Source organism: Paenibacillus anseongensis (assembly GCF_009757995.1).
GTDB lineage: Bacteria > Bacillota > Bacilli > Paenibacillales > NBRC-103111 > Paenibacillus_E > Paenibacillus_E chondroitinus.
The window spans coordinates 173,014-288,356 of sequence record NZ_WSEM01000012.1; the positions used below are offsets into that span (position 1 = coordinate 173,014).

A 115,343-nucleotide genomic window follows, 5' to 3' on the forward strand; every position below is an offset into this window, starting at 1 on the left:
AGTATTCATAATCGGGCTAGTCTTTGTATTGCTAGGGGCGGTTCTTACCCTGTTTATCGGCAACATTAAAGTTGGCCCTAAAGCGAAAAAGACAAGTCCAAAGGCTGAAAAAGACCTTTCCGCCGAACTTGCTTAATGTATCAATCAGCCTCCCTCCTTCTTCGGAAGGTCGGAGGCTTTTTATCTTTTGACAACCTTCCAGCAATAGCGTTTAATGAGGTTGGATACTATAAAAGGAGAGTGATTACCATGAAATATCGCAGACTTGGGAAAACAGATTTAAAAGTTTCTATCGTTGGTGTGGGAACCTGGCAATTCGGAGGAGAATGGGGACTTACGTACACACAAGCGGAAGCAGATGCTATCTTGGATCAAGCCGCTGATCTTGGCATTAACCTAATCGATACCGCGGAATGCTATGGGGATCATCTTTCCGAATCGTTTATCGGCAATTATTTATCCAGACGCAATCGTGAGAATTGGGTTGTAGCCACGAAATTCGGTCACCATTTCCATGATCTATTTACACGAACTGACGAATTCAACTCGGAAAGTGTTATCAAACAATTGGATGCTTCGCTCAAAGCTTTGCAAACGGATTACATAGATTTATACCAATTTCACTCAGGACCAGACAGTTTATTCGACAACGATGACTTATGGACAACCTTAGATAAACAAGTGCAAGCAGGGAAGATCAGACATTTGGGAACTTCCATCGGCAGTAATGCCAACATCCATCAGACAGAAGCCTCTACGAAGGTAAATTCCAAAGCGATTCAAGTGGTCTATAATCGTTTGGATCGAGCGCCGGAAGAGCTGGTTTTCCCTTCCTGTGTGAATCAGGATCTTGGCGTACTGGCACGCGTGCCTTTGGCAAGCGGTTATCTAAGCGGCAAGTACAAGCCTGGTGCGGTATTTGGCAACAACGATGTCCGTCATCGCCATGATGCGGAGAACGTCAGACAAAAGCTGGAGGAAGTGCAGCGCATTCAAAAAGAAGAAGTGCCAGAAGGCATGGATATGGCCAAATGGGCGCTCGCATGGTGCTTAAAGCACGATGCCGTCACAAGCGTTATTCCGGGCTGCAAGAACCCAGAGCAAGTCATTGCTAACGCAAGCGCAACAGATCTTATCAGCGACAACCACCCACAAGCATGGAAAGCATAAGCAATAGGAAGGACTAACTTCTAGATGAACTTGGACGAGCATACAACAACTTGGAAGCAGCTTAATGACCATTTGGCGTCATGGGTAACAGCTAGCAAAGTCCATACCGAAGATGGCCATGTTGCTTCCTACATTCCTGAACTAGCGAATGCTCCAGCTGATATCTTGGGGATCTGCATCATGGATGCAGAAGGGAATACCGTTGTAGCCGGTGATACCGACTATCATTTTACGCTGCAAAGCATCTCCAAAGTATTCACCCTTATTCTGGCTCTCATGGATAACGGCGAAGAGTACGTGTTCTCCAAGGTCGGCATGGAGCCGACGGGAGACGATTTCAACTCGATGCTGAAGCTCGAGCTGGTAGAGCCCGGTATACCTTTTAACCCGCTTATCAATGCCGGAGCTATCGCTATCTCGTCCTTAATTGCAGGGGACACGCCACCTGAACAAACACAGCGAATTCTGCAGTTTTTCCGGGAACTTGCGGACAATCCGGCGCTGGACATTAATCAGGATGTGTTCAAATCGGAATCAGACACGGCCCACCGAAATCGCTCGCTTGCTTACTTCTTGAAAGATAACGGCGTTCTGGACCGCGAGGTTGACGATGTCCTGCGGGTCTATTTCAACCACTGTTCCATCCAAGTGAACTGCACGGATTTAGCGAGAATGGCATTAGTTCTCGCCCATAACGGCGTCGATCCGATTCGCAAGCAGCGCCTGATTCCGCGGCGGTTCGTACAAATCGCCAAGACGTTCATGTTTACCTGCGGGATGTATAATGCCTCAGGCGAGTTCGCCATGAACGTAGGGCTTCCCGCTAAAAGCGGCGTGTCCGGCAGTATTCTAACGATGGTGCCCGGACGCTACGGCATCGGTCTTGTCAGCCCTGCTCTCAACCGCAAAGGCAACAGCACCGCTGGCGTTCACCTCCTGGGGAAGCTTTCGCAGGAGTTTGACTGGAGCTTGTTTTAACAACAAACAGCGGTATTCGTCATCACACGAATACCGCTGTTTCGTATATCAAGCAAGCTATTGAATGGCTCGTTTTATTCGCTGCAGCACTTCAATCAGTTCATCAATCTCGGTTTCGCTTAGGCGAACCGTCACATAGTTAGGTGATATACCCCCGTCGTTGATCTCCAGCAAGGCCACCTCATCCTTGTCATCCAATTTAACAGACAATTGTTCTCTTTCGAGCATGTTAATCCAAGCCATGACGGCACCTACTTTCGGCCAATGTGTTAGTAGACGATGAATTCTTTTTTGTAAACCGTTTCATTATCCTCTGTATCCATCACACGCATTTCCAATTCCCAGTTCCCTCTGAATGGCAGATAGGCTCCCTCCGTACGATAACTGAACTTGGCAAAGCCGTATGACTCCTCTTGTTCCTTATCCTCATAGGCCGCTATCGGCACCGCTATCGGAGCGATCTCTTTGTCGTCCAAATAATGAAGAATCATCAGCACCTGTTTCGGTTTCCCTGAATTTTCAGGAAGGAATACTTTGGCTGTAAATGAGTTGGTCCCTTGGATTTTGGGTGTGATATCCGCAGATACGTGGACCTTATCTCCCATCTGATGCCACTGCAGCGGCTCATTGGCCGGAATTGGCGCCACATAGGTGATAATTCCCACCAACAGCACAATGAGTACCATTAGGGTCAAATCCACTCTTACCCATAGGAAGGACTGAGCAGCCTTCTTCTTGCGCATCATGAGACGAATCACAAATGCCGTAAGCACGACTAGAATAACTGCGCCAACTTTCACTAGCAGCAAGATCCCCCATCCGGCGTATAACAGATAATGCAAATTCGGCAGGAATAAGAATACGGATAAAATACCGGATATCGTCAGCACGATGATGGAAATCAGCGCCATATTTGAAAATTGTCGCATGTACGTGGCAATGTCACTGCTCTTCTGACGCCACTTCGCGTAGAGAAGTACCAATCCTCCCACCCACATGGCTGCGCCCACCAAATGAATCCAATCGAGCCCGATCGTTGCCCATACAGGTGAAAAAGAAGCCGCATGGCCGCTAAAGCTTTTAGCCGCAAGCAAGCCTAATGGCCATATCCAGTCTAACCACGCCCACCTGCCGATAAGGACGAACCCGATGAAAGATAAGACTAGTAGAATCAGCCAGGATATTCCGATATTGGTCGCACTAAAAAGCTTCGCGACTTCTTCCACACCGCCGCCGCCTAGTAAATCCTCGATATGAGTAAAAATGAGCAGCAGGAGGGCGACAAGTTGAGCACGCTGCAAATTCAGCGTCCATGAAGATAATGTTTTTCTTGTTTCATTTCCGCCATTCGTACCTAGCATCCTTAACCAGATGACCCATCCTGTCAAAGCGAGCACCATGAGATACCACAGCCCGCGAGACGCATACTGCAAGAGTACCTTCGTCGTAAGCGGACCTGAACCGTGCTCGTGATTGGCATGGGAGGAAGGAAGATCTAGCGTATCTTCTTGCGGCGGATTGCCGATTGTCAGAGGATAGCTTCCGCCAACAGGGTGGCCGTCAGCCGAAATAACATGATAGCTAATTAAATAAACGCCCTCGGTCAGCTTAGGCAGATCAAGGAGCACACCTGTTTGCTCTTTGTTCAAATAAGCTTTATTACTGGTCATTTCGTCGCCGTCATGATTAAAAACCTTGATATAAAAGAGCCCTGCATCTAAAGGTTCATTGAAGGTAATTGCGATTTGGGGCGGAGAGCTTTCCAGCTTAGCGCCCGATTCCGGAATTGCCTGTACCAGCGATGCATGAGCAGAAGCAGTTTGGGGGGCGACGAAAGAACTTAAGAGCATCATTGATAATATACACAATAATACAGCGGGCAAGAACCAAAACCGACGAACATGTTGTTTCTGTTTATACATAGATAAATTCCTCTAATCCATTATTGGTCTACGTCCGGCAAAACCATCTTCTTTGCCGTGGTAATAACGGATCTTGTCCTCTCCTTGCTTCCAACAAAGCAAAACTTCCTGGCCCCCGATCGTAGAGGGAAAATCCACAAGACCCGTCTCTATATCCTTAAGTTCGATACCCGTTTGCTGAAAATGTTGGATCAGCCCGCGCGCTTCAATTTGCATAAATTCAAGCTCCGCTTCCTGCATAAAAAAGGGATCCTTTTCCGTGCCGGGTTTCTCAGCCAACTCATTTTTCTTCCTGCGAAGCTCTGTGTATTTCTCCTCAAAAGCCCGCTTCAGCAGTTGCATTTTCTTTAACTCCTGATCAACAAACGGAAGCATTTCATTCGCTTCTTCCAAGCTAAAATATTTTTTATCAGACATCTTGCACCTCCATGCCTAATTTTAACAAAAAAAGAGCGCAACTTCGAATTCTACCCATGCGTATGCGGGTGCTCGTGTGAGGATCCATGCTCATCCACATGAGTCACAGATAACTCGGCATATCCGACACCTTTAAGCACTTGAATTCGCTGCTGCAATTCTCTAAGCTTCTCCACCTTGCCCCTAACAACTAATATTTCCAAGCATTGCTGATGATTTAAATGAATATGCATCGTGGAAATAATGGCATGGTGATACTCATGCTGCAGTTCCATCAACGTAATGGGCAGATCGCTAATATGATGGTCATAGACCATCACAATGGTTCCGGCTACCGTTTCGTCCAACTGCATGCTGCTGGAGGTCAACAACGCTTTGCGTGTGAGATCTCGGATCGCTTCAGAGCGGTTGCTATAGCCCTGGATGGCAATGAGCCGATCATATTGCTCAATTAATGATTGCGGCATCGAGATGCCAAAACGTACAAGCGTTTCTTTCTCCGACATGGGATCACGCTCCTTTCTAACTAACCTCGTCCTCTACCTTCACTCTACCAGAAAGTGGTGTTGTCGCAAAATGGTCAGCCCCTATTTGAGGTGAAAATAATAAAAGAGAGCGGACATACGCCCTGCTCCCTTGCTTGTTAGATAAAGTTCATCAGTTTTTTGACACGAACTTCCAGCTCCACGAGTGAGAAAGGTTTCGTCATATAGTCATCAGCGCCCATCTGATAGCCTTTGAGCATATCGTCTTCCTTTTTCTTGCCGGAAAGCATAAGCACCTTCATGTTCGCATTCGCGGAGCGCTCATCCTTCTTAATTTGATCTAACAAGGAAAAACCGTCCAGCCTAGGCATCATGCCATCCAGAATACACGCATGATAAGTCTTTTCCTGCATCAAGCCGAGCGCCTCTTCACCATCGGAAGCATGTGTGATGGCAATCGGCAGATGCTCCAAATGAGAAGTCAGAATTGCTCTTAAGATTGGATCATCGTCAACGATTAGCAAACTTTTCTTCTCAGGAAGAGGCGGCGACGCCGATTTGTTCGAATCGCTCTCTTTCTCTGCTGAAGCGCATATTACGCGGTTCCGGCCCTGCTGTTTGGCTTGATACATTGCTTCATCTGCCTTAGCCACCCAATCCGCCACGGACAATCCTTCCCGCCACTGGGCAACTCCTGCAGAGAACGTGATGGAGAAAGGTTTCCCCTCATAATGGGCAACCGGATTCGAGCTAATGATGTGCAGAATGTTCTGAATCGTGGAATACGCCTGTTCCAAAGAGGTGTTCGGCAGGGCAATTACGAACTCTTCACCGCCAAAACGCGCCAGTAAATCCGTTGAGCGTAAATTAGTTTGCAAGAGATGAGCCAAGCCTTGCAATACCAAATCTCCTACGTGATGTCCATACGTATCATTGATTCTTTTGAAAAAATCAATATCGATGAAAACAAGCGAAATCGGAGCTGGATACCGCTCAATCCGCTGCAGCTCCATGCCAATCTGAAGGTCAAAATATCGCCGGTTGAACACGCCGGTAAGCGGATCACGGAAGGCCAACTGCTCGAAATTTTTCGTCCTTTTGAGCAAACCATAGATCCTGGCGGCTAATTCTTCATACTGAAAGGGCTTGGTCACATAATCGTCAGCCCCTAGATGGAAGCAGCGAACTTTATCATTCAAATCATTGCGCCCTGATAGAACAATGAGGGGCAGCCATTTCAATGTCGGATCTTCTTTGAGAAACTCAAACAGCTCATAGCCTGATTGCGGATGCATCATAAGATCAAGTGTCACGAGATCATAGGTGTGTGTACGCAATAATTTCATAGCTGATTCCACATCAGCAGCCTCATCGACCACACAATCATCAAGCTGAAGACGCCGGGTCAAATACGAACGCAGCACTTCGTCATCATCGACAAGCAGCAAACGGCTTTTCAAGGTTCGAAGCATAGAGCCTCCTGTGGGATCCTTTTGCTCGTCCATTTGGATCTCCGTCAGGCAGATATCGTATTCCATATTCATATCGCGAAGGAGCACGAGACTGCGCTCTGCGTTTTCTTGAACCGGGTTCGTCGATGTCAACGACAACGCCTGATCCGTGTCAATAGTTTGCGTCCATTCCCATAGGCGCACCAATTCCTCCGCCAGCCGGCCAATCCTGTCATAGCCAAAAATCGGCGCACTGCCCTTCAACGTATGGATAATGCGATAGAACCGATTCAAGTCCTCGATTTCCGGCTTAACACGAACGGCATCCAGCAGGGTCTCAAGCTCTTTCAACTGCTTTTCAAACTCGCGAATGAACAGTTTTCTGCCTTGTCTTAGAATTCTTGCATCTTTATCCGATTCTGACCTGGAGCCCTTTGACTCTAGATTCGTATGATTCATGACGGACAATCACCCTTTTTACAAATAAAATTAATACTCTATAGGTTTCGAATCAACTCTCCAATAAGTGTCCGACCGTATCTAGAAGTTGAAGCGGGCTGAACGGTTTCACAATATAAGTGGTGACGCCTGCCGCTTTGGCCTTCTCTTTATCTTTGTCCAAGGCTTTCGCTGTTAAAAGAATAACAGGCAGGTCCCGGTTCGCGTTATCGCTCTGACGAAGCCACTCGCATACTTCAACACCCGTGCGCTCCGGCATCATATAATCAAGGATAACCAGATCGAACGATGCCTTCTGAAGCTGCTCAATGGCTTGCTGACCGTCCTCTACCTCCGTGATTTCATATCCTTCATCGGATAACGTTTCTGTAAGCAGGAAGCGGAGTGCAAGCTCGTCGTCAGCCAGCAATATTTTATATACAGACATAAAGGTCACCTCTATTAAAATATGACTTTAATTATAGCATCATGCTCAAAGGCAAGATAGGAATTTGTCGAATAAAGTCAAAAAATATTATTTCATTCGCGAAGCATCATATTCTTTCCATGATGAGCCGTTAATTTCTTTAAGTCCTTCCACGGAGGGATAGATATAAACCCAACCTTCACGCTCCCCGTTCACATCTTGGATCCAGACGCGGTCATATTCATTATTGGAGGCTCCAGGACCATAATAACCTTCCAGGACATCCATCGCTTGCAGGCCTTCTTCCGTCACTTCCAACCATTCCCCAACAACATGCTGCTCCCCATTGCCTTCCGTTAGCAAGAGCGCAGGATAAGGCCCAACATCAAATAAACGGCCAAAAATCGTACCCGATTGCACGGACTGCACAAAAGGAGCTGCTACGAAGTGATTACTCTCTCCAACAAGCAGTGTGCCGTAGACAAATACAGATATCATGAAAACTCCTCCTGTCGAATTATGTAATTTATAAGGTTCATTTTAAATTCGCTAGCCATCTCCCCGATCCCTTTTCAAAACATCCAACCTTTTACAATTTCATGTAGAGCCGGGCAAAGAAAAAAAGCAACATCCACAATGGATGCTGCTTCTATGCTTGATTAGCTGTTAACTCGCGCGTTTTCACAATAATTTTGCGGATGCTGTCTTCCGATAGATGAAAGACCTTGATTAACTCCATCACCGTGGAGCCAGTTTGGTACAACCGGAAAATTTCTTGATTTCTACGCTCGATAATAATGCGTGTTCCGTTATTTTCTCCCCATCCAGCGCGTTTCTGCTCTTTCTTAGGGATATATACGATTTCACCTTGGATATATTCTTGTAATTGTTTTAATAGGTTAGGGGGAAGAACGTCCTTCCCGTTCTTGTAACTCATGGATGAAAACCTCCTCAAATTGTCGCAAAGATTAAACTTTGTTCGGATTTGCAGAGAGTAATCTCATCGCCCCTAAACCTCATACCATTCTTATCAAAATGGAATAAAAAAAACACGACCATAATCGTGCCTGTCGGTTGTATATGCAATTATACAAATTCAGGTGAACGGTTATTCCACGAATGATATTCAGTTAGGAGACGATTACCTCTGCGGCGGCCGCAACACTCATCGCTACTGTCATTGTCATTGTGTTCATTAAAAAACACTCCTTTCACCTAATATTGGGATTGTATTACATGGGTTGGAGAGCAAAGTCTCTCCTGTATTGCCTGTGTGTTCACTTCGTGTTCACAATTCTCATTATATGTAAAAAGCTTCTCGCTGTCTACTCGTAAGTTAAGAATATGCGGGAGCCCAGAGGGCCCCCGGTTGTAACGATGACCTCTGCTTACGCAGAGATCACCTCCGCTTTTGTTGTAATCACCTTGATCACTCCTTTCCGAAGTTATTAGCTGGCCGGCTACTTCTCTATTTACTCATAATCCTACCCCATTCTCAAGTGAAAGAATCGTTATAAGGATTCTTTCCTAGGCTGGTGTGTGCTTCCCTAGAGGCTAACGGACCTGGTTGCCGCTATTATAGTGTTTTTGCTGGTTGAGCAAGGGGTAACGGACTGTACAGCCGCTATCTGCTGATTTTAGGGTGGATATCGGTAACTTTCAGGTAAATAACGGCACCTGAGTCCGTTAGATCCAATTTTCATCCTAAAAGTGGCAGATAGCGGCATCTCAGTCCGTTAGAGTCACAGATCAGTGCCCCAGCGCCGTCACCGCGATGCCGCTGCTGTTCAGCAGCGCGCGGATATCGCGCGCAAACTCCACGGCGTGAGCACCGTCGCCGTGGATACAGATCGTGTCCGCGCGCATGCTCAGATCCTCTCCCTCCTGGGAGAGGACCTTCCCCTCGCGGACGAGGCGTACCACTTGCGCCGCTGCATCCGCGGCGCTCTCCAGGAGCGCCCCGGGCTGATCCCGGGGCGTCAGCGTGCCGTCCCGCCGGTAGGTGCGGTCCGCGAAAGCTTCGCTCGCGGTTCGCAGCCCCGCGGCGGCACCCGCCCGCAGCAGCTCGCTGCCGGGCGGTCCAAGCAGCGTCAGCTCCGCGCTGACGCTGAGCGTCGCTGCCGCAATGGCCGCGGCGAGATCATGGCGCTTCGCCGCCATGTGATAGAGCGCGCCATGCGGCTTGACGTGCTGCAGGCGCCCGCCTTCGGCGTGGACGAACGCCTGCAGCGCCCCGAGCTGATACAACGTCAGCTCGTAAGCCTCGGCCGGCGTGATGGCGATCTCCCGCCGGCCAAAGCCCTGCAGATCGGGGAGGCCCGGATGGGCCCCGATCGCCACGCCTTTACGCATGCACAGCTGCACGGTGCTGCGCATGGTGGCAGGATCGCCTGCGTGGAATCCGCAGGCGATGTTGGCGGAGCTGACGAAGTCCAGCAGCTCCTCGTCGCGCCCGAGGCGATAAGCGCCGAAGGCTTCGCCCATATCACAATTTAAATCTATACTCAGCACACTCACTTTTCCATCACCTTTCATAACTCCAATGCTTCACTTTGTTTTTATCAAATATCATTTGAACTTCTCATCTCATCCGACCATCAATCTTCATCCACGATCCCTAAACCCAGCACGCACGCCAGCTTCCAGCAACCGCATATCCATAGCCTGCAGCAAAAGCTGCTCCTGGGCTTCCCTCAAGCTAACCTCGCGGAAACGCAGTTTGCCCCCTGGCTTCACTTGAGCGATTAGCGGCAGATGGGCCGTAATGACATGGGCAATGCGCGGATAGCCGCCTGTTGTCTGGCAGTCAGAAAGCAAAAGAATGGGCTGACCGCTCGGTGGCACCTGAATCGTGCCTGGAACAACGGCTTCCGAAATCATTTCATGGGAGATACCGCGTTTCAACGAAAGAGGTTTTCCTTCCAGCCGATATCCCATCCGGTCCGATTGCGGGGTAACCGTGAAGCTTCGAGCCAGAAACTTCGCTTTGACCGATTTCGCAAAATGGTCCGCTTCCTTGCCCCATACAATGCCCACAACCGGGTTGTCTTCGTAATTCGGCCGAATAAAAGGAGTGACCTCACCAGACACAGAACAATTGTTGATGTTCAGGGCTGCTTTCTTCGCACTGCCCAGCTTCAGTTCATCTCCCGCTAGAAGCGCTCTGCCTTCATGCCCGCCAATCCCTGCCCGCAGATAAGTGCTTGTGCTGCCCATGCTGACATTCGCTGCAAAGCCCCCATGCACAGCTAAATAAGCTCTACACCCCTTCACCGCATAGCGGAAGCTCAGTTGTTTCCCTTTTTGGATGAAAAAAGATCGCCATAACGGCACTCTGCTGCCCTCCACATCCGCCTCGAGATCTGCTCCACACAAGGCTATCAGCATATCCGATTGCGCGACCATGCTCGGTCCGTTCAGGGTAATTTCCAATACGGCGGCATCGGCGGTATTCCCTACAAGAATGTTAGCTGCTTGGTGGGCAAAAAAGTCCATAGGACCCGATGCAATGACACCAAATTTGCGGTATCCGTAACGCCCTTGATCCTGCAGGATCGATAACATCCCCGGCTTGATGATTTTAAAGCCCATGTTCCAGGTTCCTTTCAGCGGTAAAATGGAACTGCTCCGGCGTGATGGCGACGAATTTCACCCGATCTCCTACCTGCAATAAGGAAGGAGGCGCGGATTGCGGCTGAAATAAAGCAAGCGGCGTCCGACCGATCAGGTTCCACCCGCCTGGCGTTTCAAATGGATAAATGCCGGTTTGCGCGCCGCCAATTCCTACCGATCCGGTTGGAATACGAGGTCTGGGCACTGATTTTCTAGGTGTAACCAACCGCTCATCCATGCCGCCCAAATACGGGAAACCCGGGGCAAAACCAATCATATAGACCGGATAGATTTGTGCAGTATGCAAGGCGACGATTTCTTCCTCTGTCAGACTGTGATAAGCCGCTACTTCCGCAAGATCAGGACCATACTCCCCACCATAACAAACGGGAATTTCGATAAGTTTCTCTGTCTGAGATGACTGCTGCTCGTTTGTGAACTCAAAGCCGCCCAAGCACCGCACAATATGTTGGAGAACCTTGTCGCAAGGAAGCATATAGTTTTCTCCAGCAGGGTGTACATGTTTGCGGTGAACCTCCGCTTCAGAAAAATGCTGATATACCACGACCGGATCATAATAAATCGTAATTGTCGTATAAGCGGGCACCATTTCTATAAAACCTGCGAAAGGGTGCTTCTCCAGATAGGCTGTCACTTGCCGCACCAGATCTAGTGTTGACAACTCAATGCTTGTGCCAAGCGTAAGTACGATGGCCGAATCCCCAAGGTGATGCCATTCGTAATGGAGCTTCGTCATGCAAATTTCTGCTTTTTCAACCAGTTTGCGCAAAGTTCTGGCCATATATAGGCTTCATCGTGATCAGTCGCCATGCCAATACCATGCCGTCCGCTCTCAAAAACATGCAGATCGTACGGCACTTTATGACGGCTAAGCGCCATGGCAAAAAGTAAGCTGTTCTCGACAGGAACGGCGGCATCGTCGGCAGTGTGCCAGAGGAAAGTCGGCGGTGTATCCGACGATACTTGTTTCTCTGTGGATAACAGAGTAACCAGCTTCTCATCCGGTGCCTCGCCTAACAGGTTCTTTCTGGAGCCCACATGTCCAAACTCATAGAAGGAAATGACAGGATAACAAAGAATTAAAGCGTCCGGACGGCTGCTTTGTCTCTCGATAGGATCTTCTGCTTCTTGGTTCCCGGCATCAAATAGCGTACCTGCGGAGGAAGCCAGGTGACCACCTGCGGAGAATCCAAGGATCCCTAGCCGATTCGGATCAATCCCCCATTGCTCTGCATGGTGTCTTACCGTTCGAATCGCTCTTTGGGCATCTTGGAGCGGAATTGGATGTTCATATGGAGCTACCCGGTAGTTTAAAACAAAGGCCGAAATCCCAAGTCCATTGAGCCACTTTGCAACAGGTTCGCCTTCATGGGGCGCACGCCTACCGTAGCCGCCTCCGGGACATACTATAACGGCAGAGCTCAAGCCTTCGCTTGCTACAGGATACAAAGTCAAGCTCGGGCATCCTTGGTTTTCCTCACCGATGCTAATCTCGGATGCTCCGGGCCATAATTCGATTGTGGTTGCGCTGTTCACTCAAGAAACCTCCTTTATTTATGTGCTATGCTAATCATATCGAATCCCCCCAAGTTCGCATAGGTAGGATTTTACAAAAAATTAGGGCATTGCCTTGATTCTTGTGTGGAAAGAAAAAATAAGACGGCGCAGGATTAACCCTGCACCGCCTTTTTCATTTCTACTCTGTATCCCAAATGACTTCCCAATTCCCATTCACACTGGCTTCAATTGTACCTCGCTCCATAATATACCCGGCAAGAAGCTCCGCAACATCCGTCGGAATATCCTTAATGACCGGCTTATCCTGGAACATGGCATAGTTGCCTCCGCCTGCCGCTCTGTAATTGTTCATCACAACATCGTAGGATGCGTTAAGGTCCAGCGGCTGCCCGTCATAATCGAGCTGTACGACACGCTCTCCAATCGGACGGGAGATGTTCAATTTATACGTAATGCCTTCCCACATATCATAATTGTAATGCTGTGGCTTCGGCTCTCTAAACTTGCTGCTGACCTGAACTTCGCCGCCAGGTGTCAGTTCGAAATATTCCGCGGACTGTTCCAAGGCGTCCTTGATGTCTTGTCCGGAAATACGAATCACTTTCAATGTATTCGGGTAAATGTAATTGGATACGATGTCCCTCATCGTAATATCGGAAGGAAAACCCGGTGATACGTTATCAAACAACGCCGTATTGGAAATGGGCGCTCCGGACAGCTCCATCTGTACCCGATTGATGAATTCGATCAGTGCGCTGTCTTTCAAGCGGGTCTGCATGGGATCTTTCACGAGCATATCGCCCGTGAGCTTGCCGATCGGTTGATCCAGCCACTCTTGCGTTTTCGCTTCATGGGTATCTACAAGCTCCATGAGCTTCTTGTCTGCTTCAACACCCGTTACGGAGAGCAGCTCGGATGTCTTGGTGTCGATCCGCCATTTGCCTTCTACCAACGAAAGCTCCAGCTTCACTTTCCCTAGCGTAACGCCAGCCGTTCCCGGTTGCACAACAAGGACACCGTTTATGCTTTGCCCTGCAATGCTCCGGTGCTGGTGCCCGGTCAGCAGCACATCCACCCCTTCAACTTCCATACAAAGCTGATAGCCCTGATTTTCACCTGTCAAAGGTTCCGTAGGTTCCCCTGTCTCCAGATGTCTTTCAAAGCCGCCATGATAAGAGACGACTACAACATCCGCTTGCTCTTCTTCCTTAAGCACCTTCACCCACTTGTGAGCTGCTTCTACAGCATCCACAAACTGCAAACCGGCGATATGCGCAGGGTTTTCCCAATTTGGAATATACGGTGTTGTCAATCCCAAAATACCGATGCGAACACCTTCAGGAAGTTCCTTGATGATATAAGGTTTACCTAAGAATGGCTCTCCGCTTGCTCCGTCTACAATACTTGCGCACAGCCACGGGAACTCAGATTCCTTGACCGCTTTACCAAGTACATCAAGGCCATAATTAAACTCATGATTCCCGATTACAGCAGCATCATAGCCAATATAATTGAGTCCGATCACCATCGGATCCATCGGCTCGTTATCCAATCTAGCGTGATGGTAGGCCAGCGGAGTGCCTTGAATGAGATCCCCGTTGTCGATGACGATTACATTGGCTTCCTTCTTCCGTTCAGCTTCTACCAATGCCGCTATTTTGGCTAAACCCACATCGTTGGGCAAGTTATTCGCGTAATACAAAGGCAGCATATTGCCATGTAAATCGCTTGTTTCCAGTATGGTTACTGTACTTTTCTGCACCTTACCAGGCTGAGTCAAGTTCCCCACTCCACAACTTTTTATTTTGTAAATACGTACATAACAATTGGCAGTTTAACAAATACTTCACACTATCTTCCATATCCCTTATGTTAATGTTATATTACATCTTAGATAAATAGCAAATAAATTTAAACGGAGGTCAAAAAAGTAATGAAAAAATTAACAGTGATTACCCTTTCCATGATGGTTGTTGCCACAGGTCTACTTGCTGGCTGTGCAAAGAAAGAAACTCCAGCTCCATCAGCTTCAGCAGGTGCAGCAGCGAGTGCTTCTCCGTCAGCAGCAGCTTCCGCTAGCCCAGCAGCAGCAACGGGTTTTGTTCCAAAAGAACTTAAAGTTCAATTCGTCCCTTCCCAAAATGCAGAGACACTTGAAGCGAAAGCAAAACCACTTGAAAAACTTCTCGGGGACAAGCTGGGTATTCCGGTTAAAGTTTCCGTTTCAACTGACTATAACGTTGTAATCGAAGCTATGGCTTCCAAACAAGTTGACGTTGGCTTCCTGCCACCGAGCAACTACGTTGTTGCTCATGATAACCGCAAAGCAGCTGATCTGCTTGCCCAAGCGACACGTTTCGGCGTTGACGATGCAACTGGCCAACCAACGACTGAACTTGTGAATTTCTACAAATCCGAAATCCTTGTGAAAGCAGATTCCCCAATCAAATCGGTTGCTGATTTGAAAGGCAAAAAAATGGGCTGGCAAGGTGTTACTTCCGCAGCTGGTTACGTTTATCCAGGTCTGTTGTTGAAAAAAGCTGGCGTTGATCCAGTGAAAGACGTAACAGGCGTACAATTCCAAGGACATGACAAAGCGGTTATCGCGCTTCTTAACGGTCAAGTTGACGCTGTCGGCGTATTCCAAGACATTCGTACGAACATGATCAAGGATTACCCAGACATTTTCAAACAAACAAAAGTTCTAGCTTTCTCCGATAAAATCCCTAACGATACAATCGCTGTTCGCTCCGATATGGATGCAGCATGGAAAAAGAAAATCCAAGACGCTTTCCTAGCACTTGGTACGGATCCAGAAGGCCAAAAAATCATTTTTGATGTTTATACACATAAAGGTTATGTTGTAGCGAAAGATGAAGATTTCAACATCGTTCGTGATGCGAACAAAGAAATGGGCTTGAAATAAGCCTATCTAAATCAAGAGGCTGTCCCAAAGTCATTCATTGACGGAGGGAGAGCCTCTTTTTTTTCAATTCTACGTATTTCCACGCTTGCATACTATGGATGTGGCACGTCCGGTAAATTTTTTTTTACTTTTGCATGACAAACGTTTACTTGAACTTGTCATATATCATAGTGGGGTGAAAATGGAATGTTCGAAAAGCTTATTAGCAGTAAAAATGAAGTCTCCATCCGGTGCGGCAACGACGAAATTAGAGGAGTTATTACGCATTACTATTCAGCCTTCCAACTGTTGAAAATAAGAAACATCATGATTCCCCTGGAGCTAATCGAACAGATTGAAGTTCTGGAACCGACAAACAGCTCAGCTGGATTATCAAAACTTAGCCGGGGTTCACTTCGTTTAGTTACCCGCGAGAGACTTTCAAGTCAAGTGTAATAGACATACATCATACAACGTGCATAACAAAACAGACGCCGCAGCTAGCGGCGTCTGTTGCTTTATACGATACGTTTACGAAGCGATCCTGAAATGTAGTCAATAATTGAGACGGTAATGATGATCCCGATCAGGATGATCCCTACACGCGGCCACTGCCTCGCATTCAGCGCGAAAATAAGCGGTGTACCGATCCCTCCAGCACCAATGACTCCAAGCAGGGTTGCAGAACGAACGTTGATCTCGAAGCGATATAGCGTATACGAGATGAAATCAGGAATGACTTGAGGAATGACGGCAAAGGCCATCCGCTGCCAAATATTAGCGCCAACGGCGTTCATCGCCTCTGTAGGCCCCATATCCATATTTTCAATGGCTTCGGCATACAGCTTCCCGAGCATCCCTACGGAGTGCAATCCTAAGGCCATTACCCCGGCATATGCATTAGGCCCTACAGCTTTGATAAAGATCAAAGCCATAATAATTTCAGGAATCGTACGAACAATACTCAAGAACAATTTCCCTGTTCCCGAGACGGCGCGGAAACGGCTCATATTCGCTGCAGCCCAGAAGGCAAACGGCAAACAGACAATCGCCGAAACGAAGTTCCCCAAGTAGGAAATGGACAACGTTTCAAGCAAAGAACGAAGTAAATCTTCGCCTTCCGGAATATAGACATACGCCCAATCCGGATGAAACAAGCCGGTAATCATGGCTTTCGTCAAAATCCAAGTCGTTGGTTGAAAGCCTGTTAACTCCAGACCTGTCAACGACCAGATGAACAAAGCGATAACCGCGACCCATCCTACAATTTTGTAAGTGCGCGCACGAGATTCTGACATTGGCTTTGCGCTGCCCTTCAGCAGGTAGGAACGGAACCGGGTACTTACCAAATCGATAATGACAACAACAATCAACGTGTAAATGACAATCGCACAGGACTGATCGTAACGAAACAGATCCAACGTGTTTTTGAGCAGCAAACCGATACCACCGGCTCCAACCAAACCTAGGATCGCGGAGGCGCGGATACTGACTTCAAATGTATACAAGAAATGAGCAAGATACGTAGGTGCAACCTGTGGAAGAACACCGAAACGAATCAGCTTCAGTTTATTGGCACCAACGGCTGTCATCGCTTCCAGTGGGCCTGGATCGATCGCTTCCGTCGATTCATATGCAAGCTTGGACAAAATACCGAACGTGAAGAAAATCAGCGCGAGCGTACCTGCTGTGGGCCCAAACCCCACTAGCACCGCAAACAGTGCAGCGTACAGCAAATCCGGAATCGTGCGAAGCAGGTTCATGATCAGCCTGGCCGGATAAAAAAGCCACGGCGATGTGGTTACGTTACGTGCTGCAAGAAGCGCCATGGGATAAGCGAAAAGAGCTCCTATGGTTGTACCGATAATGGACATTTGGATGGTTTGTGCCATCGGCTTCCAAATATCAGCGAAAAACGCCCAATCCGGCGGAAACATTTCCCCAATGAATTTGAGGATTTCCGGTGTTCCGGTAACCAGCTTCGAGAGTGTCGCGTCCGTCTGATAGATGCTTCCGATCAGGAACAAGATCATGATGATGGCTGTGAGATAAATCTTCGTTCGAGGAGGTCTTTTGACAGACGTCACACTCATCCCTCCTGCACCCCCAACAGCTCATCTTTCTTAATGGCACGGCCATAAATTTCGGAGAATACCTCGTCTGTCGCTTCAGCAACGGGTCCGTCATATACGACTTTACCTGCACGAAGCCCGATAATCCGCGTTGCGTATTCACGTGCAAGATCAATAAAGTGCAGGTTAACAACCGTTGTGATACCCAGTTCCGTGTTAATGCGTTTCAGGTCATCCATAACCTGTCTTGTCGTTAAAGGATCCAAGGAGGCAACAGGCTCATCCGCCAAAATGATTTTGGCTTCTTGGGCAAGCGCCCTCGCGATGGAAACACGCTGTTGCTGACCACCGGACAATTCATCAGCGCGTGAATAGGCCTTCTCCCGAATATTCACTCTTTCCAGTGCTTTCAGGGAAAGCTCGATATCATGTTTAGGGAACAAACCAAGGATGGTACGTAATGTGGAGTGGTAGCCTACGCGACCAGATAATACGTTGCGAAGAACCGTGGAACGCTTAACGAGATTGAAGGTTTGGAAGATCATCCCGATATCTCTGCGCATCCGGCGTAATTCCGAACCATTTGCTTTTGTGATCGATTTGCCATCTATCAGAATTTCTCCGTCTGTCGTCTCATGCAAGCGATTGATTGAACGCAATAAAGTAGATTTCCCTGCGCCTGAGAGACCGACGATCACAATAAACTCTCCCGGGTTAATCGTCAAATTAATGTCGTTCAGACCCACAGTTCCGTTAGGATACACCTTGGAAATATGTTTAAACTCAATCATATAAGTCCTACTTTCTTTAAATGGTATCAAAGATCAGACCAAACTAATTCAACGAATTTCGTCAAAATCCTTCTTTCTATGATAACCTTTAGAAAATATTCATATTCCATTGTTCACCATGACAACAAAAGAGCCCCGGAATTTGATCCGAGGCTAGTCATAATTACTTATTTATCAAACTTTCGAACTATACTTTAGCACGCCAGCGCTCCTCGATTTTCATCCCTTTCCACACTGCAATGGAGACGATCCACGCAATGATGAACAGGGCGACGAGGATGAAGCCCAAGGTGCCGAAATCAATATCCTGCAGCCAAGTCCAGAAGGTGCCTTCCATGCCGAATTCTTCCGAGAGCACCTGCCCCAACTCAATGACACCGATAATTAAAGCGGCAATGACGGCCAGAGCGGTTACAGTCAAATTGTAATAAAGCTTGCGCACGGGCGTATGGAAAGCCCACTTGTACGCCTTAGTCATGAACATCCCGTCAGCTGTGTCAAATAGACTCATGCCTGCTGCAAATAATAGCGGAAGCGAGATGACGCCGATGAATGGAATGGCATCTTTGGCCGCATGGGCGGAAATGGCTAACAGCGCAATTTCACTAGCCGTATCGAAGCCTAGACCAAAGAGAAACCCTAGCGGATACACATGCCAGCTTTTGCTGATGAAAGAGAACAACGGCTTGATCATACGGGCGATGAAGCCGCGGGACTCCAACAGCTCTTCAAACTCATTGTCATCCTGCTTACCGCCGCGAAATTTGACGAACAGTTTATATAAGCTTATTAGAATAATCAAGTTAATGACTCCAATGATAACTAGAAAGAGCCCGGATACCGAAGCGCCGATAACGCCTCCGAAACGCTGCATCCATGGAAGCTCACGCTCCGCCCATGTCACCGAAAAAGCGGTCACAATGGACATAAGGAAAACGACCGAAGAATGACCTAGCGAGAAATAAAAACCGACGCCTAACGGGTTGCGTTTCTGTTGAACAAGCTTACGCACGGTATTGTCAATGGCCGCGATATGATCGACGTCAAAGGCATGCCGCATGCCCAGCGTATAGGCAAGCAGTCCGATCCCCCAAAAAGCAGGAGACGTTTTGGCCACCGAATAAAGTCCAATAAGGCCTAATATATGGAGAAGCAAGATAAAGCCTATGTATCCGCCCCAGCTTTTCCGCTGCTCCAGCAATGATTTCCACATGTGGTATACACACAACCTTTCCATTCGTGCCACGATTTATTTACAATGTAGCACACGTGTGCGTGACTTGAGAAGCATTTTACCTAATTTATTGTGAAGAAATCTAACATTTATTTGATATAATAGTATCCGTTCCAAAATAATGAGCTATGTAAGGAGTGTAAACGATCTGATGTCTCTTCGTCTTTTTAAACTTTTTACCATTTTCGTACCTGTAGTCATCATCGGCGGCTTTGAATATATACGCCATGAGTTCCTATTAAATTACTTAACAATGGAAGCCGGCAACTTCTCCATTACCGTTATTACGCTGCTGCTCTCGTACCTCTTTGCTTCATGGATGTTTCAAAGCATTGAACGCAGCAATGAGCAGCTTACCATGGGCGAAGCACGCAGAGCCGTCTACGAAGAGCGGGAACGTCTCGCCCGAGAGCTGCATGACGACTTGGCTCAGACGCTTTTTTTCCTTAACGTCAAGTTAAAGCAAGGTGATTTGGAGGAAGCCAAAGCCGCCGTATCGGAAATCGACAACTCGCTCCGTCAGGCGATTTTCAATCTTCGCACGCCGCCTGAAGAAGGGACCGGCCTTGAGCAGCGTATCCATAAATTTCTGCACGACTGGCGGATGGTGACGGGTATTGAGCTGCAGGAGGAGCTGGAAATTGAGGAGAACAGCTTCACTCCCGCAGAGGAGGTACAGCTTTTCGGCATCATCCAGGAGGCCTTTACGAACATTCGCAAACACTCCATGGCAACAGAAGCGGCAATCTTGTTGGAAGCTCAGCCGGATGCCTGGAAACTGCAGATTACGGATAATGGCCGTGGACTTCAGCATGCTGAAGCAGCAGGCAAGAAGTATGGCATTGAGCTGATGCAGAAACGGGCGTCTGATTTAGGAGCCTCCTTCGAATTTAAGGCAAGAGGTACAGGCGAAGCACAAGCAGGAACAGGAAGCGGAGACATAACCGGAACCGATCTCACAGTGCAAGCCGCAGATAGGAGGAACTGATTTTGACATCCACACAACCCTTCCGTGTACTTATAGTAGATGATCATCCCTTGGCCCGAAAAGCGATCCGCAGCATGCTGGATCCTGTGGCCGACTTTGAAATTGTGGGGGAAGCCAGCAGCGGTGAAGCTGCGATTGTGCAGTGTGGTGAAGTCGCGCCCGATGTGGTATTGATGGATATTCATATGTCTCCTATGGATGGACTTGAAGCGACACGGCGCATCAAACAAGCCTATGGGACGATCCGAATCGTCATGCTGACGGTTTCCGACGATGTGGCCGACCTCTTCACGGCCCTGCAGTTCGGAGCCCAGGGCTATTTGCTCAAAAATATGGACCCTGATGAATGGCTTACCTATCTTCGCGCCCTGCTCGACGATAATTCCGATGCCGCCCGGGGGATGGCGGACAAGCTTTTCCAACGGTTTCGCGCACCGGTTGGGAATTTGGCGGAAGGTCCAACACCGAGCATGCTAACCTCTCGGGAGCAGGAAATCACCGCCTATGTCGCCCAGGGAGACAATAATCGGCAGATTGCTGAGAAACTGCTTATTTCAGAGCATACCGTCAAAAATCATATGAAAAATATATTGGTTAAGCTCGGGCTTGAGAACCGCGTTCAGCTAACCGGATTCGCCATTAAGCACGGCTTGACACGAAAAGGACAAAACTAGTCGAAAAAATAGCCCACTAGAGTCATACTCAGATGCTTACCAAACAGGTAACATGGACAACATGAGAAGAGTTGATTCGAAAGGGGAAAATGTTCCATGTTTAAAAAATTGATGTTAAACGCAAGTATCCTGCTGGTCGGTTCCATGCTGCTAATCGTTGGCGTCGCCAGCGCTCATGTAACGGTATATCCCAAAGAAGCCACACAAGGCAGCTACGAGATGTTTACGGTTCGTGTGCCATCCGAGAAAGATATTCCTACGGTAAAAGTGGAAGTGAAGTTCCCGATGGACTCCGTTGCCGTTTCCCGTTTTGAGCCAAAAGCCGGCTGGACATATGAAGTCGCCAAAGATTCCGCTGGTAAAATTACCGGCGTTACCTGGAAAGCAAGCGGAGACGGACTCGCGAGCACGGAGTTCGGTGATTTTAATATGCAGGGTAAAGTAGCGGACGCTGCTACCCAAATCGTTTGGAAAGCTTACCAAACCTACAAAGACGGCAGCGTCGTGGAATGGGTCGGCGCAGACGGTTCAGACAAGCCTGCTTCCGTTACGACGGTGAAAGCCAAAGCCGGCGCTATCACAGACAGCCATGGGAACGTCGTTGCTGGCCAAGCTGCTGCTGAAAGCGGCAGTTCCAGCTCCAAAACACCGCTGTACCTTTCCATTGTAGCTGTTGTGCTTGGGGCATTATCCTTGATCGTTTCGTTCACAAGAAAACGCCGCTAATCCGGCTATAAGAAAAGGCCTTGAGTTCTCCGTCAGGATTGACGCTGAACTCAAGGCCTTTCTTATGCTCTTTGATAAATCCGGAAGTAATACTCGTACGGGTTTTTCTCGTTCCGTTCTCCCTGTTCGCTTGAGACCAAGGTCCACTCGGACAAGTCCAGCTCCGACATGTACGTGTCCGCTTCAAACTCGTGCTCGATGAATGTTATGTACATCCGATCAACCTTCTCTGCGAACAGGCGAAATATTTCCGCGCCGCCAATGACGAAAAGCTCTTGATCTTTGAACTCTTGAACGGCTTCATCGACGGAGTGAATGACCTCGCAGCCCTCCGCCCGAAACTCCGTATTCTGCGTAAGGATCACATTGCGTCTGCCTGGCAGCGGCCTTCCGATGGATTCATACGTCTTGCGCCCCATCAGAATCGGGTGCCCCATCGTCACGGCTTTAAAAAATTTCAGATCACCTGGCAAGTGCCAAGGCAATGTATTGTTTACACCAATGGCACGGTTGCGATCCATGGCGAAAATAAATGAAATACTCATAGCCGGTGCAAACCTCCTTTCGTAACACGTCTATACCGCTACTGGCGCTTTAATCGTTGGATGCGGATTGTATCCGATCAACTCGATGTCGATGACATCGAAATCGAACAGCGATGCCACATTTTGATTCAGCTTCAGCGTTGGCAATTCCTTCGGCTCACGGCTCAGAAGCGTATGAATTTGATCAATATGGTTCGTGTAAATATGCGCATCGCCAATGGTATGGACAAACTCCCCTACGCCTAGTCCGCACTCCTGTGCGATTAGGTGCGTAAGCAGCGCGTAGCCAGCAATGTTAAAAGGAACGCCCAGGAACGTGTCGGCACTGCGCTGATATAACTGGCAGCTCAGCTTGCCGCCCGCCACATAGAACTGAAACATCGTGTGACACGGCGGCAGCGCCATGCTCGGAACATCCTCTGGATTCCATGCGGAGACGATGAGCCTGCGCGAATCCGGGTTCGTTTTGATCATATGGATGACCTCTTTGAGCTGATCAATCGTTCCGCCCTGCGTTGTCGTCCAATCTCTCCACTGCTTGCCGTACACATCTCCGAGCTCGCCGTATTGCTTCGCAAATGCCTCGTCATTCAGCACCTTGTCTACGAAACTCGCCATTTGCTCGTCATACTGAACCTTGAAAGCTTCATCCTGCTGAGAGCGCAGCCCAAAATTCGTCATATCGGGTCCTGTATAATCTGCGCTTTCAATCCACTTTTTAAAAGCCCATTCATTCCAAATATGGTTGTTATGCTGCAGCAGATATCGAATATTCGTATCTCCTTTAATAAACCAGAGCATTTCACTGGCAATTAACCGAAAAGGCACTCTTTTCGTCGTCACAAGCGGGAATCCCTCCGAAAGGTCAAAACGCATCTGCCTCCCAAATACGGACAATGTCCCCGTCCCTGTTCGGTCTTCCTTTTTAGTCCCGTTTGCCAATATATCTTGTAGCAATTCCTGATAGGCTTTCAAAGCTAACGAACCTCCATCCCATAATAAAAGGCATATCCATCTATTTTACCATTCCTGTCCCCTCAGTGGTATCTGTAAGTGCGGACAATTTCTCCACGAAATCCCAATCTCTCAGAGATGCATTTTTGCGGCAGTTATGGTACTATTTGCTCCTAGAAGAGGTTCGCAAACTCCCTCTATGATAAAAATTTCCATCGAAGCCATTCGAAGCTGAGCGGCCGCGTTCAGAGGTTATTTTTATCGCCAATAAGAATTTGTTCTATCTGAGATCACCGGAACTTTTTTAAATTCTTATGTGGTAAAAAAACTATGAAAAGAGGATTCATCATGTCTGCAGGTAGAAGCAATGAAGATTTAAAAGAAATCACCCTACTCGGAAATCAAGGAACGAAGTATGTCTTCAACTATGATCCGACGGTGCTGGAAGCATTCGATAACAAACATCCGAACCGGGATTATTTCGTCAAATTTAATTTTCCTGAGTTCACGAGCCTGTGTCCCGTCACTGGACAGCCGGATTTCGCCACCCTCTACATCTCCTATATTCCGAATATCAAAATGGTAGAGAGCAAGTCCCTTAAGCTGTACCTGTTCAGCTTCCGCAACCACGGCGATTTCCACGAGGACTGCGTCAACATTATCATGGATGATTTGATCAAGCTCATGGAGCCTCGTTATATTGAGGTTTGGGGGAAATTCACTCCGCGCGGCGGCATTTCAATCGATCCGTATTGCAACTGGGGTCAGCCCGGCACGAAGTTTGAAGCGATGGCTGAGCACCGGTTAATGAACCACGATATGTATCCGGAAAAAATCGATAATCGTTAATTTTGCTGCAGGGGTAAGGTAATTGTTACTGTCGTACCTACGCCTTCTTCACTCTCATAAACAATTTTGCCGTTCATCGTCTCGATGATTCGGATAGTAACAGCTGTCCCAAGTCCCGTCCCGACATCCTTCGTGGAATAAAACAGATGGCCGATGCGGGACAGCTGATCTTTGCTCATTCCTCTGCCGTTATCGCAAATGCTGATCTGTACTTCACCAACCATCCCCGTCAAACGTACCTTCACTTCACCATTCGCCTGTGTAGCTTCAATCGCGTTTTTAATTACATTCACCAGCGCTTGCTGCAGTTGCCCTCTATCGGAATGAATATAGATGTGCTCATCGACATGACAAGTAAGCTCTACGCCATTTTTCATTGCCATCGGTGTTAGCAAGATCAGGATATTCGTTAGCACGTCCGAAAAAGAAAAGGATTCCAACTTCGTTAGTTTAGGTTTGGAGAAATTCAAATAATCACTGATAATTGTTTCGGCCCGCTCCAGTTCCTCCATGGCAATGGTCAGGTACTGTTGATTTTTGCCTAGTTCGCTTGGGCGCATGAGCTGGAGAAACCCTTTTACAACCGTTAGTGGATTACGAACCTCATGAGCGATAGAAGCAGCAAGTTCACCTAAGGTTTTCATTTTTTCAGCTTTTTGGATTTCCGCTTTCATTTTGGCATGTTCTTCATTCAGTTCCAGCAGCATCGTGGAGAACCAAGTTCCCAAAATCGTGAGGATTCCGAACGCAGTGATGGCGGGAATCATGCGATAATCCAGGGGTTCGCCGGAAAACAATGAGTACGAAATTAATATCATGAGCATGACAAACAGTGGTCCCAGGGCAACCACAATAGTGGCCTTAATCCGCGAGTTCCCCGTCAAAGCATTAACTTTGAACGAAGCAAGCAAGGGAATCATGAACGCAATCGTCATACTAATATATCCAAACAAAAGCGCATCGCCACCAAGGTAAGTACGCGTCATAATGATCATCACATAGTTGATAAAGCCTGCTTTCCGTCCCATATACACAGTTGCTATGACCATAGGAACGTAGCGCAAATCCCAAAATAAGTTAAGATCTTCATAAGAAAAAAGCAGACAAAGCGAGGATGCCATTCCATACAACAGCCCCATCATAATGGGAGATTTGGCGTAACTCCAACGTTCGCCAAAAACGCTCTGCAATAAAACAGGAGCAAGGACAATCAGGATGTTCAGAAATAATTTCTCTAGTAACATAGCTCCTCCTACACCTACAGCCACTCAAATTCTTACCCCTTGTAACTTCTGCAAAAACCAGGATATTCCCTTTTTTAACCATTGGATTTTTCTGGATAACTGCCATAAAATAAAAAAACTATGACGGAAGACTTCATTCGAAGCCTTCAATCATAGCTTATTTAACTATACGTTAATTTGTAAAAGTCAGTACTTGCAGTAACCGAAGCAGCATGACAGCGCTTTGCGCCCGTGTAGCTTCCATATCCGGGTCAAATGAAGAGGAGCTTGTGCCTTCCATTAGCTTTAACTTCCCAAGGTGATCAATTGCCTCTTGCGACCATGGCTGAATTTGCTTTTGATCCTCATAGGAAGGTGCCTCCCCTTGAACTTTCTGCTCGTTGTACCCCGCTGCCAGTAAAGCGCGATTCATCATAACCGCCATTTCCTGACGGGTAATTGTTTGTTCCGGACGGAACGTCCCATCCTCGTAGCCAGTAATAATGCCAGCTTTCACGGCGGCGTTTACAGCATTGTTGTACCATTCTTTAGCGTTCATGTCTTTAAAAGGGGCGTCATCTCCCGAGGACTTGATGCCCAGTGTCCGTACAATCATTGCTGCTAATTCTGCGCGGGTAACGGGTTGATCCGGACGGAATTCCTCTTTGGAAATGCCTTGGACGAGCCATTTGTTGGCCATTTGTTCAATTTCGTTCTTCGCCCAGTGTGTGGCTGTATCCCCGAAGGAAACCTGATTTTCGATCAGCATAAACGTGCCGTTTGCACGACCGTAAATGGTAACTTCCCCTGCTTGAACGGTAAATGGAACCGGCTCATAGCTGACATTGCCATTGGCATCTTGTACAACCCTGACGGCAGCCAAGTTACGCTCAGTAAGCGTTCCATTCTCTACTTTCAACGTATATGGCACATACTGATTGAAGTCATGGATGTCCACGGATTGACCATCGTTCAGAACTGCCTTCATGGAGAAATCCATCGAAGTCACGACATGAAGTCCGGCAGCTTGGGCTTGTGCCGAAGCGGAATCGTTGGTGGTGATAGCAACCTCAAGCTTCGCGAATTGCTCTGAAACTAGCTGCTTTACAGGAAGCTTGAGGCCTCCTATTGAGGAATCAATCCTCACCGATGGCACTTCAAGCAGCTTATTGAGCGCGGATTGCGTCAAGTTGACCTGCACCTGCTCCGTGCTGCCCGGTGTCTCTACCGCAAGTGTAACTGGTCCGCCCCCTTGTGCTTTGGTGATCGCCTCAAGCGCCTGTGTATCTACCGAAGCAGTAATGATCGTTTTGCCGTTTACTTCCGACACTTTAGTCCCTAACTTAGCGGAAGGTGTTGAAATCGGGCCTCCAGGAGCGGAGCTGTAAGGAGAGGCTCCTTTGTCTTCCCTGTCGTTTGCGTTTCGTGTTACTTTCAGCCGGTACGTTTTCGTTGCGTTGTTTTCTGCGGTAACTACAATCTCAATGACATTTGAACCCACGTTTAGTTGGATCGGTGTTGATGCTGTTCCTCTGTCTACGGAGGCTCCGTTGATTGTTACTTGCGCATTGTTGTCATTTGCATTTGGCGTTAAAGTAATTTGACTTACATCGTAAGAGACACTTAATGTGTACTCGGTTTGCGCCGCATCAAAGGCGGGGCTCAACGCACCAGCATTTGTTGTCAGGCTGCTCAACGTATTATCCGTAGAAGGCCAAACTTCAGTCGCCGTCACGCCGCTAGCTTTCACATAATTAGTACCTGGATTATCTAAAATATTTTTGATAACGGAAATGTTCGTACCCTTCTGAAGCTGAATTCCATTCGTATTTCCAGTGATGGTATTGCCTATGATTTGTACGTCTTGAGGGTCACCAGCGCCGACACCCCCGGCATTTTGATCCCCGTTGTCGTGTTCAAGCAAAATCCCCCAGTAACCGGAAGCCGTGTTATTGCGAATGATGTTATTTTCGATGCGTGTTCCTGGCCCGTTTAAAATGTTGATCCCTACACCATTGTTGACAGTCGTTGTATTTTCAATGATGTTATGTTCGATCCGTGTATCCGGAGTGCCCATGGTGACGACAATTCCTTCACGCGCATTGCGAATCACATTGTCATGGATGTAGTTTTGAGGTCCTGTTTTACTATGATTGCTTGGAGCCGTCCCGCCAGTATTCCCAAGCCCTACGCCGCCGCCGGTAAAAATATTCTCAACGGTATTGCCATAAACTTCGTTCAAATATTCCAACTCACCATGGAGATCAATTGCGTCCAGCTTTGTGTTCTTATAATGATTGTTTCGCAGTACGTTGTTGTGCGCTACGTTTTGAATGAGGGAACCATGGCGTAAATACGGCCCTTCAAAGTTGGAATCTTCCACTACATTCCAATACGTATCATTATCGAAACCGAGCCTATCAACCTTCGGCATCCCTTGAATGGACGTGCCATATCCGGCACCGCCGCCGCCTAAGTCCGTTGCATTGCGGAAAGTCGCATGACGAACAACAACATCGTGACTGTTTTCAATGCGAATGGCCATGCGCCGAAAACGCTCCACAGTGACATGATCAACGGTGACATTATAGGACGGATCTTCTCCGTAATTGGCGATAGCAATCATGCTGTCAGGCCCTCCGGCAGCCGGATTATTGATCACATGATCCAATGAAAAGGCACGATTCCACGTGGAAGTAACGGTCAGATTTGAAATCAAAATATCATGTTGACTCGATGATTTCAGCACAGAACTATTTTTAACATCATCAATGCTTGATTTCAAAATCGTTTGCGACTCGCTCTCCCCCCGCAGGTTGACGCCTGACTTCAGTTTTAGATTGATAAATCCATCCGGGGAAGTGATTAAGTTATAAACGCCATTCGGAATGAACACCTCGTCGCCAGCCGTAGAGGCATCTATTGCATTTTGGATGGCAATGCGGTCATCTTGGGCATTATCCGCTGGGTCAGCGCCGTAATCAAGTACATTACGCGTAACGCCAGTTACCTGATGAGGCGAGTGTATAGCATGTTCAGACCCATCAGGATTCGTTAATCCCGGCTTTGTAAAAGGGACCGTCCCTGACGGCGCCGTTGGCGTAATATTGGGGACGATAGCCACCGGTGTATCACCTGAAGGGAACGGTGGATAGATCATAACTTCCGTTAAACTTGTGAACGTACTGCCATCGGAGTTCCCGTGTCCAATGATGCGAACGAAGCGAGCTTGTATATCCGGGATATCAAAAGCTTGCATATCCACCGTATTCGGACGGCTGTTTCCGGTGAACACATTCGTCCAGGTTTGAGCATCGTTTGATGTTTGAATATCAATGAGCGTAGTCCGCAGATCGCCTTTATAAAAAGCAATGCCCACATACCCAATGTTCTTCGGTTGTCCCAAATCAAACATCACATATTGCCCGTCACCTGAAGCTGACCAGCGGCTGAACAAGTTGTTATCGAGCGTGTTGCTCTCAACGTTTCCATCGCTGCTGCTCGCATTGACTTCTACGACTTGCAGAGGTGTAACTGGAGCAGACAATGTCGTTACGTTGTAGGTAAGAGGTGTCAGCGAGTAATTGCCTACCGCATCTCCTGCGTAAACGCTATATGTAACGCTTGTATTCGGGGTTAACCCTTGAACGGTGTATGTATTCCCTGTCACATTGCTTAGCAGCACATCATTCTGATAAAGCTTATAGTTCGATACCGCACTGTCATCGATGGCTGCCGGCCAGGTTAATTGAACAAAATCCATGCCTAAATTGATTGATTTTAAGGCTGCGTTTTGACCCCATATTGGCGGGGTAGTGTCGCTTTGAACAACACGCCGTACCAGGAGTTGCGGCTCAGGGTTGGAGGCTGAAGTGTTCTCTTTTGAATATACGTTAACGGAGTTGGTTGAGTTTGAAGCAATGATGAAAGAAACTTTCTGGTCGGAGAGATGCTGCCTTACATAATCCGTCACGTCTACGGTGTATAAAATCGGTTTAGCTGAATTAGCCTGATTCACAATAAATTGTCCTAATGGATTCATGGCTGATAAATCCGTTTGAGGAGCATTATTCCAGGTTATCGTTGATTCTTGCCATGAATTATTCAAAAGACCATACACTTGAAGGGCCGTGTCAATGTCACTGCTGCCTTTTTTCGCAGACACTTGCAAATAATATTTGTATGTACTATCGGATACGGTAGACACATCAAACTTGAAATAAACTTCTGTCTTTTTCGAGGAGCTGGTTGAAAGGCTGTATAATCCTAACGTCGAACTCCCCAAATTCGTTCTGTTGTCGTAGTTCGTATCCGCTACCTCAGGCTTAGTGCTGTCTATAACGATAGCAGCATCTGCACTGGTTGGGAGAGCAGCAACATCTACCTCAACGTCCGCTGCTCTGCCTGCCGCAGGAACGAGGAGTAGAGAAAAGACCATGGAGAACAGTACCAACAAAGCTAATCTTTTTTGTAAAAAGCGAATTTTCATGTACCATGCTCCTTATTCAGTTTAGTTTCGCGTCAGTGTAAGCGCATACAATTAGTCGCGATTCCATCATATTACCCCCTTTTTGACAACTTTTATTGTCATTTATTTAGGTGAAGGAGGGATATTATTGGAAAAGATGTAGGAATGCCTGTAGAGGGAACTCTGTTCCTCTATTTTGGTGAAAAACGTGAACAGTTCCCTCCCATATGAGGAATAGCGCGCCCAATCTGGCGATTTACGCGGTACAGGAGCGAAGTGGATGTGCGTGGCATTGGATGAAGTCCAATGACAGCCCCTGATAATGGCCAAAGCCTTCTCTATATTGCACTTTGTGCAGCATAGAGGGCTCAAATCGGCCAATGCCTCCTTCTTCGTTGTACAAAATACAACGTAAAAGGCAGAATTGAGCGGTTTTCACGCTATTTAGATTGAATTCATTGTAATTTGTGCAATGAAGGTTGGGGTGATAGGGTTTAGAGCTGTTCTATGTTGTACAAAATGCAGCATAGATACGGGATCGAGGTGCAGTGGCGCAAAGTGGTGATGCGACGAGGATCGACTACTTGGTGTGAAGCGGTTATGTAGAGCGGAATGGTCACTTGGTGCGAGGCGGGCATTTGATGTGGCTTGGTTAGTTGATGCGAGGCAGACATACAGAGCGGTATGGTTACTTGGTGCGAGGCAATCATACAGAGCGATATGGTTACTTGGTGCGAGGCGGGCATTCGACGTGGCATGGTTACTTGATGCGAGCAGTCATTCAGAGCAATATGGTTACTTAGTGCAAGGCGAGCATTTGATGTGGCTTGGTTACTTGATGCGAGGCGGGCATTCGATGTGGCATGGTTAGTTGATGCGAGGCAGACATACAGAGCGGTATGGTTACTTGGTGCAAGGCGGGCATTCAATGTGGCATGGTTACTTGATACGAGGCAGTCATACAGAGCGATATGGTCACTTCGTGCAAGGCGGGCATTCGATGTGGCTTGGTTACTTGATGCGAGGCAGTCATCTCTTCCACCGTGGCAAAAAACCGACCCCACAGGGTCGGCTTTTACATGCATTAATACATCGGCTTAGCTTGGTACAACAATTGCGGCTGCGGGCATTGCGGGAAAGGGTAGATATCCCGAATTTGACTGAAGGCATAATGCTTCGTGGCAAATTGCGTATGGTATAAGTATTCGATCAGGTAAATCGACCCGCCTTGCACACTGCACAAAATTCCTGAAGTACCGGTACCGTCCATTAGGGATACACCTACTGGACTGCCTATCCAAGCATATGCTTTTTGCTGTAGTGACATAGGCCATCACCTCCTGCATTACTTTATGCGGGGAGGCGCCCATACGTTCAGCTCACTTGCTGAGCTTTTCCACACGCACACGACCGGAGAAAAAGGTTGCCCCTCCGCCCATATCCGCCACGCGATCCGGCGTAAGCGCATTAACCAAGGCTTTGCTGCCATTACCGGAAGCGGACGAATCCGCCCAGAGTCCTTGGCTCACGACGACACCTGGCAGCACATCCGAGCCCGCCGCTACGGTTAGCTCACATTCACCGCGAGCATTCCATACGCGAACCATTTCGCCACTCGCTACCCCCAAAGAGGCGGCATCCGCTTCATTCATATGCAGCTTCGGCGTTTTTTCCATGCGGACATGCTTTTCATTATGAGCAAACGTCGAGTTCAGAAAGTTATGATTCGGCGCAGGAATAAACAGAAACGGCAAATCCCCTTCATCGGGAAGCGGAATGTACGTCGGCAAAGCCGGATAACCCTTCTCCGCCATCTCACGGGAGAAAAGTTCGATTTTACCGCTCGGCGTTCGTAACTGTCCTGGAAACAGCGGCTTCACTTCCGCTTTCATGAACTGGTTCTCCAGCAGGCTCTCATAGGTAATATTCGCTAACGCTGGATTTCCCGGGTGATCCAAAGCTTGGCGTACCAAATCCGCATCGCTATCCTGCAAAGCCTCATCCTCATAGCCCATCTCCGCTGCAAGCAGACGAAACACATCGACATTCGCTTTGCTCTCGCCGTATGGCCGAGCGACAGGGAGTTGAAGATGCACGTAATGATGCCAATAGGAACGATAAAAGTCCGTATTCTCAAAAGACGAAGTTGCCGGGAGCACGATATCGGCGTATTTCGCCGTCTCGGTCAGAAACAGATCATGCACAACCGTAAACAAATCGTCTCGCTGAAGCCCTTCTCTCACTTTATTGGCATGCGGGGCAACTAAAGCCGGATTGGAATTGTAGACATACAACGAGCGAATTGGCGGATCCAACTCCAGCAACGCGCTGCCAAGCAAATTCATATTAATTTGCCGCGCCTCTTTTACCCGCAAATCAGGCCGCTGTAAGGCGGGAATGTTGTGCTCCAAATAGGCGCCGTTTCCTTTTATAGCGCCACCTCCATGCTGCAGCCACTGCCCCGTTAATGCCGGCAAGCAGGCAATGGTCCTCACGCACATACCGCCGTTATCGTGATGCTGAATCCCGTTGCCAATACGAATAAAAGAAGGCGACGTCTGACCGTACAGTCGGGCCAAGCGATTGAGGTCTTCGACGGAGACTCCTGTTATTGCAGATACCACAGAAGGTTCATATTGCCGAACATGTTCCCTCAGCTCCTCATGGCCAACTGTATATTGCCGTAAAAAAGCTTCATCCACGCTATCTTCGGCGAACAATATATGCATGATTCCCAGCGCAAGCGCGGCATCCGTTCCCGGCATAATTGGGATAAACCAATCCGCCCAACGGCCTGTTTGGTTCTTGTGCGCGTCAATGACAACGATTTGTGCACCGTTTTTGCGGGCTTTCTCAGCCAGCATCACCTGATGCATATTCGTGCTGACGGCATTGATTCCCCACATAATGATGAGTTTGGCGTGCACCGTATCCTCCGGATCGGTTCCAAAGCTGCCGCCCATCGTATATTTATAGCCTTCGGTTCCTGCGGCTTCGCAAATCGAGTACAGCAAACGGCTTGCACCCATCCGGTTAAAAAACCGGCGATCCATCCCCTCGGTCCCAATCCGCCCCATATTGCCGTAAAAGCTGTATGGCAGAATGGACTCGGCACCTTCCTCTGCGATCAGCTTTTTCCAGCGGGTCGTGATCTCTGCGATCGCTTCCTCCCAGGATATGCGTTCAAAGCGGCTCCCCTCCCCTTTCGGGCCAACGCGCTTCATCGGGTACTGCAGCCTTTTATCATCATAAAGTCGTGCCGTCATGTTGCGAACTTTATTGCAAATTGCCCCTTGTGTTACCGGGTGGTTGGGGTCTCCTTCTATTTTAACGATCTTGCCGGCTTCCTTATGAAGCAGCAATCCGCATTGATCTGGACAATCCAGTGAGCATACGGAGGGAAAAATGCCATTCTCCTGCTCAATCATCGACGAGTGCATCTGCTATTAGCTCCTTTCCGTCACTTCAACTTCTTTACTATATAACGAATTAATAGGAAGGGAAACAATGGCGCGTGAAAATGCCCCACTACATGGCCTAGTGGGGCACTACGCTTAGTCCAGGACTGAGCCTCCTAGAACAAAACGATATTGCAGATGCTTAAAAAACATATGGTCAATCCGCACGCCGCCTGTCTTTTTGGAAGCGGAATGAATGATTTTCCCATCTCCTAAATAAATGCCCATATGGCTGATCGGCTTCTGTGAAGGGTCCAGATTGGCATAATCGGAAGGACGATTGCCCATGAAATTCGTAAAGAACAGCAAGTCCCCGCGTTTTGCCTGTTTAAGATCGGTGTATTTTCGTTTGGATAGTGCTTCCACATAAGCAGCCTGATTCTTCGCATCCCAGGGCAAATCCATCCCAAGCGCAGTCAAATATACCCAACGCGTGAAATCCGAGCAGTCAAAAGATTGCGGATCCAGCCGGTCCGACCCATACACATAGGGGGTTCCGAGGTAGCTTTTGGCGGTCTCGATTACGTTCTCGACGTAACCTCCTTTTTTCGGGACGATGCCCGGACTGGGAAAAGCCTGGATCAAAGGAAAGCCGTTTGGCAGAAGCGCCTGCTTCTTATTCTCTGCAGCCAGGCTCTTTACTCGATTCGAGGCAGAGGCAGCGGCATAGAGCTGCTCTACGCCCAAATCGCCGATGTACAGCTCCGCATCGCTGCTGGTCAAATTCCAGTCCGACATCCGGTTATCCGTCTCCCGTTCGGACGTCAATTGCACCTGGTCCCCCGTGCCCAGCTGCTTAATCCTTGATGGGTGAGAGCACCCGGTAAGTGTGAGCGCGGAGGCTAACACAATGCTTATTGCAAATATGCGCATATTCAAACTCCTTGGCACGTGATCCTGTTAGGATGCCAAATTTTCGGGAGAATAAACTTGAGGGGGAAGGCTGCCGTACGCTGTATTTTATGCAACATTAAAGACGGTTTGTAGGGAAACCGAGCCACTCCACTGTACAAAATGCAATGAAAATGCTTGGTTTGTGTTGAAACGGCAGCTTTCGCAGCTAAATGGTTGCATAAAGTACAATGGGGCTGACTCCAGGCATGAGATTCGGTACAAATGGTTGTATAAAATACAACCTGAACGGAAGTCGATGTGCTGAAGCAGCGAACCAAGGCCGTACGGAAGAGCCGTGATGAATCGTGGTGAACGTTTGTTAGCGATGTAAAACAGCGCTAGAGCAAGGCGCCGTGGAGCTCAGGCTCTTGCGGGGTTACATACGATGGAGCCTAACACCCCTAATAAAAAAGCCCGCAGGAATCATCCTCCCTGCGGACCTTACTTCTATCGCTTTTTGCCCAAATTAAGCTCTTTCATAATTTGCCGGCCTGTCGGTGTCTGGGCCAGGCCGCCTTTGGCCGTCTCGCGATGCTTTTCGGGCATCGCGGTGCCCACCTCGTACATCACCTGCACGACTTCGTCGGAGGGGATGACGGAACGAACGCCCGCCAGCGCCATATCGGCCGCTGCCATGGCATTCACTGCACCGAAGCCGTTGCGGACGATGCACGGAATTTCGACCAGTCCGCCGACTGGGTCGCAGATAAGCCCTAGCGTGTTCTTCAGCGCTAGTCCCACCGCATGCATCGCCTGCTCAGGCGTACCGCCGCGAAGCTCAACAAGCGCTCCCGCGGCCATGCCGATCGCGGAGCCTACCTCAGCCTGGCAGCCGCCTTCCGCGCCAGACACAAAAGAGTTGTTCGCGATTACATAACCAATCGCGCCTGCACTCAGCAATCCCCGGACCATGTGATCATCATCCCAGCCGAACCGCTGCTGGCTGCTGATGAAAACTCCGGGGATAATGCCGCAAGAGCCAGCCGTAGGCGTAGCAATAATGCGTCCCATGGAAGCATTCACTTCGGACACGGCTAACGCGTACGCCATCGCCTTGCAAGCTTCCTCACCGAGTGAAGCTTCTGTCGTCGTCATATAGCTGGCAACACGCTGAGCGTCCTTGCCTGTCAATCCGCTGCGGGAGGTTGTATCTTCCGTCAGTCCCTTCGCCACGGCTTCTTTCATAATTTGATAGTAAGCCCTCATTTTTTCAAACACATATTCCGGTGTCTTGCCCGATTCTTGGCTTTGATCGGCCAGCATGACTTCCGCAATCGTCATTCCTTCTACAGCACATACTTCAGTAAGTTGTTTTAATGTTCGGAATCTCAAGTTATTCGCCTCTTTCTGCGAGATCCACTCTTTTGATATCAAATATCATGCTTAAGGAGCTGAGCTCCTCAATCAAGGCATCTGGAACGGAAACGTCAGTTTCAATGACGGTCATCGCTTCTCGGTCCCTGCCTTTCCGATCCAAATCCATGAATCCAATATTGATCTGGTTGCGTCCCAGCAAGGTGGTAATGTCTGCGATCATCCCCGGCCGGTCGTGATGAGAAATAATTAACGTAGGGTATACCGCGGTAAATTTCACATCGAATTGATTCACATTTACAATTTCAACGTTCCCGCCACCGATGGACGCCCCTATCATACTCACTTCTTTGCTCCCGGAGGAAATCGTAAATTTGACCGTATTCGGATGATCGGCCTTATCTTTACTTGTGAGGAAGGCAATCTCCACACCCCGAGCTTCCGCCTCTTCGGCCGCCTCCGGTATCCGCGGATCATCCGTTTCAAAATCGAGCAAGCCGCCAATAAGCGCCAAGTCGGTACCATGCCCCCGGTATGTATCCGCAAAAGACCCGTATAAGGTAATTTCAGCTTTCGTTGGCTGCTCACCAAGCAGCTGCCTGACAACACGCCCTAGACGGACGGCTCCCGCTGTATGGGAGCTGGATGGACCTATCATGGAAGGTCCAATGATGGAAAACACATCTTTAAAGCGCATCATGCAGTTCTCCAATCCTAAGAAGTTAAAGCTTTATACTACTATTGTATGAAGTGCTTCTGCGAATGACAAGGTCTAATATCTTGTCCTTATTTTCCCAAAATGCTCCGGTCTCATTCTATGGTGACGGCAATTGTGAGCGCAACAAGAAAAGCCTCTATCCACGCAAAAGCGTTCAATAGAGACTTTGATTACTTATGTAGAGGCTTAAACAACCAATGCAGCTTCTGCCAGGTTGCTGGAGACTTGCTCCTGCTCATTAACTTTCCTGCCCTTGCCGAATGGGATGCAAAGCGGCGTACCAAACAGGGGATCCTCAATAATTTGGCAATCCATGTTAAACACGGTACGAATCGTATCCTCGGTAATAATATCTTCCGGCTTCCCTTGGATGGCGATCTTCTTATTATGAATAGCCACGATGTGATGCGCATAGCGACAAGCCAGATTAATGTCATGCAGAACCATGACGATGCTGCGCTGCTGCTCGACATTCAATTCAAATAACAAGTCAAGCACTTCAACTTGGTGTGACATATCCAGATAAGTGGTCGGCTCGTCGAGTAAAATCGTATCCGTTCCCTGGGCCAACGTCATGGCAATCCAAGCTCGTTGTCGCTGTCCACCTGATAAAGAATCCACCGTACGATCCGCATATTGCTGCATATTCGTAGCTTTCAGCGCTTTCGTCACCATCTCTTCATCTTCTGCGGACCACTGCTGCAACCAGGTCTGGTAGGGATATCTCCCTTGCTTGACGAGTTGGAGCACCGTTAATCCTTCCGGAGCAACCGGCCCTTGCGGCAGAATGGACAAACGCTTCGCAATCTCCTTCGTCGGAAGCTTGGCGATGGCTTGCCCGTCTAACAAAATGCTGCCATTGGTAGGCTTCAGCAACCTGGCCAACGAACGAAGTAACGTTGATTTACCGCAACCATTGCTGCCGATAAACACGGTGATCTTCCCCTTAGGGATCGCAATATCCAAATCTTCATAGATACTGTTATCTCCATAAGTTAACGTTAAATGTTGGGCCTCGATGGCGTGCATCGGTCATCAATCCTTCCTTGGCTATATGTTCAAACGAAATTGTATTTATTCATTTAGGTATGTGAGGTCAGTAGAATCCAAACTTTATTTATTTAGTGTATAGTTGATGAAAACCATTGTCAATGATTTTGAGAATCATTTTCAACAAAATTCAATATGCAAGCGCCAATTTCATCCATTCCGTGAATGGACGTCTCCTTCACTACTCGGTGAATCCCATTTTTCTGCACAAAAAAAGACTTTCCCAGGTCATAATCTGAGAAAGCCCTGCATTTCATCGGCATGAAGCAGAATACGCACCCGCGGCACAAAGGGTTATCCAACTGGCCTGATTGGCGAAGGGGATTAACGTTACACCGCGCCTTTGCGGCTGCTGATCAGCTTCTGTACCGCTTGTGTGCGGTTTCTTACCTCCAGCTTCTGAAAAATCGCCGTAAGGTGTTTCTTGATCGTAATCTCACTTAAAAAAAGCTGCTTGGCAATTTCGGCGTTCGTCATGCCTTGCATTAACAAATCGGAGATTTTGCGCTGTATGTCCGTTAACGGTACGAACGGAGGCTCTGCAACCGGTTCACTCTCCATGAACTCAGTCATCCCGAGTTTCAGCATCATTTTCCGCAGATACGCTTGCAGCTTGTGCCCTCTCGTATCCGTCGTGAAGGTATGCGTTGGCGTCACCTGATCGTAATCGTAATGGACTACGGGCGACATCTCGCAACCCAGCCGGTGATGAATTTCTGTAGAAAACGGAATCGGAGGCGGAGATCCGGCAATAAACCCGCCGGTAAGCAGCAGCGTGATGAAGAAATGTCCCGTGTCCGCCAACAAGCTCATATCATTATAGTTCAATACGTCAATTGTTTGTATGTAGTATCCCACAGGTGTTTCGGATAGCAGTGCAAATTCATCCAACTGTTCCTGAGGCAAGCTGCGAAAATAGGCCGACGAAAGCGGCTTGTTCAATAGATAATCAATGGTTAAGCCATTAATCGGAATGACCGCTGTTAAACCGACAACTTCCCCTTGCGGCTTGCGCAGCAGACGGACGGTGCCTGGTCCTAAACCAGCAAGTTCCCGCAAATGCACGTGTTTGAGATTAAACAGATTTTGCTCGCGCGTGATAACGAACTCTCCCGTTTGATTCGTGGCGCTGTCGACATAAGGAATTCGGTACTCTTGGGCTTCCTCGTAACGGCGTTGGATGTAGCGTTCCGCATCGGCAAAATTGGCTTCGTCCATAACCTCAAAATAGTTGCTAGCAGCATCTTGATTGAAAAACTGCCGTATCAGTTCATCCCCGAAATAGTGGAAGAAGTCACTGGCTTCGAGCGAAATATCGTCGTTCTTCCCAATACTCCGTATCGTTCGATGATAATAATACATCATGCATTTGCGCCTTAGAGTCGCATAGTAGTCCGGTGACCTTGCACTAAGTTCTTGGCTGAAAGCCGTGCGAACCAAATCATGCAGCAGCCATCCCCGCTTCACTCTTCTGACGAACGATAATTCGGTAAGCTGCTGAAATTGTTCCACAGTGATCGGCTCTTCTAACACATGAGCAAGTGTCTCCTGATTAAAATGCTTTAATACGGAAGCCGCTTCCACCATTCTGCGCAAGGCGGGCTGAGAGACCTCTTTTAACCATTGCTTCGTAATTAAGGGCAGCACTTCAATTTCCTGCAGGTGAATGAGTTCTCGTATGGAGGACGTTTGCGCCGTTAGGGAGAGCGTCAGCGGATGCCCTTTCGTCTGGTTCCAAATCCAGTAAATTGTGTTTTCATCCAGGATAGACAGGTTATGTAAATAGGTTTTCACGTCCGAAAACGATAGATCCGAGAGCGGCATCTGCATCGTACAGTGTCTCCATGTAGAGGACAATCTCCATGCGCCCTGCAGGGCATAACGGCCTGAAATCACAATAGAAATAGAGGGATGCAGCTCTTTGATAAAATGCTCCCGAAGCCAGTGATCAAGCTCCCCCATCTCTTCGTACGTATCGATAGTTAAGAGTAACCTATGCTCTATCGCTGCTCGATTCAGAATTCCAATGCATTCCATTGTGGAGATAGGTTGATCCGGTATCGAGACGGAGACGTGCTTGCCGACAAGTCGCTCTAACAGCTGAACCATATGATGGCATAAAGAGGAGGGGTTATGTACGATGTCACGGCTGTCCAGCGAAATCACGTGAACATTGCGTCCAGCTGCAAGCTGCCGAAACTCATCGAGCAGAAAGCTTTTGCCAATTCCGCCTGTGCCGTATAGGTTCAGCAATCTTTTCTCCGGGTAAGTCCTCTGCAAAAATCCGTTAAACATCTGTAATTCCCGCTGTCTGCCCACGACCAATCTGCCGTTTATTTCCGCCATCGTTCCTCACCCATTTAATGTTCGGATTTTTATACGAAGGTATCATACCAAAATATACCATAGGATAGTAGTGCCAATATTCCTATTGAGCTATCGTTAGTACACATGCACCTGAGTGCGGAGTTTAGGAGGAATAAGTGCGATGAAACACATATGGAAAAACGTAATGGTCATGCTATGCGTCAGCCTGCTTACATTTGTAATTGCTTGCGGCAAAGAGGCGCCCGCTTCCACAGAAGCCTCCACCAAGGCATCCAGTGACATCCAGAAAAACATTCAGATCCTCATCCTGGATGGAGCGAGCGGCATTGAAGCTTCCCAGGCTGATGGCCGCGACACCATCGACTATGTGATGAAGCAAGATGTGAAGGAAACCGCCGAGCTGTCGCGCAAAAGGTTCAAAGAGCACGGTTTTACCATGGATGAAGTACCTGCCGAGGGAGCATTTCTTTTTTCAGGGAGCAACGGTACGCTCGGTGTGGAATATACCGTCTCCAGACTAGTGGGAGGTAAGGGCGAAACATCCGTCCATATCTCGTATAAGGTGATTAAATAATTAACCATTGGTGGAGGAGAGTTCATGTTGATGCATCTTCAACGAAAGATGATTCCCTTATTGGCTGTCTTTATCTTCGCGATATGTTTCGTGCTGCCAACTCCGCGCGCTCATGCGCAGGTGCAAATGCAATATTTTTTTATCGGAGGCAGTGATCCTTATTTAATTGCTGGCGCAGACATTCCAGTCATCTATAGTGACGACAGAGCCATCGGGACCAAGATAGAGTCCTTCGAAATGTTATATTCCACCGACAATATTAATTGGCATAACGTTCTCGAGTTGAAAAGCCAGTCGATTAGCGCTCAATTCCGCCTCCCGATCGATCCGTCCATCACCTCGGTGAGCATTCGCGTTATGATTCATTATGTCCCGATTCTGGGATCTGACACGTATTTGGAGCGGACCGAAGGGCCATTCAAAGTCATGCAGCCGGGGGAAACCAGCGATTTCCAAGCTTCCGCCAATGATGACGGTTCGGTAACACTCACCTGGAATGATAACTCCAACATGGAATCTTCCTATATCATTAAACGCGACGGTCCGGATGGCACGAAATATTTTAATGTGCAAAATACAACCGGTGATTTTGGGCCTGTGGCGACCGTCGATAAAGCGACGAATAAAAATAAGAATACGTTATATGCCTATACCGTAACACCGGTCATTGACCAGTACGCGCTGCCCGACAATGTAATCCCAGGCGTGGAGACGGTCTTCATTTGGAATAAAGCCCCTCGTGACGGCCTGGTTATTGTGGATAAAGTTAATCCTGTCGTTCAAATCCCTGTTCTCGTTGGTAAAAATAAAGTGATTACCAAAGTTCCAGTCATCGACCTCAAACCTGCCGTAGACGTGAAGATCCCGGATAAGCTAGGTCCGATCAGCAAAGGGGGCACACAAGGCAGTACGCAAGGCGACGCCGGTCAGCCGAACACTGAGGCGCTGCTCGAAGAGGCCGTCAAGGGCTCCAGCGACTGGGCCAAAGCTGATCTCAAGCTGGCCATCGCAGCATCGCTCACGACACCATCGGTGCTTGGCAACTATCAGCAGCCTATCACTCGGGAGCAGTTCGCCGGCATCGCCGTGAAGCTCTACGAAGCGCTCAGCAGCAAGCCGGCAGCAGCGGCTGCGCCGAATCCGTTCACGGATACGGTGAACGTCGACGTGCTGAAGGCGTTCCAGCTCGGCATTGTCACAGGCGTATCCGCGACCAGCTTCTCGCCGGACGCGAGCATTTCACGGCAAGAGCTGTGCGTCATGCTGATGCGCGCTGTGAAGGCGGCGAAGCCTGCCGCCACGCTGAACATCAGCAGCACTTCCGGCCTTGCCGACAGTGACTTGATCGCGCCGTGGGCGCTGGATGCGGTTCGATTCGCCATCAACCACGCCATCATGAATGGCGTGGGCGGAGGGCGCATTGACCCGCTGGGCAGCACGACGCGCGAGCAGGCGATCCTCCTCGTCAAGCGGACGTTTGACGCGTATAAGTAGACGGGATTGGATTCTTCCTCCCGTTAAAGATGCTGCGGCGCTGTTGCGGAGAGGATGCTCCGTTACGGCGCCTAAATGCGCTCAAGAAAAGGAATCGCCATAGCGGCAATTCGCTTAAAGCCCTCCTGATTCGGATGCAGGCGATCACTGCTCAAAAAGCCCAGCGTGAAGCGATTAAAGCCACTTTCCGCGTACAAATTCAGCACAGGCAGCGCATACTCGACGCCAATCGCTTGAATAACCTCGACATAGTCTGCTAAACGATGGCCCTCCGCATTCACGGAATCAATGTCGAATCCGTCTTTATCTCTTTGCAGCGGTGTCCACAGATTGAGGCGGCACGCCGGATTTTTGCTCAGAATATCCTCCACTAAGGTGACATAGGCGCCATAAAATGTATGGATATCCCGCTCTTCCTTGCGTCCAATCGGCTTATCCAGCCGAAAATCATTCGTGCCCGAAAAGATGGTCACACAATCGTACACAGGCTCCATCTGCCTGCCGACATGCACAGTCGCGCCGTAATCACGGTCTCCTCCCGCTGTGAGCGGGCATCCGCTTTTACCTTCATTCAGGACGGTGGAAAACCCAAGCGCTGTACTGACCAATGGTTGATAACCACCTGCAGCTGAAATGCTGTCTCCTAACGTGCACCAGCTTTTCCCCTGCCATTTGGGCTGATCTTTTAATCTCATTACTTTTCCTCCATGTCTAATAAAAAAGAGAACATGCAGCAAGTAAATGCATGGCACGTTCTCTTCTCATTTAAATTTGTTTTATTTTTTTGCGGTTGCGTACCAATCATTCACTTCTTTGTAGCTGGCATCTCCGCCAGACGATTTGAATTTGGCTTGGAAAGCTTCAATACCACTGATCGGCTCCGCCCCGAAAATCAGCTTCGTCGTATAGTCTCCCACCATCGTGTTCAATTGTTGGAAGTTTTTCGAGAACTCAGGCAAGTACGGAGCAAGGCCTAATGGATCTTTAACTCTTGTGTTCTCTGGTTGAATCGTGTTCATGAAATTCCAAGCATCGAACAAACGCATATCTTTACGTACACGTGCTTGCCAGTAAGTTGGATAGTTTTTATCATCGGTACCCATCAAGAAATTGTTCGCTTGGTTGCGCTCATCCGTAAAAATCGGTTGAATTGGCGTATAAGCGCCGTCTTTGAATGTGTAGTGCTTACCTTCTTGGCCGATCGCCATTTCTTTAAACGTTGCCGGCTCCAGCTTCGCATTCATCCATTTGATCGCATCTTCCGCATGTTTAGACGCTTTAGGAATGAAGGTAATGCGGTCAAAACCTGTCGCAGCGCTCAAACCGATTTTACCGTCTTTGCCTTTCAGCGCAGGGATATAATTCGCTTTCGCGTTCGGATTATTTTTCACAAGAGCATCGTTAACCACAGGAACATCAGCCCAGTGAATCATGATCATCCCCGCTCTACCGCTGGTAAATTTCTCTTTGGCCGTAGCATCTTTGTTAGCAGCAAACTCCTTATCCAGCAGCCCTTGTTTGAAAAGATCGCTCGCAAACGTCACATATTCTTTGAAAGCAGGGTCCATAATGCGTGGCGTCAGCTTGCCGTTCACATCGTTCCAGAAAAGCGGCATACCGAAAGCGCCAACGATGTTATTAATAAACATGGCTTCACTTTTAATCGTTAATGGAATGTTTTTATCGCCGTTTCCTCCGGGATCTTTCTCTTTAAACGCTTTCAAAACAGCTACCAACTCATCCAATGTCGTCGGTGCTTTCATGCCTACTTTGTCGAGCCAATCCTGTCTTACATACAAACTCTCACCGGCGAAGGAAATTGTTTTGGTAGGAATCGCATATAGTTTACCGTCTACTTTAGCTGCTTCCAGCACGGCTGGATCGACGGAGGCTTTAATGTTCGGTCCGAATTTATCAATCAGAGGTCCAAGGTCTGTCAAAGCGCCTTTTTTCGCATAATCGGCAAATAATGCTTTGAAGTCCGTCGTTCCTCCTGTTGTAACAGCATCATACGGTTCGCCGGAAGCGATAAGAATGTTCAGCTTGTCTGCTGCTTTATCCTGAGGGAGCATATCGTATTGCACTTTGTAGCCTGTTTTCTCTTCCAGGAATTTCGCAACCGGGTACGTGTTGTAATCGTCCTTTTGCCAAATTTGAAGCGATTTCAATTCTGGCTTTGGTCCAGAAGTTGTTGCTGCTGGCGCTGCGCTTGCCGGGGCTGCATTATTGCTTGCCGGCGTATTGCTTTTGGACGAACAAGCAACAAGTGAAGTAACCGATAAGCTTGCTGCAAGTGTTAGAAGCATGACTTTATTGTGTCTTTTTAACATGTGCAAACCTCCCTAGTAATTGTATATACTATATCATTAAACCCTTGACGCTAACATCAAGGGCATTAATGCTCATTCACCCTTTGACAGAGCCGATCAGAACGCCTTTGACAAAATGTTTTTGCAGATACGGGTACACTAACAGCATCGGAATAATGGACGCGATAACCGTTGCCGCACGAATGCCTTCCGGTGAAACGTTCATCATGTCGTCTACGCTTTTGTTCATGGCACTGGAGCTGTCCGCATCCATCACAATATCCCGCAAGTACAGCTGCAAGGGCTTCAAACCTGCGTCATTGATGTAGAGCATCGGATGAAAGTAATCATTCCAAAAGTACACCGCATAGAATAGCGCGATTGTCGCAATAACAGGAACGCTTAACGGAATAATGATTCTGAACAGAATCGTAAAGTTGCGGGCGCCGTCCATTTTAGCCGATTCTTCCAAGGCTTCCGGCAAGGATTCGTAATAACTTTTAATCACCAGCATGTTAAAGACACTAATCAGGGCCGGCAGCATGATGGACCACAGGTTATTAATCAAATGAAGCTGCTTCATCAACAAGTAGTTCGGTATGATACCACCATTAAACATCATCGTGAAAATGAACAGCAGCATGATGAAGGAAATGCCGGGCAGATGCCTTTTGGACAAGGGGTAAGCGGTTAATGCGGTGATCAGAATCGCCAGAAATGTACCCACTATCGTAATTAGCAGCGAAATCCCAATTGAATGTAAAAACTGGCTGGAGGAAACGACGTATTTCATGGTATCCAGCTGAAAGCCGATCGGAATGATCCCCACTTTACCGGAAACTACGGCTGATTCATCACTAATGGCTTTGGATAAAATATTCGCTAACGGCAGCAAAGTTGCTAAACCGCAGATGATTAACACGAGATAAATGAAGAAGTCCAGCGATCTATCGCCAATCGTTTTTTTGTGCATGACTGTTTTCGCCTCCTACCAGATGCTGCGCTTGATTAACTTTTTGCTCAGTTCGTTGCCGGCTACGATCAAGATGAAGCCAACAACGGAGTTGAATAACCCGACCGCTGTACTAAAGCTATAGTCCTGCTGGCCAAGACCTTGCCGGTACACGAAGGTGCCGATGACATCGCCGGAGGCATAAACGACGGAATTGTACATCGTCAAAATTTGCTCCGTACCCGCCTCAAGCAAGTACCCCAAGCGCAAAATCAAGATCAAAATGATCGTCGGCAAAATGCCGGGCAGTGTAATGTAAAGCATTTGCCGAATACGTCCCGCACCATCAATGGAAGCTGCTTCATACTGCTCTTGCTCGATTCCTGCGATGGCAGCGATAAAGATGATGGCGTTCCATCCGGATTCCTTCCAGCCTGCTGTAAATACAACGACACTACGGAAAAACTGGTTGTCCAGGAAAAACGAGATTGGTTCGCCCCCGAACCATTGGATGACATTGTTCACCAGACCGCCTGTCGGAGACAGAATGTTAATGAACAAGCCCGAGATGATGACCCACGATAAGAAATGCGGGAGGAAAATGATCGTTTGAATCGTCTTTTTGAAAAAGACTTTGCGCACCTCATTCAAGAAAAGCGCAATGATGATCGGGATTGGAAAAAGCAGCACAATCTTATACAAGCTGATCAACAGCGTGTTGATGAATACCTGATAAAACTCTTCCGAATGAATCAGCTTCTCGAATTGATCCAGCCCTACCCATTTACTCCCGCTAAATCCGTCGAAAATATTGAAGTCCTGAAAAGCAATCACAATGCCGTACATCGGCGCATATTTGAACAGCAGCAAAAATATCAATCCAGGCACAAGCAACAAGTACATATCATAATTGCTCAGCATCAGCTTCAGACGGCCACTACCTTTGGTCATTGGCTTGGCGTGAGCTGTTTGGAGCTCGATTTCCGCTCGTGTTGTACGCATGAATGGCTCACCTCCGTGTTCTTATAGGACAATTATATCGGTGGGCACAAATGAAATGTAGATGGTAATATTTCTGTTTCTGGTGCAATCTTATGGTTTTAACACAAAAAAGCCGCCCCTAAGAGGCGACTTCTTTATAAGCGATACGCGCCGTAACGGTCGTTCCCTCCCCCAGCGTGGAGTGAATGCACAGCCCGTAGTGATCACCGGCGAACAGCTTGATCCTTTCGTTAACGTTATACAGTCCGTATGAGCTCCCGGAACCGTCCGATTTCATCGAAGGACGAGGCTGAGTCAGCAGACTCTGCACGAGCTCCTCATCCATGCCGATGCCATCGTCCGAGACGGTAAGGAGCAGAACCCCGTCCTCTTTCCTAGCGCCAATGAGGATGGTGCCGGTCTTGCCCTTGGATCTGCGAATCCCGTGCAGGAGCGCATTCTCGACAATCGGCTGCAGCGTTAGCTTCGGCATCTCCAAGTCGTCGAGCCCCTCTTCGATGTCGAAGTGTACCTCGAAGCTCTTCGGGAACCGACTCTGCTGGATTTCCAAATACACTTTAGCCAGATTAAGTTCATCGGTCACGCTGACCAAGTCCCTGCCTTTATTGAGGCTAAGCCTGAAATATTTGGCCAAGCCATTAATCATATTTGAAATCTCCGGTGCATTATGACCAATGGCGATCCAATTAATTGTATCCAGCGTGTTGTACAAGAAATGCGGATTAATTTGCGCTTGCAAGGCGCGAAGCTGAGCCTCCCGCTCCTGCACTTTGGATTGATAGGTTTCCTCCATCAAACCATGAACTCGGTGGATGAGATGATCCACACTATTTTCAAGCAGCTTAAAGTCGCCACCCGCATTGAATGTACGGTCATCCAAACTTTCAATGCCGCCTCGTTTAATCGTCCGAATCACCGTTTGAATACGCCGGTTCATGTTGCGAACAATCATCGCCAGAAGGATAAACACGAGCAGAAGAAACAAAATCGTTACGGTCGAAATCGTCGCCACGCCAGAAAATTGGTTCAATGCAACAGCTCGCGAGCTGATCTCCGATTGCGGTACTTCAGCAACGAGCTTCCACCCTGTAGAGGCCACCTTTGTATAAATCGCAAAACGCGGATTTTTATCATCAAGCAGACGAACGACGCCTTCATCATGAAGGGCAATCGTACTCAACGGCTCGCCTTCCATCATTTTTTTACCAAGCAATGACTTATCTTGATTCGAAATCATCTGACCATCGTCCGCAATCAAATAAATATTACCATCTTTGGTTAACTTAATTTTATTCAAAATGTCGGTTATCGTCTTTTCCGCCACATCGATTAGCAGCACACCGGAAATTTGGTCGTACTCATGCAAATCCCGGAGCATACGGGCAGCGGAGAAAATATAGGCCGGCCCTTGATCGATAAAGGATTCCAAATAAGCGCCCGACCACACGATTGCGCCTCCTGAATTCATCACCTTTTCATACCAAGGCCAGTTCTTCAGACTCTCCTGTGTAAAAAAGTTAACCCGCTCGCCCGTAAACATGCGATCCCCATTGACGAACAAACGAACCCGAAACACATTGGTATTCGTCTCTGCACTATCGACCAAAATACGCAGCTCTTTCAAGGATTCCAGTTGCTGATCAATCGTGGCTTTACGATTCAAATATTCCGCCAGCTTCGGATTCATAAACAACGTATTGGACGTATCCCGGACCGAATCGAATTGAAAATCCAAGTTGATGCTTGCTTGTTTAAGCGTTTGCAGCATCGTATTCGTAACTTCCTCTTCTAGGATGTGCGAGGACCGCTGGGTGTGCATGACAAGCAGAACAGCCGCAGGAATGAGGATAAACAGCACATAGCCTAGCAGCCAATACTTTGCCGCCATCACACCATTAGTGAGCAGCAGCACATAATTCCAACCATTAATAAGCAGCCGTTTCATCGAGTGGCACCTTCTTTATATCATCTGGTCACGATATGTGCTCGGGGTGAGTCCGACATATTTTTTGAACAACTTGCTGAAGTAGCTGGGGTCGGAGTAACCTACCATAAAACATACCTCATAAAATTTATTACGGGGATCGCTTAGCAGCTCCTTCGCTTTCTCAATTCTTACCTTGGTCAAAAACTCATTAATCGTCTCGCCCGTCTCCTGCTTAAACAGCAAACACATATACGTGGATGACAAATAGACCTCTTTGGCAATATCCCCAATCTGCAAATTCTCCGCATATCGCTGCTCGATTAAGGCGTGGATGCGTTCAATGACATTTTTCGGCTTCCCTTTGCGCTTCTCCTCAATGCTTTCACATACCTGTAGAAGGTGCTCCTCCACAATTTGACGTAAATCAGCCATGCGCTCCTGTTTAAAAATGCTTTCCCACAAGTCTCTTTCCTTCTTCTCCATGTCGGGTCCGAGCATATTCAGCTCTTGCAAAAGCCGGCTTGTCAGCAAAATTAATTGCAAGCTGACGTTCCGTGCATTTGAGAAGCCTAACCTGCGGTTCTGAGCAAGCGGGATAAATACATCGTCCAATTCGGCATGCAGCGCCGTTTTATCGGATGATTTGACCACCGACATGATACGCTCACCCTGCGCAGCATCAAAACGGTACACGCTTTCATTATCATGTTCCAAATGGTCGATGGAAATAATGCGATTTTTCCCCAAATACCAGCGATGATCCGCAGCCTCCTGCGCCCGATTATACGATTGCGGCAATGCAGCCAACTCGGAAATTCGCTCGCCTACGCCGATTGTCACGCTTATTTTCAGCCACTTCAGCAAGCTATCGCGAATGTCTTCCGCCATACCAAGCAGCATCTCCTCCTGGGTATCCTCCTCGCCCATCCTCAGAATGCCGACATATTCGCCATTGCGATTTTCAAACACATATCCCTGCATATATTTCCCGATAATTTCCTGAATAATATTTAAAATAGAATAAGCCAGCAACTGCTGATCCCTCTCGGAGCGTGTCGCGACAACTTGATCGCTATCATCGATTTTCACAACAATCGTCCAATAAACCGCATCGCTAGGCAGCACGAGCCCAAGAAAATCAAGCCGATCCTTGATCCTGCCCGAGTGCGGAATGCCGTCCCGAATTAAGGACATCAGAAACTTTTCACGAAGCAAAGGCATGCTTTGGGTTAATTTGGCCTGCATATCAACGATATAAGTGCGTTCTTGCTCCGCTTCCTTGAGTTCATTGACGACCCGTTCGACAACAGCGGCCAGTTCCAGCCTATCGACAGGTTTAAAAATATAGTCCACCGCATTGACCTTAAGCGCCGACTTCAAATAATCCGCATCGTCATGCCCGCTTACAAACACAATTTTCATCAGCGGAAAACGCGCTTTAATCGCATGGGAAAGACGAATCCCATCCATCTGCGGCATACGAACATCCGTCAAAACAATATCCGGCTTGAGGCTCTCAATCACTTCCAAACCTACGTCTCCATCATCCGCTTCGCCAACAACTTCAATGCCATATTTCTCCCATTCAAAATAAGACATTAATCCGTGCCTCACCGTAGGTTCATCATCTACAATTACGAGTCGAAACATGTTGTATGCGCCTCCCTTACCCAGTGATTCTAGTATACTTGCTAGCTGCCGTCTTCGAAATAGACTGTGATCAAAAAAAATCGCCCCCGCTGCCAAAGGCAGGTCTGGGACGATCTTCTCCTCGATTTAGTTGCTTTCCTCGTCGTATTCAATGTGACCGGAGGCCACCGTAACAGCTTCTACTTTTCCAGGATTTTCGCCCAGCCAAGCCCCTTGCTCTACCAGCCTGCGCTGAAGCTCCGGAATGTTCACCTCACGGAAACCGGCGCCTGTCACGCTCGCCATGGCCGCAGCCGTTCCAGCCGCTTGCCCCATGGCAAAGCAGTTCGGCATTACGCGCAGCGAGCCTTGTACAGGACGGTCCGACGAAACTGAGCGTCCGGCAACGATAAGGTTGGATTTGCCCTGTGGCAGCATGCAGCGGTACGGAACACCATGTGATTTACCTTTTGGCAAATGCTTGATAACCATAGTGCTGCTGGCATTGGCAAGGTGAATATCGATAAAGTACGCATTACGCGCAATATCATCTTCAAACGTCCGCATGGAGATGAAATCATCCACGACAAGCGTGTAGTCGCCTGCTATGCGGCGTGTTTCCCGAATCCCGATTTGATCGCCGGAGTGCACGAGATGAATATTCTCGAACCCTGGCACATACTTGCGCAGGAATTTAATTTGTACATCGATCAGTTTACGCCCTTCAATAGCCGCATGCGTCAAATCCTCCGCGCTCGTACCGTCGATGCCGAAAATATGCCCAAAATTAAAGCCCGCAATCGAATCGGTAATCCATGCGATACCGGATACGCGCTTGCGGCCTTCTGGGAGATCTCCGTTTTGCTGCGCTTCCACGATGGTTTTGTCGAGCTGCTTGGATTGCCCCGACTCCTGACAGAACTGATCAAAACGCGCTTTATCCGCTCCCGTTACGAGATAACACATCGTTCCCGGCTGCAGCTCGCCATTTTCCCCGCCAGTCTGGAACGGTACACCGGCTAACGCCGCCAAATCCGCGTCCCCGCTCGCATCAATGTACAGCTTAGCTTGAACGACCGAACGTCCCGATTTGTTGCTGATCACGAGTCCGCTGATGCGGTCTCCTTCCAGCAGCACTTGGTCTGCAACGGTGTGGAACAAGATTTTGGCACCACTTTCCAAAACTTGCTGATCATACACACGCTTCAGCGTTTCAACATCGATAGGCACCCAGTCCAACTGTTCCTTGTAACGCTCGTGAAACGCATCCCCTGCTGCCTGCTTCATCTCGTTCAGAAGATCCAGACCAATTCCGCGTATGATCGGCTTTTCGCCATCCGAGTAGGGGCAAAATGCAGGTACTAATGCTGCCGTACCCATGCCGCCCAAATATCCCCGCTGCTCGATCAGCAGTGTGTCTGCGCCATTGCGTGCTGCTGCCATGGCTGCGGCCACACCCGATGCCCCGCCTCCGACAACGACGACGTCCGGTGTATAGGAAATTGGAAGTTCAGATGAAACTGTAATGGTTTGTGCCGTTTGTTTAGCCATTTGTTCTACCTCCATAGGATCTAATACCTTCATTATAGTCCGACCGGAAAGTGAAACTAGTTTAATTTTAGTTTAATCAAAAAAGCGATCATGGTACGATAGAAATCAAGATGCAGCATGCCAACTGTGAGGTGAAATCACATGCCTATACGCAAAGACGTAACACAGAAAACAATCGCCAAAGAGCTCGGAGTCACCGTACAGACCGTCTCCAAAGCATTAAAAGGTAAACCTGGCATGTCCGAGACGACCCGCCAGCTGATCCTCGAAACGATGGGGCAGCGAGGATATTTTACCAAAGATCAAATTCGCAGCCTGCGCGCCGAGCACATCTCACCTTACCCTGTGGAAAAAATGAGATTCCTGCTTGTGCAAACAGAGGCATCTTTGAACTATCATGCTCGTTTGATCGGCGGCTTGCAGGATCGTTTCGCCTCCTTCGGCCACCACATCGAAGTCTGTATGCTGCCGACTTCCATTCGGAGCAGCGAGATGTCCGACTGGTTGGAGGAGCATGGCATTGCCTACACCGACGGCATCTTCATTGCACCCAGTCTGACGCCGAAGTCTTGGGAGGATGAGCTTCTGAAGCTGCCGATCCCCAAAATTCTGCTGAGCTATCCACCGCTCGGCACCAAAGTAGACAGCGTCATCTGGGACATCTATGAAGCGACTTTCCAAGCCGTTGCCTACCTGCGGTCCATCGGGCATGTTCGGATCATGTATGTTGGCGATACGCACCAACAACGTGGGTTTATCCTGCGCTGGCAGGCCTTTCAGCATGCCATGAATGAATTTGAGGCGGCGATCGATCCCCGCCAGCATTCCATCGATGCGCGGAGTACGAATCCGCATTGGCTGGACGACTTGCGCGCCAAGCTGCTTCGCAGCGCGCCTACCGCCTTGATTTGCGGCGTCGACGGCGAGGTCCCGGCTGTGTATCAGCTCTGCACCGAGCTGGGGCTGCGCATCCCCGAGGATATCTCCCTCATCGGCATGCTCAATGAGCAGCCCGCTTCCCTGCCGGAGTTCACCCGGCCGCTGCTGTCCGTGCGCGAAACCGGCTACCGGGCGGCCGATCGCATGCTCTGGCGTATCGCGAATCCCACGCTGCCGTGTGAGCATATTCGCATTCAGGGGGAGCTGTGGATTGGGCGGACGACGGCTGAGAATTTGGGATCTGCTACTGTATAACAAAAAGGCTGTCCCCAAAGTCATCAATGACCAGGGACAGCCTCTTTTAAGTTCATGCTATTTGTTCTTTTTTTCCAAAGCTTTTAACAAAACTACAACAGATTCGGCTCTTGTTGCGTTAGCTTGCGGAACAAACGTATTATTGTCTCGGCCTTGCACAATACCCGCTTGCTTCACGAAAGCAACGCTGCCTTTGGCCCATGCCGGGATCGTCTCGTCATCCGAGAAGCCCGTAGCCGCACCTGCCGTCGTGGATGCTCCCATCGCGTTTGCGATAATGACGGCCATTTCAGCACGTGTGATTGGGGCATCCGGGCGGAAGCTGCCATCTTCGTAGCCGTGAATGATGCCTGCTTTGACTGCTTTTCCGATAGCTTGCTGTGCCCAGGCTCCGATTCTGGCATTGTCTGTGAAGGTTAATTGCGCTCCCTCGCCTTGCAGTTTCAACGCATTCATGAGCATTACCGCGAATTCAGCGCGCGTTACCGTTGAATCCGGTTTAAACGTGCCATCCGGATATCCGCTGACGATGCCTCCGCTAACCGCATTTTGAATGTCAGCCTCTGCCCAATGTCCTGCAATATCACGGAAAGCAAGGTTGCCGGATGGCTCCTTCGTTGGTTCGGTTGATCCGACAGCGAATACCGCATATTTTGTAAAGTGATTCACCGCTACAGTAATTCGATCCCCATTCACAGTGCCCCCAGCGACTTCCACCCATTGCTTCTGCACTTCATCATAATAGAAGACAGATGGTCTTTGATCTTTTTGAACAGCCGATGGGTTAAAAGCGAAGCTCAATGTGACCGGTTTACTGAAGTTCTCCGTGAAGTTCTTCAAAATCTCAAAGATCGGACTCACAAGAATCTCTTTACCCGTAATCAGATTTTGAGTGTTCACTAATTTTTCAATCGATAATTTTAATTCTTTCAATACAGCTCCGGCAGGAATAGAAATGGTAATTGAATCGCCTAAACTAACTACTCCTGATTGACCTACTTGAAGTGTTAATTGACCATTTGTTGCAGTGACAGAATTAGGATCGGAGTTTACGGAACCAGGGTTACCGGCATCTTCATGTTCATTCTCATGTTCATCCGTAATTTCCTGAGCAGCGCGATTCACGGTAACTGTATAAGTCTTCTGTGTCCCGTTCTGCGCTGTCACGACAATAGTAATTGTGTTCGCCCCGACAGTTAATGGAATATTCCCGCTAGTTTGGCTGCTCAGTACCGGTGTTCCATTGACAGTCATCGTCGAATGGCTATCAGCCAAAGTGCCTGTTACCGTAAGACTGGATACTGCATTGGCTACATTGGACGTGTAACTCGTTTGCCCGGCTGTAAATGCCGGCGTCAGCGCTCCGTTCGAAGGCGTCAAGCTGCTCAAGTCTGCGTTCTCGCTTAAAATCGGCGCGCGTTCAACAGTCAGGCTATACGTATTATTTGTCATACCATCCTGAGCAGTTACTACAATGCTAATCGTGTTTGAACCAACGTTCAAATTGCTAGCACTGTAGGTATAAACATCGCCTGTTACTGTTGAATAGGTAGCACCCGTTACAGTAATCGTTTCACTAGGCTCAGCCTTTACTAAAAACATATTGAGACCTGAAACCGTATTTGGTACTTCCACTTGATAATGAAGCTGGGAGTTTGAGAAATCCGGTGTTAACGTCCCTTGATCGACCGACAAATCTGCAAGCAGAGCATTGTTGCTAATTCTCGTTACATCGATCGTGTAAGTTTTCGTCGTGTGATTCACAGCTGTTACAACAATTTCAATGTGATTCACGCCAACATTAAGCGCAATATCCGCACTTGCATGACCGCTTTGTACCGTTTGGCCTTTTACAGTTACACTTGCCCCAGCGTCCGCTGTTGTTGGCGTAACCGTCATGCTCTCAACGTTATTGGCTACGCTTAACGTGTAATTCGTCGTGCCAGCTGCAAAAATCTCATTCAAGCTTCCACGGCTAACACTCAAAGCGCTTAAATCAGCATTTGAGCTTAGCTCACGGGTAATCTTGACCGTTAATGATGCAGATGAATTGCCAATCTCGTCCGTTGCTACGATCTTAATATCATTGTCACCCATTGCCAGCTTCGACAAGTCAATAGGCAGGATCGCTTTGCCGCCAACTGCTGTTACATTCGTTCCAGCCTGTAGGACATTCGTATTTCCGACCATCGCCGTGACACTCGCACCCGCTTCGGTATCAACGATGATGTTGAAGTTATTCGTTTGTGCTGTGTTGTTCTTGTCTGCTGACCCATCTTCGACGGGTACAGCCGGCGGTAACGTGTCTTTCGTTACAGGGACTGTCAATGTACCGGAAGCTGCCCCCATACCATCTGTCACAACAATTTCAATATTGTTTACGCCTTCTGTAAGAAGTGAGAGATTGATTGGCAGTGTTGCTTTGCCGCTTACAGCTGTCACATTCGTTCCAGATTCTAGAACATTAGTGCCGCCTACTTTCGCTGTCACCGCTGCTCCTGTTTCTGCATTTACGATGATGCTGAAGTTAGCGTTCTGGGTCGTACCTGCTTGCGGCGCCGTTCCATCTTCCGTAGGATCAGTTGGCGGAGTCGTGTCTATTGTTACCTCAACGCTCAGTGCATTGGACGCATTGCCTGTGGCATCTGTTGAGACAACTTCAATCACGTTAGATCCTTCCGCAAGCTTCGTAAAATCAATAGGCAGCGTCGCTTTGCCGCCAACAGCCGTTACACTTGTTCCCGACTGCAGGACGTTCGTGGCTCCTACTTTCGCAGTCACGGTTGAACCCGTTTCTGCATTTACGATAATGTTGAAATTCGCGTTCTGAGTCGTTCCCGCTTTGTTGGCCGTTCCGTCTTCCGCCGGAATGTCTGGTGAATTCGTATCCTTATTGACCGTAATCGTTAAGGTAACGGACGGGTTGCCAACGGCATCTTTTGCTTCAATTGTAATGCTGTTCGGTCCTTCCGCCAGCTTCGTTACATCAATCGGCAGATCGGCTTTATTATTCGCCGCCGTTACTTCCGAACCAGACAGCAGCACATTCGTGCTTCCCACTTTCGCCGTCACCGTTGTTCCATTTTCAGCGGTTACGATGATGTCAAAATTGGCATTCTGCGTCGTATTATCTTTGTTAGCCGATCCATCTTCGACAGGTGCAACCGGTGGTGTTATATCTTTGGTTACTGGTACTGTCAATGTGCCGGAGGCATTCCCCATACCATCTGTTGCAACAATGTCAATACTGTTTACGCCTTCTGTGAGGAGTGAAAGATCAATAGGCAGTGTTGCTTTGCCATTTGCAGCTGTCACACTCGATTGCAGAACGCTGGTGCCGCCTACTTTCGCTGTCACCGCTGCCCCTGATTCTGCATTTACGATGATGCTGAAGTTTGCGTTCTGGGTCGTACCTGCTTTCGGCGCTGTTCCATCTTCCGTTGGAGTACTTGGCGCAGTCGTATCTATCGCTACCGCAACCGTCAAAGCATTAGAAGGATTGCCTATCGCATCTGTTGCGACAACTTCAATCAAGTTTGATCCTTCAGCGAGCTTCGTAAAATCAATAGGCAGCGTCGCTTTACCGCCAACAGCCGTTACATTTGTTCCCGACTGGAGGACGTTCGCGCCTCCTACTTTCGCTGTCACTGCTGAACCCGCTTCCGCATTTACGAAAATGCTGAAATTCGCATTCTGCGTCGTTCCCGCTTTGTTGGCCGTTCCGTCTTCCGTTGGAACATTGGGTGGACTTGTATCCTTATTGACAGTAATCGTCAAGGCTGTGGAGGTATTACCAACAGCATCTTTCGCTTCAATTGTGATGCTGTTCGGTCCTTCCGCCAACTTCGTTACATCAATCGGCAGTACGGCTTTATTAGTCGCCACCGTTACTTCCGAACCAGACTGCAGCACATTCGTGCCTCCCACTTTCGCTGTCACCTTGGCCCCATTCTCTGCGGTTACGATGATATCGAAATTGGTATTCTGCGTCGTGTTTGCTTTATCTGCTGATCCGTCTTCAAGCGGTTTGTTCGGCGCAATCGTATCTTTCGTGACAGGTACCGTCAGTGTACCTGATGCGTTTCCTGCTGCGTCCGTCACAACAACAGCGATCTGATTAGCGTTTTCAGCAAGCTTCGCCAGATCAATCTGCAGCGTTGCTTTCCCGTTAGCCGCTTTGACATCAGTGCCAGCTTGAAGCACATTCGCAGCGCCAACTAGCGCTGTCACCTTGGCATCGGTTTCCGCATTAACGACAATAGTGAAATTCGTATTCTGCGTCGTTCCTGCTTTATCCGCTGTTCCGTCTTCCGTTGGTGTAAGAGGTGCAATCGTGTCTTTCGTAAGTGTAACCGTTAATTCTTCGGAAAAATTGTCCGTTCCAACGGTAAAAGCAATCACAATATCGTTGCTGCCTTCTGCTAGCTTCGTGATGTCAATAGGCAGTGTTGCTTTGCCGCTTGCATCCGCAGTAACATTTGTTACTGTCTTTAAAACATTTACGCCTGCCACTTGAGCTGTGACAACCGCTCCATTGACAGCATTATTTACTTTGATGCTAAAGTCCGCATTTTGTGCGGTTCCCGCTTTATTCGCCGATCCATCCTCTGTTGGCGCTTTATAAATCTCTACAATATTCGAAACGGCCGATTGCTGCCCGTCTTTGTAGTTAACCGTATTTCCTTTTGCCTTAACTTTAAATGTATACTTGCCTGGGCCTGCTGAACGCATAGCACTCAGGAAATCTGCACTTAGCGTACTGGCACTCGTCAAAACTACGCTGCCCCACACCGAATCATTGCGGTATAGCTGTACCTCGTAGCCTGCTGCGCCTGCCACTGGATTCCAAGTGGCGATTCCGTCTTTTGACAGTTTCACGGTTGTCGCCGTTGGACTCAACTCAGGAGATGAATTACTTACATTCACGGCATAGGTTTGCGTTGCTCCATCGGATAGATGGAAAGTAAACGTATACCACCCGACAGCGAATTGAGCCAATAGCTCTCTTTTGAGCGTAATTTTATTCACACCCGTGGTATAATCTGTTCCTTGAACTAACAGATTCCCCCTATTACTGACACTGACACTTTTCAGCAAGCTAGTGTTCACATCCACAGCGATGTCCGCCTGTTGGGAGATATTAATGTTAAATGTACCAGCAGTAGGTACCGAAGGGGTTGCCGTATTTTGCCACGTTATGCCATCAGCGGATTCAAGAAAAGTTCCATTATCACCTGCCGCATAAAATTCCCCATTATTAAACGCAACAGACTGCAAAGCATAAAAATTGGTTGAGTCCGATCGAACCAAGGTCCAAGTGCCTGCTGGATCTGTCGCTCTATAAATGGACCCAATTTTGCTAACACCAATATATGCACCGTTCGCATAGGCGATTGAAGTGAGCCCCTGCTTTTTCACTGCCGTAGCATTAATTGACCAATGGACTCCATCATCTGACGTCAAAACGGCTCCTGAGGAATTGCTCACGGCAACATACTTGCCACCGTCATGCACCACAGACTGCAAGCCAGGTATCAGTGGTGTATTAACCTTCGACCAATTAATAGCGTCAGAAGATACTTTAATGAAGCCATCATTACCATTTTTCCCGACAGCCATATACTTGCTTCCGTCATAAATCATGCTCGTAAATGATCCGCCATACGGATATTGCCAATTCACGCCATCGGTGGAAACAACAATGCCGTCATTCCCAAGCTGCATAAATACGCCCTTTGCATAGAAGGCATTTTGAGCTGTCATCGTGGAGCCTTTAGGTTGTTGTTGAAAATCCTCACCATTCTCGGACGTAAAAATACCGCCATAAGACGTGCCGTCCCAACCAAACAAGTAATATTTGGAATGGTCTGTATCATACAAGCCTCCAAATATTTGATTCGGCGTTGTGTCGGATGTCTTGAATGGTGCACCTAACTTTTTCCAGCTAGTTCCATCCGTCCATGTATAACTCCATCCCAAAGCATCGTTGGCATAGAAGCGATCATTTAGACTTAGCACAGAATTGATGAAAAAAGCGTCCGGAAGCTTTGTGTGCTCAGTCCAAGTCTTTCCATCTGTTGACGTATGTACATAACCGCCAGAATCACCGATGACGATCGCTGTGTTGCTGACCGCTATGGAAGTCAAATTATTGCTCGTCCCAATCGTCATCGACGACCAAGTTTTGCCGTCAGATGAGATGATCACCTTGCCACCCGTCGTAACCGCGAAAAACTTGTTGATCCCGTTTTGCACATAAGCAACTCTATCAATTCTGCTCGATATCGTAGAATCGCGCTGCGTCCATACGGTTCCGTCCGGAGACGTCATGACCGTCCCTTGATCTCCGACAGCAACGAATTGATTGCCACCGAATGCAACGCCGGTATAGGTCACATCCAGGCGTGATCTATCCGCGGCTATTTGCCAATCGAACCCATCGGTTGACTTCAAAATTTTGCCGTAGTAGCCCACCGCCACATACACATTACTTCCAAAAGCGGCGCCTGTTATAGGCTCGTTCGGAATTACGCTGTGCTGGTCGCCTGGCTGCTGAGTTGCGGCCATCGTCTTTTGCCCCAGCATCGTTCCAAAAACGAGCAAGAAACAAATGAGCATAATGCCTGCTCTTTGTAGATTTTTTAACAAATTATCCCTCCTCAACGATCTGTCAATAATAAAATGCATGACCAGTAAAGCTTATCATACGGAATTCTATTTTCACATGATAATAAGATTAAAATGATTGCATTATTTCCACTAGAAACATAGATTGTCAAATATTATTCGCAATTAAAAAAACCGAGCATGGCTATGCATCGGCGGCTTTTTAACAGCATCAATTTAAGCAAGTTTGTACTCTTCTATCAGTTCAATATTTCTCTTCCGATTCCTCGCGTAATCCTTAATCAGCTGCTTAATATTCGGATAGAGCACTATGCTGTCCAGCTCAGTAAATGAAACCCATCTGACACCGGTTTGATTCTCATCGGGATTCGCCGGTAGAGACGGCTTGAAGCCTTCTTTTATCTGGCAGTCAAACATCAAGCTTAGGCAGTGCGGCGAATTGCTTTCATACGTTGTTATCAAATGCGGAACATGTTCGGAAACAAAGGCCAGCGGCCCCACTTCTACATCCACAGAGGCTTCCTCCCAAGCCTCCCGCTTCACTGCTTCTATGACAGACTCTCCAGCCTCCACGCCACCTGCCGGAAGATTGTAATGAATCCCGTTTTTGTCTTCAAATTGTATAAGCAGAACAGCATCATTTTCGATAATAAGCGCACACGCTCTTACCCGGATTGGATAAGTCAATTAGATCATCGCCTTTCAATAGGTATCATATACAGCTACTGCAGAACTTGATTTTCAGGTAAATGAAAGACGGAGATGACCCCCTGAATGTGATAAGCAACCTTCTCCTCTGTTACAAAACAAAGAACCGCACTCGTCGGCCGATCACGAACTGCAATCATGGTCATCCCCAAGACTTCAGCATTCAAACGCACAATATAGTGAAACTTCGTTGTTCCGTCGATGCTTAATGCTTCAATTGTATGTTGAGCAATCTTGATATCCTGCTCGCTTAACCCTTTTTCGAAAATAGACGAAATATCGTGCAATAAATCGGGGAACTCATCTATTTCAACCCTCGTCCCAGCGACTGCTTCATCCTCTAGCATATCAGGATTTCCAGATAATTGCTTTACGTTATTTTTGAATCCGGACATCGCCATATAGATCTTCGTGAAAAATGAATTTAACATAATGGATTGCTCCTCCCGTTTACTGAGTGCAACTTTGTTAATCGTGCGTCTCGTGGCCAATTTGGAACAGTATTAGATATATTGTTTGGAGAGTGAAAAAAGAAGCTGTTTCCTGAGCAGAACAATCTGCCGTATGGACATTCTCTTCTTGTTGAGTCAATATTGTATCAAATCTTGGAGCATGAAGTAATAAAGGAAGTACAGGGCGCTATTTGAGCTAAAATAGTCATTATGAAGATCTAGACGGAACTACAGGGCTTTATTTCTATTTAAAACCTCACATATGGACTAATATAGGCGGAATAGAGGATCATAGTTCCCATTCTCTGAGGGAATAGTTAAGTTTAAAAGTAATAGTGGAACGTAGTTCCGCTAAGGTCAGTGCTACCAACCCGATAAGCCATTTGATCTCCATAAACTGAGAAGAAATAACTTCCAAACAAAAAAAAGGAACCCAGCCAACGGGGCCGGGTTCAAAAAGTTTATATTAAAAAGGGGGTCTTGGTTATTATATTACCCTCCGAACATTATGGAACCATAACAGGAATATTTCATTTATGTTACAAAATAGAAAACGCTTTATTCTTTTCCTCTTTAAGCACTTCTATACGCTTTTTTAGGCTTCCATACGTTTCTATACTTTTCCATACGCTTTTACACGCTCTTACACGCCTCTAAACGCTTCTACACCCTCCCCCTACTCATTTTGTAGACTTCTCAGAATTTGTGTTTAATCTGTAAATCGCCCAAAAAGGGTTGCACCTTTCCCCCTCCTAGCATATAATAGTAATAATTAAATTAGAATTATTATAAATAAGGAGGGACCGTATGAATACCGAATACGACTACCACCATCTTCACCACGTAAAAAAACAAACTAAATCCAGAAAAACATTATGGGTAACCCTTCTACTAACTGCCTTTTTCACCATTGTAGAAATCGTCGGTGGAGTGCTCTCCAATTCGCTCGCGCTGCTATCGGATTCGGCGCATATGATCTCGGACGTCATCGCTCTGGGCTTAAGCATGATTGCCCTGCATCTCGCAACCCGGCAGCCAAACGCACGATTCACTTTCGGGTTCCTGCGCTTTGAGATCATCGCTTCATTCCTAAACGGCCTCGCCCTCTGCGTGATCGCCTTAGGAATCTTCATCGAGGGCATTCAGCGCATGATTCATCCTCAGCCGATCCAGCTTGGCCTTATGTTAGGGATTGCTTCGATCGGATTCATCGTCAACCTGGTGCTCACCTTGGTACTCCACAACAGCGTGAAGGAAGAGGATAATCTGAATGTCAAAAGCGCCCTCTGGCACTTTTTTGGCGATCTGCTCAGCTCAGTTGGCGTCATCGTATCATCCATTATTATTTATTACTCTGGTTTGCTCATCTTCGACCCTCTCATCTCCATGGTGATTGGCGGCATTATTTTCATCGGCGGCAGCAAAATCATTCGTGAATCGTACCTGATTCTCATGGAATCCGTGCCGGAGCGTTATAACCTGGACGAAATTCGCAAACAGATTGCCTCTGTCGAGGGCGTAGAGGATGTGCATGAAATGCATCTTTGGGCCGTTTCGACGGACCATTATTCCTTAACAGCTCACGTGTTCATCAGTCCGAACATTCAACCGTTCTGCGTCATTCTCGCCATCAATGAAACGCTCAAAAGCAAATACGGCATCGAGCATGCCACGATTCAAATTGAGCATGCCGAGATCAATCCGCATGGGGAGTACGGTAAAGCTTTCTTGAAACATCAAAACCGTTTGAACTCCGCTTCCAGCAGCTCCCTACCACTCCTTTAATCCAAAAAAAGATAAGACCATCGATCTCTCCCCCAAGTGATCAATGGTCTTTCTTATTTTCCTGAAGATTTCCGGACAATCATCTCTAGATCAATAAACAGTTCATGCCCTGTCACACGTGGCAAGTATTCCTCCAGCAGCTGCGTATTCTCCTCATCCAACTCTTCCCCAATCTGCCGCATGAGAAAAGCCGCAACCAAGCTGGTTTGCAAATCAACGGGCATCTCGAAGCTGGTGATGGACGGGTAGCTCGACTTCGAGAAAAACTCATTATCCATCCCAATGAGCTGTATCTCTCCGGGTACGGATATCCCACGTTCGTGGCAAAGGGCCAAGAGCTCAAGCGCCAAAGCATCATTAAACGTATATATTCCAATAGGCCGCAAGTCCCCGCTTAAGCGCAGCGCTTCATCAAGTGTACCCTCAATTCCAAGCTCGCCTGCATCCAAAAGCGCATGCACGGTCGATTCTATACGATCACTTAGCCCAGTCATAAATCCTTGGATACGCTGTTCGTTAGCTCCCATTCCTTTGCTTCTGCCTGCATAAATCACGGAGCGGCAGCCGTTCTCCAGAAAATGCTGAACCGCCTCCGAAGACGCTTTCGCAAAATCCAAGTTAACCGCCATTTTGACGATTTCGTTCGGCCATCCCCATCCATTGAAGATGACAAGGGGCGTGCCCTCTCCGACTAACTGCTGCGTAGAGTGCATGCTCATCGCCAAACCATGGCTGACCAAGCCGTCTACTCTACGCTGTAATAAGTGCTCCAGATGGCGCTGTTCAATCTCCGGATCCATACCGGCCGCCGAGAAGATTGACAAATGGTAGCCAAAATGATGCACCTTCTGCTCCAGGTTCTCCGCAAAACGGCCATAATAGCCGCCAAAATGCGGAATAATCAACCCGAGCTCATAGGACCTGCGGCGGCTCAAATTCGTCGCCATCACATTCCGGCGATAGCCTAACCGAACAACGGCTTCTTCCACCTTGCGAATCGTTTCGGGCGCCATCGGCACCTTCCTGCGATTGATAACATTCGATACGGTAGCAATGGAAACGCCGGCTTCCGATGCCACATCGATAATTGTAGGCTGTTTACTTTTATTCACATGATTTCCCTCATTTATGAATCGCTTTAATTTATTCTATCGAACAGCCAATCCCTCGTCAATTAGAACAGTAAAAGTAAATTTTCCAGAGTTTGTCCAGTGGATTCAAGTTTCATTCTGGCGGTCCTTATGTGTGTAACCGCATTGAATAAAATACAACGAGAACACGCGACAGACGTACTCATTTTTCTTTTGGTTGGATGAAATCCAACTACAATGGTTAAAAGCCTCTAAATCGATTCAAAATTTATAGCTTTGCTGGATTCTGTCCAATCAAATAGGCATTTAGGTATCGAAAATCGCCTTTTCGTTGGAAATCATCCAGCGAGCTTGGCTTAGATACCTCCTACTAAAATCAAAAAAACTTGACCGCAACAACGGCCAAGTTTCCATTCATTCCTCATGATGCCCAATCAGGGAAATAATCTGCTTTTTCAACTTCAGGAAAGACTCCGAATCCTTCACATCTTCCACGTCCCGCAAACCGGGTGGTATGACGATCTCCTTACGGATTGTGCCCGGATGCGCCTGCATCACATACACACGCTGAGAAAGGAAGATCGCTTCCTCGATATCGTGCGTGATGAATATAACGGTCGTCTTCTCCTTCTCCCAGATGCGCAGCAGCAGTTCTTGCATCGAGTTTTTGGTTTGCGGATCGAGCGCCCCGAAAGGCTCATCCATCAGCAGCACTTCCGGATTGTTGGCGAGTGCTCTTGCGATCGCCACCCGCTGCTTCATCCCGCCGGAGAGCTCTTTCGGCAGCGATCTGGCGAACTTTTGCAAGCCGACAAGCTCCATGAAGTGATCTGAAATGGCTCTTTTTTCGAAAATAGGAACACCCTTCAGCGTCAGTCCGAACTCGATGTTTTCCCGCACGGAAAGCCATGGGAACAGCGTGTAGGATTGGAACACCATTCCGCGATCAGCGCCAGGACCATCAATTTCATGCCCCGAAATGCTCAGAGATCCTGTCGTCATCGTTTCTAGACCGGCAACAATTCGCAAAAGTGAGGACTTCCCGCAGCCGGAGGGACCAACAAAACTTACAAACTCATGGGCATCCACATGGAAGGAAACTCTGTCGAGCGCTACGAACTGTGACTTCTTTGAACTGTACACTTTCGTTATATCAGAAGCTGTAATTTTGCTCATTCGTAACTCTGTTTCATGCGAAGGTTCAATATGCAGGGCTTGTTGTGCTCTCATCAGTTAACGCCCTCCTTCCAGCCATGGGAAAAATCTGCGGTGACAATAAGCAAAGGTACGATCCGTCATCAATCCGAGTAAGCCAATGGCGATAATGCCCACGAAGATTTGATCCGTATTCAGGAACCTTTGCGCCTTCATGATGGAGAACCCCAGCCCGCTGCTTGCCGCAACCAGCTCCGCCACCACCAGATAGGTCCATGCCCAGCCAATAATTAAACGCAAGGTGTTCATCAGATCAGGCAGCAGCGCAGGGATCAGCACTTTCTCAATGGCTTGCCAGCGATTCGCGCCAAGGGTGTACGAGGTTTGCAGCAAATCGTTAGACACCGATCGTGTATTGTCTGCCACCATCAGCATGAGCTGGAAGAAGCAGCCGATGAAAATGACGATGACCTTCGCCCACTCCCCGATTCCTGCCCAAACCATAATCAGCGGAATGAACGCCGTAGCTGGCATATAGCGAATAAATTCGGTCGGTGGAACGAGCAGCGCTTCCGCAAAACGGAACGTACCCGCCAGAATACCAAGCGGAATCCCAAGCAAACAAGCAAGTAAAAATCCTGCCCCTACACGGAAAATACTAATGCCAACATGATGCCAAAACGTGGAACTCTGCAGCTGAATGGCAAATTGGCGAAGCACTTGATCCGGTGTCGGCAAGAAGGTTCGATTCACCAAATTGCCATAGCTGAGCACACTCCAAAAGACGAGTGCCAAACATATAATGAGAACAATACCTGAAACATACGTTTTACGATTGATGTCGCCTCGTATGGCAAACAACGTGGATTTGCGTCTTTTTTTCATAGCCGTTTCCATAGAGCACCTCTCACTCACCTGTTATTTCTTTCGCTCTTTCATCACTTCTTCAACAAAATGTCCGTCCAAGAAGCTTTCTGCTTTCGGGATGGTGCTCAGCATATCCAAGCTTTTCAAGAACTCGGCTGTTTTCTGAGATGTATAATGCAGGGAGCTGTACGAATCGCCTTTTTGGAAAGCTTTCACATTATCGTCTAACTGGAATATTTTCACGCTGTCGACTCCAGCTTTGTATTCGTCCACTGGCGTCTCGGCCGCCTTCGCCATAATTTGTAGCGACTCTTCCGGATTAGCTTTCCAGTAGTCCAGCGCGTCGAACCAGGCATTCAAAATTTTCTTCACGTCTTCCGGACGATTTTTGGTAATTTCTTCTTTAAACACGAGCAAGTCAGGAATGAGTCCAGGCGTATCCTTAGAGGAAAATAACAGCTTGCCTTTGCCCTCTTGAATCGCTTTGCTCAGGAATGGTTCCCACAGTACGGCGCCGTCCAGGTTGCCTGAGATGAAAGCAGGTCCTGCATCGTTCACCGTCATATTGGTGTAAGAGACGTCTTTCTCAGCGAGGCCGGCCTTCTCAAGCGCCGTTAGCATGAGCAGGTGATCAACCGTTCCTAGCTCCGTTGCTACTTTTTTCCCTTTTAAATCATGCAGCGAATTGATGTTAGGTTTGACTACGACGCCATCTCCACCATTGGAGTTATCGTTCACAAGGACCGCCTTGAGTGGAATCCCTTTGCTTGCAGGAGCAAGCGTATCACTTAAAGTTTGGCTATTCGCATCGACTTTGCCGGACGCAAGGGCAGATAAGGAGTCACTGTACACGGGGAACCAAACAAGATCGACCTTTACGCCATTTTTCTCAAAGAACCCTTTTTCCTTCACCAGATACCAAACAAACCAGCCCGGCCATGGACTTAGCGCCAATTTGATAGGTTGATCACTGCCACCTGCTGCCTTACTTGCTGCCTCTTTGCTCGAGCATCCGCTCACGACTGTAAAAGCGAGTAACAACGCCATCATCAGAAATACCATTCTTTTTCTCATTCTGATTCTCCCTCTCCATTTAAACTGGTAAAAAGAAAAACCCGGAACGATATCATATTCTGATATCCTCCCGGGCTTTTATCCCTCCGTGTGCACGATGACCTTCACCGTGTGTCTTCTCTTGGACCAGACCGACAGCCTTCATCTGCCGCGGAACCCTAGAAAACAAGTTTGCTATGAGGTTGTAACTAACTCTTACATTTGTCTATATCATACTTACATCCTAGACTTATGTCAATATACATAACACAAATAATTATTTTGTTGTCAAATCAGTTAATTATGTAATAATATATTACATAATAACAACGAATTTGGAGGTGCAGACGATGTATTCGATTCATTTCCACTTAAGTATGTTAGATATCACAATGGCAGCTGCGTCAAAAAATGAAACCATCCCTGCTGCAGCACCAAGTCAGGAAGAACTGGCCATCAAGCATCCTCTCCAGACCTCCCCTATAGATAACGCTGATTGGGCGGAGACGAACGCGCTTCCCCCGGCAAATTAACCCCTGTATGCACAAAAGCCCGACACCCTGTCGCTCAGGGTATCGGGCTTTATTCTTAACTCTTACACACCTAACCATTTCTTGAATAAATGTTTCGTTGTGTCTGCATTCAATGCTGCGATGGAAGTCGTCAGCGGAATGCCTTTCGGACAAGAGCGTACGCAGTTCTGCGAGTTACCGCAGCCTTCGATACCGCCATCTGTCATCAGTGCATCCAAACGCTCGTCTTTGTTCATTTCACCTGTTGGATGAGCATTGAACAAACGAACTTGGGATAGCGCAGATGGTCCGATGAAAGAGTTCTTGTCATTGACGTTCGGACAAGCTTCCAGACATACGCCGCACGTCATACATTTGGACAACTCGTATGCCCATTGACGCTTCGACTCCGCCATACGCGGTCCTGGTCCAAGATCATAAGTACCGTCGATCGGAACCCATGCTTTGACTTTCTTCAAAGCGTTGAACATGCGTCCACGGTCGATGACAAGGTCACGCATAACAGGGAACGTGCTCATCGGAGCTACGCGAACCGGCTGCTCCAGCTTATCGATCAGAGCCGAACAAGCTTGGCGCGGCTTCCCGTTAATGACCATGGAGCAAGCTCCGCAAACTTCTTCCAGACAGTTGGATTCCCAACAAACTGGTGTAGTTTTATCACCACGCGCGTTCTTTGGATTACGTTGCACTTCCATCAAACCGCTGATGACGTTCATATTGGGACGATAAGGAACTTCAAATTCCTCGGTATAAGGCTTAGAATCCGGACTCTCTTGACGAGTCACGATAAACTTCACGGTTTTCTGTGCGCTTAGTGTCTCAGCCATGATTAATGTCCTCCCTTTTTCTTCTCCGTGGAGTAATCACGTTTCCGCGGTGCAATCAAAGATACATCAATGTCTTCATAGCTGATTTTCGGACCTTCCGGCGTCCAATCGGCAATCGTTGTTTTCATGAAATTGTCATCATCACGTTCAGGGAAGTCAGGCTTGTAGTGCGCGCCACGGCTCTCGTTACGCATTAATGCACCCACCGTCATCGCTTCAGCAAGCTCGAACATGTTCCAGAGTTGGCGTGTGAACGCAACCCCTTGGTTGTTCCAACGAGCTGTATCTGTAATGTTGATGTTGTTGTATCTTTCTTTCATGTCTTTGATTTTATTGATTGTATCTTCAAGACGATCATTGTAACGAACAACCGTCATATTCGCATTCATCATGTCGCCAAGTTCTTTGTGCAGAACATAGGCATTTTCTGTCCCGCTGTTCATTTTGAGCAAGCTCTCATAACGGTCTTGGTGACGTTTCTTCTCACGATCGAACACGATGGAAGACGTATCATCCGCATGTTTCTCTAGGCCGCGAATATACTCAACCGCTTTAGGACCGGAGACCATACCGTCATAGATAGCCGAAACAAGGGAGTTCGCGCCCAAACGGTTTGCACCGTGATGCTGATACTCACACTCACCCGCAGCGAACAAGCCCGGGATGTTCGTCATCATGTTGTAGTCAACCCACATACCGCCCATGGAATAGTGAACCGCTGGGAAAATCTTCATTGGGATTTTACGCGGATCATCGCCCATGAATTTCTCGTAGATTTCCATGATACCGCCAAGCTTGATATCAAGCTCTTTTGGATCTTTATGAGAAAGGTCAAGGTAAACCATGTTTTCGCCGTTAATACCAAGCTTCTGATCGATACAAACGGAGAAAATTTCACGTGTTGCGATATCACGAGGTACCAAGTTTCCGTACGCCGGATATTTCTCTTCAAGGAAGTACCAAGGCTTCCCGTCTTTGTAAGTCCAAATACGACCGCCTTCCCCACGTGCGGACTCTGACATCAAGCGAAGCTTGTCATCGCCAGGAATCGCCGTCGGGTGAATTTGAATCATTTCACCATTCGCATATTTAACGCCTTGTTGGTAAACAGCACTTGCTGCCGTACCTGTGTTAATAACGGAGTTTGTTGTTTTACCAAAGATAATACCAGGGCCGCCTGTTGCCAAAATAACAGCGTCAGCCGGGAACGTTTGGATCTCCATGCTGCGCAAATCTTGAGCCGCAATACCACGGCAAACATTCTCGTCATCCAGAACGGAGCCAAGGAATTCCCAGTGCTCGAACTTCGTAACGAGACCAGCTGTTTCCCAACGGCGTACTTGCTCATCAAGTGCATACAGAAGCTGTTGCCCTGTTGTTGCACCCGCAAATGCCGTACGGTGATATTTCGTTCCGCCGAAACGACGGAAATCAAGAAGACCTTCCGGTGTACGGTTGAACATAACACCCATACGGTCCATCAAGTGAATGATGCCTGGTGCTGCATCACATAATGCTTTAACTGGCGGTTGATTCGCCAAGAAATCTCCACCATAAACGGTATCGTCAAAGTGCTCCCACGTGGAGTCCCCTTCACCTTTCGTATTCACCGCACCGTTAATGCCGCCTTGCGCACATACGGAGTGGGAACGTTTAACAGGAACCAAGGAGAACAATTGCACGTGAACTCCGGCCTCCGCTGCTTTAATTGTCGCCATGAGTCCCGCAAGGCCTCCGCCGACGACGATGATTTTCGAATTAGCCACTTCTGTTCACCCTCCCTTAATGCCCCGAATGCGCTTCTACCGGAACTTGAAATTGAGTATCTGTAAATGCAGTCAAAGACATAATAAACATCACGGACATCACCACAAACAATACCATCCAAATAATGGAGGAGTAACGTTGTGCGCGAGGTCCAACCGTAATTCCCCAGCTTACAAGGAATGACCATAAACCGTTGCAGAAATGGAATGTCGCTGAAACGATACCAATCACATAAATCGTAAACATAACGGGATTCGTCGCAATGTCATGCATTGTCATACCGAGATTTTCGTGTGCAACATTGCCTAGTGCAACTTGCAGACGAGTCTCGAACAAATGCCATGCTACGAACAGGAACGTAATAACGCCGGTTACCCGTTGAAGCATAAACATTTGGTTACGGAAATAGCTGTAGTTCGAGACGTTATTACGTGCTTGATAAGCCACATAAAGTCCATAAACGGCATGGTAAAGAAGCGGAAGCCAGATGCCCACGATTTCTAACAGCAGGACCAACGGCAGACCGTTCAACCAGTTAATTTGATCCACGAATGCTTGTGGACCCTTCGTAGCTTCATAGTTAGTGAGCAAATGCTCAATAAGGAAGAAGCCCACTGGAATTACACCAAGCAAAGAGTGGATCTTTCGAAAGTAATACGAATTACCCATAATGTAACCAATTCCCCCCTCAACAAAATTTCATAAATACCATCCGACATGTTCTGACAAAACAAGCCACATACCATTCTACTCTCGCCGCAAACGAGCGTCAACCCATAATCATCCACGCCTATTTTACACCTAATTAGTAAGCGAATATACACGGTCGTCCAATAAATGTGAATAAAAAGTGACATGTACATCGTACCTCTTCTACGCTTATAATGGAAGTGCCGTTTTTTTATATACACTTATAACAAATTTGCATATACGAATGAATACGGAGATGAAAATTACATGGAACTCTTGGATGTTTTCGCCGTTGTTGTCGAACAAGTGAGCCTGAATAAAGCGTCACAGCTGCTTAATATCTCTCAACCCGCTCTTTCACGCAAAATTATGAAGCTGGAAGAAGAACTAGGCGTGGAGCTATTCATCCGCAAAGGAAAACGTCTTGAGCTGACCAAAGCAGGTCAGATCTGCTACGATCATGCGCTCGAGCTTCGCCACGTGGAACGGAAATTCAAGCAAACCCTTCAAATGTACAAAGCCGCAGGCACGCATTCTTCGATTACGGTTGGCGCCAGTTTAACAACTTTGCAGGCTACACTGCCGGATCTGATTACAGATTATCTGCAGGTTTATCCGCTCACGGAGATTAAACTGCTTACAGGCAAAACGCATGAAATCGTGACCATGGTCAAAGAAAATAAAGTCGACATCGGTATCGTCGCTTCCCAAATCAATGCATCGAGCCTGCACTGCGAGCCGTTGTTCGATGATCATCTTTGTCTGGTGCTTCCGCTGGGGCACCCATTCATTGATCGAGCCCATATTACGATGAGCGATTTGAATGACCTGCCGATGATTCTTTTCTCCAAAGGCACCTGGTATCGCATCCTGATGGATGAGCTCTTCCATCGGTATACGATTTTTCCTAATGTCCAAATGGAAATCGATTCTTTCGAGGCGATCATACGGCTCGTGTCTACCTGCAAAACCGCTACGCTGCTTCCTAAGTCGTATCTGCGAGAAGATTTGATTCAGAATAATGAGTTAATTCTGCGCTATTTAGTGGAACTAGAGCAAACGAAACGAACCACTTCGCTGATCTACTCGGACCAAGCAACAGATAACCCGGAGTCCCTTAAATTCATCGAACAAACGATCAACTACTTTGCCAGGCACAAATAAACCTCCAATTCGCTCGGCATATCGAGCAAATTAGAGGTTCTATGCTAATAGACAAACTTATAACCCACGCCCCAAACCGTTCGGATCCGCCTAGGCTCTTTGGGATTGTCTTCGATTTTTTTGCGAAGATTGGCAATATGCACATCAATCGCACGATCGGTGACATAGGAATCGAAGCCCCGGACGGTTTGCAATAAATCCTCTCGTGTGTACACACGGCCAGGATGATTGACGAAACATTTCATAATTTCAAACTCTGAATACGTCGTCTCGACCAGCTGCCCCTGAACAATCATCGAACGGGTTTGAAGATCGAGGGTAATCTTGTTTTTATCCGCGAGCAGCGCCTCATCTGTTTCCGGCTTTGTATCGTGGCGTACCGCCTGGTTCATACGTGTGTTGTCACCCGCATTTTGATACAAATTGGAACGACGGATCAAAGCATGGACTCTAGCGCTCATTTCATGCATGCTGAACGGCTTACACATATAGTCATCGGCTCCAGCCCCCAGCGCAGCCACCCGTTCAACCACTTTATTTCTCATCGAGACAATCATGATCGGCACACTCAACGTAGTTCGCACCTGTCTGCACAGTTCAAGTCCGTCCATATCCGGCAGCATAAGATCCAGCAAAATGACGTCAGGAGCAAACGGTTTAACCGCTTCAATCCCCTTTTGCCCCGTCTCCATTCGAATGACTTCAAAGCCTTCTTCACCCAAATACATGGAGATCATATCGCCGATCATAGGATCGTCTTCGATTATTAATACTTTGTACATTCGGAGTCCACCTTCGCCTCGAAATTCTCTCGTTGAGACTTACAAGACGGAACCATCAGCTTCCGGCCCGTCCGACTTCACTTCAAGTCCCAGCTTTTTCGCCACAAAAGCCGTTGTGCTTGCCTGGAACAGGATGGTGATCAGCACAGCCATAAAAGTGACACTCGCAATGAGATCACTGTGCGCAATCCCCATGCCAGCAACCATTCCGCATAAAGCTGCTGGAATGACACCTGTTTCACGAACCCAGAACATAAATAAAATCTCATTCCATTTCCACATCGCTTTACGGTCCGGCCACGTACAGACCAGCACCGTCAGCGGACGTGCGATAAAAACAAATACGAAGATGACACCCAAGCTCGTCCAAAAATGCTCGAGGATGACCGGGAAATTCACTTGGCTGCCGAGAAGAATAAAAATTAGCATTCTCATGATAATCGTAATATTTTCGGAAAAATGCTCCATTTCATGGCGCTTATCTTCCATATCAAGCTTGAACGTGCCGGCGTTCCCCCAGATCAGCCCCGCTGTAAAAGTCGCCATAAAGCCGCTAACGCCGAGGATTTCCCCTGCCAAATATGCTCCTAAAGAGGTAACGACCATAGCAATCGTTGCATAATCCCTCAGCAAGCCAAGTTTCAAGTGGGCGGTAAGAAAGGTCATCGCATAGCCGATAACAGCTCCCAGCAGAAGCCCTCCAAGTGCCGTTTTCACAAAATCAAGCGTACCTGAAAGCAGGGAAACTTCCTGCGTGCCCAGGATGACTGCAATTAGCGAAAATGTCAGAATGGAAGCCGTCGCATCATTAAATGCCGATTCACTTTCAACCGTCTCTCGGACTTTGCGGCGGATTTTCACTTGTTTAAATACCGGAATGAGCGTTGCCGGATCTGTTGATGCAATAATTGCCCCAAGGAGTAAAGCATACAACCATGGCAGATCCAGAAGGAAATGCGAAGCCGCTGCAACGGCCAAGCAGGTAATGATCACACCGGGAATGCTAAGCATGCCGACCGTAACCCAGACTTGCCGCAAACCGGTGAGCTTGATATTGCGTCCCCCGTCAAAGAGAATTAGTGCGGAGCCGATAACGAGAATGAATTGATTCGTAAACGAGACGCTTGGTTCATTAATCCAATGGAAGGCTTGTCCCGCAATCATTCCTGCTACAAGAAACATGGCGACATCAGGAAGTTTAAGCCAATTAGCTGCCTTCCCGAACAACATCCCTAATCCGAAAATGAGCACGAGCAGCACAATGACATGTTCAATGAGCTGGGAAGTTGAATTCTCCATCTTATCGGATAACTTCACTTTCAAATTCTTCGATTTGATCGTTCGTTCCGATGATCACCATGACATCATTTTCATTCACCACATCGGTAGCGGTAGGCGCGATAATAACACCTGTTTGCTTGTTAACCGCCACCACGCTGCAGCCGTATTTGGCACGTGGATCTAATTGTTTAATCGTAAGACCACATAACCTTTTCGGCACGGAGAGCTCTGCAATCGTATAATCTTTGGAAATTTCAATATAATCCAATAAATTCGGTGAATTGAGCTGATGAGCTACGCGTATCCCCATGTCACGTTCAGGATAGATGACACGGTCAACCCCTAGCTTCTGCAAAACTTTCCCATGCAATTCAGACAGGGCTTTGGCGACCACCTTTTTAACCCCTAAATCTTTCAGGACAATTGCTGTTAAAATACTGGACTGAATGTCGTCCCCGATCGCTACGACTGCGCAATCAAAATTACGCACTCCCAGAGACTTCAGCACATCTTCATCCGTGGCATCCGCCACAACGGCATGCGTAAGCTCATGGCTCATCTCGTCGACCGCTTCCTCATCCTTATCGATGCCAAGCACCTCATTGCCCAGCTTAATAAGCTCTTTGGAAATGCTGGCTCCGAATCGCCCAAGCCCGACTACCACATATTGCGTTTTCTTCATTTGTTAAGCTTCCCCTATCCAATCGTGATTTTACCCTCTGGGTATCTATATAATTCCTTCTCTTGTTTCGGCTGAAGCGCATAAGCGAGCGTGATCGGGCCAAGGCGCCCGGCAAACATCGTCAAGCTGATGAGAATTTTACCAAAAAGTGTTAAATCGGGCGTGAGTCCCATCGTTAGTCCTACCGTCGCGAACGCGGAAGTGACTTCAAACAAGATTTTGAGCAGCTGTGAATCTTCCGTGGTCGATAGCAGCATGGTAACCGTAATAACCAGAAATAAGGCAATCATCGTTAACGTAATCGCTTTAAGGATACGGTCCTTTGCCAAACGGTAGCGGAAAATGACAATATCCTCTTTCCCACGGATCATCGTGACAATGGCTGCGATCAAGATGGTAAATGTCGTTGTTTTGATACCGCCGCCTGTGGAACCTGGAGATGCCCCGATAAACATGAGAATGACCATGAAAAATTGTGAAGCTTGGCGAAGCGCGCCAATATCCACCGTATTCGGTCCTGCGGTCCTCGGCGCGACAGATTGAAAGAAGGAAGCAAGTATTTTGCCGCCTAAATCAAGTGAACCTAAAGTTCTGTTATTTGTATATTCGAATATAAAAATGATAAGAGCTCCTGCAACGATAAGAAGGCCAGTCATGCTTAGTACAACCTTGGAGTGCAAAGAGAGCTTCCTCGTTTTGCGATAATCCATTGCATCCGACATCACAATAAAGCCTAATCCCCCTAGAACAATAAGGGCCATGGCGACAAAGTTAACAACAAAATCGTCTGCATACCCAGTTAAGGAAACGAAAGGAGCATCGACGGTGCCGAACAAATCAAACCCTGCATTGTTAAACATGGAGATCGCATGCCAAATGCCGAAATACAGTGCTTTAGAAAAACCGAGGTCAAAGCTCCAACGGATCGTGAAAATAACAGCCGCAATCGCTTCGATCGATAAGGAGTAAATAATCACTTTACGGATCAAACGGACAATGCCTTCCATGCTCCCTTGATTGAAAGCCTCTTGAAGCACCAGCCGTTCCTTGAGGGTAATTTTCTTGCGGAAAACAAGGGCAAGCAGTGTAGCCATCGTCATAAACCCTAATCCCCCAATCTGAATTAAGGAGACAATGACGATCTGGCCGAACATGGTGTACGTACTTCCAGTATCAACAACAACGAGTCCTGTCACGCAGGTCGCTGAAGTTGAAGTAAACAGCGCATCAATAAATGGTACGGATTGACCGGTCGCTGAAGCAATCGGCAGTGTGAGGAGCCCCGCTCCGATAAAGATGATGACGGCGAAGCCAAGAACCAGAATTTGTGGCGGTGTCATCTGCCAAACACTTATTTTTTTACGCATAGGACCTCGTTCCCCGCTCGACTATAGTCATTCGGCTTCACTTGCAAATATAGGTATTATATAACTGATTGATTTGTATTTCCACCTAAAATTCGCATTCTTGTAAAACTCATGGTAACGTGGAAATGAAGGTTTCATACTCGTGAATTCAGAAGGGAAATGAATGATGCCAAGGCCGAAATTTAACCGATTTCTCCTCCTCCTAGCCTGTATAGGCATAGCCCTTTATGCGGGCATAACAGCTTTGTATGGCTTACAAACGGAAGAAGCGCCGGCGGGCGAGAACCCTTCCATCACCAAAGCGCAGGCCGCAGAACATGCTTCTACCTTCATCAGCGAGCGTTATGCGATCAAGGGGAGCAACACTTTTGTAGCGTATCAGTCTAAAAAAGAGCGCAGCGGCTATTTGCAGAAAGAGCATTTATCCGAAAGCTATGACGCGGCGTTTGGCAAACGCTATCCGCTGGACTATTATCAAGTCAACGTGAGTGATGCCAAGAAAAACCGTCAGTTTGAAGTTGAAGTCAACTACACGGATGGCTCCGTGATCGGGTGGCGTGAGGTCTATAACGCTGAGAGCGAGAGTGCCCTTATCAGCAAACAGAAGGCTGACATTATGGCCAAGCAGGAAATGCGGGCTCACGGGCTTGAGCCCGATGACATGAAAGCCATCGATAAAGATGACGGCGCAGCGCAGAAAGACTCTGGCTTGGTTTTATATTATGAAAAACAATCTCAACCTTTGGGAGAAGCGAAATTACAAGTTCGCACCCAATTCGATGAGAAAAATTTAGTCGGCTACACCGTACTTTTCAGCTTGCCGGCTTCGCATCTGGATTGGCTTGACGCGCAGGATCATTCCGCTTCCGTAATGACCTGGATTTCAATGGGCTTTTCCATTCTCATGACCATTGCCGCCATTGTCCTTGTCATCATTTATCGGAAACAAATGAGATTTCTCAGCGGACTGCTGCTGACGGCTATTTTCTTAGCCATTTACATCGCCAATAACTTTAATATGTATCCTGCTTTTCGCTTGATTAGCGGCGCAGGCCCGAGTGCTGAGTTCGCCACATGGGCAACCATCATTTTCATGAACGTACTTGCGGTTGGACTCGCCATTTCACTCTACTTCTCTCTTGTTGCCGGCAATGGGCTATGGAATTCAATGGGGCAGCCCAAATGGCCAACTTGGAAGGAACAAATGTATGGCACAGAGGTATTTTATGGCATGGGACGGGGCTACTTACTGGCGCTTTTCATCCTTGGCATTCAACAAGTCCTGTTCTATACAGGGGATGTCAAATTTGATGTATGGGCGGTCAACGATCCAACCGATTCCGTGCTCAATATGGTGGAACCCCGCCTCTTCCCTTTAATGGCTTGGGTTGCGGCGATTTCGGAGGAAGCCACTTACCGGCTGCTGGGCATTATCTTATTCAAAAAGCTGTTCCGCAATAATTTCATTGCGATTCTTATTCCTAGCGTGATTTGGGCGGCCAGCCACACCCAGTATCCGATCTATCCGGTCTATACGCGATTAATCGAAGTAACCATCATCGGTATTATTCTTGGTTATGTGTTCCTCAAATATGGCTTCATTACCGCCGTTTTCGCTCATGCCTGCATGGACAGCATCCTGATGGGGATGTCGCTCTTCTCCTTAGGACACGTAAGCGATGTGCTGTGCGGGATCTTGTACCTCCTGCTCCCAGCCATCGTCGGCTATTTCCTAACCTGGCTTCATGGAAAAAGGCGGGGTCCCCTTATTCCTGGGGAACCGCCGCCTCGCCTTGGAGCGCTTTGAGAATCTCGCCTGCTAATTTCTCACCTATACCCAGAGGCTTGAAGTCTTGGACTTCAGCCTCTTTTATTTTGCGCACGGAGCCGAAATGCTTCAAGAGTGCCTTCCTGCGCTTCTCCCCGATACCAGGGATGGCATCGAGCTGTGAGGCTACCATGGACTTCGCCCTCGTTTCCCGGTGGAACGTGATGGCGAAACGGTGGACCTCATCTTGAATCCGTTGAAGCAGATAAAACTCCTGACTGTCCCGCGGCAGCGGAATGATCTCCGCAGGATCTCCCATCATCAACTGCGCCGTCTTATGCTTCGCATCCTTCACCAGGCCGCAAATCGGAATGTACAGCCCAAGCTCATTCTCCAAGACATCGACCGCGGCGGAAATCTGCCCTTTGCCTCCGTCGACGACGATAAGATCCGGCATCGTCAGATTGTCCTTAAGTACACGTTCATACCTGCGGCGAATGACCTCACGCATCGTCTCGTAATCATCCGGGCCAACAACGGTTTTCACTTTGTACTTGCGATACTCTTTGCGATCGGGCTTCCCGTCCACAAAAACGACCATCGCCGAGACCGGATTCGTCCCCTGAATGTTCGAGTTATCGAACGCTTCGATCCGGCGAATCTTGCCCATACCGAGCCACTCGCCGAGGTTTTCCACGGCTTTGGTCGTCCGGCTTTCGTCCCGCTCCACGAGACGGAACTTCTCTTCCAGCGCATTGCGGGCGTTATCTTTGGCCATATCGACCATTTGCTTCTTCAGTCCGCGCTGCGGGATGTGGACCTTGACCTTCAACCACGATTCCAGCGCCTCGCGGACATCTTTCATCTCAGCCTCAGCTTGGGCAGAGGACTGCACGGGCTGCTCAGCAGGGACAACGTCTGCTGCAGCAGGGGCTGCGCCTGCTGCAGCAGGGGCTGCGCCTGCTTCCGCCTCAGGCATGCCAGGCAGGAAGATCTCCTTCGGCAGCGCAGGATTGTCGATGTACATCTGCGTGACATAGGTGATGAAGTCACTGTACTCATCGCCATAATACGGAAACAGCGAGACGTGCCGCTCGATGAGCTTGCCCTGGCGCATGTACTGGATATGTACCGCCATCCAGCCCTTATCCACCGCATAGCCGAACACGTCACGGTCCTGCGCGTCAACCGCATTGATCTTCTGCTTCTCCATCAACGCGTCGATGCTCATGATATGATCGCGCAGCTCCTTTGCGCGCTCGAAGTTCAGTTCTTCCGCTGCCGCCAGCATCTTGGTCGTCAGCTCTTCCTTAATGACATCGTGTCCCCCGTTCAGGAAACGGGTGATCTCCTGCACCATCCGCTCATTCTGCTCAGCGGATACGTCATACTCGCAAGGCGCCAGACATTGTCCGATATGATAGTATAGGCATACTTTATCGGGCATTGTCTTGCACTTGCGGAGCGGATACAACCGGTCCAGCAGCTTCTTGGTCTGCTGGGCCGCAAAAGCATTCGGATAAGGGCCGAAGTACTTGCCCTTATCCTTATACACCCGCCGCGTGACTTCCAGACGCGGCTGCGCTTCATGGGTAATCTTGATGTAAGGGAACGTCTTGTCATCCTTGAGGAGTACATTGTACCGCGGATGATGCTGCTTAATCAGATTACACTCGAGAATGAGCGCCTCCACATTGGAGGAGGTGATGATATATTCAAAGTCGCGGATTTCGCTGACTAGTCTTTGCGTCTTGGCACCGTGGCTTCCTGTAAAGTAGGAACGCACGCGGTTTTTCAGCACTTTGGCTTTCCCTACATAAATGATCGTACCTTCGCGGTTCTTCATAATATAGCAACCAGGTTTATCCGGTAATAAGGAAAGCTTATGTTTAATCATTTCCAGACGCTGTTCACGGACGGCCGCGTCCTCCTGCTCATGGTCAAACTCCGTCATGATTCCTATCTCCTTTCGTGCACAAAAAAAGCTCATTTTCAGCATAGCAGAAAATGAGCTTTTTCTCACGAACAATTGTTTCTAATTCGAATTCAGAAACAACTTATTGATGGCGAGTTACAACATTTTTCAAAGCTTCTTTGGATTGGAAACCAACCACTTTATCAACAGGCTGTCCGTCTTTGAAAACGATCAGTGTTGGGATACTCATTACGCCGAAACGCGCAGCGGACTCTGGATTGTCATCCACGTTCACTTTTGCGATTTTCAAAGCTTCTACTTCTTTATCAAGCTCTTCCAAAACAGGAGCGATCATTTTGCAAGGTCCGCACCAAGGTGCCCAGAAGTCTACAAGTACTGTACCTTCGCTCTCAACTTCAGCTTTAAAGCTGTTATCAGAAACATTCACGATTGCCATGATAGTTCCTCCTTCTAAGAATGGATTTATAACATCAAGTAGTTAATTGCTACCGATGAACGTCAACATGTAAAGTATACCACACCCATAGGCCATTTCAACCAAACCATAACTTAGCAATCCGGCTGGCTCTGGAACCTACTTGGATGGCACGCCTACCGGCAGCCCCTGAAGCCTTTGCTGCTCAATATAAGCTATACGATCCTTCAAATTCGCTTGCAGCATCTGCAGCATTTCCATTTGGCGCTCAATGTCCTGCAGCTTCTCCGTGTAGAGTGGCAGCAGATCATCGCATTGCGACTCCTGATTTTTCATGACGCAGTTTAGAAAGCTTTCAATTTGTTCGGTCGTAAAACCCAGGCTCAAATAAAACTGAATAGTTTTCACGCGTTCAACAGCCATTTGATTAAAAACCCGATAGCCGTTTTCTTCGCGCTGCGTTGCGATAAGCCCTTTGGCCTCGTAGTACCGCAAAGAACGAATGCTAGCACCTGTCAGCTTGGATAATTCACTAATCCGCATGGCTTTCACCTTTTTCCTTTTCCTTGATCAAGTAAGGATGACTTTATTGTAAACCATAACACTAATGTTAGAGTCAAGACTTATTTTATACTTTCCGCTCCTGTCTGTTATTGTTTGCATAATTGTCACTTCCATTATCTTTACAAGTTTCAAGGAATTTGGGTATACTAAGTTTAAACTTTAGAATGTCGGACGTTAGGGGGTAACCACATGAGCGATCCTAAACACCCTGAGCTTCACGTGTATGAAGAACCGCGTAACGATTTCATGGACGTTGGTATCGGATTTGGCGTGTTCTTCGCGATCTTGTTTGTCATTGCAGCCGTTGCAACTGCTATTCAAGTAATGAAGTAGAACCTGTACAAGCCCATAAATCAACCGCTTTGCACTGTTAGTGTAGGGCGGTTTTTTCATTAGACCACACTGCAAAGGGGACTTACGATTCAAATGATTAAAGTTCATCCAGATCGCCAAAAGCTCATTTCTTTTATCGGTTTAACGAACGCAGACTTACGATTATTAAAAAGTAAAGAAGAAGCCTTCCAAAGTGTTGTAGAAAAACTGGTCGACCAACTGTATGCCGAAATCACCCAGGTCCCTGAGCTTGTTGCCATTATTCAGCAGCACAGCACGATTGAGCGCCTCAAAGAGACGCAGCGTTGGTACTTTCTATCCATGGCCTCCGGACTTATTGACGATGAATACATAACGAAACGTTTATACATAGGAAAAGTACACTCCCGCATCGGCCTGACAACCTCCTGGTACTTGGGCACCTATTTAAAATATACGGACATAGCTACTCAGCATTTCAAAGAAATCATGCCTGACGAGTGGACGCAAGTGCTCCATGCGTTAAGTAAAATGTTCAACCTGGACAGCCAACTTGTATTGGAAGCCTACGAGCAGGATGAGAAGCTGAAAATTCAAACCTTGGTGGACGAGCAGGCTATTATGCTGACGACCATCTCCAGTGTTGTGCAGGACCTCGCTTCCATGATGGTGGAACTTGGCGGCAGCAGTCAAACTGTAGCCGATACCGCGATAAAAACGGCGGAATCGCAAGATTTATCCAACCATCGCATTGACGAACTCCAGCATGAGATCAAAGATATCTCGAAAATGGGTTCCGTCATGAAAGAAATTTCCGACCAGACGCATCTGCTTGGTCTTAATGCAGCTATTGAAGCTGCACGCTCTGGCGAGCATGGCCGCGGCTTTGAAGTTGTCGCCAACGAGGTGCGCAAGCTGGCTTCGAATTCACGGGAAGCGCTCGACACCATCCAGAAGAAGCTGAAGCTAATCACTCAGAAGCTCGAACTCGTGCAGAAGGGCTCCGAGGAAACAACTCACTTCGCGCGTACACAAGCTGCTAGTGCGCAGGAGCTTACTTCCTTCGTTCAAATGATTGAAAGTGTAACTACCCAGTTGGAACGTCTAAAGAAATCATAACATTCATTGATACAAGAAAGACCCTTCCATCCACGTTATCTGTGGTAGAAGGGTCTTTTTGAATGCCACGAATCCTACGATCGTCCCCGTTTATTCGTGCCGGTCACTTCAACGACCTCAACAAAAGGACGAATACGGTCCATAATTCGTTGTCCTTTGTACTCCTCGTCGCCATCCTTGTTCGTGAAACTGAAATGCTTCTCAAGATCATGCAGCGCATAGTTGGACGTAAAGAACGTCGGTTTTCTGTTCATCCTATGGTTCACAATCGCCCCAATGACATGGTCGCGGAGCCACGGGTTCAGGTTCTCCGCTCCAATGTCGTCGAAAACAAGCAGATCCGTTTCTTTCAGAAGATCGATCGTCTCTTTCAGCTTAGCGGGCTCTTGGAACATGCCTTTCAAGTCCTCAGCAAAATCCGGCATATACACGATGGCGCCCGTCATCCCCACTTTGGCCAGCTGATGCAGCATATAGCCCATGAGGAACGTTTTCCCCGTACCGAACGATCCGCATAAATAAAGCCCGCGTGTTTGCAGTCCGGTTTCCATGGTTTGATTGACGTAATCATTGATTTGCATGACGGCTTTCGCCCGGTCCAAATCCGTTTCCAGAATATCGCCAAACGAGAAGCTGCGCGAAATCATCCTTGGATCTACGTGGAACGTACGAATCCGAGATGAAATCGCATCCTGGAGCTGCTTGGAGGTAAACTTTTTGCACGCCACTTTTTCTTCATGTATATACACTCTATCGTTATCCGTATCGGCAGTTAGCATCGTATAGTGACCTATCATATCATTCGGGCAGTTCTCCAAGCCTGGGCAATTGGAGCAGGTTTTGTACTCGGTCACATATTGGTACAGCTTATTCATGTTAATCTTGACGGCATAATCATCGACAAACGGGTACTTCTCGCGAAACTTATGAACTAAGGCGTCATCCATGACCGCCTTGATTTTGACTTCGGCCTTGCGTCTCCATTCCGAGTTCGGCATGGATTTAAGAATGTGCGACAGCGATTCCATGATTGCGGCACCTCCTACATATGTGATCTCTTGATATTGTCATAGCGCTCGTCAGCTCTTCCGATTAAACCGCTCATCCAGCTTCTGGGCCATCCTTCTCGCAGCCTCCAGCTCTTCTTCGGTCAATCTGGAAGAAGCCGCAGCGCCTGCATCCTGCACCACCATTGGGATATGCGGCTTTTGCGTCTTGCCCTGCCGGCCCCTGGTTACGGATCCTCCGCCGGCCTTGGCGGCCTCCACTTTGGATGCAGCTTTCTGTTTGTAGCTGATTTTCTCGCGTACGTACTCTACGGCCTGCTCGTAAGTAATAATTTGTTTGCCGAGCATATCCGAGGCGACCGCTTCAATAGAAGACTTCGCCCATGAGCGGCGGTCGATGTGCAGGAAGTGAATCAATACATTGATGACTTCTTCGTTTAACTTATAATTCAAATCAATTTTCTCAAATATATTAAGTACGCCGTCGGGAATAGAGCCCTGAGTAAAAAACATTTTCAGGACTGCCGTATACGGCTCGTTACGCATAATGTAGTTGTATTGATGATCTGTGCATTCACCGCGCAACTGCTGCGGCACTTCCAAATAATACGCCATCTCCACGGATTTCTCTTCCGCTTGATCTGTCGAGTTTTCGGCTCCGGTCTCTTCCGTTCTGGACAAGGTTCGCTCTCTTTCCTCGTCACGCTTCTTGCTTTGCCTGTAAAAGAGATTCGCGTTGTACTGCATGAGATCCATCTGCAGCTCGCCATCTTCGCTAAAGACGCCATCTTCATCGAGCAACCGGCAAGTTTCCTGCAAGGAAAGATTATACTTCTTGGCCACAATATTAATGGCAGCCATTTGATCCGGCTTATGCTTGAGCGCCTCAACGAAAATCCGGTTGCTCGCTCCGCGTGGGAACCTCATGATAATGTCCGCATACTGGAAGCCTTTGGTTGTGACATCCAACCGGGCCTCACCCTGTTTGCTCGCAGATGCTTCATATAGCGCCTGCTCCAACTCATAGTCGACCACTTGGGTATTAAGCCTGAACAGGTCATAAAAGGGAACGGATAAATTCTCTTCACTTGCTTCGCGGCACTCTTCCGGCTCCGGCGCCAGCAAGTCCTCCCGAAGAGAGAGCAGCATGAACTTACCGACCTTATCGCGTAGCAGCAGCGTCAAATGTTGATTCCTGAAAAATTCATTGGGCCCAAGCGGCGGGAACAACGTGTAGACAAAAATATAATCTTCTTCATCCGCCAAAAACTTGCGGGTTGTCTGCAAGAGGCCAATGGCCTCAAGCTTGGAGGATTGCTCGATCAAATACTTCCGGCCTCGTTCTCCCTGCTCCAGATCTAGCAGCAGAAATAACTTACGCTGCTGTTCCAAAGCCGAAAATCCGACCTTTTCCGCACTCATCTGCTGATAGAGAGCTTGATAGAGGCTTATTGCCAAACCACCGATCATCGGCTGATACATCATCGCCAACATTTTAAAATCCAAACTGCTTAAAGAAAATTCACGGCCTACACAAAACCTGTGATTCTCCGTGAAATGCAGCATATTCGTCATTCTCATCCGTTTACAGCACCATCCTGCCTAGGCTCAACCGATTGCCTGCCACCTTGCCAGCATCTCGGTTTCTCTCTCTATTAGTCTACCACAAAAATCGACACGCTTGGTATCTAGTAGAGAAAGATAATATTACCTAAAATGAAAAAACCAACCTTTCGGCTGGCTGGGTTGGCCTTGTACATGCCGCCTAGCTTTCGATGGAACATTCCGAATTTTGTTGATACTTTTTGCCCCATTCTTTCATTAGCAAAATAATCGGCGTCAAGGTTTGGCCAAACTCCGTCAAAGAATACTCCACTTTCGGAGGCACTTGGTGGTACACCTCACGATGGACAATGCCGTCCTCCTCCAACTCACGCAGCTGCAAGGTCAGCATTCTTTGAGAAATGGATGGACAGATTCGTTTGAATTCATTGAATCTTTTGGAACCATCGATCATGTGATAGAGCAGCACGCCCTTCCATTTGCCTCCGATGACGTCCAATGTATATTCAACCGGGCAGCCTTCCCGATCTCCTGTGCTGCCATAGCCGCTTTCGCGATCACGCATAATGCCTCGGCACCTCCTTAGTATACAAATTGATACTATACCACACGAATGTGCGTACTTCCTATTTTAGAATGAATGAGCTACACTGACAACATCATAACTATCATTTATAGGAGATGAGCATATTGAGTTCCCAAGAAACGATGAAAGCCGTAGGACTATTCCGTTATCTTCCTATTGAGCATCCTGAAAGCCTTATTCATGTTGATGCCCTGAAACCAGTTCCCACTGGCAAGGATCTATTAATTAAGGTCAAAGCCATTTCCGTAAATCCCGTAGATACGAAAGTGCGTGCTCCGAAAGAGAAAACCGAAGACGCACCTCGCGTTCTGGGATGGGACGTCGCAGGTATCGTAGAGCAAGTCGGACCGGACTGTACGTTGTTTGAGCCTGGGGATGAAGTCTATTACGCCGGAAGCATAACACGCCCTGGCGGCAACAGCGAGTATCATCTCGTTGACGAACGCATCGCTGGCCGGAAACCGAAAACGCTGAATTTCGCCGATGCAGCCGCGTTGCCGTTAACAGCCATCACCGCTTGGGAAGGCCTGTATGAGCGGCTCGGCGTATCACGGAATAAAGAGGATAATGTCGGCAAAAACGTACTGATTATCGGCGCTGCCGGAGGAGTCGGCTCTATCGCCACACAGCTAGCGAAACTTGCCGGCCTTACCGTCATCGGTACAGCTTCACGCCCTGAATCTGTGCAATGGGCACAACAAATGGGAGCCGATCATATAATCAACCATTATGATGCTTTTTTGCCGCAATTAACTGCACTCGGTCTAACTGAGGTTGACTATATTTTCTGCTTAAACAGCACGGCTGAGCATTGGAAGAATATGGCGGACGCAATCGCTCCGCAAGGGAAAATCTGTTCCATTGTAGAAACTAGTCAAACACTAAATATGAATCTCCTGAAAAATAAGAGCGTCACGTTCGCTTGGGAGTTCATGTTCACGCGCGCGATGTTTCAAACATCGGACATGATCGAACAGCACAACCTGCTGAATGAAGTAGCCGAACTAGTCGATAACGGACTACTGAGCGCCACAGTGACTCAGCGATTAACGCCAATCGATGCAGCAAACCTCCGCAAGGCCCATGGCATGCTAGAGGAAGGCCATACGATAGGCAAAATTGTTCTGGAGCATTTTGAATAAAAGGAAAATGGGGTTGTCTTAAGGTCTACTATGACCTGTGGACACCCCCTTGTCTATAACAACATAACTTATTTCACGCATGCCGGATTCAGCCAGGGGAAGCTTCGGTTTCCTCACTGGCCCGGGTCTCTTCTCCGTACATGGCAGGGTTCATTTTCCTCGCAATAGCCAAATCGAGCAGTCCCCGCTCTGTGTGCTGATCCTCCAGACTCTCCACCCACAGGCGAATCAGATCATTCATTTTGGTTGCGTTTTTGATTGGTATTTGATGCTTCGCATCTTTTATGAAATAGAGTGAGCTGTTGGGCAGACCCTGGTGAAGCAAATGGGCATACCGATGAAAAGAACGATCTTTTCTACCGAACATTAATAAAATCGGATGCTTGATATTCCGGAGTCGATGCGTGCAGGAGTAGGCAATGGTTTGCTTAAAATACATGCAGACATCATTGGACGTGTCTTTCTTCGCGCTCTCGTACAACTGGCGATAGGTTTCATGATTGTCTGCGTTTCCGTTCGTGATAGCTTTCTTCAACAGATCCATCAGCATAACCGGGCCGGTCATATTGCACGCCATCCATACCCTGATTTTGTTATATACGTCGGTCAATTCCGACATGCCGCTCACCACGATTCCTCCAAGGAATCGCTCAGGATAAGCTAACAGCGCTTCCAAAAGGACCATCCCGCCGGTCGAATATCCGCAGAGATAAGCCTTTTCAATCCCGGTTTCATCGAGTAGCATTCGAACATCGCGTGCGATTAACTCCATACTGAGCGGTCGTTCCGAAGCTAGGCTGGACCCGTGACCGCGAATATCAAATGTGATCACCTGAAAATGGTGGGATAACTGTTTTTTTTGATAAAAGAAAGACTCTGAAGTTAACAGAGGCGGATGGATAAACACAATAGGGATGCCGGTTCCTGAAATCTCATAATTCAGAATCGTCCCTTTTAAATGGGCAAAAGGCAAAGTCGTCTCCTCCGTCAGGTCATGTTCAAGAACTTCACCTTATCGTAGCCCGCTTTGCCTTTTATTATTACACTAGAACATTTTGAAGCCTTTAATCCGAAGTGTTTTGATCGCTGATCCGCTAAGAATTGCACCAACCAGGCCGCCGATAGCCGGAACGATATCAACTATCGTAAAGCTTTCCCCGCTGGATAAAAAAGAGGCTGACCCCATTGACCCGTAGATCACAACGCCAATGACCAGTGCGATGAACGCATAGAGTGGAAACCATGTCGTCTTCATCAGCATGTTCAAAATAAAACCGATTCCAAAAAATAACACCATCATTAAGACAGTGGCAATAATCATCTGCAGCAATGTCTGATCCCCCTAATTATGAAACTGATCTTCAGCTTTCTTTTCATTGTAATCCACGAGATCGCACAGGTAAAGTGTACACAAATTGAACATTTTCCATTTCACCCTTTGTTCATTTGCCCTTTCTCCATGAATTGGATACAATGTAGGGGATATTAGCCTTGAATGGAGGAACACCCATGAGTGAAGCCGTACAAACGCTGGAAGGCTGGTATGCGCTCCATGATTTCCGGATGATTGACTGGAACGCATGGCATGCCGCAACCCCGCAAGAGCGTAAACATGCAACGGAAGAGCTGAATACATTCCTATCCGAATGGCAGCAAATTGAAAACGATAAATTAGGCAGCACTGCCGTATATAGCATCGTTGGACAGAAAGCTGACTTTGTATTCATGCAATTGCGCGAAACGTTAGAAGAACTGAATGATTTGGAAAATGCTTTTAATAAATCCAGCTTCGCCGCTTTTACAATCCCGGTATATTCCTATGTTTCTATCGTTGAATTAAGCAGTTACTTAGCTAAACCTGGCGTCGATCCTGCGGATGATCCAGAGATTCAAGCACGTTTGAAGCCAACGCTGCCTAAAGCGAAGCATATCTGCTTCTATCCGATGAACAAGCGTCGCGAAGGCAATGACAACTGGTACATGCTCCCTGCGGACGATCGCAAAACGATGATGCGCAGCCACGGCATGATTGGCCGTACATACGCTGGCAAAGTGAAACAAATCATCACGGGTTCTGTTGGTCTGGATGATTGGGAGTGGGGCGTAACGCTGTTCTCCGACGATCCTCTGCATTTCAAAAAGCTCGTTTATGAAATGCGTTTTGACGAAGTAAGCGCACGTTTCGGTGAATTCGGTGATTTCTACGTGGGTAACTTGCTTACACCTGAGAAGTTTACTAAACTCATTACGGTTTAAAATAAATAGAAGGGCGGACCTCATGTCTGTCCTTCTTTTTGTCTAATAAAAAAAAGCCTGCCCTCTATAGAGCAAGCTTTATCCAATTAATCCTCATCATCGTCGTCGCGGAGCGCAGCGGCAAGTTCGGCTTCCATCTGCGCTTTGCGTGCGAGATACGCCTCGGTATCACGATCCCGCTGCCGACTCTTTTCCTTCAACCGTTCGATGGCTGGAAGGATGAGAATATCGATTTCCTTTTGTACAACTGCTACATGATCGTAACGTTTCTCCGTCTCCAGAAAATGACCGACTTCAATCAGTCCATTGTAACGATCCAGTTCATCCCGGGTAAGAAGTCCTCTTACTTGGACACTGCAGTGCCGCATAGCGATCCCCCCGTTTACGAATGATGACTAGAAACGCCCTTTGCGAATAACGAGCGGAATTCCGCCGATAATGTAGAGGTATCTCATATCAACCACTTTTTTCATCATGGCTGCTACATTACCTTTGAGTTTACGGGACCCAACAATACCGATGGCTTGTCCTTTACCTAAGGAAGCCACTGTACCTTTGTTGGAGAATTTGAAAGTTTTCATTTGCGAACCGCGAATGGAAGCAATCAGGTTATGAGCCACAGCTTCCCCTTGCTGCATTGCGATTTGTGCTGTTGGAGGGTATGGTCGGCCTTCATCGTTCATGACGATGGAACAGTCACCAACAACATAGATATTATCGAATTGAGGAGCACGCAGGTACTCATCAACTTTAATTCTGCCGCGCATCGTTTCAAATCCTGCCTCGTCGAGCATGTGGTTACCGCGGATACCGCCTGTCCAAACAACAGTTGCAGCCTTGATAAACTCATCGCCCGCGATAAGAACGCCTTCCGGAGTGCATTCTTTGATCGCTGTGCCGATTTTGAACGTGATGCCTTTGTCCGTTAAAATTTTCATCGCATACTCAACCAGCTCAGGGTCAAAACCTGGCAGTGCTGTTGGAGCCGCTTCAATATTATAAATCTTCACGAGGGAAGGATCGACGTCGAATTCTTTGCAAAGCTGTGGAATACGATCTGCCAATTCACCGATGAATTCAATACCGGTAAATCCTGCTCCACCGATAACGAATGTCAGGTAATCTTTGCGATCCGGCTCACGCTTGTATTTCGCGAATTGGTACTCAATGTGCTCGCGGATGAAGCGAACACTGTTGATGCTGCGAATATTCAGCGCGTATTCTTTAAGTCCAGGGATTCCGAACGTTTCAGCTTCGCCGCCAAGACCGATAACTAGGTAGTCGTAAGAAAGCGTACCGTCTTCGAGAATAACCTTTTTCTCATGCGGACGGATTTGAGTAACAGTCGACTTCACGAAATCCACTTTGAACTCATCAATCAATTTCAGAATGTTCACGCGTGCATTTTCAGGATTATCTGTTCCTGCAGCAGGCATATGGAGATGCGTGGTAATGTAATGGTAATCATGCTTGTTTACGAGTGTTACATCAGCTTCATTGTAATTTAATTCTTTTTGCAATCGAATTGCAGAAAGAATCCCGCCGTAACCGGCTCCTAGAATAACGATTCTTGGTATTCTACTCATGTCTCTCTCACTTCCATATCCGATTTTATTGTCCCATGGTTTCTCTATCTTGTGAAAATTTACACAAACAGTTTCAAAAGTCGTATACTGCCTCTAGTTTGCTCTCACACACAATGATTTATGATGATCAAAAAATGCATCAAAAAGCACAAATTTAGTCACAACATGGTAAACCGATTCTCATGATATAATATAATTTAAATTAGTAAAGATCAAGTGCTATTTTGGCTTAAAATCAAGCTTACAGCCGCTTCAGCCCTGTCCAACCATTGTAAGCATTACTTATCATATTTATAAGCGATTTATATAAAGAATTCACACTTTTCTGTTTCCTTCATTAGAAGAGACGTTTATAATGGAATAATGATTGTGGCAATTCTTGCAATTCTGAGAATAGTGGCACATCAAAGGAAATGAATCGGAGGAGTTTAACAATGATCGAGAAAGAAACTAATCAAGACATCGTTGATATTATTGTCATCGGTGGTGGACCTGCTGGGATGTTCGCATCCTTCTACGCTGGAATGCGCCATGCGTCCGTGAAAATTATTGAAAGCATGCCGCAACTAGGTGGACAGCTTGCCGCGCTTTACCCTGAGAAGTACATTTATGACGTAGCCGGATTCCCGAAAGTAACGGCGCAAGATCTAGTCAATAACTTACTAGCTCAAATGAAACACTTTCCTATAGATGTTTGCCTAGAAGAGAAAGTACATCAAGTTGTTAAAAAAGAAGAGCGTCTTTTCGAAATCACAACGGACAAAGGTACGCACACTAGCCGCGCCGTTATTATCACAGGCGGAGTTGGCGCATTCGAACCGCGTCGCTTGGAACTTCCAGAAGCCGCACAATACGAGAAAAAGAACTTACACTATTTCGTAAGCGATTTGAACGCATTTGCCGGCCAAAAAGTATTGATCAGCGGTGGCGGCGATTCCGCGGTAGACTGGGCGCTCATGCTAGAGCCGATTGCTGAGAAAGTGACGCTGATTCACCGTCGCGATAAATTCCGCGCACACGAGCATAGTGTTGAGAACCTGATGAACTCTAAAGTAAACATCGTAACGCCTACAGAAATTACGAAGCTTCAAGGCAGCGACCGCATTGAGCAAGTTACACTCAAAGATATCAAGTCAGGCGAAGAAACCGTGCATGATGTGGATGCTGTTATCGTTAACTTCGGATTCGTATCATCCCTAGGACCGATTGCTGAGTGGGGACTTAACATTGAAAACGGCTCGATCGTTGTTGACTCCAGAATGGAAACGAACATTCCAGGTATCTTTGCTGCTGGGGATATCACGACATATCCGGGCAAATTGAAATTGATTGCTGTTGGCTTCGGCGAAGCACCTACGGCGATTAATAATGCCAAAGTGTATATCGACCCAACTGCTAAGCTTTCACCAGGACACAGCTCCAATTTGAAATTTTAATTCATAATCTTTCTACATAAAAAGGGGTATTCTATACCTAATCTTCGGATTAGGAGGAATACCCCTTTGTCATCTATATGTCCGGTTTGCAATGGCCTGCAGGAATTAACCACCGACTGCCCCGTGTGCTCACATACCATGTGTGATGGCGGCAGACTAAGCGACTACCTTGGTCCCTACTCCCCTTATCGGGAGATTGATGTGTACTCGATGTCCGATTCGGACGGCACGTTGTCGGGTCATGGTGGTGAATGCCTTCATTTGCTCAATTGCCCCGATTGTATGCACAGTTTAACCATTCAGATACCGAATCTATGAGCATCAACTCTCTTAGATATGTATCTGTTAACCCATTAGTTGAGCGGAGCTTCATCCTTGATGTAGACTTGCAGCTTCAAGTTGCGTCTCTGGATTTCGGCGAGCAATAGATCAACAAAATCTGATTCTAATCTCAAATCCAGTGCTTTGTAATAAGAGTCGATCAATGTTTCGTCGCTAATTTGTCTCACTGAAATCACCTTTATTCTATAATTTGTAATTATATTATCATGGGGTTAAAAATAGAACAACTGTTCCATTATCCACAGAAAATTGTGTATATCCTGTGGGTAAATTGTTGATATCCCCCCTAAACGGTATGATTGCTTGGGGGATATTGTGTATAAAGTTATACACATGCTAGACTATGCGGATACTGATAAAAAAAATTGATCGCTTAATTTGTAAAAATCCGTGTAATACTTAATATTTCCTTAACGAAGTTCACAAATTTGAAAAGAAATTTTAATCGCCCGTTAATATTCATTGTTTATAATACGATTAGAAAGTTAATCAAAGGAGTGATAGACATGATCGTCTACGATATTGTACTGAATGGTGAAATCAAGGAAACGATTAAGCCCAAAAAGAACCGCTTGAAAGAAATCTACACGTATATGCTAGATCAAACAAAGCTTATGAAGGCTAAATATGGCGAGAACGTAAAAATTAAAAGCCGCATCGTGTACTAGGAATGATTCCCCGTCACTTGCGGCTCTTTTTTTCGGCTATGTTAGATAATCCCTTTACGATGAAGCACCGTCAACAAGCGGTAAAAGTCATAACTTCCGTTTTTCGGGGTATCAATAAGGCCCGCTTTAACCGCCGCATCAACCGCAGCTTTGGCCCACTCGGGCACTTCTTTTAGCGCCGCTTGTCCTTCTAATGCGCTTATTCTGGTCTGTAAGGCAGCAATTTGTGCCTGCAGCTGTTCTAACATTTTCACAACCTCCTCATCATATCTCGTTAATCCGTTTGTTTGTATCAAATTATTAAGCTTACTTGCGTAAGAGATATCTGTGGCGTAGCCGCTGCTCTGCAAGGCTTGTGTTTGTTCTCCTGGACTTTTGGCGTTCCTTACATTCACATATCGGGGCAGCTGGAAGAGGAGATCTTGATCCCGAAAGCAGAATTCGATCGATGGATACGCGCGGAAATCACTAGGCACATTATCGTAACGCACACCGTTTACCATCTCCCAAGTCAAGGCCGATACTCTGTCTCCTGTCCAATAAGGTGTAAGCACACCACTGCCAACCTTATATCCTACCAAATTGTTCCACGCATTCACGTTTCCACCCGTTTCTAGAATCGCCTGTGCGATACGAACGGAAGGGAAAATCGGAGAGTGATCCAGACGAAGTTCTACAGCAATTGGAGCAATCAGCTCGATAAATGCTTGTCTAGTTACCATGCACTCACCCCCTTTTCCTAGTTCAAGCTAGTACTCTTTCAATCTATTCTATTCTTCTGTGAGCAAAAGGTTCCCCTTATGAGGACTCCGTCTCAGTCCCACTTTACTTTTCCCTTAGGTTAAGGTTTAGTAAGGAAAGGAGGGCTGATTGAATATGCAAATCAAAGAATTAGCAGAGAAGCTTAACATTTCTCCAAGAACCATCCGCTTTTATGAACAAAAAGGGCTGATTTCTCCCCACAAGCAAGAACACAATTTATATAGAAGATTTACGGAAAAAGAAGTATGGCGGTTACAAACAATCATTTCGCTGAGAGAAGCCGGGATGACGATTGAGGATATTAAAAAAGCGTTGCCTCTAGCCGGCGATGAAGATACCGAACAACTTCAGTATTATTTGGAAATGCAGCGATCCATCATCTTTTCTCAGTGGCTGGAGCTCAAACAAATTATTGAAACGACGGATACAATGATTGATCTTTTAAAATATCAACAAACGCTTCCATTAGAAGATATTTTCTTGCTAGCGGAAGGGTCCAAACGATGGAGAGAAACCAGAAAAAATTGGAATGACAAATGGAATTTCGACCATCAAGCCTTAACCCATGACAACAATGTAGTCAATAATGATAGAGAATATAAGGATTATGAGAAAGCTCTGCAAACTACAATCGATTGGGTTGCTCCCAAGGCGGGTGAACGGGGACTTGATATTGGAACAGGGACGGGAAATTTGGCAGGCAAGTTTCTGGAGAAGGGAATTCCTATCGCCGGAATCGATCAATCCAAGGAAATGCTGAAGCATTGCGGGCGCAAGCATCCACAGATGGAACTTAAGCTGGGGAACTTTCTTGCTATTCCATATCTGGATGGACAATTTGATTTCATTGTAACCAGTTTTGCCCTGCACCATATTTCCGATGAACAAAAAATACTGGCCCTTGGCGAAATGCGCCGCGTATTGAAACCCCACGGCCGAATATGCATCACGGATTTAATGTTTGAAAACGAAGATCAAAAAGTACAGTACATAGCTGATTTAGAGCGCCAAGGCAGAACGGAGGACATCCAGCTGATTCTGAATGCCTATTACGCCACGAACTCTACGCTGCTAAGCTGGTTTGACGAAAACGGGTATATCACCAAGCATAAACAACTGAATGAGCTGCTCACCATGGTTTATGCCGTTCCAATCCGCTAAATAAATTGTTGACCTTCTCCTTACGTCAATCCTTACGATGAACTTGTAACGTAACTTAAGGAGGAGTTTGACCTATGCCTAACCATGATGAAATTTACAAACTAGAAGCAGAAACTTACGATCTGCTCATCTCTAAGCAGCCGAGTCTCTTAGATGTAATCGAAAGCATCCAACCTGTCGAAGGTCTAGACATCCTAGATCTAGGGGCTGGCTCTGGCAGATTGACCCGTGTACTTGCCCCTAAGGCCAAATCCATCTTGGCCGTCGATGCATCAGAAGCCATGTTGCAAGTAACGGCACATAGTCTTCAAGAAGCCGGCCTGCACAACTGGAGCATTCAGGTGGCCGACCATCGAGCTCTCCCTGTCCGTGATAACAGCTACGATTTAATCGTTTCAGGCTGGAGTATCTGTTATTTAGGGAGCTCTGATATCCCGAATTGGCAAGAAAACATCCGCCAGGTGCTGACGGAAATAAAGCGCGTGCTGCGCCCTGGCGGTTGCGCCATTATTTTCGAGAATTTCGGAACGGGTTCGACTGTCCCTAATCCCCCGAGTTTTCTGCGTGCTTACTATGATTTGCTTGAAAACGAATTCGGGATGTCCCACACTTGGATTCGGACGGATTATCAATTTGACAACTTGGAGGAGGCGGAGCGGCTGAGTCGTTTTTTCTTTGGTGATGAGCTGGCTCAGCAAGTTGTTCAAGAAGGGTGGATACAGCTTCCGGAGTGCGCGGGGATTTGGTGGCTGCGCTAGAGAAGCTCAGAGTTCCACTCCCTGCTCCTCATCGTGTGGCACCGTAAAATCAAAAAAAAGAAGCAGCGAAATGATCTGCTGCTTCTTACTTATTATAAAAGAAGACTCAACGCTTCTATCCATTAGCCAGAAAATGATTCGAGGATAATTTTGACCAATAAGAACGGAAGAGCGCCAATGGAGATAAACGCATATAAAAATCCTTGCAAAAAGTTTCTGAACAGTTTCACCAAAATCACTCCCATCTAAATTCGTCAAGATTGTGAACTTTCTTCAATTATACTCCTTCGCCAGCAAAGTTTTATGAAAATAAGATTAATTCTTTCATTGCTTGTCCATAAATGGGCACAAAAAAAAGAGCAGCTATAAGCCGCTCTCATCTTTATTGATTAAGCCTCAACTTTATCATCGCAAGGCTCAGGTGTTCCTTCATAATCTGCCGGTTTGAAGGAAGATCCGCAACCGCAGGAAGCTACTGCATTCGGGTTGTTGATGGTGAAACCGCCGCCCATACCCTTGTCTTCAAAGTCGATTTGGACGCCGTACAAATATTTGGCGCTTTCTTCATCCACAACCACTTTCACGCCGTGAATAGTAAATTCTTTATCGTCAGCCTTTTGATCATCGTCGAAGCCCATCCCGTAAGAATACCCGCTGCAACCGCCAGCTTTGACGCCTAGTCGCAAGAACAGGTTCGGTGATTCTTCTGAAGCCAAAAGTTCTTTAATTTTATCACTCGCAGATTCGCTAATGTTAATCATAACGGAAATCCCTCCTTGATGTTTCCCATTGTGGAAAACTGGCATTATCCATAAGTTTCGTAATGCTTACTATCAAGTATACTCCTATTCCATGCATTGCTCAAGGGCAGCTGCGCATACATGGCTAGCAAAGTTCCCAAAGCCTTACTGCTTGCGTTGCATCGCATAATATTGCAAGATCAACTGATCCAATTCTCGACTACACTGTTGCACTTCAGGATGCAGGAAACCATATTCAGTGCCTAAAGCCACCATTTGGTCTCGAAGCTGTTCGATTGCTATATCTAATCGTTCCTGCAGTTCGGTCACGAAATATGTTGGCACGATATAATCACCTTTTAACCCTACGTAATCACATTGCAATAGTATACAGGAATTTGTTAATATTGGGAATAACCTTTTACGAATTTTGATAGCAAAATTTGTAGATTTCCTAGATTGTCAATTTATGTCCATGTTCATCATATTGCCCCCTCCCACAGGGAGGTTTATAATGATTAGGAAAGTTTGTACGTTTATTGAAAACTTAGAGAGTCTTTGAGCCAAACTCAGAGCTCCCTATATGTGTGAATTCCTGAACCGAACTGGCTGACAGGTAGGCGAGCCACTCACACCGCTAAGGCGCATGAAATCATCTGCAGATGGATGCGTCGATTCTTTATGTGCTTTATTTTGATTTCATAGGAGGAATGAAGATGAGTGTAATCACCACAGACCCGATCAAACGGATGGCGGAAATTGCCGACAAAGTTGAACACGGTCAACGTCTATCCCTGGAGGATGGATTATTTTTGTATGAATCGGACGATCTTCTGAGCATAGGTCAAATGGCAAACAAAGTAAACACACGATTGAACGGAAACAAGGTTTATTTTGTGCAAAATATGAGTTTGTATTTCACGAATGTGTGTGAGGAGCATTGTGCTTTTTGCCATTTCCGCCGCGATGAGGGCGAAGAAGGTTCATACACGCTTACGCCAAGCCAAATGTTAGAGTATGTAGCTGAACATTATAACCCAGAAATCAGAGAGTTCCATATTAGCCAAGGGCATAATCCTCATTTGCCTTTTGAATATTACGTTGATTGCATTCGCCAATTGAAAAATGCCTACCCTGATGTGACCATTAAGGCGCATACCGCGGCAGAAATTGAATTTTTCTCACGGATTAGCGGCTTAAGCTACCGAGATGTCTTGAAGACGTTGATGGATGCAGGCCTATCCACACTGCCAGGTGGTGGTGCAGAGATTCTTACGGAGCGCTACCGGTCCAAAATGAAAGTCGAAAAAGCTTCTTCGGAAGAATGGCTCGACGTTCATCGTAATGCCCACTTGCTTGGCATGAAAACTCACGCCACGATGCTGTACGGCTCGATTGAGACAAAAGAAGAACGTATTCGCCATATGATGCTTTTACGCGAACTGCAAGACGAAACAAACGGTTTCTTGGTCTTCATTCCGAACTCCATCCAACCTGCCAGCAAAAACGCGGGCCTCAAAAGACGCGTACCTGCTTGGGACGAGCTGAAAACCATCGCGATCAGCCGTTTAATGCTGGATAATTTCCCTCATATCAAAGCTTACTTCATTAATATTGGTACGAAATTGACTCAACTTTCCTTCACCTTCGGCGCTTCCGATGCCCATGGCACAATTGTGAAAGAGAAGATTTCACACGCAGCTGGCGCGCTATCCCCTGAAGGTCTTACTAGGGACGAGCTTGTTTGGTTAATTCAAGGTGCTGGACGTACAGCCGTTGAACGCGACACCTTTTATAATGAAATCAAAGTGTATTAGTCATACTAGAGAAGAGAGAATAGTCAAGAAGGGATACGGAGTGTTATGAAAAAATTTGTGATTCTCGGAGGAGGTTATGGCGGTCTGACCATAGCCTTGAACATGCTGGAGAAAGATTTGCCGGAAGATACCATACTGGAAATGATCGATCGGAGTCCTTTCCAAGGGCTCAAAACGGAATATTACGCACTTGCTTCAGGGACAATTGCAGAAACGCATATTCGAGTAGCTTATCCGGATGATCCTCGTTTATTGCTGACTTACGGAGAAGTGTCCTCGGTGGATTTGGAGAAAAAGGAAATTCTTTTCGAAGATAGAGAACCTGTCACGTATGATTGGCTTGTAATTGGTCTAGGCTGTGTAGATAGCTATCATGGCATCACGGGTGCCAAAGAGTTCTCCTCCAGCATTCAAACGCTGGCGCAAACACGCGCTACGTACCAACGCATCAATAACATTGCGCCTTATGGGCAAGTTTCTATTATCGGCGGCGGTTTAAGCGGTGTGGAAATGGCTGCGGAGTTAAGAGAAAGCCGGGCCGATCTGAACATTCGACTTATCGACCGCGGTCCAAGTCTTCTGTCCGCTTTCCCAAGCAACCTGCAGCAATATGTGCGGGAATGGATGACCCAGCATCACATCGAGCTTCGCCCGAATGTTTCTTTATGCCGTCTGGATGGTGGAGATTTGTACAACGGGGATGAAATCATTCAAACCGATGCGACCATTTGGACAGCAGGCATTCAGCCGAATCCAATTGTTGAAGCCCTGAACGTACCCAAAGACCGTCAAGGGCGTATTATGTTAAATGAGTATCACCAAATTCCAGATCATAAAGACGTGTATGTTGTCGGCGACTGCGCTTCCCTGCCATTCTCGCCAAGTGCGCAAGCGGCACAAGCGCAAGGCAAGCAGATTGCTGAAGTCATGCAAGCGATTTGGAAAGGTGAAACGCCGCGGCTTGGTGAGATTAAACTCAGAGGTACATTAGGTTCACTCGGTAAAAAAGCTGGGTTCGGGATCATGGGTAAACGCACACTGATGACAGGCAAAATCGCCCGTATGCTAAAAAGTGGCGTTCTCTGGAAATCGAAACGCCACTTCGGATAAGTTCAGGCTCAATCGCTTAGCAGATCGTACATCGCTTCAATCTCTTTGATCTTCGCAAGAATGAGTTCGTGAAGTTGATCTGCGTTCTCTGCGGCAATGATTTCGCCGTTCAATAGAGCATAGGGCTCCATGTAGCACTGTCCGCAATTACCAAGACAGCCATATTCGATGACATCATAGTCGGGATTTTGTTCTAGTGCTTTCATGACTTTCTCTGTTCCATTGTGCATGTTGCTGGCGCAAAACTCTATGATTGGTCTCATAATAAAAATTCCACCTTATGTCGATATATTCAAGTTGAAAACCATTTTCATTTAATCATTATTGTAATATAATATTAAAAGAAAGGAGATGAATCAAATGTCTGAAAAAACAAAAGAAGCTATTTATGATGAAGTCCTTGAGGTTTTAGATAAACTTCGTCCTTTTCTACAACGCGATGGCGGCGACGTGGATCTCGTTGACGTAGAAGATGGTATTGTGAAGCTGAAACTGATGGGTGCTTGTGGAAGCTGCCCGAGTTCAACTATTACGTTGAAAGCTGGTATCGAACGTGCACTTGTTGAAGAAGTTGAAGGTATAACTGAAGTCGTGCAAGTGTTCTAATACGACTATATCATAAGAAAGAGCTTACCACTATGGTAAGCTCTTTTTGCTAATCTATTTGCGTTGATTAAGCAGCGGCAGCGGCTGGATGGGGTCGAGTCCTCCAGATATATCCATGATGTTGCCCGTGATGAAATCAGAAGACGGCAAGCATAAGAATTCGATGACCCTGGCCACATCCTCGCCAGTCCCCGGTCTACCTACCGGCGTTTCGCCGTCGACCTCCAGACGGGCCTCCTGCATCGTGCGCTCTTTATTTTTCCCGCGAATGTCGCCTGGGCAAATCATATTCACGGTGATCCCGTGGCTGGCTTCTTCTTCGGCCAATGTCTTTGTGAAGGAGACCAAGCCCACCTTCGCTGCCGCGTAGACAGCGCGATGTGTCCAGCCTCTTGCTTCAGCGGCTCGGCCAAATCCAAAATGGATAATCCGCCCCCACCGCTTCTCCCTCATCATCGGCAAAACCAATTGATCAAGTTCCATAACGCCAAGCAAATTGCCGCGCATTAAATATTCAATTTCATCGACACCATAATCAGCAAAAAACCGTCGTTCCCGGAAAAAAGGTCCCGCATTATTCACGAGAATATCGATCGGGCCCAGCTCTGACGCTGTTTGTTCCACCATGCGTGTTATGTCTTCCCGCTTAGCGACATCGCCTTGGACGGCCATACTGCGAACACCAAAATCTTGCAAGAGATGGACAAGCTCAGTGGCTTCCCTTTCACTATTTACATAATTGACAGCCACCTGACACCCTTGTCTAGCCATCGTGATGGCGGTCATTTTGCCGAGTCCTTTCGCACTGCCTGTAATAAGAACCGTTCGGCCTCTTAATTCCATGGTCCTCTTACCCCTTTGCAATACTAGCCGTAATATAAGAGAATGCTATGATTAAGGTTCGGCAAACCATATCAAATCCCTGCTGAAGATCGGCGACATTTGATTTTACATTTTCGACATGAATCCGATCCCCCGGATACGGCTCTTTTTGCATCAGATCATCCAGCATCTCAGCATTAATATAGTGAATCTCCATATTGCGTTGATTGCGCAGCCGATCGAGCGGAGATTTATAATCCATTTTGAGCGTATACAGCTGAACTTCTAGCGCCCCGTGAATTTTCTTCTCATGCATCCTGCGCAATACCGTAAAGTACGAATACCGCGCTTTCAGCACCTCCGTCTTGAGCTCAAATAAATCATTCATGAATGTACCCAATTTGTCCAAAATGGAAAACAACCGAATGAAGGCATTTTTGAAAAAATAAACGAAAAGGCGATAGGCTTCCATCTCTTGCGCGTTCATATCTTCGAGAAACATTTTATTGATATGCTCAGCGTAACGCTCACAGCAGTATTTGCTTTGTTCAAGCTCGTCTAATGCATCAATGAACCCTTTACTCCAGATCGCTTGCCGATGGTATTTCGGGTAGTCTGAGGCCGTGTGGTGATGTTCCTTCGATTCCAAATGCTCGATAAACACTCTTACTGCATTGCCGGCCTCCAGCAGGAGTCCGCTGTCTACCCGCTCTGGTTCATGGAATAATGCTCGCAGCATGGGTACACCCCCTTTTTTAGTAAGCTTTATGGATGAACAACAATAGAAGTAAGTATGGGCATAAATAAAAAGAAATAGCCCTCTCTATAGTAAGAAGGCCTCTTCTCCCACAAAACCGTTCTGTCCTATTGCCAGAAATCAGCCCAATCCGGGCCTTATGCTTTGCGATCATATAGCGTAAGCACGCATAAATAACATAGAAATCCAAACATACCGGCAACGATTACCGCATGCACCATGCCAGTTAGCAAATAAGCGAGTTCATTCCCCATCGACCAAGTGACGACAGCTCCGCTGATAACTTGCAGGGAAACTAGAATGAGTGCCCATTTACTGCCAAAGCGCAATTTGTCTGAGCTCTGGTAATAACGTTTTGCCTGAAAGTAAAGAAAGAGAATGCACAGGAACAGCAGTAAAGCCGCAATCCGGTGTGTAAAAACGATGCCCGTCGCACCACTAAGCTCAGGGATGACTTGCCCATTGCATAATGGCCAACCTGAACATCCGCCAGATGATACCGTATGACGAACGAAAGCACCCAAGTAAACAACAATATAGCTATAGATCGTCGTAATCCATACGATCGCCTTAAAGGAACTGCGAATGGCTGTATCTCTTTGAAATTGGCCCCATGGTGTGAATACAAGCGCAAGCAGCAGGGAAAACGCAAACGCCAGGAGGGATAAGCCAAAATGAAGCGCCAGTACGAGTGAAGATTGCGGCCAAACAACGGCGAGTGCGCCCATTACGGCTTGTACCAGTGTCATAACAACGGTTCCAGTGATGAAGTATTTCGCATCTTTCCGTTTGACATAACGAAACACTAAGATGAATGTGGCAATCAGGATTAGCGTCACGATACCGACGACCAGTCGATGACTGTATTCGATAAACGATGATATCGTATGCGCCGGGACGAATTTCCCATGACATAGCGGCCACTCGTCTCCGCAGCCTCTTCCTGCGTCAGCCTTTGTAACCAAGGCCCCCATTGCAAGAATGAGAAACATGCCGATGGCGGACAAATTCGCTAGCCTTTGAATCAGTTTTTGCATGATTGCACCTACTTTTACGTCGTGACTTCTGTGGATCTTGTCGAATATTCGTTTGGTTCGTTTTCAATTATATCTTTAAAAAGTTGGCAAATCCATTCGCAATTGTTACAAAGCTCCGAAACCACCGCTATTCGGCCAAACTCATGGCGAAGTTGTGATTTTCACGCTATATCCAAGGATAAACGACTTTGTCGTCCTTTAGGACGAGCGGGTTTATCAAGGTAGAGCGAAGCAAAAGTAAAAAAACTTTTACTTTCTTATCTACTAAAAAAACGACTCTGAAAAGAGCCGTTTCTCTTCCTTCTATTTATGGGGCAAGAGCACCTGATACCTCGAGAGCCCGATCAAGGAACTGCTCAATTTCTTCGCGTGTTTTACGCAACTTGCTGACGAAACGAACAAGCTCTTTGCCGTCGCGGAAGGCGATAAAGCTTGGAATACCGAGAATGTTCAGCTGCTCGCACAAATCCGGCACTTCGTCGCGATCCAGTTCAACGAAAGTAATCCGTCCTTTATAAGCTTCTTCTACAGCCGGCATGAATGGCTCAATAAAGTGGCAGTCTTTGCACCAAGTAGCTTTAAATACAGCAATCGTTAATACCGGTTGTGAGATTTGTTCTTGAAAAGCTTGTTCATTGGAAATTTTCAACATGATGAGCACCTCACTGCTTAGGAATTTATTAACTTATAGCATGCCCCAAAAAGCGTGTCAAGATTTACGAATGACAGCATCTTCCTATTTGCGTATATTTACATTATTAGTAAAAAGTGATATCATAATTATATCAAATAGATATTCAAATGAAGTGGCTACTCCAACTTGAAGGGATGTTGATTACATGAAGGAAAAACAAGCTTGGTCCATTAATGGATTTCTTGGTATTTTGTTATTTATTATTGGCGGAGGATTAGGGGTTTTACTCCTGACACAGGAACGTATCTTGCCGGGTGTCATTTTAATCATACTTGGCGTTATCTTTGTTTCGACCATTACAGCCGTACAGCCGAATGAAGCTTCCGTCGTCACGTTCTTCGGCAGCTATCTAGGTACGATCCGGAAGAGCGGGCTGTGGCTTATTGTTCCATTTTCAAATCGAAAGAAAATTTCCTTGCGGGTTCGCAATTTTAACAGCGTCAAATTGAAAGTCAACGATATCGAGGGCAATCCGATCGAAATCGCCGCCGTCGTCGTGTTCAAAGTCGTAGATACGTACAAAGCGCTATTTGATGTAGATAGCTATGAGAAGTTCGTCGAAATTCAAAGTGAAACGGCGCTTCGCCATGTAGCAAGCAAATATCCTTACGACCGTTTCGACAGCGAAGGTTATTCGCTCCGGGGGAATGCCGATGAAGTAGCCGCTGAGCTTAGTCTTGAGCTTCAGCATCGTCTCTCGGTTGCAGGTGTCGAGGTCATGGAATCTCGTCTCACTCACCTTGCTTACTCCACCGAAATTGCCAGCGCCATGCTTCAGCGTCAGCAAGCTTCAGCTATTTTATCCGCCCGCCAAACGATCGTTGACGGAGCTGTCGGCATGGTTCAGATGGCCATCGCCCGCCTCGAAGCCGAAGGCTTGCAGCTCGATGAAGAGAGGAAGGCGGCCATGATCAACAATTTGCTTGTAGCCATTGTATCGGACCGCTCAGCGAATCCGGTCATTAATACCGGCTCGCTATACTAAACGGGCACCGCTATGGCTCCTAAGAAAAACTTCGCGCTCCGACTCGATCCCAAGCTCTATGAAGCTTTGGAGCGCTGGGCGGAGGATGAGTTCCGGAGCGTTAACAGCCATATTGAGTATTTGCTTCGCGAATCGATGCAGCGGGCGGGACGATTGCCGAAGGTCCGACCCTATGGCTCTGACTCGGAAAAAGATGAGCAAGTTGATTCTTGAAGGTGTGCCGGGCAGGCACCCTCACCAATAAAAACCCCCTGACCTTCGTAAGGTCAAGGGGTTTTACTACTTTACAGTTATACCATTGATCATTAAATTGTTTAAATCCAACCCATCTTTACGTGCAACCTCGCCTTGATAGACGATCCTGCCTGTATCTAAATCAACTACAGCCACACCGGGACTTTTCCTTCCGTAATAATTCATATAAAGCCGGTTATCGACAAACTGTTTCATTTGAACGTGCAGCTCGTCTTGCATCCAATCCTTCAAATTGATTTTCACGTCGCTCTGCAGCTTCTTTTCCGCCAAATTATAATGAACAACCCGCGATTGATCATAGATGTTCATGGGAGTAAAATATAAATCGTCGCCAAGGTAATCAATTCTAAGTTCTCCGGGTTTTCCATTCATGAGCAGATCACGGACGAGCTCGTTTTGAACAGTTGTTAGTTGGCCGTTCCAAATATCGTAGTACAGAAGCTCCCGATTCAGGATATCTTTTTTCCCATCTAATGCGTAAGAGCTCCGATCGAAAAGCAAATAACGGTTCGGCTTCATCACATTGTTTGATGATATAAGTGCAGTCGTTGTCTGCGACGTTTGATCCTGAGATACACCAGTTGCAATCAACTGCTTCCCTTCTATGCTTTTTTTATCAAGATCCACGGTATAAATAACGTATTTAGCGTCTTCAGGCTGCGAATATTTGCCGGACTTTTGATATTGATTAACCAACAGCTTCATGCTCTGATCTTTCACATAGACATCCAAAACATTGATAAATTCATTCTTTTCTTTAGGTAGTTTCACCTGAAAGGATTGACTACTCTTCTTTGCTTTCTCCATCACAGAGATTTCAATCATATCCGACTGGATCTCACTCTTTTTAAATCGAAAGTCATATTGAGCATATGCAATCAGCTTTTCATCCACATATAAAGCACTCAGGTTCTTTTTCCCTCTCATAAAAGAGCGATATTCCTTGAATAATTCCTGCAATTCATCTTGGTAAAAATAGGTTGAATCCAGCCTCTCCCAGAAAGAATCCTTGTCGGTCGGATACTCGCTCCCCGCTGGACGTATGGCGATTGGCTCAGACGTATATTGTCCTCTAACCGTTATATGAGAAGCTTCCTCTTCGCGGCCTCCCAATGTTTTGAGATAATAATCGGGTTTATCGACTTCAGACGCAGTGGCATAATATATACTAATCGTTAAAACAACAAATGGAATAAGGACTACAAGTATCCAATAACGTTTCATTGTCTCGGGCGCCTCCTTAAACGGTTACTTTTTTATGCAACAAATAGGAACTGAACCATAATGAAAGGGCTGTGACAAGGATCCCCATCACCAGTTCCAGCTGAACAAGCTCGCTTGGGAAAAAGAAATCCGGGACCCATATTTCTGAGATCATTCCAGGTAGTATGATGAGAAACACTGCCGCGCCGATATAGAGGATACCCGCTGCAATCCCTTTGAAACGAAAACTGCGTTCGAGTAAAACGGCTGTAAACAAGATAATCACACTCACCACACCTGCTCCGTAGTACAGAGCAAATTCTGTGAAATACGAAGGAAGCAGGATTTTGAGTATAGGGTGGTGCCGAATGATTTCCGAGACTGTCACGTCTAGTCTGAATTCACTTGGAAGGAACGCCTCGAAAGCCGTAATCCGAACGTACAGCAGTAGGAATTGGTAAGCAACAAGCCCCCAAACAAACAAGACAATAGAGCTCAACTTAGCCAGATACACATTCATTCTCGAAGTTGGCAGCATAAGCAGCCTGTAAGCAAACGTACTTCTCCCAACCCATTCCTTATACCAAATCAGAAAAATATAGAGGAGAAGCGTCACACCGCATAGACTAATAGACCAATCAAATAGGATATTATCATATCCATTCAAGCTGGCCTTGCTATAATTCTGGACATATTGGACGGCAGTCATTGATTGGCTCTCCATCGCTCTTTCGGCATTATTCATATAATCATGCGTATATAACCAAACGTCCAATAATTGCAAAAGCAAAGTAATAACGAATAATGCGCCATAAAATTTGCTAAAACGGGCAATCTCCCAGTTCAGCAATTTTCCAAAGTTGCTCATGCCAAATACACCTCCCTCATAACATCTACGACGGATTTCCCTTCCTTGGACCGCATTTCCTCCGCATAAAATTGTTTCAACACCCGGCCTTGCTCAAGCAGCACAACTTTGTCAATCAGATGTTCAATATCGTGGATTTCATGCGTCGTTATCAGAACTCCTCGGTCTTCAATCAGATGGCTGGTGAACACAGCCGCGATCTGCTCACGGCTGAACATATCAATCCCCGAGAAAGGTTCGTCCATGAGCAGGTAATCAGCGTCCAAGGAGAGTCCGAGCAATAAGTTCGCTTTCGCCGAATTCCCCTTGGACAAGCTGCCTAACCGGTCTTCCTTTTTCAATTTAAAAAAAGCTAACAGGTCCTGTGCCCGCTTCTCATTCCAGTTCGCATAGAAGTCCTGCATAAACTGCATGGCATCTCCTATTTTCATAGAGGAAGGCATCGTCAACGTATCAGGAATAAACACAACCTTCTCATAGGCCATCTTGTTAACAGGCTGGCCGTCAATTCGAATTCGACCACTTCCAACGGGAGTTAGCCCCATAATGGCTTTCATGATTGTGGATTTGCCGACGCCGTTAATGCCAATAAGACAAGTGATTTCTCCCTTTTCCGCTGTGAAAGAGACCTCATCCAGCACATTTTTTCTCCCATATTTTTTAACAATTCGATCGACTTCTATCATTCTTTAACCTCCCTTGCTCGCTCTGCCTCGTACTTCTCTTTGACGAAACGAAGCAGGTCATCCGTAGGAAGTTCAATCTTTTTGATGGATTGTATAAACACCTCCACAGCCTCCTGAATAAGTTCTTGACGAATCGAATTCAAAACCTGCTTGTCCGTCGTTATCCGACTAGGGGAATTACCCGCGGTTGTTATCAAATGTTGCTCCTCCATTTCTTTATACGCCCTCTGTACCGTATTGGGATTAATTTGGAGCAAACCTGCAAGTTCGCGTCTAGATGGAATTTCCTGGCCTGCAGCCAACTTACCTGTTGCCATTTCTTCTTTAAAATGCCGGACAACCTGCAGATAAACCGGATCGCGATTGTTAAACGTAATGTTCATCTACCCATCTCCTATGTACTTCCTTAGTAAATCTGGATAATTATAGTGTGTGTATTAGTTAACTCATACACTAAGTGTACTATACCCTTCATACACTTATTTTGTCAAGAAAAATATCCTATATATTTACTTTTATGAATTGTAATCACCAATTTCTTCTTCAATACGACTAATAGATCACATCCGGTACAACAAAAAAACATCCCTGCTAGCCTAAGCTAGAGGGATGTTTTCCGTATTACACTGTAACTGTAATAACAGGTGCAGTAATTATCGGTTCAACCGTAACGTCAGATGTTGTATTGGAGAAATCGGAGACTTCGAGAACGACCGGCGCACCAGCTGTAGTTGCTGTCGTAGCTAAAACCAGGGATGCCGTTGTAAGGGTGGACAATCCAGCCACTTGCAGCACACCGTTGACATATACGTTGTAGTAACCGTCTGTCGGAGGTGCTGGAAGGTCTGTAATCGCATTGCCGTTATCATCTAAAAAGCTTGCTGCTGGAATCGTGGTATCCGTCGTAATCATACCTGCTGTAAGAACTGCGCTATATCTTGTAACAGCAGGATCTACCGTTGTTTCAACCTCAGTTCCACTAGCTGTTGGTGCGGAAGCTGTGGCGGTCACAAAAAGTTTAATCAGAGACGCTGCCATAATTTCACCCCCTTCCCTAATTCCCAATGGCTATCTATAAATACGGACGCTTTGGACAATGATGGGGACCCCTTTTTCTGGGACATCCTCTGACGTTAAAGTTAAAGCTCCTTCCCGTATGTGGTATAACGTTCGAGGCTGCAGAACACCGTTCACGAAGACTTGTCGATACGAGATCATCTTCGGACTTGGAATAGATTGAATTCCGTATCCGGGGATCTGATCTTCATGGGTATACTCCCGTTTCTCCCCATCGGAAATGGCATAGAAGAAATAGGTCTGCGCCAAAAATTTGACGCCTAGACGTTTGGTTCTATGCCTGGACCTTTTTTTTCGTCGTTTAGACGCCTTCTTAGGGCATGGACAACTTGCCACATACAAGTTCATGCTGATGTAAATCACCCCGCCAACGCTGACTTCTGTTAGTTCATTTTATGCATAAAATAATGCCAGTAATTGGATTAAATTATCAGGTGCTTCCCCCATTTATGGAAAAAAGCAGCCTTAAATGTGCGGTATCCTCACATACCTGCGAGTAAATGGGCTAACAATAAGGAGATGATGCAGGTGAGGTCGAGGAGGTTATTATGAGATCAACACAGTTGGAGATCATCCCTTTATCCAAAAACATCGCAGAACGATTAGAAAAGGGGCTCACCCAACAATTAGAGCTTCTTCGAGGCGGTGTTCAGCCATTTCCTCTTACAACGGAGGAGACACGGATCGTGGAAGACATACGGGCGCGAACCCGGAAGGAGAACCGGAATAACGTAACACGCACAATGGCCTATTGGGCCTGTTACCAGAAGTACCCTGAGCTGCACTGGGCTCTGTTAGCCCATATGGTCTCCCGCAACGGTGGTTGGAACATGACCGATCTGCATGGCGATCTCCTGCCGCACCTTATTGACGATGATCAAGCTGAGCATCTGTTTGCTTTTCTGGAACGCGCAAATGGGCTTATTTTTCAAGATGCTTATCCACAATTGCTGCTTTATGACGAAAGTAAGAAGCGCGAGAAGAACCTGTTCCACTTGCTTCCCCATTTGAATATTTCCATCTGGATGGTCCCTGTCTGGCATGAATTTTGGACGAGCCCGGACTCCACCGCGCTGACAATTGCTCTTATTGTGAATGAACAAAATTACATCGAGCAGCGAATTGTGCAGAAGGGCAAGTTCCGAGAAACCGTGCTAGATAAGACGCTTTTTAAAGCTCAAGGCTGGATGCAGTTGAATCAAATTGCTTTCCCTTTTTGGTCCCCGTCCGCCGAAGCCGGCTCCCCCCAGCCTCGTCTGGGTGGACTCATTCTCGAGAATTTTGCCGACTTAGCTGAACGCATAGCCCTTGGGAAAGGCCTCTACGCACTTCTAATCGGAGTGCCAGAAGTGCTGCAAGGTGTACTCCGCTTTGCCGCATCGACGCCCCACACGGGTTCACGCGCTGACTATTGGCCTCACTTATTTACCCCCATACAAAAAGCCCCCCCTGATCATTTCTATCAGGAGAGGCTGGATGGCTGCTTCCTCAAGAAGGGAAGCTCGCCTTTGTATAGTCCTACACTTGAGACTGTATGGCCGGATCGGCCGTTACTGCCTGTGGAGCCTGGCGACTGGTTCCAAGATGTTGAAACGCCAATGGGGTATATGCACCCTATAGAAGTGCCGCAGACCTTTGATTTAACCCAAGCCATGAGCGAAGGGCTTAATAGCATTGAGCTCGCCATACTGGCGGCGCAGGCTATTAACGTCGTCCGATAAGGCGGCTTGCTTTGCCGATCAGCTTTTGAACAGGCGCTGGGAAATTCTTGACATCGTCCTTCGTAACCACACGCGTCGCCATGAGCATCAGCGGGTATAAAACAGCCGTGAAGCCGCAAACAAGTATTGCGTTGATCCCTTCATTGATCCTGTACAAGCTGGTTGGATGTACATACGTGTGGGTCAACCACTCAGCCGCGATGCCTAAGCCGACAATGACCACGATTGAAATCGTTAAACCAATAAAGCGCCGTCCAAGAATGGTGAAGCTCACTTCTTTGCGCAGCGTGCGCAAATTGAGCCATGACATAGCGATGAAGCAAAGCCCTGTGGAACCAATAATCCCATAGATGCCGAACCATGGAGCGAGCAAGAAGCTGCCGGCCAGCTTAACCGCAATACCAACGGCAACATGCAGCATCAGCGGTTTCATACGGCCCATGCCCATCAAGACGGCACCGGAGGTCTGCATCACAATTTGGAACATAGCGCCCAAAGTTAACAAAGAGATCATGTAAGGTCCATGACTCATCCCATAGGCTGTATCTTCATGTCCGAACATGAAGAAATCAAGCGGACGGGCAGCAATCGCGATAACGAGCACTGCAGGCAATCCCGATAAAATAGACAGCTGCAGCACTCTGGTTGTTTGATGCCCTACCTGCTTCAGATCTTTGCGGGAGTAAGCCGCTGATATAATAGGCACGACAGATTGACTGAGCGCAATCGCCAAAATAATTGGGATGCCCGCCAGAGATTGTGCCCGGCCCCCGATAATACCGACCAAACCAAGCGCCTCGCTGCTGCCAATCTTCCCTTCCAAGAGGGGAATGATGATCGACGTATCAATCGCATAGACCAAGGTAACCGTCACTGAGAAGATGACGATCGGGATCGAGAGCTTCAGGAGGCTGCGGTAAATGTCCCTATACCTTGCAGGTGCTGTTGCAGCTGCCGAGGAGTGCCCGGCTGCAGTTTCATGAGCCGCAGCGGAAGACACATTTTCTTTCAGCCTTTGAGCGTCCCTGCGTTTGAGCTTCATCGCATAGTAAAGCATAACGGCAAGTGCAGCGATGCCGCCCATCACCCCGCCGAATGATGCACCTGCTACCCCCCAAGCCAAGCTGATGTTTAATAAAATAAAGGCAAGACCAATCGAAGTGACCAGTCTAAAAATTTGCTCCACAACTTGCGAGATCCCATTAGGCATCATGTTTTGTCGGCCTTGGAAATAACCGCGCATAATCGCAATAAGCGGGAAGAACAGCATGGCCGGTGCGATAGCGCGTGTTGCCAGCGTAGCGTCGGGTCCGCCGCGTGATATTTGTTCCGCATAAATCGGCGCAAACACATATAAGAGCACGGTCATGAATGCGCCAGCGACGATAGCAAATAAAATAGCTGCGCGATAAATTCGCTCTGCCTCGGCAGGTCGTCCAATCGCGTATTTTTCCGATACCATTTTACTTAAAGCGCTGGGAATCCCTGCTGTCGCTACAACAAGAAGAATAGAGTACAAATTAAAAGCTATCGAATAACTGCCCATTCCCCCCTCGTGCAGCAGGTGCACCAGCGGAATACGCTGAAAAACGCCGAGAAACCGCGCTACAAGCGCGGCTACGGTGAGAATGAGCGTCCCTTTTACAAGAGAATCTTTGGTTTCCTTCGTCAAATGTGTTCCTACTCTCTAATCCCGTATTCAAACAACATCATGTTCAATTAAAAAACCCAAATCAAGAAGAGAACGATCATCGCCAGTTGCAGCACAATTTTGACAGCACTGCTGGCAAAGAAACCGATCACGGAGCCTATCCCGGCGCTGATCGCATTTTGCCATTTGGTGCCGATGATGATTTCTCCAATCACAGCGCCTAAGAAAGGTCCTATGATTAACCCAAAAGCCGGAATGACGAAAGGCCCCACAATAAGGCCAATCGTACTCCCGATCACAGCCGCCTTCGAACCTCCGAATTTCTTGACTCCCATTGCGCTCACAGCGTAATCGGCAACCATAATAATAAGGACGATCAGGGTTTGCGTGGTCCAGAACACCCAGCCAAACGGCTCAAAGCTGATCAGCCAGCCATATAGAAAGAACGCCGCATAGATAGCCAAAACACCAGGCAGCACTGGATAAACCGCACCTATCATACCTACAACAAACAAAAGAATGACCAAGCTCCAGGCTAACGTGATCATGAGCTCATCTCCGTCCGATATTGTACTGGCTAAACTGGCTAATTACAGCATATAAGCGTGAATGATTTTGGCAACCGCACTTTCTTCGTTCGTCACCGTCGTGATATCCGCAATCTGTTTGACTTCATCCTGCGCATTCCCCATGGCAACACCAAGACCTGCTTCACGAATCATCGTGATATCATTCTGGCTGTCCCCCATCGCAATCACTTCCGACATCTGAATCCCGAGTAGCTGACAAACAGCCTCCACACCGCTTGCTTTGCTAATCCCAAGCGGGTTTAATTCAATATTCGACGGATGAGAGTTGGTGATTTCAAGCGTTCCCCAGCTCTCTGCAATTTCGCGAATACGCTGCAGTTTCTCCGCGTTTTCCGTAAAGAAACCGAATTTCAGCCATTCGCCGTTCGGGATGTCCAGGCCTTCGCGCTCGCGATTGAAGACACCTTCGACAGAGTAAGCCCACCACCAGCAGTCATGCTCCTCAGCCAGCGCATGTAATCGGCTCACGGTTTCAACCGGAAACAGTGTCCGCCGAAGCAATTTGTTCGGCGACTCCCATACTTCACTGCCATTTACCATAACCATAGGCGTAGATAGCCCCAGCTCCTGAATGTAAGGCAAGGCGCTGATGGCTCCGCGGCCGGTCGACATGATGACGATTTTGCCAGCCTCCGTCGCTTGACGAATGGCGGATTGATTTTCCGGCGATATTTTTTTCTCCTCATCCAGTAAGGTACCGTCCATATCGAGGGCAATTAACTTATAAAGTCCCACGTTCCCCATCTCCTGTCTATACGGTTGTCGTCCTTGATAGACCTAGTAAGCAGCGAGCACTTTCTTAGGCAGCTCTTCCATAAAAGTCATATGCCAGAGGGCAAAAATATAGATCGTCCAAATCCGGCGTGCATAATCGCCCTGGCCGTTACGGTGCTTCTGAAGCATCCGCTCTACCGTATTCATATTAATATAATCTTCAATTCCGCTGGCTTTGATCTGCTCAAGCAGCACATCCCCCATCGGACCTTGTACCCATTGACGCAAAGGTACAGGGAACCCCAGCTTCGGACGGTTCAGAATCGGGTCTGGGATGATGCCTTCCATCGCCTTGCGGAAAATATATTTGGTCGTTCCATTGGCAATGCGATATTTCGCCGGGATGCGGCGTGCCACATCGAACAGCTCCTTATCCAGGAAAGGAACGCGCAGTTCAAGAGAATGCGCCATCGTCATTTTATCGGCCTTCATCAGGATATCGCCGGGCATCCACAGATTCATATCGATATACTGCATCCGGCTGACCGGATCAAGATGTTTGGTCTTGTTGTAATAGTCTCCAGCGATCTGCACGGGATTCTTATAAGCACGCAGCATCTCCGTATCGAGACGCAGCACTTCCGCTTTCATATCCTCTGTGAAAATCTTCGCGTTCCCAAGGAAGCGCTCCTCCAGCGGCGTCGTGCCGCGCAACACATAGTTGCGCCCCTTCACGCTGCTTGGCAGCATCCGCGCGAAGCGGTTCAGCATGCGCTTGATCGAATGCGGCAGCTGATCGATCGGCCGCAGCGACTGCGGCTCGCGATAGATGCGGTAGCCGCCGAACAGTTCGTCCGCGCCTTCGCCGGACAGCACAACCGTCACGTGCTCGCGCGCAAGCTGCGCCACGTGGTAGAGGGCAATGGCCGAAGGATCGGCAACAGGCTCGTCCTGGTGCCAGATCGCCTTCGGCATCGTGCTGAAGAAGTCATCCTTCGTGATGACTTTGTCGTAGTGCTCTGTGCCAAGCGCCGCAGCCGTTTGGGCGGCGATTGGCGTCTCGTTGTTGGCGCCTTCGAAGCCAACGGAGAACGTGCGGATCGGTTCAATGTTCCGCATGTGGGTGGCGATGGCCGTGGAGTCAATCCCGCTGGACAAGAAACATCCGCGCTCCACATCACTGACCATGTGGTGCTTGACGGAGTCCTTCAACGTTTCGCGGATTTGCTCTACGTAGTAGTCAAAAGGACGTTCCTCAGGCTCAAACATTGGATCCCAATACTTATGTATGGACATTTCGCCATCGAAGGTTACCTTGACATAGTGGGCCGGCGGCAGTTTGTGGATGCCGTGGAACATCGTGTTCGGCTCTGGAACATACTGAAAGGTCAGATAGTTCAGCAAGCTGTCCGTATGGATCAACCGGTTCATGCCATCCGCAGCGAGCAAGCTCTTAATTTCCGAGCCGAACAAAAACTGACGGTCGTTGACATGATAATAAAACGGCTTAATGCCGAAATGGTCTCTCGCTCCGAACAGCTGCTTCTTTTTCTTGTCCCAGATCACGAATCCGAACATGCCTCGCAAATGCTTGACGCATTCCTCTCCGAACTCCTCGTAAAGGTGAACAATAACCTCCGTATCGCTATGCGTGCGGAATTGGTGCCCGCGTTCCTGCAGCATTCCGCGTAACTCTTTGTAATTATAAATTTCTCCGTTAAAAATGATCCAGACGGAATCATCCTCGTTGGCTAGCGGCTGATGCCCTTCTTGAATATCAATAATGGACAACCGGCGAAAGCCAAGACCAATCCGATTATCCGTCCAAAAACCGGAATCGTTCGGTCCCCGATGCACAATCACATCCGTCATTTGCTGCAGCATCGCAACTGTTGGTTCTCTATCTTCAAAATACATCACACCCGTAATACCACACATGGTGAAACTCACTCCTCCGTACCATTCATCAAACTATCTCTCGCGACTACCGATACATTAGTATACCATATCCGTCCGCCATACTGGAAATAGGATGAAAGTACGCATTCAGCTGTCTATCATAGGAAAATGAAGGTAATGATCAGTCTTTTTAATGAAGCTGTGAATCGCGTCGTTTTCATGCTGTCCCCCACCTTTCTTTTCTCTACGCACAAAAGTTTACCTCGTGCAACTTTTGGCGTATAGGAGGGTTCTCCTCCTTACCTCAACATATGCTCAGGAATGAAGAACGGTTCCACCTCTTATATATTGCTTCCTGTAGGCGAGCGGTGAGAGACCTATTTTGGCACGAAAACAGTTGGAGAAATAAGCGGCATGATGGAAGCCCACCTCCTCAGAGATGCGCTCAATGGACCACTGCGTTTTCAGCAGCAGCAGCTTGGATTGTTCAATTCGATAGGCAAGCAAATACTCGAGTGGCGTGCAGCCATACACACTTTTCATACAGCGGCTCAAATAATTCGGATGAAAATGGAACTCGTCAGCCAACTGCTCATTGGTCAAATCAGCCGAGTAATGCTGCTTGAGATAAGCTTCGATTCGCTCAGCCAATCTATGTACTTTAGATTGCTCATCAGGTTTACTTCCAATATCTAACGCACGCAAAATTTCCGTAAAAATGCGCTGCTCTTCCCAGAACGATACCGACCTCTCCGAGACGGACATTTGTAGGAGTTGGTGCCAAAGCTCTTGGATCCGCTCGGGGTCCGACGCTGTCCCTTGTTGAGCAAGGGTAATTTCATTTTTTTGAGGTAAAACGAATTCGCTGCGCGGAAAGGGCTTGCTCTCTCTGATCGTGTAAGGGCTGCTGGTTTGAAAATGGAGCCAATAAAAATGACACTCCGCATCGCACGGACGCACGGCATAATGATATTTATCCGGGAGCAGCAGCACATATTGGCCTTCGGTCAAGCTCCACGTCAACTCCTCTTCCCCCAAATGAAGCGTACCTTTCGTAATGAGAAGAAGATCATACATCCCTAACCCTGCGCGATCCGGATGCGTGTCCCCTGCCTGGTACGCCCTGAACCCGCTCTCCAAATAATAAGGAAGAGGCGGTGCAGCTAACGATATCTCTTTCATTTGGCGGCGACTCCTTTATAAAGTTGTGTGAAATTTTATAAATAACTGGTTGTATTTCTACCTGTTTCTTCCCCAGTATCCCTCATATAATTGGAGAAAGTAAAGCCTATTTCGCAAATTCGGGAGGTTGCTTCATGTCAAATGCACTGCTGCAGGCCAAGCACAAATTGTCCTTGAATCAAATCCAAATCAACGATGACTTCTGGAATCATTACGTCAGTCTTGTTCGCAATACAGTCATTCCCTATCAATGGGAAGCGCTGAATGATCGTGTTCCCGATGCCGAACCTAGCCATGCGATCCATAATTTCCGAATTGCCGCAGGCTTGGAAACAGGCGAATACCACGGTTGGGTGTTCCAGGATTCCGATCTGGCCAAGTGGCTCGAAGCTGTCGCCTATTCCCTTCAACAGCAGCCTGATGCAGCGTTGGAACAGACCGCAGACGAGACCATT

At 47.4% G+C, this 115,343-nt stretch carries 111 protein-coding genes and 1 riboswitch (2 of these 112 only partly in view); of the genes, 33 read left to right on the forward strand and 78 right to left on the reverse strand.

The genetic code is table 11. The features are described 5' to 3' along the window. The 3 genes from GON05_RS13190 to glsA all read left to right on the forward strand — a co-directional run. Nucleotides 1-136 carry the 3' portion of an MDR family MFS transporter gene (locus tag GON05_RS13190; protein ID WP_397370047.1) on the forward strand. It extends 1,460 nt beyond the left edge of the window, so 136 of the gene's 1,596 nt are visible here — the last part of the coding sequence; its start codon lies off the left edge, out of view; it ends in the stop codon at nucleotides 134-136. Nucleotides 137-249: 113 nt separating this feature from the next. Next, nucleotides 250-1,170: an aldo/keto reductase gene (locus GON05_RS13195; protein ID WP_157319566.1), complete on the forward strand. Its 921-nt coding sequence runs from the start codon at nucleotides 250-252 to the stop codon at nucleotides 1,168-1,170. 24 nt (nucleotides 1,171-1,194) lie between these two features. Then, nucleotides 1,195-2,148 carry a glutaminase A gene (gene glsA, locus GON05_RS13200; RefSeq protein ID WP_157319567.1) on the forward strand — a complete coding sequence of 318 codons (954 nt, stop codon included), beginning with the start codon at nucleotides 1,195-1,197 and terminating at the stop codon, nucleotides 2,146-2,148. Between the two features lie 57 nt (nucleotides 2,149-2,205). Here glsA and GON05_RS13205 read toward each other — a convergent pair whose 3' ends face one another. The 13 genes from GON05_RS13205 to GON05_RS13265 all read right to left on the reverse strand — a co-directional run bounded on the left by GON05_RS13205 (nucleotide 2,206) and on the right by GON05_RS13265 (nucleotide 14,219). Next, nucleotides 2,206-2,391: a hypothetical protein gene (locus GON05_RS13205; protein ID WP_127457327.1), complete on the reverse strand. Its 186-nt coding sequence runs from the start codon at nucleotides 2,389-2,391 to the stop codon at nucleotides 2,206-2,208. Between the two features lie 26 nt (nucleotides 2,392-2,417). Next, on the reverse strand, nucleotides 2,418-4,001 hold the full coding sequence (locus tag GON05_RS13210; protein ID WP_157319568.1) for a copper resistance CopC/CopD family protein: 1,584 nt from the start codon (nucleotides 3,999-4,001) through the stop codon (nucleotides 2,418-2,420). Nucleotides 4,002-4,082: 81 nt separating this feature from the next. Continuing rightward, nucleotides 4,083-4,487, reverse strand: a complete 405-nt coding sequence (locus GON05_RS13215; protein WP_157319569.1) for a DUF2203 domain-containing protein — start codon at nucleotides 4,485-4,487, stop codon at nucleotides 4,083-4,085. Nucleotides 4,488-4,537: 50 nt separating this feature from the next. Then, the gene (nikR, locus tag GON05_RS13220) at nucleotides 4,538-4,993 is read right to left on the reverse strand and encodes a nickel-responsive transcriptional regulator NikR (RefSeq protein ID WP_157319570.1); all 456 of its coding nucleotides are present in this window, start codon (nucleotides 4,991-4,993) and stop codon (nucleotides 4,538-4,540) included. A gap of 137 nt (nucleotides 4,994-5,130) precedes the next feature. Then, nucleotides 5,131-6,882: a response regulator gene (locus GON05_RS13225; protein WP_157319571.1), complete on the reverse strand. Its 1,752-nt coding sequence runs from the start codon at nucleotides 6,880-6,882 to the stop codon at nucleotides 5,131-5,133. 52 nt (nucleotides 6,883-6,934) lie between these two features. After that, nucleotides 6,935-7,309 carry a response regulator gene (locus GON05_RS13230; RefSeq protein ID WP_157319572.1) on the reverse strand — a complete coding sequence of 125 codons (375 nt, stop codon included), beginning with the start codon at nucleotides 7,307-7,309 and terminating at the stop codon, nucleotides 6,935-6,937. 87 nt (nucleotides 7,310-7,396) lie between these two features. Next, on the reverse strand, nucleotides 7,397-7,786 hold the full coding sequence (locus tag GON05_RS13235) for a gamma-glutamylcyclotransferase family protein (protein ID WP_157319573.1): 390 nt from the start codon (nucleotides 7,784-7,786) through the stop codon (nucleotides 7,397-7,399). A gap of 151 nt (nucleotides 7,787-7,937) precedes the next feature. Further along, entirely contained in the window at nucleotides 7,938-8,225 is a 288-nt protein-coding gene (locus tag GON05_RS13240) for a CD3324 family protein (RefSeq protein ID WP_127457334.1), read from the reverse strand. Between the two features lie 812 nt (nucleotides 8,226-9,037). Next, on the reverse strand, nucleotides 9,038-9,799 hold the full coding sequence (locus GON05_RS13245) for a LamB/YcsF family protein (protein WP_181646406.1): 762 nt from the start codon (nucleotides 9,797-9,799) through the stop codon (nucleotides 9,038-9,040). A gap of 93 nt (nucleotides 9,800-9,892) precedes the next feature. Further along, nucleotides 9,893-10,879: a 5-oxoprolinase subunit C family protein gene (locus GON05_RS13250; protein WP_157319575.1), complete on the reverse strand. Its 987-nt coding sequence runs from the start codon at nucleotides 10,877-10,879 to the stop codon at nucleotides 9,893-9,895. Further along, entirely contained in the window at nucleotides 10,869-11,657 is a 789-nt protein-coding gene (gene pxpB / locus GON05_RS13255; RefSeq protein ID WP_157319576.1) for a 5-oxoprolinase subunit PxpB, read from the reverse strand. Before pxpB ends, GON05_RS13250 begins: the two co-directional genes overlap by 11 nt. Next, nucleotides 11,654-12,457 carry an alpha/beta hydrolase gene (locus GON05_RS13260; protein WP_309491820.1) on the reverse strand — a complete coding sequence of 268 codons (804 nt, stop codon included), beginning with the start codon at nucleotides 12,455-12,457 and terminating at the stop codon, nucleotides 11,654-11,656. The genes pxpB and GON05_RS13260 overlap by 4 nt, the downstream gene beginning before the upstream one ends. Nucleotides 12,458-12,617: 160 nt before the next feature. Next, entirely contained in the window at nucleotides 12,618-14,219 is a 1,602-nt protein-coding gene (locus tag GON05_RS13265; protein WP_157319577.1) for a bifunctional metallophosphatase/5'-nucleotidase, read from the reverse strand. Nucleotides 14,220-14,405: 186 nt separating this feature from the next. On the opposite strand from GON05_RS13265, the gene GON05_RS13270 reads away from it, so the two are divergent. Together GON05_RS13270 and GON05_RS13275 are read left to right on the forward strand one after the other, a co-directional pair. Continuing rightward, entirely contained in the window at nucleotides 14,406-15,365 is a 960-nt protein-coding gene (locus tag GON05_RS13270; RefSeq protein ID WP_397370049.1) for a phosphate/phosphite/phosphonate ABC transporter substrate-binding protein, read from the forward strand. Between the two features lie 186 nt (nucleotides 15,366-15,551). Further along, nucleotides 15,552-15,800: a hypothetical protein gene (locus GON05_RS13275; RefSeq protein WP_157319579.1), complete on the forward strand. Its 249-nt coding sequence runs from the start codon at nucleotides 15,552-15,554 to the stop codon at nucleotides 15,798-15,800. 62 nt (nucleotides 15,801-15,862) lie between these two features. Here GON05_RS13275 and phnE read toward each other — a convergent pair whose 3' ends face one another. From phnE to GON05_RS13290, 3 genes are all read right to left on the reverse strand, one after another. Next, nucleotides 15,863-17,437: a phosphonate ABC transporter, permease protein PhnE gene (phnE, locus tag GON05_RS39735; RefSeq protein WP_157319580.1), complete on the reverse strand. Its 1,575-nt coding sequence runs from the start codon at nucleotides 17,435-17,437 to the stop codon at nucleotides 15,863-15,865. Next, entirely contained in the window at nucleotides 17,434-18,207 is a 774-nt protein-coding gene (phnC, locus tag GON05_RS13285) for a phosphonate ABC transporter ATP-binding protein (protein ID WP_127457341.1), read from the reverse strand. The genes phnE and phnC overlap by 4 nt, the downstream gene beginning before the upstream one ends. A gap of 187 nt (nucleotides 18,208-18,394) precedes the next feature. Beyond that, nucleotides 18,395-19,420: a HoxN/HupN/NixA family nickel/cobalt transporter gene (locus GON05_RS13290; RefSeq protein WP_246239091.1), complete on the reverse strand. Its 1,026-nt coding sequence runs from the start codon at nucleotides 19,418-19,420 to the stop codon at nucleotides 18,395-18,397. 172 nt (nucleotides 19,421-19,592) lie between these two features. On the opposite strand from GON05_RS13290, the gene GON05_RS13295 reads away from it, so the two are divergent. The 3 genes from GON05_RS13295 (at nucleotide 19,593) to GON05_RS13305 (ending at nucleotide 21,829) form a co-directional block, all read left to right on the forward strand. Further along, complete coding sequence (locus tag GON05_RS13295; RefSeq protein ID WP_157319582.1) at nucleotides 19,593-20,429, forward strand: sensor histidine kinase; 837 nt, start codon at nucleotides 19,593-19,595, stop codon at nucleotides 20,427-20,429. A 2-nt stretch (nucleotides 20,430-20,431) separates the two neighbouring features. Next, nucleotides 20,432-21,103: a response regulator gene (locus GON05_RS13300; protein ID WP_258567596.1), complete on the forward strand. Its 672-nt coding sequence runs from the start codon at nucleotides 20,432-20,434 to the stop codon at nucleotides 21,101-21,103. A gap of 96 nt (nucleotides 21,104-21,199) precedes the next feature. Continuing rightward, on the forward strand, nucleotides 21,200-21,829 hold the full coding sequence (locus tag GON05_RS13305; RefSeq protein WP_157319583.1) for a YcnI family copper-binding membrane protein: 630 nt from the start codon (nucleotides 21,200-21,202) through the stop codon (nucleotides 21,827-21,829). A gap of 62 nt (nucleotides 21,830-21,891) precedes the next feature. Here GON05_RS13305 and GON05_RS13310 read toward each other — a convergent pair whose 3' ends face one another. Beyond that, a complete protein-coding gene (locus GON05_RS13310; RefSeq protein ID WP_157319584.1) occupies nucleotides 21,892-22,374 on the reverse strand; it encodes a dihydrofolate reductase in 483 nt (160 codons plus the stop codon). Nucleotides 22,375-22,404: 30 nt separating this feature from the next. Then, on the reverse strand, nucleotides 22,405-23,349 hold the full coding sequence (locus tag GON05_RS13315; protein ID WP_157319585.1) for a thymidylate synthase: 945 nt from the start codon (nucleotides 23,347-23,349) through the stop codon (nucleotides 22,405-22,407). Between the two features lie 327 nt (nucleotides 23,350-23,676). Between GON05_RS13315 and queF the strand changes: the two genes are divergently transcribed. Continuing rightward, nucleotides 23,677-24,177, forward strand: coding sequence for a preQ(1) synthase (queF, locus tag GON05_RS13320; protein ID WP_157319586.1), 501 nt, complete (start codon nucleotides 23,677-23,679; stop codon nucleotides 24,175-24,177). Here the strand turns inward: queF and GON05_RS13325 are convergent. Both GON05_RS13325 and GON05_RS13330 read right to left on the reverse strand, forming a co-directional pair. Further along, nucleotides 24,174-25,421 carry a sensor histidine kinase gene (locus GON05_RS13325; RefSeq protein WP_157319587.1) on the reverse strand — a complete coding sequence of 416 codons (1,248 nt, stop codon included), beginning with the start codon at nucleotides 25,419-25,421 and terminating at the stop codon, nucleotides 24,174-24,176. The genes queF and GON05_RS13325 overlap by 4 nt on opposite strands. A 172-nt stretch (nucleotides 25,422-25,593) precedes the next feature. Then, complete coding sequence (locus tag GON05_RS13330) at nucleotides 25,594-29,889, reverse strand: S-layer homology domain-containing protein (RefSeq protein WP_157319588.1); 4,296 nt, start codon at nucleotides 29,887-29,889, stop codon at nucleotides 25,594-25,596. Between the two features lie 622 nt (nucleotides 29,890-30,511). Between GON05_RS13330 and GON05_RS13335 the strand changes: the two genes are divergently transcribed. Next, nucleotides 30,512-30,739 carry a hypothetical protein gene (locus GON05_RS13335; protein ID WP_157319589.1) on the forward strand — a complete coding sequence of 76 codons (228 nt, stop codon included), beginning with the start codon at nucleotides 30,512-30,514 and terminating at the stop codon, nucleotides 30,737-30,739. A 213-nt stretch (nucleotides 30,740-30,952) separates the two neighbouring features. Here the strand turns inward: GON05_RS13335 and GON05_RS13340 are convergent, their stop codons facing one another. The 7 genes from GON05_RS13340 to GON05_RS13370 all read right to left on the reverse strand — a co-directional run bounded on the left by GON05_RS13340 (nucleotide 30,953) and on the right by GON05_RS13370 (nucleotide 39,648). Beyond that, entirely contained in the window at nucleotides 30,953-31,195 is a 243-nt protein-coding gene (locus tag GON05_RS13340) for a hypothetical protein (protein ID WP_157319590.1), read from the reverse strand. A 52-nt stretch (nucleotides 31,196-31,247) separates the two neighbouring features. Continuing rightward, nucleotides 31,248-33,308, reverse strand: coding sequence for a molybdopterin-containing oxidoreductase family protein (locus GON05_RS13345; protein ID WP_157319591.1), 2,061 nt, complete (start codon nucleotides 33,306-33,308; stop codon nucleotides 31,248-31,250). 114 nt (nucleotides 33,309-33,422) lie between these two features. After that, complete coding sequence (locus GON05_RS13350; RefSeq protein WP_157319592.1) at nucleotides 33,423-34,199, reverse strand: C40 family peptidase; 777 nt, start codon at nucleotides 34,197-34,199, stop codon at nucleotides 33,423-33,425. Nucleotides 34,200-34,667: 468 nt separating this feature from the next. Continuing rightward, a complete protein-coding gene (gene sdaAA, locus GON05_RS13355; RefSeq protein ID WP_127452813.1) occupies nucleotides 34,668-35,552 on the reverse strand; it encodes an L-serine ammonia-lyase, iron-sulfur-dependent, subunit alpha in 885 nt (294 codons plus the stop codon). Between the two features lies 1 nt (nucleotide 35,553). Further along, nucleotides 35,554-36,231, reverse strand: a complete 678-nt coding sequence (sdaAB, locus tag GON05_RS13360) for an L-serine ammonia-lyase, iron-sulfur-dependent subunit beta (protein WP_127453194.1) — start codon at nucleotides 36,229-36,231, stop codon at nucleotides 35,554-35,556. Nucleotides 36,232-36,438: 207 nt separating this feature from the next. After that, nucleotides 36,439-37,281, reverse strand: a complete 843-nt coding sequence (locus tag GON05_RS13365; protein ID WP_157319593.1) for an ABC transporter ATP-binding protein — start codon at nucleotides 37,279-37,281, stop codon at nucleotides 36,439-36,441. Nucleotides 37,282-37,632: 351 nt separating this feature from the next. After that, nucleotides 37,633-39,648, reverse strand: a complete 2,016-nt coding sequence (locus GON05_RS13370; RefSeq protein ID WP_157319594.1) for a helix-turn-helix transcriptional regulator — start codon at nucleotides 39,646-39,648, stop codon at nucleotides 37,633-37,635. A gap of 142 nt (nucleotides 39,649-39,790) precedes the next feature. Between GON05_RS13370 and GON05_RS13375 the strand changes: the two genes are divergently transcribed. Both GON05_RS13375 and GON05_RS13380 read left to right on the forward strand, forming a co-directional pair. Further along, nucleotides 39,791-40,204, forward strand: coding sequence for a hypothetical protein (locus GON05_RS13375; protein ID WP_157319595.1), 414 nt, complete (start codon nucleotides 39,791-39,793; stop codon nucleotides 40,202-40,204). Between the two features lie 24 nt (nucleotides 40,205-40,228). Then, a complete protein-coding gene (locus GON05_RS13380) occupies nucleotides 40,229-41,698 on the forward strand; it encodes an S-layer homology domain-containing protein (protein ID WP_157319596.1) in 1,470 nt (489 codons plus the stop codon). 71 nt (nucleotides 41,699-41,769) lie between these two features. Here GON05_RS13380 and GON05_RS13385 read toward each other — a convergent pair whose 3' ends face one another. From GON05_RS13385 to GON05_RS13415, 7 genes are all read right to left on the reverse strand, one after another. Further along, complete coding sequence (locus GON05_RS13385) at nucleotides 41,770-42,393, reverse strand: SGNH/GDSL hydrolase family protein (protein WP_157319597.1); 624 nt, start codon at nucleotides 42,391-42,393, stop codon at nucleotides 41,770-41,772. Between the two features lie 81 nt (nucleotides 42,394-42,474). Then, nucleotides 42,475-44,028, reverse strand: coding sequence for an extracellular solute-binding protein (locus tag GON05_RS13390; RefSeq protein WP_246239093.1), 1,554 nt, complete (start codon nucleotides 44,026-44,028; stop codon nucleotides 42,475-42,477). Nucleotides 44,029-44,104: 76 nt separating this feature from the next. After that, nucleotides 44,105-44,980: a carbohydrate ABC transporter permease gene (locus GON05_RS13395; RefSeq protein WP_157319598.1), complete on the reverse strand. Its 876-nt coding sequence runs from the start codon at nucleotides 44,978-44,980 to the stop codon at nucleotides 44,105-44,107. A gap of 15 nt (nucleotides 44,981-44,995) precedes the next feature. Next, nucleotides 44,996-45,910 carry an ABC transporter permease gene (locus GON05_RS13400; protein ID WP_127453198.1) on the reverse strand — a complete coding sequence of 305 codons (915 nt, stop codon included), beginning with the start codon at nucleotides 45,908-45,910 and terminating at the stop codon, nucleotides 44,996-44,998. Between the two features lie 169 nt (nucleotides 45,911-46,079). After that, the gene (locus tag GON05_RS13405; protein WP_157319599.1) at nucleotides 46,080-47,906 is read right to left on the reverse strand and encodes a cache domain-containing sensor histidine kinase; all 1,827 of its coding nucleotides are present in this window, start codon (nucleotides 47,904-47,906) and stop codon (nucleotides 46,080-46,082) included. A 15-nt stretch (nucleotides 47,907-47,921) separates the two neighbouring features. Further along, nucleotides 47,922-49,538, reverse strand: a complete 1,617-nt coding sequence (locus tag GON05_RS13410; protein WP_157319600.1) for a response regulator — start codon at nucleotides 49,536-49,538, stop codon at nucleotides 47,922-47,924. A gap of 126 nt (nucleotides 49,539-49,664) precedes the next feature. Beyond that, nucleotides 49,665-51,068, reverse strand: a complete 1,404-nt coding sequence (locus GON05_RS13415; RefSeq protein ID WP_157319601.1) for an FAD-dependent oxidoreductase — start codon at nucleotides 51,066-51,068, stop codon at nucleotides 49,665-49,667. 141 nt (nucleotides 51,069-51,209) lie between these two features. Here GON05_RS13415 and GON05_RS13420 point away from each other — a divergent pair, with 141 nt between their 5' ends. Continuing rightward, nucleotides 51,210-52,262 (forward strand): LacI family DNA-binding transcriptional regulator, encoded by a 1,053-nt coding sequence (locus GON05_RS13420; protein WP_157319602.1) that lies wholly within the window; start codon nucleotides 51,210-51,212, stop codon nucleotides 52,260-52,262. 57 nt (nucleotides 52,263-52,319) lie between these two features. On the opposite strand, the gene GON05_RS13425 is transcribed toward GON05_RS13420, so the two are convergent. The 3 genes from GON05_RS13425 to GON05_RS13435 form a co-directional block, all read right to left on the reverse strand. Further along, nucleotides 52,320-58,910: a cadherin-like beta sandwich domain-containing protein gene (locus GON05_RS13425; RefSeq protein ID WP_181646391.1), complete on the reverse strand. Its 6,591-nt coding sequence runs from the start codon at nucleotides 58,908-58,910 to the stop codon at nucleotides 52,320-52,322. Between the two features lie 195 nt (nucleotides 58,911-59,105). Then, a complete protein-coding gene (locus GON05_RS13430) occupies nucleotides 59,106-59,576 on the reverse strand; it encodes an NUDIX domain-containing protein (protein ID WP_157319604.1) in 471 nt (156 codons plus the stop codon). A 35-nt stretch (nucleotides 59,577-59,611) separates the two neighbouring features. Continuing rightward, nucleotides 59,612-60,028, reverse strand: a complete 417-nt coding sequence (locus GON05_RS13435; protein WP_127452847.1) for a hypothetical protein — start codon at nucleotides 60,026-60,028, stop codon at nucleotides 59,612-59,614. 828 nt (nucleotides 60,029-60,856) lie between these two features. Here GON05_RS13435 and GON05_RS13440 point away from each other — a divergent pair. Next, nucleotides 60,857-61,834: a cation diffusion facilitator family transporter gene (locus GON05_RS13440; protein WP_127452849.1), complete on the forward strand. Its 978-nt coding sequence runs from the start codon at nucleotides 60,857-60,859 to the stop codon at nucleotides 61,832-61,834. 53 nt (nucleotides 61,835-61,887) lie between these two features. Here GON05_RS13440 and GON05_RS13445 read toward each other — a convergent pair whose 3' ends face one another. From GON05_RS13445 to GON05_RS13460, 4 genes are all read right to left on the reverse strand, one after another. Further along, nucleotides 61,888-62,946 (reverse strand): LacI family DNA-binding transcriptional regulator, encoded by a 1,059-nt coding sequence (locus GON05_RS13445; protein ID WP_157319605.1) that lies wholly within the window; start codon nucleotides 62,944-62,946, stop codon nucleotides 61,888-61,890. 393 nt (nucleotides 62,947-63,339) lie between these two features. Then, on the reverse strand, nucleotides 63,340-64,155 hold the full coding sequence (locus GON05_RS13450) for an ABC transporter ATP-binding protein (RefSeq protein WP_181646392.1): 816 nt from the start codon (nucleotides 64,153-64,155) through the stop codon (nucleotides 63,340-63,342). Between the two features lie 3 nt (nucleotides 64,156-64,158). Beyond that, nucleotides 64,159-64,965 (reverse strand): ABC transporter permease, encoded by an 807-nt coding sequence (locus GON05_RS13455; protein ID WP_157319606.1) that lies wholly within the window; start codon nucleotides 64,963-64,965, stop codon nucleotides 64,159-64,161. A gap of 33 nt (nucleotides 64,966-64,998) precedes the next feature. Next, nucleotides 64,999-66,021, reverse strand: coding sequence for an ABC transporter substrate-binding protein (locus tag GON05_RS13460; protein ID WP_157319607.1), 1,023 nt, complete (start codon nucleotides 66,019-66,021; stop codon nucleotides 64,999-65,001). 65 nt (nucleotides 66,022-66,086) lie between these two features. After that, nucleotides 66,087-66,194, reverse strand: a riboswitch (guanidine-I (ykkC/yxkD leader). Between the two features lie 156 nt (nucleotides 66,195-66,350). Here GON05_RS13460 and GON05_RS13465 point away from each other — a divergent pair. Continuing rightward, nucleotides 66,351-66,533 (forward strand): hypothetical protein, encoded by a 183-nt coding sequence (locus tag GON05_RS13465; RefSeq protein ID WP_157319608.1) that lies wholly within the window; start codon nucleotides 66,351-66,353, stop codon nucleotides 66,531-66,533. Nucleotides 66,534-66,595: 62 nt separating this feature from the next. Here the strand turns inward: GON05_RS13465 and sdhB are convergent, their stop codons facing one another. The 3 genes from sdhB to GON05_RS13480 are packed head-to-tail and all read right to left on the reverse strand — an operon-like array spanning nucleotide 66,596 to nucleotide 69,796. Continuing rightward, complete coding sequence (gene sdhB, locus GON05_RS13470) at nucleotides 66,596-67,360, reverse strand: succinate dehydrogenase iron-sulfur subunit (RefSeq protein ID WP_127452857.1); 765 nt, start codon at nucleotides 67,358-67,360, stop codon at nucleotides 66,596-66,598. Nucleotides 67,361-67,362: 2 nt separating this feature from the next. Further along, nucleotides 67,363-69,126: a succinate dehydrogenase flavoprotein subunit gene (gene sdhA / locus GON05_RS13475; protein WP_127452859.1), complete on the reverse strand. Its 1,764-nt coding sequence runs from the start codon at nucleotides 69,124-69,126 to the stop codon at nucleotides 67,363-67,365. Between the two features lie 16 nt (nucleotides 69,127-69,142). Next, on the reverse strand, nucleotides 69,143-69,796 hold the full coding sequence (locus tag GON05_RS13480; RefSeq protein WP_157319609.1) for a succinate dehydrogenase cytochrome b558 subunit: 654 nt from the start codon (nucleotides 69,794-69,796) through the stop codon (nucleotides 69,143-69,145). Between the two features lie 288 nt (nucleotides 69,797-70,084). Here GON05_RS13480 and GON05_RS13485 point away from each other — a divergent pair, with 288 nt between their 5' ends. Next, complete coding sequence (locus GON05_RS13485) at nucleotides 70,085-70,981, forward strand: LysR family transcriptional regulator (protein ID WP_127452862.1); 897 nt, start codon at nucleotides 70,085-70,087, stop codon at nucleotides 70,979-70,981. A 44-nt stretch (nucleotides 70,982-71,025) separates the two neighbouring features. Here GON05_RS13485 and GON05_RS13490 read toward each other — a convergent pair whose 3' ends face one another. From GON05_RS13490 to GON05_RS13505, 4 genes are read right to left on the reverse strand one after another with little or no spacing between them, the layout of a single operon-like run. Beyond that, nucleotides 71,026-71,763: a response regulator transcription factor gene (locus tag GON05_RS13490; RefSeq protein ID WP_157319610.1), complete on the reverse strand. Its 738-nt coding sequence runs from the start codon at nucleotides 71,761-71,763 to the stop codon at nucleotides 71,026-71,028. Nucleotides 71,764-71,802: 39 nt separating this feature from the next. After that, the gene (locus GON05_RS13495; protein WP_157319759.1) at nucleotides 71,803-73,062 is read right to left on the reverse strand and encodes a cation:proton antiporter; all 1,260 of its coding nucleotides are present in this window, start codon (nucleotides 73,060-73,062) and stop codon (nucleotides 71,803-71,805) included. Between the two features lies 1 nt (nucleotide 73,063). Continuing rightward, the gene (locus GON05_RS13500; protein WP_157319611.1) at nucleotides 73,064-73,726 is read right to left on the reverse strand and encodes a potassium channel family protein; all 663 of its coding nucleotides are present in this window, start codon (nucleotides 73,724-73,726) and stop codon (nucleotides 73,064-73,066) included. Between the two features lie 14 nt (nucleotides 73,727-73,740). Continuing rightward, complete coding sequence (locus GON05_RS13505) at nucleotides 73,741-75,093, reverse strand: TrkH family potassium uptake protein (RefSeq protein WP_157319612.1); 1,353 nt, start codon at nucleotides 75,091-75,093, stop codon at nucleotides 73,741-73,743. 163 nt (nucleotides 75,094-75,256) lie between these two features. On the opposite strand from GON05_RS13505, the gene GON05_RS13510 reads away from it, so the two are divergent. Continuing rightward, complete coding sequence (locus GON05_RS13510; RefSeq protein ID WP_181646393.1) at nucleotides 75,257-76,900, forward strand: CPBP family intramembrane glutamic endopeptidase; 1,644 nt, start codon at nucleotides 75,257-75,259, stop codon at nucleotides 76,898-76,900. Here GON05_RS13510 and uvrC read toward each other — a convergent pair. The 3 genes from uvrC to GON05_RS13525 form a co-directional block, all read right to left on the reverse strand. Further along, nucleotides 76,860-78,815, reverse strand: coding sequence for an excinuclease ABC subunit UvrC (gene uvrC / locus GON05_RS13515; RefSeq protein WP_157319614.1), 1,956 nt, complete (start codon nucleotides 78,813-78,815; stop codon nucleotides 76,860-76,862). The genes GON05_RS13510 and uvrC overlap by 41 nt on opposite strands. Nucleotides 78,816-78,918: 103 nt before the next feature. Beyond that, nucleotides 78,919-79,233, reverse strand: coding sequence for a thioredoxin (trxA, locus tag GON05_RS13520; RefSeq protein WP_127452876.1), 315 nt, complete (start codon nucleotides 79,231-79,233; stop codon nucleotides 78,919-78,921). 138 nt (nucleotides 79,234-79,371) lie between these two features. Then, nucleotides 79,372-79,755 (reverse strand): MerR family transcriptional regulator, encoded by a 384-nt coding sequence (locus tag GON05_RS13525; protein ID WP_127453203.1) that lies wholly within the window; start codon nucleotides 79,753-79,755, stop codon nucleotides 79,372-79,374. A gap of 210 nt (nucleotides 79,756-79,965) precedes the next feature. On the opposite strand from GON05_RS13525, the gene GON05_RS13530 reads away from it, so the two are divergent. Together GON05_RS13530 and GON05_RS13535 are read left to right on the forward strand one after the other, a co-directional pair. Next, nucleotides 79,966-80,109: a YqzM family protein gene (locus GON05_RS13530; protein WP_157319615.1), complete on the forward strand. Its 144-nt coding sequence runs from the start codon at nucleotides 79,966-79,968 to the stop codon at nucleotides 80,107-80,109. A 93-nt stretch (nucleotides 80,110-80,202) separates the two neighbouring features. Continuing rightward, nucleotides 80,203-81,207, forward strand: a complete 1,005-nt coding sequence (locus GON05_RS13535; RefSeq protein ID WP_157319616.1) for a globin-coupled sensor protein — start codon at nucleotides 80,203-80,205, stop codon at nucleotides 81,205-81,207. Nucleotides 81,208-81,281: 74 nt separating this feature from the next. Here the strand turns inward: GON05_RS13535 and dnaI are convergent, their stop codons facing one another. The 3 genes from dnaI to GON05_RS13550 all read right to left on the reverse strand — a co-directional run bounded on the left by dnaI (nucleotide 81,282) and on the right by GON05_RS13550 (nucleotide 84,342). Beyond that, nucleotides 81,282-82,235 (reverse strand): primosomal protein DnaI, encoded by a 954-nt coding sequence (gene dnaI, locus GON05_RS13540; RefSeq protein WP_157319617.1) that lies wholly within the window; start codon nucleotides 82,233-82,235, stop codon nucleotides 81,282-81,284. A gap of 51 nt (nucleotides 82,236-82,286) precedes the next feature. After that, the gene (locus GON05_RS13545) at nucleotides 82,287-83,795 is read right to left on the reverse strand and encodes a replication initiation and membrane attachment family protein (protein ID WP_157319618.1); all 1,509 of its coding nucleotides are present in this window, start codon (nucleotides 83,793-83,795) and stop codon (nucleotides 82,287-82,289) included. A gap of 184 nt (nucleotides 83,796-83,979) precedes the next feature. Then, nucleotides 83,980-84,342 (reverse strand): winged helix-turn-helix transcriptional regulator, encoded by a 363-nt coding sequence (locus GON05_RS13550; RefSeq protein ID WP_157319619.1) that lies wholly within the window; start codon nucleotides 84,340-84,342, stop codon nucleotides 83,980-83,982. Between the two features lie 116 nt (nucleotides 84,343-84,458). On the opposite strand from GON05_RS13550, the gene GON05_RS13555 reads away from it, so the two are divergent. Beyond that, nucleotides 84,459-85,505 (forward strand): zinc-binding alcohol dehydrogenase family protein, encoded by a 1,047-nt coding sequence (locus GON05_RS13555; protein ID WP_246239095.1) that lies wholly within the window; start codon nucleotides 84,459-84,461, stop codon nucleotides 85,503-85,505. 88 nt (nucleotides 85,506-85,593) lie between these two features. Here the strand turns inward: GON05_RS13555 and GON05_RS13560 are convergent, their stop codons facing one another. Both GON05_RS13560 and GON05_RS13565 read right to left on the reverse strand, forming a co-directional pair. After that, nucleotides 85,594-86,478: an alpha/beta fold hydrolase gene (locus tag GON05_RS13560; protein WP_157319620.1), complete on the reverse strand. Its 885-nt coding sequence runs from the start codon at nucleotides 86,476-86,478 to the stop codon at nucleotides 85,594-85,596. Nucleotides 86,479-86,550: 72 nt separating this feature from the next. Continuing rightward, nucleotides 86,551-86,835 (reverse strand): YuiB family protein, encoded by a 285-nt coding sequence (locus GON05_RS13565; RefSeq protein WP_127452890.1) that lies wholly within the window; start codon nucleotides 86,833-86,835, stop codon nucleotides 86,551-86,553. Nucleotides 86,836-87,014: 179 nt separating this feature from the next. Between GON05_RS13565 and hemQ the strand changes: the two genes are divergently transcribed. Continuing rightward, complete coding sequence (hemQ, locus tag GON05_RS13570) at nucleotides 87,015-87,761, forward strand: hydrogen peroxide-dependent heme synthase (RefSeq protein WP_157319621.1); 747 nt, start codon at nucleotides 87,015-87,017, stop codon at nucleotides 87,759-87,761. Between the two features lie 86 nt (nucleotides 87,762-87,847). On the opposite strand, the gene GON05_RS13575 is transcribed toward hemQ, so the two are convergent. After that, nucleotides 87,848-88,129: a hypothetical protein gene (locus tag GON05_RS13575; RefSeq protein ID WP_127452894.1), complete on the reverse strand. Its 282-nt coding sequence runs from the start codon at nucleotides 88,127-88,129 to the stop codon at nucleotides 87,848-87,850. Nucleotides 88,130-88,156: 27 nt separating this feature from the next. Then, a complete protein-coding gene (locus GON05_RS13580) occupies nucleotides 88,157-89,347 on the reverse strand; it encodes an NAD(P)/FAD-dependent oxidoreductase (RefSeq protein ID WP_157319622.1) in 1,191 nt (396 codons plus the stop codon). 434 nt (nucleotides 89,348-89,781) lie between these two features. Here GON05_RS13580 and GON05_RS13585 point away from each other — a divergent pair, with 434 nt between their 5' ends. Next, nucleotides 89,782-90,783: an NAD(P)/FAD-dependent oxidoreductase gene (locus GON05_RS13585; protein ID WP_127452898.1), complete on the forward strand. Its 1,002-nt coding sequence runs from the start codon at nucleotides 89,782-89,784 to the stop codon at nucleotides 90,781-90,783. A 66-nt stretch (nucleotides 90,784-90,849) separates the two neighbouring features. Continuing rightward, on the forward strand, nucleotides 90,850-91,101 hold the full coding sequence (locus tag GON05_RS13590; RefSeq protein ID WP_157319623.1) for a hypothetical protein: 252 nt from the start codon (nucleotides 90,850-90,852) through the stop codon (nucleotides 91,099-91,101). 35 nt (nucleotides 91,102-91,136) lie between these two features. Here GON05_RS13590 and sda read toward each other — a convergent pair whose 3' ends face one another. Beyond that, on the reverse strand, nucleotides 91,137-91,292 hold the full coding sequence (sda, locus tag GON05_RS13595; RefSeq protein WP_127452902.1) for a sporulation histidine kinase inhibitor Sda: 156 nt from the start codon (nucleotides 91,290-91,292) through the stop codon (nucleotides 91,137-91,139). 339 nt (nucleotides 91,293-91,631) lie between these two features. On the opposite strand from sda, the gene GON05_RS13600 reads away from it, so the two are divergent. Continuing rightward, on the forward strand, nucleotides 91,632-91,793 hold the full coding sequence (locus tag GON05_RS13600; RefSeq protein WP_145666792.1) for a mechanosensitive ion channel protein MscL: 162 nt from the start codon (nucleotides 91,632-91,634) through the stop codon (nucleotides 91,791-91,793). Between the two features lie 41 nt (nucleotides 91,794-91,834). On the opposite strand, the gene GON05_RS13605 is transcribed toward GON05_RS13600, so the two are convergent. After that, nucleotides 91,835-92,515, reverse strand: a complete 681-nt coding sequence (locus GON05_RS13605) for a glucosaminidase domain-containing protein (RefSeq protein ID WP_157319624.1) — start codon at nucleotides 92,513-92,515, stop codon at nucleotides 91,835-91,837. A gap of 154 nt (nucleotides 92,516-92,669) precedes the next feature. Here GON05_RS13605 and GON05_RS13610 point away from each other — a divergent pair, with 154 nt between their 5' ends. Further along, nucleotides 92,670-93,716, forward strand: coding sequence for a MerR family transcriptional regulator (locus GON05_RS13610; RefSeq protein WP_157319625.1), 1,047 nt, complete (start codon nucleotides 92,670-92,672; stop codon nucleotides 93,714-93,716). A 74-nt stretch (nucleotides 93,717-93,790) separates the two neighbouring features. Then, nucleotides 93,791-94,474, forward strand: coding sequence for a class I SAM-dependent methyltransferase (locus GON05_RS13615; protein WP_157319626.1), 684 nt, complete (start codon nucleotides 93,791-93,793; stop codon nucleotides 94,472-94,474). 389 nt (nucleotides 94,475-94,863) lie between these two features. On the opposite strand, the gene GON05_RS13620 is transcribed toward GON05_RS13615, so the two are convergent. Together GON05_RS13620 and GON05_RS13625 are read right to left on the reverse strand one after the other, a co-directional pair. Continuing rightward, entirely contained in the window at nucleotides 94,864-95,235 is a 372-nt protein-coding gene (locus GON05_RS13620) for a HesB/IscA family protein (protein ID WP_127452912.1), read from the reverse strand. 144 nt (nucleotides 95,236-95,379) lie between these two features. After that, the gene (locus GON05_RS13625; RefSeq protein ID WP_246069031.1) at nucleotides 95,380-95,559 is read right to left on the reverse strand and encodes an aspartyl-phosphate phosphatase Spo0E family protein; all 180 of its coding nucleotides are present in this window, start codon (nucleotides 95,557-95,559) and stop codon (nucleotides 95,380-95,382) included. Nucleotides 95,560-95,930: 371 nt separating this feature from the next. Between GON05_RS13625 and mqnE the strand changes: the two genes are divergently transcribed. Beyond that, a complete protein-coding gene (gene mqnE, locus GON05_RS13630) occupies nucleotides 95,931-97,031 on the forward strand; it encodes an aminofutalosine synthase MqnE (RefSeq protein ID WP_127452914.1) in 1,101 nt (366 codons plus the stop codon). A gap of 45 nt (nucleotides 97,032-97,076) precedes the next feature. Further along, nucleotides 97,077-98,141 carry an NAD(P)/FAD-dependent oxidoreductase gene (locus GON05_RS13635; protein ID WP_157319628.1) on the forward strand — a complete coding sequence of 355 codons (1,065 nt, stop codon included), beginning with the start codon at nucleotides 97,077-97,079 and terminating at the stop codon, nucleotides 98,139-98,141. Between the two features lie 8 nt (nucleotides 98,142-98,149). Here the strand turns inward: GON05_RS13635 and GON05_RS13640 are convergent, their stop codons facing one another. Continuing rightward, nucleotides 98,150-98,404, reverse strand: coding sequence for a YuzB family protein (locus GON05_RS13640; RefSeq protein ID WP_127452918.1), 255 nt, complete (start codon nucleotides 98,402-98,404; stop codon nucleotides 98,150-98,152). Nucleotides 98,405-98,501: 97 nt separating this feature from the next. On the opposite strand from GON05_RS13640, the gene GON05_RS13645 reads away from it, so the two are divergent. Next, nucleotides 98,502-98,747: a NifU family protein gene (locus tag GON05_RS13645; RefSeq protein WP_157319629.1), complete on the forward strand. Its 246-nt coding sequence runs from the start codon at nucleotides 98,502-98,504 to the stop codon at nucleotides 98,745-98,747. A 54-nt stretch (nucleotides 98,748-98,801) separates the two neighbouring features. On the opposite strand, the gene GON05_RS13650 is transcribed toward GON05_RS13645, so the two are convergent. The 4 genes from GON05_RS13650 to GON05_RS13665 all read right to left on the reverse strand — a co-directional run bounded on the left by GON05_RS13650 (nucleotide 98,802) and on the right by GON05_RS13665 (nucleotide 102,015). Then, nucleotides 98,802-99,590: an SDR family oxidoreductase gene (locus GON05_RS13650; protein ID WP_157319630.1), complete on the reverse strand. Its 789-nt coding sequence runs from the start codon at nucleotides 99,588-99,590 to the stop codon at nucleotides 98,802-98,804. Between the two features lie 7 nt (nucleotides 99,591-99,597). Beyond that, a complete protein-coding gene (locus tag GON05_RS13655; RefSeq protein ID WP_157319631.1) occupies nucleotides 99,598-100,308 on the reverse strand; it encodes a Cthe_2314 family HEPN domain-containing protein in 711 nt (236 codons plus the stop codon). Nucleotides 100,309-100,463: 155 nt separating this feature from the next. Continuing rightward, nucleotides 100,464-101,363, reverse strand: coding sequence for a COX15/CtaA family protein (locus GON05_RS13660; RefSeq protein WP_157319632.1), 900 nt, complete (start codon nucleotides 101,361-101,363; stop codon nucleotides 100,464-100,466). A 307-nt stretch (nucleotides 101,364-101,670) separates the two neighbouring features. Then, entirely contained in the window at nucleotides 101,671-102,015 is a 345-nt protein-coding gene (locus GON05_RS13665) for a thioredoxin family protein (protein ID WP_127452929.1), read from the reverse strand. Between the two features lie 187 nt (nucleotides 102,016-102,202). On the opposite strand from GON05_RS13665, the gene GON05_RS13670 reads away from it, so the two are divergent. Further along, a complete protein-coding gene (locus GON05_RS13670; protein ID WP_157319633.1) occupies nucleotides 102,203-103,042 on the forward strand; it encodes an SPFH domain-containing protein in 840 nt (279 codons plus the stop codon). 12 nt (nucleotides 103,043-103,054) lie between these two features. Continuing rightward, on the forward strand, nucleotides 103,055-103,255 hold the full coding sequence (locus tag GON05_RS13675) for a type II toxin-antitoxin system antitoxin (protein WP_157319634.1): 201 nt from the start codon (nucleotides 103,055-103,057) through the stop codon (nucleotides 103,253-103,255). A gap of 66 nt (nucleotides 103,256-103,321) precedes the next feature. On the opposite strand, the gene GON05_RS13680 is transcribed toward GON05_RS13675, so the two are convergent. The 6 genes from GON05_RS13680 to GON05_RS13705 all read right to left on the reverse strand — a co-directional run bounded on the left by GON05_RS13680 (nucleotide 103,322) and on the right by GON05_RS13705 (nucleotide 107,380). Further along, on the reverse strand, nucleotides 103,322-104,521 hold the full coding sequence (locus GON05_RS13680) for a hypothetical protein (protein WP_157319635.1): 1,200 nt from the start codon (nucleotides 104,519-104,521) through the stop codon (nucleotides 103,322-103,324). Between the two features lie 16 nt (nucleotides 104,522-104,537). Beyond that, nucleotides 104,538-105,368 carry a hypothetical protein gene (locus tag GON05_RS13685; RefSeq protein WP_157319636.1) on the reverse strand — a complete coding sequence of 277 codons (831 nt, stop codon included), beginning with the start codon at nucleotides 105,366-105,368 and terminating at the stop codon, nucleotides 104,538-104,540. Further along, a complete protein-coding gene (locus GON05_RS13690) occupies nucleotides 105,365-106,054 on the reverse strand; it encodes an ATP-binding cassette domain-containing protein (RefSeq protein ID WP_157319637.1) in 690 nt (229 codons plus the stop codon). The genes GON05_RS13685 and GON05_RS13690 overlap by 4 nt, the downstream gene beginning before the upstream one ends. Continuing rightward, nucleotides 106,051-106,437: a GntR family transcriptional regulator gene (locus GON05_RS13695; protein ID WP_127452941.1), complete on the reverse strand. Its 387-nt coding sequence runs from the start codon at nucleotides 106,435-106,437 to the stop codon at nucleotides 106,051-106,053. The genes GON05_RS13690 and GON05_RS13695 overlap by 4 nt, the downstream gene beginning before the upstream one ends. 238 nt (nucleotides 106,438-106,675) lie before the next feature. Beyond that, nucleotides 106,676-107,092 (reverse strand): DUF4183 domain-containing protein, encoded by a 417-nt coding sequence (locus GON05_RS13700; protein WP_157319638.1) that lies wholly within the window; start codon nucleotides 107,090-107,092, stop codon nucleotides 106,676-106,678. A 30-nt stretch (nucleotides 107,093-107,122) separates the two neighbouring features. Then, nucleotides 107,123-107,380, reverse strand: a complete 258-nt coding sequence (locus tag GON05_RS13705) for a DUF4183 domain-containing protein (RefSeq protein WP_157319639.1) — start codon at nucleotides 107,378-107,380, stop codon at nucleotides 107,123-107,125. Nucleotides 107,381-107,679: 299 nt separating this feature from the next. Between GON05_RS13705 and GON05_RS13710 the strand changes: the two genes are divergently transcribed. Next, entirely contained in the window at nucleotides 107,680-108,852 is a 1,173-nt protein-coding gene (locus tag GON05_RS13710; RefSeq protein ID WP_157319640.1) for a DUF2515 family protein, read from the forward strand. Here GON05_RS13710 and GON05_RS13715 read toward each other — a convergent pair. From GON05_RS13715 to GON05_RS13735, 5 genes are all read right to left on the reverse strand, one after another. Continuing rightward, nucleotides 108,836-110,524, reverse strand: coding sequence for a putative polysaccharide biosynthesis protein (locus GON05_RS13715; RefSeq protein ID WP_157319641.1), 1,689 nt, complete (start codon nucleotides 110,522-110,524; stop codon nucleotides 108,836-108,838). The genes GON05_RS13710 and GON05_RS13715 overlap by 17 nt on opposite strands. A 47-nt stretch (nucleotides 110,525-110,571) precedes the next feature. Next, the gene (locus tag GON05_RS13720) at nucleotides 110,572-111,051 is read right to left on the reverse strand and encodes a DUF456 domain-containing protein (protein WP_127452951.1); all 480 of its coding nucleotides are present in this window, start codon (nucleotides 111,049-111,051) and stop codon (nucleotides 110,572-110,574) included. A 42-nt stretch (nucleotides 111,052-111,093) separates the two neighbouring features. Further along, nucleotides 111,094-111,828, reverse strand: coding sequence for a Cof-type HAD-IIB family hydrolase (locus tag GON05_RS13725; RefSeq protein WP_181646394.1), 735 nt, complete (start codon nucleotides 111,826-111,828; stop codon nucleotides 111,094-111,096). A gap of 42 nt (nucleotides 111,829-111,870) precedes the next feature. Beyond that, nucleotides 111,871-113,745 (reverse strand): asparagine synthase (glutamine-hydrolyzing), encoded by a 1,875-nt coding sequence (gene asnB, locus GON05_RS13730; RefSeq protein ID WP_157319643.1) that lies wholly within the window; start codon nucleotides 113,743-113,745, stop codon nucleotides 111,871-111,873. A 276-nt stretch (nucleotides 113,746-114,021) separates the two neighbouring features. Next, a complete protein-coding gene (locus GON05_RS13735; protein WP_157319644.1) occupies nucleotides 114,022-114,888 on the reverse strand; it encodes an AraC family transcriptional regulator in 867 nt (288 codons plus the stop codon). A 134-nt stretch (nucleotides 114,889-115,022) separates the two neighbouring features. Here GON05_RS13735 and GON05_RS13740 point away from each other — a divergent pair, with 134 nt between their 5' ends. After that, on the forward strand, nucleotides 115,023-115,343 hold the 5' portion of the coding sequence (locus GON05_RS13740; RefSeq protein WP_157319645.1) for a glycoside hydrolase family 127 protein. 1,662 nt of this gene lie beyond the right edge of the window; the window shows 321 of its 1,983 coding nt (coding positions 1-321); its start codon is at nucleotides 115,023-115,025; the stop codon falls past the right edge of the window.

Coding starts and splice junctions, on each gene's coding strand:
- GON05_RS13195 (WP_157319566.1), top strand. CDS start 250: ATGAAATATCGCAGACTTGGGAAAACAGATTTAAAAGTTTCTATCGTT.
- glsA (WP_157319567.1), top strand. CDS start 1,195: ATGAACTTGGACGAGCATACAACAACTTGGAAGCAGCTTAATGACCAT.
- GON05_RS13205 (WP_127457327.1), bottom strand. CDS start 2,391: ATGGCTTGGATTAACATGCTCGAAAGAGAACAATTGTCTGTTAAATTG.
- GON05_RS13210 (WP_157319568.1), bottom strand. CDS start 4,001: ATGATGCTCTTAAGTTCTTTCGTCGCCCCCCAAACTGCTTCTGCTCAT.
- GON05_RS13215 (WP_157319569.1), bottom strand. CDS start 4,487: ATGTCTGATAAAAAATATTTTAGCTTGGAAGAAGCGAATGAAATGCTT.
- nikR (WP_157319570.1), bottom strand. CDS start 4,993: ATGTCGGAGAAAGAAACGCTTGTACGTTTTGGCATCTCGATGCCGCAA.
- GON05_RS13225 (WP_157319571.1), bottom strand. CDS start 6,882: ATGAATCATACGAATCTAGAGTCAAAGGGCTCCAGGTCAGAATCGGAT.
- GON05_RS13230 (WP_157319572.1), bottom strand. CDS start 7,309: ATGTCTGTATATAAAATATTGCTGGCTGACGACGAGCTTGCACTCCGC.
- GON05_RS13235 (WP_157319573.1), bottom strand. CDS start 7,786: ATGATATCTGTATTTGTCTACGGCACACTGCTTGTTGGAGAGAGTAAT.
- GON05_RS13240 (WP_127457334.1), bottom strand. CDS start 8,225: ATGAGTTACAAGAACGGGAAGGACGTTCTTCCCCCTAACCTATTAAAA.
- GON05_RS13250 (WP_157319575.1), bottom strand. CDS start 10,879: ATGGGCTTTAAAATCATCAAGCCGGGGATGTTATCGATCCTGCAGGAT.
- pxpB (WP_157319576.1), bottom strand. CDS start 11,657: ATGACGAAGCTCCATTACGAATGGCATCACCTTGGGGATTCGGCCATC.
- GON05_RS13270 (WP_397370049.1), top strand. CDS start 14,406: ATGGTTGTTGCCACAGGTCTACTTGCTGGCTGTGCAAAGAAAGAAACT.
- GON05_RS13275 (WP_157319579.1), top strand. CDS start 15,552: ATGTTCGAAAAGCTTATTAGCAGTAAAAATGAAGTCTCCATCCGGTGC.
- phnE (WP_157319580.1), bottom strand. CDS start 17,437: ATGAGTGTGACGTCTGTCAAAAGACCTCCTCGAACGAAGATTTATCTC.
- phnC (WP_127457341.1), bottom strand. CDS start 18,207: ATGATTGAGTTTAAACATATTTCCAAGGTGTATCCTAACGGAACTGTG.
- GON05_RS13290 (WP_246239091.1), bottom strand. CDS start 19,420: ATGTGGAAATCATTGCTGGAGCAGCGGAAAAGCTGGGGCGGATACATA.
- GON05_RS13295 (WP_157319582.1), top strand. CDS start 19,593: ATGTCTCTTCGTCTTTTTAAACTTTTTACCATTTTCGTACCTGTAGTC.
- GON05_RS13305 (WP_157319583.1), top strand. CDS start 21,200: ATGTTTAAAAAATTGATGTTAAACGCAAGTATCCTGCTGGTCGGTTCC.
- GON05_RS13310 (WP_157319584.1), bottom strand. CDS start 22,374: ATGAGTATTTCATTTATTTTCGCCATGGATCGCAACCGTGCCATTGGT.
- queF (WP_157319586.1), top strand. CDS start 23,677: ATGTCTGCAGGTAGAAGCAATGAAGATTTAAAAGAAATCACCCTACTC.
- GON05_RS13325 (WP_157319587.1), bottom strand. CDS start 25,421: ATGTTACTAGAGAAATTATTTCTGAACATCCTGATTGTCCTTGCTCCT.
- GON05_RS13330 (WP_157319588.1), bottom strand. CDS start 29,889: ATGAAAATTCGCTTTTTACAAAAAAGATTAGCTTTGTTGGTACTGTTC.
- GON05_RS13340 (WP_157319590.1), bottom strand. CDS start 31,195: ATGTCACTACAGCAAAAAGCATATGCTTGGATAGGCAGTCCAGTAGGT.
- GON05_RS13345 (WP_157319591.1), bottom strand. CDS start 33,308: ATGCACTCGTCGATGATTGAGCAGGAGAATGGCATTTTTCCCTCCGTA.
- GON05_RS13350 (WP_157319592.1), bottom strand. CDS start 34,199: ATGCGCATATTTGCAATAAGCATTGTGTTAGCCTCCGCGCTCACACTT.
- sdaAB (WP_127453194.1), bottom strand. CDS start 36,231: ATGCGCTTTAAAGATGTGTTTTCCATCATTGGACCTTCCATGATAGGT.
- GON05_RS13365 (WP_157319593.1), bottom strand. CDS start 37,281: ATGCACGCCATCGAGGCCCAACATTTAACGTTAACTTATGGAGATAAC.
- GON05_RS13370 (WP_157319594.1), bottom strand. CDS start 39,648: ATGGCGGAAATAAACGGCAGATTGGTCGTGGGCAGACAGCGGGAATTA.
- GON05_RS13375 (WP_157319595.1), top strand. CDS start 39,791: ATGAAACACATATGGAAAAACGTAATGGTCATGCTATGCGTCAGCCTG.
- GON05_RS13380 (WP_157319596.1), top strand. CDS start 40,229: ATGTTGATGCATCTTCAACGAAAGATGATTCCCTTATTGGCTGTCTTT.
- GON05_RS13385 (WP_157319597.1), bottom strand. CDS start 42,393: ATGAGATTAAAAGATCAGCCCAAATGGCAGGGGAAAAGCTGGTGCACG.
- GON05_RS13390 (WP_246239093.1), bottom strand. CDS start 44,028: ATGTTAAAAAGACACAATAAAGTCATGCTTCTAACACTTGCAGCAAGC.
- GON05_RS13395 (WP_157319598.1), bottom strand. CDS start 44,980: ATGCACAAAAAAACGATTGGCGATAGATCGCTGGACTTCTTCATTTAT.
- GON05_RS13400 (WP_127453198.1), bottom strand. CDS start 45,910: ATGACCAAAGGTAGTGGCCGTCTGAAGCTGATGCTGAGCAATTATGAT.
- GON05_RS13405 (WP_157319599.1), bottom strand. CDS start 47,906: ATGAAACGGCTGCTTATTAATGGTTGGAATTATGTGCTGCTGCTCACT.
- GON05_RS13410 (WP_157319600.1), bottom strand. CDS start 49,538: ATGTTTCGACTCGTAATTGTAGATGATGAACCTACGGTGAGGCACGGA.
- GON05_RS13415 (WP_157319601.1), bottom strand. CDS start 51,068: ATGGCTAAACAAACGGCACAAACCATTACAGTTTCATCTGAACTTCCA.
- GON05_RS13420 (WP_157319602.1), top strand. CDS start 51,210: ATGCCTATACGCAAAGACGTAACACAGAAAACAATCGCCAAAGAGCTC.
- GON05_RS13435 (WP_127452847.1), bottom strand. CDS start 60,028: ATGTTAAATTCATTTTTCACGAAGATCTATATGGCGATGTCCGGATTC.
- GON05_RS13440 (WP_127452849.1), top strand. CDS start 60,857: ATGAATACCGAATACGACTACCACCATCTTCACCACGTAAAAAAACAA.
- GON05_RS13450 (WP_181646392.1), bottom strand. CDS start 64,155: ATGAGAGCACAACAAGCCCTGCATATTGAACCTTCGCATGAAACAGAG.
- GON05_RS13455 (WP_157319606.1), bottom strand. CDS start 64,965: ATGAAAAAAAGACGCAAATCCACGTTGTTTGCCATACGAGGCGACATC.
- GON05_RS13460 (WP_157319607.1), bottom strand. CDS start 66,021: ATGAGAAAAAGAATGGTATTTCTGATGATGGCGTTGTTACTCGCTTTT.
- GON05_RS13465 (WP_157319608.1), top strand. CDS start 66,351: ATGTATTCGATTCATTTCCACTTAAGTATGTTAGATATCACAATGGCA.
- sdhB (WP_127452857.1), bottom strand. CDS start 67,360: ATGGCTGAGACACTAAGCGCACAGAAAACCGTGAAGTTTATCGTGACT.
- GON05_RS13480 (WP_157319609.1), bottom strand. CDS start 69,796: ATGGGTAATTCGTATTACTTTCGAAAGATCCACTCTTTGCTTGGTGTA.
- GON05_RS13485 (WP_127452862.1), top strand. CDS start 70,085: ATGGAACTCTTGGATGTTTTCGCCGTTGTTGTCGAACAAGTGAGCCTG.
- GON05_RS13490 (WP_157319610.1), bottom strand. CDS start 71,763: ATGTACAAAGTATTAATAATCGAAGACGATCCTATGATCGGCGATATG.
- GON05_RS13495 (WP_157319759.1), bottom strand. CDS start 73,062: ATGGAGAATTCAACTTCCCAGCTCATTGAACATGTCATTGTGCTGCTC.
- GON05_RS13500 (WP_157319611.1), bottom strand. CDS start 73,726: ATGAAGAAAACGCAATATGTGGTAGTCGGGCTTGGGCGATTCGGAGCC.
- GON05_RS13505 (WP_157319612.1), bottom strand. CDS start 75,093: ATGCGTAAAAAAATAAGTGTTTGGCAGATGACACCGCCACAAATTCTG.
- GON05_RS13510 (WP_181646393.1), top strand. CDS start 75,257: ATGATGCCAAGGCCGAAATTTAACCGATTTCTCCTCCTCCTAGCCTGT.
- uvrC (WP_157319614.1), bottom strand. CDS start 78,815: ATGACGGAGTTTGACCATGAGCAGGAGGACGCGGCCGTCCGTGAACAG.
- trxA (WP_127452876.1), bottom strand. CDS start 79,233: ATGGCAATCGTGAATGTTTCTGATAACAGCTTTAAAGCTGAAGTTGAG.
- GON05_RS13525 (WP_127453203.1), bottom strand. CDS start 79,755: ATGCGGATTAGTGAATTATCCAAGCTGACAGGTGCTAGCATTCGTTCT.
- GON05_RS13530 (WP_157319615.1), top strand. CDS start 79,966: ATGAGCGATCCTAAACACCCTGAGCTTCACGTGTATGAAGAACCGCGT.
- GON05_RS13535 (WP_157319616.1), top strand. CDS start 80,203: ATGATTAAAGTTCATCCAGATCGCCAAAAGCTCATTTCTTTTATCGGT.
- dnaI (WP_157319617.1), bottom strand. CDS start 82,235: ATGGAATCGCTGTCGCACATTCTTAAATCCATGCCGAACTCGGAATGG.
- GON05_RS13545 (WP_157319618.1), bottom strand. CDS start 83,795: ATGAGAATGACGAATATGCTGCATTTCACGGAGAATCACAGGTTTTGT.
- GON05_RS13550 (WP_157319619.1), bottom strand. CDS start 84,342: ATGCGTGATCGCGAAAGCGGCTATGGCAGCACAGGAGATCGGGAAGGC.
- GON05_RS13555 (WP_246239095.1), top strand. CDS start 84,459: ATGAGCATATTGAGTTCCCAAGAAACGATGAAAGCCGTAGGACTATTC.
- hemQ (WP_157319621.1), top strand. CDS start 87,015: ATGAGTGAAGCCGTACAAACGCTGGAAGGCTGGTATGCGCTCCATGAT.
- GON05_RS13575 (WP_127452894.1), bottom strand. CDS start 88,129: ATGCGGCACTGCAGTGTCCAAGTAAGAGGACTTCTTACCCGGGATGAA.
- GON05_RS13580 (WP_157319622.1), bottom strand. CDS start 89,347: ATGAGTAGAATACCAAGAATCGTTATTCTAGGAGCCGGTTACGGCGGG.
- GON05_RS13585 (WP_127452898.1), top strand. CDS start 89,782: ATGATCGAGAAAGAAACTAATCAAGACATCGTTGATATTATTGTCATC.
- GON05_RS13600 (WP_145666792.1), top strand. CDS start 91,632: ATGATCGTCTACGATATTGTACTGAATGGTGAAATCAAGGAAACGATT.
- GON05_RS13605 (WP_157319624.1), bottom strand. CDS start 92,515: ATGGTAACTAGACAAGCATTTATCGAGCTGATTGCTCCAATTGCTGTA.
- GON05_RS13610 (WP_157319625.1), top strand. CDS start 92,670: ATGCAAATCAAAGAATTAGCAGAGAAGCTTAACATTTCTCCAAGAACC.
- GON05_RS13615 (WP_157319626.1), top strand. CDS start 93,791: ATGCCTAACCATGATGAAATTTACAAACTAGAAGCAGAAACTTACGAT.
- GON05_RS13620 (WP_127452912.1), bottom strand. CDS start 95,235: ATGATTAACATTAGCGAATCTGCGAGTGATAAAATTAAAGAACTTTTG.
- mqnE (WP_127452914.1), top strand. CDS start 95,931: ATGAGTGTAATCACCACAGACCCGATCAAACGGATGGCGGAAATTGCC.
- GON05_RS13635 (WP_157319628.1), top strand. CDS start 97,077: ATGAAAAAATTTGTGATTCTCGGAGGAGGTTATGGCGGTCTGACCATA.
- GON05_RS13640 (WP_127452918.1), bottom strand. CDS start 98,404: ATGAGACCAATCATAGAGTTTTGCGCCAGCAACATGCACAATGGAACA.
- GON05_RS13645 (WP_157319629.1), top strand. CDS start 98,502: ATGTCTGAAAAAACAAAAGAAGCTATTTATGATGAAGTCCTTGAGGTT.
- GON05_RS13650 (WP_157319630.1), bottom strand. CDS start 99,590: ATGGAATTAAGAGGCCGAACGGTTCTTATTACAGGCAGTGCGAAAGGA.
- GON05_RS13655 (WP_157319631.1), bottom strand. CDS start 100,308: ATGCTGCGAGCATTATTCCATGAACCAGAGCGGGTAGACAGCGGACTC.
- GON05_RS13660 (WP_157319632.1), bottom strand. CDS start 101,363: ATGCAAAAACTGATTCAAAGGCTAGCGAATTTGTCCGCCATCGGCATG.
- GON05_RS13665 (WP_127452929.1), bottom strand. CDS start 102,015: ATGTTGAAAATTTCCAATGAACAAGCTTTTCAAGAACAAATCTCACAA.
- GON05_RS13670 (WP_157319633.1), top strand. CDS start 102,203: ATGAAGGAAAAACAAGCTTGGTCCATTAATGGATTTCTTGGTATTTTG.
- GON05_RS13675 (WP_157319634.1), top strand. CDS start 103,055: ATGGCTCCTAAGAAAAACTTCGCGCTCCGACTCGATCCCAAGCTCTAT.
- GON05_RS13680 (WP_157319635.1), bottom strand. CDS start 104,521: ATGAAACGTTATTGGATACTTGTAGTCCTTATTCCATTTGTTGTTTTA.
- GON05_RS13685 (WP_157319636.1), bottom strand. CDS start 105,368: ATGAGCAACTTTGGAAAATTGCTGAACTGGGAGATTGCCCGTTTTAGC.
- GON05_RS13690 (WP_157319637.1), bottom strand. CDS start 106,054: ATGATAGAAGTCGATCGAATTGTTAAAAAATATGGGAGAAAAAATGTG.
- GON05_RS13695 (WP_127452941.1), bottom strand. CDS start 106,437: ATGAACATTACGTTTAACAATCGCGATCCGGTTTATCTGCAGGTTGTC.
- GON05_RS13700 (WP_157319638.1), bottom strand. CDS start 107,092: ATGGCAGCGTCTCTGATTAAACTTTTTGTGACCGCCACAGCTTCCGCA.
- GON05_RS13710 (WP_157319640.1), top strand. CDS start 107,680: ATGAGATCAACACAGTTGGAGATCATCCCTTTATCCAAAAACATCGCA.
- GON05_RS13720 (WP_127452951.1), bottom strand. CDS start 111,051: ATGATCACGTTAGCCTGGAGCTTGGTCATTCTTTTGTTTGTTGTAGGT.
- asnB (WP_157319643.1), bottom strand. CDS start 113,745: ATGTGTGGTATTACGGGTGTGATGTATTTTGAAGATAGAGAACCAACA.
- GON05_RS13735 (WP_157319644.1), bottom strand. CDS start 114,888: ATGAAAGAGATATCGTTAGCTGCACCGCCTCTTCCTTATTATTTGGAG.